At 43.2% G+C, this 115,343-nt stretch carries 100 protein-coding genes, 1 tRNA gene and 1 other RNA gene (1 of these 102 only partly in view); 55 read left to right on the plus strand and 47 right to left on the minus strand.

Annotated elements, in window-relative coordinates; all coding sequences use genetic code 11:
- Positions 1-155: 155 nt before the first annotated feature.
- Both CWI32_RS07155 and metK read right to left on the minus strand, forming a co-directional pair.
- The gene (locus CWI32_RS07155) at positions 156-500 is read right to left on the minus strand and encodes a hypothetical protein (protein WP_005096643.1); all 345 of its coding nucleotides are present in this window, start codon (positions 498-500) and stop codon (positions 156-158) included.
- 353 nt (positions 501-853) lie between these two features.
- The gene (gene metK, locus CWI32_RS07160; RefSeq protein ID WP_005096646.1) at positions 854-2,020 is read right to left on the minus strand and encodes a methionine adenosyltransferase; all 1,167 of its coding nucleotides are present in this window, start codon (positions 2,018-2,020) and stop codon (positions 854-856) included.
- A 472-nt stretch (positions 2,021-2,492) separates the two neighbouring features.
- Here metK and CWI32_RS07165 point away from each other — a divergent pair, with 472 nt between their 5' ends.
- The 5 genes from CWI32_RS07165 to CWI32_RS07185 all read left to right on the plus strand — a co-directional run bounded on the left by CWI32_RS07165 (position 2,493) and on the right by CWI32_RS07185 (position 7,009).
- Positions 2,493-2,876, plus strand: coding sequence for a pilin (locus CWI32_RS07165; protein WP_100534963.1), 384 nt, complete (start codon positions 2,493-2,495; stop codon positions 2,874-2,876).
- A 445-nt stretch (positions 2,877-3,321) separates the two neighbouring features.
- Complete coding sequence (gene tkt, locus CWI32_RS07170; RefSeq protein WP_100534964.1) at positions 3,322-5,310, plus strand: transketolase; 1,989 nt, start codon at positions 3,322-3,324, stop codon at positions 5,308-5,310.
- 134 nt (positions 5,311-5,444) lie between these two features.
- On the plus strand, positions 5,445-5,660 hold the full coding sequence (locus CWI32_RS07175; protein ID WP_005096650.1) for a hypothetical protein: 216 nt from the start codon (positions 5,445-5,447) through the stop codon (positions 5,658-5,660).
- A 174-nt stretch (positions 5,661-5,834) separates the two neighbouring features.
- Complete coding sequence (locus CWI32_RS07180; RefSeq protein WP_005171309.1) at positions 5,835-6,290, plus strand: GNAT family N-acetyltransferase; 456 nt, start codon at positions 5,835-5,837, stop codon at positions 6,288-6,290.
- A gap of 128 nt (positions 6,291-6,418) precedes the next feature.
- A complete protein-coding gene (locus CWI32_RS07185) occupies positions 6,419-7,009 on the plus strand; it encodes a YceI family protein (protein WP_100534965.1) in 591 nt (196 codons plus the stop codon).
- Positions 7,010-7,080: 71 nt separating this feature from the next.
- Here the strand turns inward: CWI32_RS07185 and CWI32_RS07190 are convergent, their stop codons facing one another.
- Together CWI32_RS07190 and CWI32_RS07195 are read right to left on the minus strand one after the other, a co-directional pair.
- Positions 7,081-7,713 carry a LysE family transporter gene (locus CWI32_RS07190; protein WP_100534966.1) on the minus strand — a complete coding sequence of 211 codons (633 nt, stop codon included), beginning with the start codon at positions 7,711-7,713 and terminating at the stop codon, positions 7,081-7,083.
- 49 nt (positions 7,714-7,762) lie between these two features.
- Positions 7,763-8,482 (minus strand): glutamine amidotransferase, encoded by a 720-nt coding sequence (locus CWI32_RS07195; RefSeq protein ID WP_100535159.1) that lies wholly within the window; start codon positions 8,480-8,482, stop codon positions 7,763-7,765.
- A 228-nt stretch (positions 8,483-8,710) separates the two neighbouring features.
- Here CWI32_RS07195 and yfcF point away from each other — a divergent pair, with 228 nt between their 5' ends.
- Both yfcF and CWI32_RS07205 read left to right on the plus strand, forming a co-directional pair.
- Complete coding sequence (gene yfcF, locus CWI32_RS07200; RefSeq protein ID WP_100534967.1) at positions 8,711-9,364, plus strand: glutathione transferase; 654 nt, start codon at positions 8,711-8,713, stop codon at positions 9,362-9,364.
- Positions 9,365-9,480: 116 nt separating this feature from the next.
- Entirely contained in the window at positions 9,481-10,422 is a 942-nt protein-coding gene (locus CWI32_RS07205) for a cation diffusion facilitator family transporter (protein WP_100534968.1), read from the plus strand.
- 27 nt (positions 10,423-10,449) lie between these two features.
- Here CWI32_RS07205 and CWI32_RS07210 read toward each other — a convergent pair whose 3' ends face one another.
- Together CWI32_RS07210 and CWI32_RS07215 are read right to left on the minus strand one after the other, a co-directional pair.
- Positions 10,450-11,430 carry a fatty acid desaturase family protein gene (locus tag CWI32_RS07210; RefSeq protein WP_100534969.1) on the minus strand — a complete coding sequence of 327 codons (981 nt, stop codon included), beginning with the start codon at positions 11,428-11,430 and terminating at the stop codon, positions 10,450-10,452.
- 93 nt (positions 11,431-11,523) lie between these two features.
- Positions 11,524-12,312, minus strand: a complete 789-nt coding sequence (locus CWI32_RS07215; protein WP_100534970.1) for a hypothetical protein — start codon at positions 12,310-12,312, stop codon at positions 11,524-11,526.
- Positions 12,313-12,789: 477 nt separating this feature from the next.
- Between CWI32_RS07215 and CWI32_RS07220 the strand changes: the two genes are divergently transcribed.
- The 15 genes from CWI32_RS07220 to CWI32_RS07290 all read left to right on the plus strand — a co-directional run bounded on the left by CWI32_RS07220 (position 12,790) and on the right by CWI32_RS07290 (position 34,176).
- Positions 12,790-20,706, plus strand: coding sequence for an Ig-like domain-containing protein (locus CWI32_RS07220; protein WP_100534971.1), 7,917 nt, complete (start codon positions 12,790-12,792; stop codon positions 20,704-20,706).
- Positions 20,707-20,772: 66 nt separating this feature from the next.
- Positions 20,773-21,183: a hypothetical protein gene (locus CWI32_RS07225; protein ID WP_100534972.1), complete on the plus strand. Its 411-nt coding sequence runs from the start codon at positions 20,773-20,775 to the stop codon at positions 21,181-21,183.
- A gap of 176 nt (positions 21,184-21,359) precedes the next feature.
- Positions 21,360-22,781, plus strand: coding sequence for a cysteine--tRNA ligase (cysS, locus tag CWI32_RS07230; protein WP_100534973.1), 1,422 nt, complete (start codon positions 21,360-21,362; stop codon positions 22,779-22,781).
- Between the two features lie 65 nt (positions 22,782-22,846).
- Positions 22,847-22,922 (plus strand) — tRNA-Gly (locus tag CWI32_RS07235).
- Between the two features lie 275 nt (positions 22,923-23,197).
- Positions 23,198-24,175 carry a KpsF/GutQ family sugar-phosphate isomerase gene (locus CWI32_RS07240; protein WP_100534974.1) on the plus strand — a complete coding sequence of 326 codons (978 nt, stop codon included), beginning with the start codon at positions 23,198-23,200 and terminating at the stop codon, positions 24,173-24,175.
- A 3-nt stretch (positions 24,176-24,178) separates the two neighbouring features.
- Positions 24,179-24,718 carry a KdsC family phosphatase gene (locus tag CWI32_RS07245; protein ID WP_100534975.1) on the plus strand — a complete coding sequence of 180 codons (540 nt, stop codon included), beginning with the start codon at positions 24,179-24,181 and terminating at the stop codon, positions 24,716-24,718.
- A 33-nt stretch (positions 24,719-24,751) separates the two neighbouring features.
- On the plus strand, positions 24,752-25,300 hold the full coding sequence (gene lptC, locus CWI32_RS07250) for an LPS export ABC transporter periplasmic protein LptC (RefSeq protein ID WP_100534976.1): 549 nt from the start codon (positions 24,752-24,754) through the stop codon (positions 25,298-25,300).
- A complete protein-coding gene (gene lptA, locus CWI32_RS07255; RefSeq protein WP_005096669.1) occupies positions 25,284-25,850 on the plus strand; it encodes a lipopolysaccharide transport periplasmic protein LptA in 567 nt (188 codons plus the stop codon). Before lptC ends, lptA begins: the two co-directional genes overlap by 17 nt.
- Positions 25,850-26,593: an LPS export ABC transporter ATP-binding protein gene (gene lptB, locus CWI32_RS07260; protein ID WP_100534977.1), complete on the plus strand. Its 744-nt coding sequence runs from the start codon at positions 25,850-25,852 to the stop codon at positions 26,591-26,593. Before lptA ends, lptB begins: the two co-directional genes overlap by 1 nt.
- 207 nt (positions 26,594-26,800) lie before the next feature.
- Positions 26,801-28,276, plus strand: coding sequence for a TolC family outer membrane protein (locus tag CWI32_RS07265; RefSeq protein WP_378267264.1), 1,476 nt, complete (start codon positions 26,801-26,803; stop codon positions 28,274-28,276).
- Positions 28,273-30,411, plus strand: coding sequence for a type I secretion system permease/ATPase (locus tag CWI32_RS07270; protein WP_005096672.1), 2,139 nt, complete (start codon positions 28,273-28,275; stop codon positions 30,409-30,411). Before CWI32_RS07265 ends, CWI32_RS07270 begins: the two co-directional genes overlap by 4 nt.
- On the plus strand, positions 30,408-31,595 hold the full coding sequence (locus tag CWI32_RS07275; RefSeq protein WP_100534979.1) for a beta-barrel domain-containing protein: 1,188 nt from the start codon (positions 30,408-30,410) through the stop codon (positions 31,593-31,595). The genes CWI32_RS07270 and CWI32_RS07275 overlap by 4 nt, the downstream gene beginning before the upstream one ends.
- A gap of 118 nt (positions 31,596-31,713) precedes the next feature.
- Positions 31,714-32,313: an IMPACT family protein gene (locus tag CWI32_RS07280; protein WP_100534980.1), complete on the plus strand. Its 600-nt coding sequence runs from the start codon at positions 31,714-31,716 to the stop codon at positions 32,311-32,313.
- Entirely contained in the window at positions 32,306-32,923 is a 618-nt protein-coding gene (locus CWI32_RS07285; protein WP_100534981.1) for an acyltransferase, read from the plus strand. The genes CWI32_RS07280 and CWI32_RS07285 overlap by 8 nt, the downstream gene beginning before the upstream one ends.
- A 410-nt stretch (positions 32,924-33,333) precedes the next feature.
- Positions 33,334-34,176 (plus strand): universal stress protein, encoded by an 843-nt coding sequence (locus CWI32_RS07290; protein WP_005171275.1) that lies wholly within the window; start codon positions 33,334-33,336, stop codon positions 34,174-34,176.
- A 170-nt stretch (positions 34,177-34,346) separates the two neighbouring features.
- Here the strand turns inward: CWI32_RS07290 and CWI32_RS07295 are convergent, their stop codons facing one another.
- From CWI32_RS07295 to dnaE, 9 genes are all read right to left on the minus strand, one after another.
- Positions 34,347-35,012 (minus strand): O-methyltransferase, encoded by a 666-nt coding sequence (locus CWI32_RS07295; protein ID WP_005096677.1) that lies wholly within the window; start codon positions 35,010-35,012, stop codon positions 34,347-34,349.
- Between the two features lie 133 nt (positions 35,013-35,145).
- Complete coding sequence (locus CWI32_RS07300) at positions 35,146-35,862, minus strand: D-Ala-D-Ala carboxypeptidase family metallohydrolase (RefSeq protein ID WP_100328713.1); 717 nt, start codon at positions 35,860-35,862, stop codon at positions 35,146-35,148.
- A gap of 136 nt (positions 35,863-35,998) precedes the next feature.
- On the minus strand, positions 35,999-36,322 hold the full coding sequence (fdxA, locus tag CWI32_RS07305; protein WP_004279936.1) for a ferredoxin FdxA: 324 nt from the start codon (positions 36,320-36,322) through the stop codon (positions 35,999-36,001).
- Positions 36,323-36,518: 196 nt separating this feature from the next.
- Positions 36,519-39,167 carry a DNA mismatch repair protein MutS gene (gene mutS / locus CWI32_RS07310; protein ID WP_100534982.1) on the minus strand — a complete coding sequence of 883 codons (2,649 nt, stop codon included), beginning with the start codon at positions 39,165-39,167 and terminating at the stop codon, positions 36,519-36,521.
- A 336-nt stretch (positions 39,168-39,503) separates the two neighbouring features.
- Positions 39,504-41,510: an esterase/lipase family protein gene (locus tag CWI32_RS07315; protein ID WP_100534983.1), complete on the minus strand. Its 2,007-nt coding sequence runs from the start codon at positions 41,508-41,510 to the stop codon at positions 39,504-39,506.
- Between the two features lie 123 nt (positions 41,511-41,633).
- Entirely contained in the window at positions 41,634-42,575 is a 942-nt protein-coding gene (locus CWI32_RS07320) for an ABUW_2363 family tetratricopeptide repeat lipoprotein (RefSeq protein WP_005171266.1), read from the minus strand.
- 120 nt (positions 42,576-42,695) lie between these two features.
- The gene (cysE, locus tag CWI32_RS07325; RefSeq protein ID WP_005096684.1) at positions 42,696-43,505 is read right to left on the minus strand and encodes a serine O-acetyltransferase; all 810 of its coding nucleotides are present in this window, start codon (positions 43,503-43,505) and stop codon (positions 42,696-42,698) included.
- The gene (locus tag CWI32_RS07330; protein ID WP_100534984.1) at positions 43,505-44,353 is read right to left on the minus strand and encodes an RNA methyltransferase; all 849 of its coding nucleotides are present in this window, start codon (positions 44,351-44,353) and stop codon (positions 43,505-43,507) included. Before CWI32_RS07330 ends, cysE begins: the two co-directional genes overlap by 1 nt.
- Before the next feature lie 37 nt (positions 44,354-44,390).
- Positions 44,391-47,963, minus strand: a complete 3,573-nt coding sequence (gene dnaE, locus CWI32_RS07335) for a DNA polymerase III subunit alpha (protein ID WP_100534985.1) — start codon at positions 47,961-47,963, stop codon at positions 44,391-44,393.
- 525 nt (positions 47,964-48,488) lie between these two features.
- Between dnaE and CWI32_RS07340 the strand changes: the two genes are divergently transcribed.
- Positions 48,489-49,451: an IS30 family transposase gene (locus CWI32_RS07340; RefSeq protein ID WP_005095842.1), complete on the plus strand. Its 963-nt coding sequence runs from the start codon at positions 48,489-48,491 to the stop codon at positions 49,449-49,451.
- Between the two features lie 226 nt (positions 49,452-49,677).
- On the opposite strand, the gene CWI32_RS07345 is transcribed toward CWI32_RS07340, so the two are convergent.
- The 3 genes from CWI32_RS07345 to CWI32_RS07355 form a co-directional block, all read right to left on the minus strand.
- The gene (locus CWI32_RS07345; RefSeq protein WP_005096687.1) at positions 49,678-50,373 is read right to left on the minus strand and encodes a methionine ABC transporter permease; all 696 of its coding nucleotides are present in this window, start codon (positions 50,371-50,373) and stop codon (positions 49,678-49,680) included.
- Positions 50,370-51,395, minus strand: coding sequence for a methionine ABC transporter ATP-binding protein (locus tag CWI32_RS07350; RefSeq protein ID WP_005171261.1), 1,026 nt, complete (start codon positions 51,393-51,395; stop codon positions 50,370-50,372). The genes CWI32_RS07345 and CWI32_RS07350 overlap by 4 nt, the downstream gene beginning before the upstream one ends.
- A gap of 76 nt (positions 51,396-51,471) precedes the next feature.
- The gene (locus CWI32_RS07355) at positions 51,472-52,347 is read right to left on the minus strand and encodes a MetQ/NlpA family ABC transporter substrate-binding protein (protein WP_100534986.1); all 876 of its coding nucleotides are present in this window, start codon (positions 52,345-52,347) and stop codon (positions 51,472-51,474) included.
- Positions 52,348-53,047: 700 nt separating this feature from the next.
- On the opposite strand from CWI32_RS07355, the gene CWI32_RS07365 reads away from it, so the two are divergent.
- Positions 53,048-54,250 (plus strand): hypothetical protein, encoded by a 1,203-nt coding sequence (locus CWI32_RS07365; RefSeq protein ID WP_100534987.1) that lies wholly within the window; start codon positions 53,048-53,050, stop codon positions 54,248-54,250.
- A gap of 53 nt (positions 54,251-54,303) precedes the next feature.
- Here CWI32_RS07365 and purD read toward each other — a convergent pair whose 3' ends face one another.
- From purD to CWI32_RS07405, 8 genes are all read right to left on the minus strand, one after another.
- Entirely contained in the window at positions 54,304-55,587 is a 1,284-nt protein-coding gene (gene purD / locus CWI32_RS07370; protein WP_100534988.1) for a phosphoribosylamine--glycine ligase, read from the minus strand.
- 162 nt (positions 55,588-55,749) lie between these two features.
- A complete protein-coding gene (gene purH / locus CWI32_RS07375) occupies positions 55,750-57,324 on the minus strand; it encodes a bifunctional phosphoribosylaminoimidazolecarboxamide formyltransferase/IMP cyclohydrolase (RefSeq protein WP_005096691.1) in 1,575 nt (524 codons plus the stop codon).
- 95 nt (positions 57,325-57,419) lie between these two features.
- A complete protein-coding gene (gene fis / locus CWI32_RS07380; RefSeq protein ID WP_001086304.1) occupies positions 57,420-57,689 on the minus strand; it encodes a DNA-binding transcriptional regulator Fis in 270 nt (89 codons plus the stop codon).
- Between the two features lie 396 nt (positions 57,690-58,085).
- A complete protein-coding gene (locus CWI32_RS07385) occupies positions 58,086-58,940 on the minus strand; it encodes an MJ0042-type zinc finger domain-containing protein (protein ID WP_005171257.1) in 855 nt (284 codons plus the stop codon).
- Between the two features lie 15 nt (positions 58,941-58,955).
- Positions 58,956-59,861, minus strand: coding sequence for a 50S ribosomal protein L11 methyltransferase (prmA, locus tag CWI32_RS07390; protein WP_005171256.1), 906 nt, complete (start codon positions 59,859-59,861; stop codon positions 58,956-58,958).
- A gap of 129 nt (positions 59,862-59,990) precedes the next feature.
- The gene (locus CWI32_RS07395) at positions 59,991-60,878 is read right to left on the minus strand and encodes a bile acid:sodium symporter family protein (protein WP_005096694.1); all 888 of its coding nucleotides are present in this window, start codon (positions 60,876-60,878) and stop codon (positions 59,991-59,993) included.
- An 88-nt stretch (positions 60,879-60,966) separates the two neighbouring features.
- Positions 60,967-61,854: a bile acid:sodium symporter family protein gene (locus CWI32_RS07400; RefSeq protein ID WP_005171255.1), complete on the minus strand. Its 888-nt coding sequence runs from the start codon at positions 61,852-61,854 to the stop codon at positions 60,967-60,969.
- Between the two features lie 145 nt (positions 61,855-61,999).
- Positions 62,000-62,470 carry a hypothetical protein gene (locus tag CWI32_RS07405; protein WP_005171252.1) on the minus strand — a complete coding sequence of 157 codons (471 nt, stop codon included), beginning with the start codon at positions 62,468-62,470 and terminating at the stop codon, positions 62,000-62,002.
- Between the two features lie 255 nt (positions 62,471-62,725).
- Between CWI32_RS07405 and mnmG the strand changes: the two genes are divergently transcribed.
- The 3 genes from mnmG to CWI32_RS07420 all read left to right on the plus strand — a co-directional run bounded on the left by mnmG (position 62,726) and on the right by CWI32_RS07420 (position 66,587).
- Positions 62,726-64,606, plus strand: a complete 1,881-nt coding sequence (gene mnmG / locus CWI32_RS07410) for a tRNA uridine-5-carboxymethylaminomethyl(34) synthesis enzyme MnmG (RefSeq protein WP_100328704.1) — start codon at positions 62,726-62,728, stop codon at positions 64,604-64,606.
- 316 nt (positions 64,607-64,922) lie between these two features.
- Positions 64,923-66,128 carry a 3-(3-hydroxy-phenyl)propionate transporter MhpT gene (gene mhpT, locus CWI32_RS07415; protein ID WP_100534989.1) on the plus strand — a complete coding sequence of 402 codons (1,206 nt, stop codon included), beginning with the start codon at positions 64,923-64,925 and terminating at the stop codon, positions 66,126-66,128.
- A 132-nt stretch (positions 66,129-66,260) separates the two neighbouring features.
- Entirely contained in the window at positions 66,261-66,587 is a 327-nt protein-coding gene (locus CWI32_RS07420; RefSeq protein ID WP_100535160.1) for a hypothetical protein, read from the plus strand.
- 335 nt (positions 66,588-66,922) lie between these two features.
- Here CWI32_RS07420 and glnG read toward each other — a convergent pair whose 3' ends face one another.
- Together glnG and glnL are read right to left on the minus strand one after the other, a co-directional pair.
- Positions 66,923-68,404: a nitrogen regulation protein NR(I) gene (glnG, locus tag CWI32_RS07425; protein ID WP_100534990.1), complete on the minus strand. Its 1,482-nt coding sequence runs from the start codon at positions 68,402-68,404 to the stop codon at positions 66,923-66,925.
- Entirely contained in the window at positions 68,391-69,500 is a 1,110-nt protein-coding gene (gene glnL / locus CWI32_RS07430) for a nitrogen regulation protein NR(II) (RefSeq protein ID WP_005096702.1), read from the minus strand. The genes glnG and glnL overlap by 14 nt, the downstream gene beginning before the upstream one ends.
- Positions 69,501-69,841: 341 nt before the next feature.
- Between glnL and rimO the strand changes: the two genes are divergently transcribed.
- The 12 genes from rimO (at position 69,842) to lpxA (ending at position 82,220) form a co-directional block, all read left to right on the plus strand.
- Entirely contained in the window at positions 69,842-71,185 is a 1,344-nt protein-coding gene (gene rimO / locus CWI32_RS07435) for a 30S ribosomal protein S12 methylthiotransferase RimO (protein ID WP_005096703.1), read from the plus strand.
- A 46-nt stretch (positions 71,186-71,231) separates the two neighbouring features.
- Positions 71,232-71,960, plus strand: coding sequence for a UMP kinase (pyrH, locus tag CWI32_RS07440; RefSeq protein WP_004279886.1), 729 nt, complete (start codon positions 71,232-71,234; stop codon positions 71,958-71,960).
- A gap of 78 nt (positions 71,961-72,038) precedes the next feature.
- Positions 72,039-72,593, plus strand: coding sequence for a ribosome recycling factor (gene frr, locus CWI32_RS07445; RefSeq protein ID WP_005096705.1), 555 nt, complete (start codon positions 72,039-72,041; stop codon positions 72,591-72,593).
- 7 nt (positions 72,594-72,600) lie between these two features.
- Positions 72,601-73,353: a polyprenyl diphosphate synthase gene (uppS, locus tag CWI32_RS07450; RefSeq protein WP_100534991.1), complete on the plus strand. Its 753-nt coding sequence runs from the start codon at positions 72,601-72,603 to the stop codon at positions 73,351-73,353.
- A gap of 3 nt (positions 73,354-73,356) precedes the next feature.
- Positions 73,357-74,181 carry a phosphatidate cytidylyltransferase gene (locus CWI32_RS07455; protein WP_100534992.1) on the plus strand — a complete coding sequence of 275 codons (825 nt, stop codon included), beginning with the start codon at positions 73,357-73,359 and terminating at the stop codon, positions 74,179-74,181.
- The gene (gene ispC, locus CWI32_RS07460; protein ID WP_100534993.1) at positions 74,182-75,378 is read left to right on the plus strand and encodes a 1-deoxy-D-xylulose-5-phosphate reductoisomerase; all 1,197 of its coding nucleotides are present in this window, start codon (positions 74,182-74,184) and stop codon (positions 75,376-75,378) included.
- Positions 75,379-75,381: 3 nt separating this feature from the next.
- Positions 75,382-76,737, plus strand: a complete 1,356-nt coding sequence (rseP, locus tag CWI32_RS07465) for an RIP metalloprotease RseP (RefSeq protein WP_100534994.1) — start codon at positions 75,382-75,384, stop codon at positions 76,735-76,737.
- A gap of 84 nt (positions 76,738-76,821) precedes the next feature.
- Entirely contained in the window at positions 76,822-79,290 is a 2,469-nt protein-coding gene (gene bamA / locus CWI32_RS07470; RefSeq protein WP_378272891.1) for an outer membrane protein assembly factor BamA, read from the plus strand.
- Between the two features lie 82 nt (positions 79,291-79,372).
- A complete protein-coding gene (locus CWI32_RS07475; protein WP_005171235.1) occupies positions 79,373-79,870 on the plus strand; it encodes an OmpH/Skp family outer membrane protein in 498 nt (165 codons plus the stop codon).
- Between the two features lie 3 nt (positions 79,871-79,873).
- Positions 79,874-80,944, plus strand: coding sequence for a UDP-3-O-(3-hydroxymyristoyl)glucosamine N-acyltransferase (gene lpxD, locus CWI32_RS07480; RefSeq protein ID WP_100534996.1), 1,071 nt, complete (start codon positions 79,874-79,876; stop codon positions 80,942-80,944).
- Between the two features lie 5 nt (positions 80,945-80,949).
- Positions 80,950-81,435 carry a 3-hydroxyacyl-ACP dehydratase FabZ gene (gene fabZ, locus CWI32_RS07485; protein WP_171063349.1) on the plus strand — a complete coding sequence of 162 codons (486 nt, stop codon included), beginning with the start codon at positions 80,950-80,952 and terminating at the stop codon, positions 81,433-81,435.
- On the plus strand, positions 81,432-82,220 hold the full coding sequence (gene lpxA / locus CWI32_RS07490; RefSeq protein ID WP_074382858.1) for an acyl-ACP--UDP-N-acetylglucosamine O-acyltransferase: 789 nt from the start codon (positions 81,432-81,434) through the stop codon (positions 82,218-82,220). Before fabZ ends, lpxA begins: the two co-directional genes overlap by 4 nt.
- Positions 82,221-82,292: 72 nt before the next feature.
- On the opposite strand, the gene CWI32_RS07495 is transcribed toward lpxA, so the two are convergent.
- Positions 82,293-83,090 (minus strand): YbgF trimerization domain-containing protein, encoded by a 798-nt coding sequence (locus CWI32_RS07495; RefSeq protein ID WP_074382857.1) that lies wholly within the window; start codon positions 83,088-83,090, stop codon positions 82,293-82,295.
- 293 nt (positions 83,091-83,383) lie between these two features.
- On the opposite strand from CWI32_RS07495, the gene ffs reads away from it, so the two are divergent.
- Positions 83,384-83,480, plus strand: an RNA gene (ffs, locus tag CWI32_RS07500) — signal recognition particle sRNA small type.
- A gap of 192 nt (positions 83,481-83,672) precedes the next feature.
- Here the strand turns inward: ffs and CWI32_RS07505 are convergent.
- From CWI32_RS07505 to CWI32_RS07520, 4 genes are all read right to left on the minus strand, one after another.
- Positions 83,673-84,284, minus strand: a complete 612-nt coding sequence (locus CWI32_RS07505; protein WP_100534997.1) for a regulatory protein RecX — start codon at positions 84,282-84,284, stop codon at positions 83,673-83,675.
- A gap of 90 nt (positions 84,285-84,374) precedes the next feature.
- Entirely contained in the window at positions 84,375-85,415 is a 1,041-nt protein-coding gene (gene recA / locus CWI32_RS07510) for a recombinase RecA (protein WP_005096717.1), read from the minus strand.
- Between the two features lie 145 nt (positions 85,416-85,560).
- Positions 85,561-86,001: an RNA-binding S4 domain-containing protein gene (locus CWI32_RS07515; protein WP_005096718.1), complete on the minus strand. Its 441-nt coding sequence runs from the start codon at positions 85,999-86,001 to the stop codon at positions 85,561-85,563.
- Positions 85,994-86,680, minus strand: a complete 687-nt coding sequence (locus CWI32_RS07520; RefSeq protein ID WP_034608527.1) for an HAD-IA family hydrolase — start codon at positions 86,678-86,680, stop codon at positions 85,994-85,996. The genes CWI32_RS07515 and CWI32_RS07520 overlap by 8 nt, the downstream gene beginning before the upstream one ends.
- Positions 86,681-86,693: 13 nt before the next feature.
- Here CWI32_RS07520 and CWI32_RS07525 point away from each other — a divergent pair, with 13 nt between their 5' ends.
- A complete protein-coding gene (locus CWI32_RS07525) occupies positions 86,694-87,545 on the plus strand; it encodes a 3'(2'),5'-bisphosphate nucleotidase CysQ family protein (protein ID WP_100534998.1) in 852 nt (283 codons plus the stop codon).
- 60 nt (positions 87,546-87,605) lie between these two features.
- On the plus strand, positions 87,606-88,340 hold the full coding sequence (locus tag CWI32_RS07530; RefSeq protein WP_100534999.1) for a histidine phosphatase family protein: 735 nt from the start codon (positions 87,606-87,608) through the stop codon (positions 88,338-88,340).
- Between the two features lie 85 nt (positions 88,341-88,425).
- Here the strand turns inward: CWI32_RS07530 and CWI32_RS07535 are convergent, their stop codons facing one another.
- Together CWI32_RS07535 and rpsT are read right to left on the minus strand one after the other, a co-directional pair.
- On the minus strand, positions 88,426-88,866 hold the full coding sequence (locus CWI32_RS07535) for a hypothetical protein (protein WP_005171181.1): 441 nt from the start codon (positions 88,864-88,866) through the stop codon (positions 88,426-88,428).
- 201 nt (positions 88,867-89,067) lie between these two features.
- On the minus strand, positions 89,068-89,334 hold the full coding sequence (gene rpsT, locus CWI32_RS07540; protein ID WP_005171172.1) for a 30S ribosomal protein S20: 267 nt from the start codon (positions 89,332-89,334) through the stop codon (positions 89,068-89,070).
- 214 nt (positions 89,335-89,548) lie between these two features.
- Here rpsT and CWI32_RS07545 point away from each other — a divergent pair, with 214 nt between their 5' ends.
- The 5 genes from CWI32_RS07545 (at position 89,549) to CWI32_RS07565 (ending at position 94,453) form a co-directional block, all read left to right on the plus strand.
- Entirely contained in the window at positions 89,549-90,214 is a 666-nt protein-coding gene (locus tag CWI32_RS07545; protein ID WP_100357128.1) for an NAD(P)H-binding protein, read from the plus strand.
- Positions 90,215-90,225: 11 nt separating this feature from the next.
- Positions 90,226-90,735, plus strand: coding sequence for a ribonuclease E activity regulator RraA (rraA, locus tag CWI32_RS07550; protein WP_100535000.1), 510 nt, complete (start codon positions 90,226-90,228; stop codon positions 90,733-90,735).
- A gap of 109 nt (positions 90,736-90,844) precedes the next feature.
- Positions 90,845-91,627: a glutathione S-transferase N-terminal domain-containing protein gene (locus tag CWI32_RS07555; RefSeq protein WP_100535001.1), complete on the plus strand. Its 783-nt coding sequence runs from the start codon at positions 90,845-90,847 to the stop codon at positions 91,625-91,627.
- 220 nt (positions 91,628-91,847) lie between these two features.
- The gene (locus CWI32_RS07560; protein WP_100535002.1) at positions 91,848-92,531 is read left to right on the plus strand and encodes a response regulator; all 684 of its coding nucleotides are present in this window, start codon (positions 91,848-91,850) and stop codon (positions 92,529-92,531) included.
- On the plus strand, positions 92,531-94,453 hold the full coding sequence (locus CWI32_RS07565) for a sensor histidine kinase (RefSeq protein ID WP_005171160.1): 1,923 nt from the start codon (positions 92,531-92,533) through the stop codon (positions 94,451-94,453). The genes CWI32_RS07560 and CWI32_RS07565 overlap by 1 nt, the downstream gene beginning before the upstream one ends.
- A gap of 58 nt (positions 94,454-94,511) precedes the next feature.
- Here CWI32_RS07565 and CWI32_RS07570 read toward each other — a convergent pair whose 3' ends face one another.
- The 3 genes from CWI32_RS07570 to CWI32_RS07580 are packed head-to-tail and all read right to left on the minus strand — an operon-like array spanning position 94,512 to position 96,684.
- Positions 94,512-95,681 (minus strand): ribosomal protein uL16 3-hydroxylase, encoded by a 1,170-nt coding sequence (locus CWI32_RS07570; protein WP_100535003.1) that lies wholly within the window; start codon positions 95,679-95,681, stop codon positions 94,512-94,514.
- Between the two features lie 26 nt (positions 95,682-95,707).
- Positions 95,708-96,301 carry a Maf family protein gene (locus tag CWI32_RS07575; protein WP_100328692.1) on the minus strand — a complete coding sequence of 198 codons (594 nt, stop codon included), beginning with the start codon at positions 96,299-96,301 and terminating at the stop codon, positions 95,708-95,710.
- Positions 96,301-96,684, minus strand: a complete 384-nt coding sequence (locus CWI32_RS07580; RefSeq protein WP_005096732.1) for a DUF2237 family protein — start codon at positions 96,682-96,684, stop codon at positions 96,301-96,303. Before CWI32_RS07580 ends, CWI32_RS07575 begins: the two co-directional genes overlap by 1 nt.
- A 139-nt stretch (positions 96,685-96,823) precedes the next feature.
- On the opposite strand from CWI32_RS07580, the gene CWI32_RS07585 reads away from it, so the two are divergent.
- The 4 genes from CWI32_RS07585 (at position 96,824) to CWI32_RS07600 (ending at position 100,544) form a co-directional block, all read left to right on the plus strand.
- Positions 96,824-98,011: a phosphoglycerate kinase gene (locus CWI32_RS07585; RefSeq protein ID WP_100535004.1), complete on the plus strand. Its 1,188-nt coding sequence runs from the start codon at positions 96,824-96,826 to the stop codon at positions 98,009-98,011.
- 154 nt (positions 98,012-98,165) lie between these two features.
- The gene (locus tag CWI32_RS07590; protein ID WP_100535005.1) at positions 98,166-98,444 is read left to right on the plus strand and encodes a hypothetical protein; all 279 of its coding nucleotides are present in this window, start codon (positions 98,166-98,168) and stop codon (positions 98,442-98,444) included.
- 119 nt (positions 98,445-98,563) lie between these two features.
- Complete coding sequence (gene fba / locus CWI32_RS07595; RefSeq protein WP_100535006.1) at positions 98,564-99,604, plus strand: class II fructose-bisphosphate aldolase; 1,041 nt, start codon at positions 98,564-98,566, stop codon at positions 99,602-99,604.
- 85 nt (positions 99,605-99,689) lie between these two features.
- On the plus strand, positions 99,690-100,544 hold the full coding sequence (locus CWI32_RS07600) for an EamA family transporter (RefSeq protein WP_100535007.1): 855 nt from the start codon (positions 99,690-99,692) through the stop codon (positions 100,542-100,544).
- Here CWI32_RS07600 and CWI32_RS07605 read toward each other — a convergent pair.
- Together CWI32_RS07605 and nfsB are read right to left on the minus strand one after the other, a co-directional pair.
- Positions 100,507-100,734: a hypothetical protein gene (locus CWI32_RS07605; protein WP_100357136.1), complete on the minus strand. Its 228-nt coding sequence runs from the start codon at positions 100,732-100,734 to the stop codon at positions 100,507-100,509. The two genes, CWI32_RS07600 and CWI32_RS07605, sit on opposite strands and share 38 nt — an antisense overlap.
- A gap of 107 nt (positions 100,735-100,841) precedes the next feature.
- On the minus strand, positions 100,842-101,495 hold the full coding sequence (gene nfsB / locus CWI32_RS07610) for an oxygen-insensitive NAD(P)H nitroreductase (protein ID WP_100535008.1): 654 nt from the start codon (positions 101,493-101,495) through the stop codon (positions 100,842-100,844).
- Between the two features lie 731 nt (positions 101,496-102,226).
- Between nfsB and CWI32_RS07615 the strand changes: the two genes are divergently transcribed.
- Positions 102,227-102,445 carry a hypothetical protein gene (locus CWI32_RS07615; protein WP_005096740.1) on the plus strand — a complete coding sequence of 73 codons (219 nt, stop codon included), beginning with the start codon at positions 102,227-102,229 and terminating at the stop codon, positions 102,443-102,445.
- A gap of 30 nt (positions 102,446-102,475) precedes the next feature.
- Here the strand turns inward: CWI32_RS07615 and CWI32_RS07620 are convergent, their stop codons facing one another.
- Positions 102,476-103,195 (minus strand): UDP-2,3-diacylglucosamine diphosphatase, encoded by a 720-nt coding sequence (locus CWI32_RS07620; protein WP_100535009.1) that lies wholly within the window; start codon positions 103,193-103,195, stop codon positions 102,476-102,478.
- Between the two features lie 110 nt (positions 103,196-103,305).
- Positions 103,306-103,815 carry a peptidylprolyl isomerase gene (locus CWI32_RS07625; protein WP_005171140.1) on the minus strand — a complete coding sequence of 170 codons (510 nt, stop codon included), beginning with the start codon at positions 103,813-103,815 and terminating at the stop codon, positions 103,306-103,308.
- A gap of 422 nt (positions 103,816-104,237) precedes the next feature.
- Between CWI32_RS07625 and CWI32_RS07630 the strand changes: the two genes are divergently transcribed.
- Together CWI32_RS07630 and CWI32_RS07635 are read left to right on the plus strand one after the other, a co-directional pair.
- Positions 104,238-105,965: a glutamine--tRNA ligase/YqeY domain fusion protein gene (locus CWI32_RS07630; protein ID WP_005171137.1), complete on the plus strand. Its 1,728-nt coding sequence runs from the start codon at positions 104,238-104,240 to the stop codon at positions 105,963-105,965.
- A gap of 68 nt (positions 105,966-106,033) precedes the next feature.
- Positions 106,034-106,945 carry a bestrophin family protein gene (locus CWI32_RS07635; RefSeq protein ID WP_005096746.1) on the plus strand — a complete coding sequence of 304 codons (912 nt, stop codon included), beginning with the start codon at positions 106,034-106,036 and terminating at the stop codon, positions 106,943-106,945.
- Between the two features lie 82 nt (positions 106,946-107,027).
- Here CWI32_RS07635 and CWI32_RS07640 read toward each other — a convergent pair whose 3' ends face one another.
- The 4 genes from CWI32_RS07640 to putA all read right to left on the minus strand — a co-directional run bounded on the left by CWI32_RS07640 (position 107,028) and on the right by putA (position 113,480).
- On the minus strand, positions 107,028-107,588 hold the full coding sequence (locus CWI32_RS07640) for a lecithin retinol acyltransferase family protein (protein ID WP_034608524.1): 561 nt from the start codon (positions 107,586-107,588) through the stop codon (positions 107,028-107,030).
- Positions 107,589-107,992: 404 nt separating this feature from the next.
- Positions 107,993-108,217, minus strand: a complete 225-nt coding sequence (locus CWI32_RS07645) for a hypothetical protein (RefSeq protein ID WP_005096749.1) — start codon at positions 108,215-108,217, stop codon at positions 107,993-107,995.
- A 243-nt stretch (positions 108,218-108,460) separates the two neighbouring features.
- Positions 108,461-109,543, minus strand: coding sequence for a tRNA (uridine(54)-C5)-methyltransferase TrmA (trmA, locus tag CWI32_RS07650; protein WP_100328689.1), 1,083 nt, complete (start codon positions 109,541-109,543; stop codon positions 108,461-108,463).
- Positions 109,544-109,727: 184 nt separating this feature from the next.
- The gene (putA, locus tag CWI32_RS07655) at positions 109,728-113,480 is read right to left on the minus strand and encodes a trifunctional transcriptional regulator/proline dehydrogenase/L-glutamate gamma-semialdehyde dehydrogenase (RefSeq protein ID WP_100535010.1); all 3,753 of its coding nucleotides are present in this window, start codon (positions 113,478-113,480) and stop codon (positions 109,728-109,730) included.
- Between the two features lie 119 nt (positions 113,481-113,599).
- Here putA and CWI32_RS07660 point away from each other — a divergent pair, with 119 nt between their 5' ends.
- Positions 113,600-114,094 (plus strand): Lrp/AsnC ligand binding domain-containing protein, encoded by a 495-nt coding sequence (locus CWI32_RS07660; RefSeq protein WP_100535011.1) that lies wholly within the window; start codon positions 113,600-113,602, stop codon positions 114,092-114,094.
- Positions 114,095-114,171: 77 nt separating this feature from the next.
- On the opposite strand, the gene putP is transcribed toward CWI32_RS07660, so the two are convergent.
- A protein-coding gene (putP, locus tag CWI32_RS07665; RefSeq protein ID WP_074383168.1) for a sodium/proline symporter PutP crosses the window boundary here: on the minus strand, positions 114,172-115,343 show its 3' portion. The gene runs 337 nt beyond the window's last position; only the last 1,172 of its 1,509 coding nucleotides appear in the window; the start codon falls outside the window, past its right edge; the stop codon is at positions 114,172-114,174.

Here is a 115,343-nt window from a genome sequence, read left to right on the forward strand (position 1 = left end):
TAAGCAGCTTAAATAAATTGCAGATTTAATCGTATGGTTTTATGCCGATAGATCAGTATCGAGCATTTTTGAGTTTCTGGGTTTTCAAATGAAGTACATAAAAAAGCCTGCAAATTGAATCGCAGGCTTTTTAAGCATTAAACTGAGAGCTAAAATCAGTTTTCAGCTTTTTCTCGAACATTGCCAGCACCTTCTTCAACCGCAGCTGCAGTGGCCGCAGTGGCTTTTCGTGCTGCTTCAGCAGTAGCATCTGCTGCTCGAGACGTTGCAGCAGCAGCTTCGTCAGCTGCTTGAGCTGTATTTTCCGCTGCATTATCCAAGGCTCTTTCAGTGTCTACCGCAGCTTCACGGCTTGCATCTTGCATATCATGACCGGCTTGATCTGCTGCATTTTCTAAATGCTCACCTGTCGTTGCCCCGGTTTCAGGTGCTTTATCTTTGTTACAGCCGACCAAGGCAACAGTTGCCACTAAACCTAAAGCAATCATTAATTTATTCATCGAGTAATATCCCTTGTTGTTGTATAGCTGCCAACTAATTTAACAGTCATTTCTTAAAGTTTATGCTAGAAAATAGATCAAAATTTGTTGATTAACTGTAACTTTTTTCAATACTTATGCTGCTTTAACTCGCTCATAACTTATTTAATAAGTTGTTTTAAGTGTATTAGATGAGTCAGATCCAGAAACTAAGAAATTTCTAATTTAATAAGCATTCAAGGATGATGGAGGTGAACAGGGTATATTATTAATCTTGCGATTTAAGCTGTCAGTCGTATAAAAAAGATGATTTTAAGCAATAAAATCCCAGTCATAAAAAAAGCCCGCAGGGTGCGGGCTTTTTAAAGAGAAAATTAGAGACCAGCAGAGGCTTTAAGCGCTTCCACTTTGTCGGTTTTTTCCCAAGTAAAGGCCGTATCAGAGCCTTCACGGCCAAAATGACCATAAGCCGCAGTCTGCTTATACATTGGCTGAATCAGATCCAGCATGCGGGTAATGCCATATGGGCGTAGGTCAAAGTGCTCACGAACCAAGGCAATAATCAATTCTTCAGATACTTTTGCAGTATTAAAAGTGTTGATTGAAATTGAAGTAGGTTCAGCAACACCAATCGCATAAGACACCTGGATTTCACACTTGTCTGCAAGACCAGCCGCAACGATATTTTTTGCTACATAACGCCCTGCATAGGCAGCAGAACGGTCAACCTTAGATGGATCTTTGCCAGAGAAAGCACCACCGCCATGACGCGCCATACCACCGTAGGTATCTACGATAATTTTACGACCTGTCAAACCACAGTCACCGACAGGGCCGCCAATCACGAACATACCCGTTGGGTTGATGTGGAATTTGGTCTCTGCATGGAACATATCGGCAGGAATGATTTTCTTCACGATTTCTTCAATCACAGCTTCTTTAAGATTGGCTTGTGAAATTTCAGGATCGTGTTGAGTCGACAAAACCACAGCATCTAAACGAACAGGTTTGCCATTTTCATAAGCAAAGGTCACTTGGCTTTTCGCATCTGGGCGTAACCAAGGCAAAGTTCCATTACGACGAAGCTCTGCTTGTTTTTCCATTAAGCGATGTGCATAGGTAATTGGCGCAGGCATTAAAACGTCAGTTTCACGGCTGGCATAACCAAACATGAGACCTTGGTCGCCGGCACCTTGATCTTCAGGTTTCTGACGGTCTACACCCTGAGCAATTTCAGGTGACTGTTTGCCAATCATGTTGATTACGGCACAGGTCGAACCATCAAAACCCAGATCAGAATGGTGATAACCAATACCGTTCACGGTATGGCGTACTACCGCTTCAAAATCGATATTGGCCGTCGTTGTGATTTCACCGGCAAGTACAACCGCACCTGTTTTTACAAGCGTTTCACAAGCAACCCGTGCATAAGGGTCTTCTTTTAAGATTGCATCCAAAATAGCGTCACTGATTTGGTCAGCCATTTTATCTGGATGGCCTTCGCTTACAGATTCCGAAGTAAATACAGCGTACTCGCGCATAGTCCTATCACAGTTAATTTTAAAGACCCGATATGTTACATCGAGTTGCGCTCTAGGACTAGCTTAACACGACAAAATTGGTCGAAATTGTTTCAAATTATTGTGTTTTTAATTGATTAATAGAATTAAAAAAATTGATATGTCTATTTAGGCAGCATTATTGATTGAGGAATATGAAGCAACAATATTTTAATCCCTCAGGCTCTCAGAAAATTAAATGCTTAGATTTCCGATTAAATCTTAAAAAATAGACGATAGAAAAAATACAAAGCTCAAAATTCAAAATTTACTTAAGCAAGTGATCATTACATCAATAAAGCAGATTCAGACTGTGCGCCTTACGACCAACTGTCTTGTCGATGTTTAAGCGTGTCTTCATATTAGCGCTAAGTCTTCCACATTAGCTGGTTAGGAATGGCGATATCTTTTGCTATGGACTTCTTGGAGCAAGACTGTACGGAGATCAGAAATCATGTATCAAAAGGCATTTACCCTGATTGAAGTGCTGATCGTGCTCATCATCATCATGATTTTAATGACGATGGCTTTTATGAGTTATCACGCTTATGTCGTGCGTAATCAATTAGCAGAAGTGTTTGAACAGGCTGGAGCATACCGAACCCAGTTTATTGCTTCAGATCAGCACTGTGATGCCGGACGCGAGATTGGTGGGCATGGTCAGTATATCGAAAAAGTGATCATTAATGCCGCGTGCCGGATAGAGTTCAAGATACAAGAGCAGGGAGTCGATGCTGCGATTCGCGGGAAATCAGTCGCTTTTGATGTTCATAGTGGCAAATGTTATTCCACTGATATTCAGCAGCGCTATTTGCCTAAAGACTGTCAGGGACAATAAGTCTCGCGAAGTTGAGAATTAGCCTAAGCAAATTGGATTTCACCTGTATATCAAAAAATCCTGCCAATATTTTATAAAATTTAGTATAAATTACATCATGACTAGTTTAGTTAATTGTATAGATTTTCTTCATAAATACTGATGTGAGTCATATGAAAGAGAGAAAAAATCAGCATAAATTCAATCCTGTCTATCAGCTTAAATGCTAGATACAGAACATTATTTCAGCGGTGAGATTTAGAATAATTTAAGCTAAAAACCAGCAGAGAGAACCGAAGCCGAAGAAGAAATGTGGAATAATTGTACGATAAGGCCAGAGACACTCAATAAACTGATAAATATTGTTGGTTAGTCTTTACCCCTCGCTGTTTTTTTAAGACAATAGACAGCAGTTTTGAAAGTCTTTTCATCATTTCCTATTTCTGAATATTTTGGACTCTGATTTATGACAACCCCGCTTAATGAACGTCGTATTGCAAACGCAATTCGTGTATTGGCAATGGATGCTGTGCAAAAAGCAAACTCAGGACATCCAGGTGCTCCAATGGGGATGGCAGATATCGCTGATGTGGTTTGGCGTGAATTCATGAACCACAACCCGACCAACCCGAATTGGGCAAACCGTGACCGTTTTGTATTATCAAATGGCCATGGCTCTATGCTTCAATATGCGCTTCTTCATTTAACGGGCTACGATCTTTCGATTGAAGATCTTAAAGCATTCCGTCAACTTCATTCTAAAACACCTGGTCACCCGGAATTGGGTTATGCACCTGGGATTGAAACGACGACTGGTCCTCTAGGTCAAGGGATCGCCAATGCTGTTGGTTTTGCGCTGGCTGAAAAAACCTTAGCCGCACAATTTAATAAAGATGACCTTCAGGTTGTGGATCACTTTACTTACTGCTTCCTGGGCGATGGCTGCCTGATGGAAGGTATTTCACATGAAGTGTGTTCATTGGCAGGTACCTTAGGTCTTGGTAAGTTAATTGCCTATTATGACGACAATGGCATCTCGATTGATGGTGAAGTAGAAGGCTGGTTCTCTGACGATACCGAACAACGCTTCTTGGCTTACGGCTGGCAAGTACTTAAAGTAGATGGTCATGATAGCGAAGCACTTCGTGCTGCAACTTTAGCAGCTAAAGCTGAAACTGCTAAGCCAACCATCATTATTTGTAAAACAGTGATTGGTTTGGGTTCACCAAACAAGCAAGGTAAAGAAGACAGCCATGGTGCGCCACTCGGGCATGATGAAATTGTCTTGACGCGTGCAGCATTAGGCTGGACTGACGAAGCATTTGTTATTCCTGAAGATGTGTATGCAGCTTGGGATGCCAAAGACAAGGGCGCTAAAACTGAAGCAGCGTGGAATGAAACATTTGCTGCCTATGCTGCAAAATATCCGACTGAAGCGGCAGAGCTAAAACGCCGTATGTCAGGTGATTTGCCAGCGGACTTCGTTGCAAAAGCAGATGCTTATATCGCTGAAGTGAATGCTAAAGCTGAAACCATCGCGACACGTAAAGCAAGCCAAAATGCATTGCAAGCACTGGTTCCATTATTGCCAGAAGTTCTAGGCGGTTCTGCGGACTTGGCTGGTTCTAACCTGACGCTGTGGAAAGGTGCGCAAGGTGTACAAGACAATGCAGCGGGTAACTACGTACATTATGGCGTGCGTGAATTCGGTATGACTGCAATCGCCAATGGTGTTGCGCTGCATGGCGGTTTCATTCCTTATGTGGCTACATTCCTGATGTTTATGGAATATGCACGTAATGCAGTACGTATGTCTGCCTTGATGAAGCAACGTGTGATTCATGTGTACACACATGACTCTATTGGTCTAGGTGAAGATGGTCCTACGCATCAGCCAATCGAGCAAATTGCATCTTTACGTGGTACACCAAACCTGAATACCTGGCGTCCATGTGACACCGTTGAAGCTGCAATTTCTTGGAAGTCTGCATTGACTCGTTCTGAGGGTCCGACAGCGTTAATCTTCTCTCGTCAAAACTTAGCTTTCCAAACTCGTACTCAAACACAAATTGAGAACGCTGCGAAAGGTGGTTATGTATTGGCTGAAGAAAAAGGCGAATTAAAAGCGATTATTATTGCAACAGGTTCAGAGGTTGCTTTGGCAATGGAAGCTTATGCACAGCTTGAGGGCGTGCGTGTCGTGTCTATGCCATGTGCTGAAGAATTCATGAAGCAAGATGCAGCGTACCGTGAAGCGGTTCTTCCATCCAATATTCGTGCGCGTGTTGCGGTTGAAGCAGCGCATGTAGATTATTGGTGGAAATTCGTTGGTCTAGATGGTCGCGTGATTGGTATGAGTACTTATGGTGAATCTGCACCTGCAAAAGACTTGTTCCAGCACTTTGGTATTACCACTGAAGCCGTTGTTGCAGCAGTAAAAGAAATTACTGCTTAATCAGCCCCTTAAAAGTTTAAAATGGCGTCCCAGTTTTGGGGCGTCTTTTTGTTTTTGGTCTTTTTAGCTCTGTTTTCATGTGACAAGAGTTGAAGAGTTCTCTTGATAATTGAATGCAAAAAAGTGAGATGAACATGAGCTTGTACGAGCAAATTAGCGAAGAAATTACTCTGATGGATGCAGGCGAACAGAAATGGATCGGGCAGGATTTACCTCTTGAGGCCATGATGGCGGTTGAGTTAATGCTGCAAGAACTCGCGGAAGAAAAAGTCATCAAAGTCCGTCGTAAAAACCATGAAAAGACGACTGGCCTAAAACAGGTTGATCGTATTCTGGTTGAAAAACTGTAAAGCTAAAATACTAAAAAGTCCCTGATTGGGGCTTTTTTTATGCCAGATGATTTTTGTCTGGAAGTTGCTTATCAAAACCAGATGAGATAAAGATAAGTTTATAACCCGCTATAGAACTCAGCACCCTATCGAAACGGCTTATATTGATGAAATAGGCAAAAGAAGTTGGTAAACATGAAAATAAATTCCCAGATTCAGATCAAATCTTTAGAGCAAATATCACAGTACCAATGGCTGCCTTTATGGCAAGAATATCAGGCTTTTTATCATGCGAAGATCTGTGACGAGGTCAGTGAAAATACCTGGGCGAAATTACACAGTACTGAGCTAGATTCGATGTATGGCTTTGCCGCATTGCTTGATGAAAAAGTGGTGGGCATTGTACATGTGGTCGAGCATGACAGCAGTTGGACGCTACGACCTTATGCTTATTTGCAGGATTTATTTGTGCCTTCGCAGTATCGAGGTCAAGGTATCGCTTGCAAGTTGATTGAACAGGTTTATCAGGTGGCAGAACAGCGTAATTGTGACCGCGTTTACTGGCTTACGCATGAATCAAATCGTCAGGCACAAATGCTCTATGATAAAGTGGCCAAAAAGACCGGATTTATCCAGTACCGTATGGATTAATAATAGAAATTTAAAAAATAACTTACAAATTTATCGTTTCATCGCTGCAACAAAACGTTTTATCTTTAGAGCTGTAAATATTTCTGAATTCTATACACTGAATAACATCCAAAACGAGAGATAAAAACATGAATTTCAAAACATTAGCATTAGGCTTAGCGGTTTCATCTGTAGCAACATTTTCTATTGCAAAACCAGTAACCTATACAATTGACCCGACCCATACTGCAGCCGTATTTAGCTGGGATCATTTCGGTTTTTCTACGCCATCTGGTAATTTCTCTGATATTCAGGGCAAAATCGTGGTGGACAATGAGCAACCGGCAAAGTCAGCTGTGCATGTGACAATTCCAGTATCCAGTATTAATACCAACGTGACAGCTTTAGATGATCACTTAAAGAAAGCCGATTTCTTTGATGCAGCAAAATATCCAAACATCAGCTTTAAAAGTACCAAAGTAGAAACGCGGGACAAAAAGAACTTCAAAATTACTGGTGACTTAACTATTAAAGGCGTGACCAAACCTGTGGTATTGGATGCTGTTTTAAACAAACAGGCTGAACATCCAATGATGAAAGTTCCAGCAATTGGTTTCAATGCAACCACTTCATTTGACCGCTCTGCATTTGGTTTAGGGGCAAACGTACCGAGTGTGGGTGATAAAATTACTGTTCAGATTACCACTGAAGCCACTGTACCTGCGCCTACAAAGAAATAAGATTCTCTGTATGGATAGTATAAAAAAGCACCTGATTCAGGTGCTTTTTTATCGAATAAAATGACTTAGATCTAATCACGATTCAGAATCAGCAGACAGCCAAAACTGATAAAGATCCCGCCTGTAACTCCATCAATCCATTTGGCAAATTTTTGATAATAAGTCGTCATTTTCGGCATTGAAAAAATAATGGCTACAACCGTAAACCAGAGCAAACTTTCGATAAAGACCAGAGCTAAAAGAGAAGACTGTTCTGATAGTTTTGCATTAGGGCTAATCGCCAATGCAAATACACTGCTAAAGTAAATCAGGGCTTTGGGGTTGGCCATGTTGGTGAAAAAACCTTGCAGCAATAATTTAAGATACGACGGCTGAACGATAGAAAGAGCTTCTGCTTTCGAATTTGTTAACGGTAGAGGTGTCTTAAAGCTCGACTTCAACATCAAACTGCCCAGATAGAGTAGATATAATCCACCCAATAGCATTAAGACCTGCTGTAACCAGACCATTTTCTGAAATAAAAAATGCAGGCCGCCAAGTGCGCAAATTGACCAGACCAGAATGCTCAATGAAATGCCGAGGGCTGCACATAAAGCATGCTTTCTGGACTGCCGGATGGCACTTTGGGTGACAAAGAAAAAGTCCGGCCCTGGACTAATCAGGGCAAAAAAATGAATCACGGCAATGCCGAGTAATGCGCTCATAAGGTTTCTACAATTGAAAAGGAAAGTTCAGCCTGAAATTTGTCTGAAACTAGGATGTGATATTTAATTGCGTCAGATATTGTTCTAGTACACTTTTCGAAGCAGTTTCCAGTACAGGTGCACATTGATGATTGGCAGCGCGTAGAGCAGGAATGTCAATTTTAGCCTGACTCAATTCACAGCTATGACCAATCAGCCATTTTTCTAGACTGTCACTGGCCACTTCCGGGTGGAATTGCAGTGCCAGAATATGAGTACCTATACGAAAAGCCTGATTGGAATAAAGTTCAGTACTTGCCAGTAGTTCAGCCTGTTCAGGCAGGTCAAAGGTATCACCATGCCAATGCAGCACGGCAGTATTTTCCAGATTTTGCAGCGGATTGTTTTCGATAGATGCAAGACTCAGCTTAGACCAGCCAATTTCCTTGCTCTGTCCGGCATAGACTTTGGCACCAAGCGCATGGGCGATTAATTGGGCACCCAGACAAATTCCTAAAGTCGGTAAATTCTTATCTAAACGTACTTTCAGTAAGTCTATTTCTTGTTGCAAGAAGGGGAATTCTTCTGTTTGATACACGCCAATCGGACCCCCAAGAATCACGGTTAAACCCGGATGCTCATATGCTTTACGCAGGTCATCAATCCCGGCTTCAAAATAGCGGACGCGTAGCCCCAGCTGATAAAATACATCTTCCCAGGCACCCAGATCTTCAAAAGCCAGATGTTGGATTGCATATACAGTATCGGGGAAATGGTCCAGGTTCAGCATGGTCATTTGATCTAAAACAGGAAATATTTATTTAACGTCATTCTATAAAAAAATAGAAGTCTTTTTCATTGGGTAATTTAAAGCTGAAGATAGTTTCAAGCTGAATAATGCATGCTGCTATAAGGTTCTAAACCGGCTTTGTAGCATTATGCAGCCTGATTTTCATTTTTTAGCAGAAAGGCAGTACAGTAGAGGAGAATATAGAATAAAAAGATTGAGGGAGAAAAAATGCACACTATCTGTCTGTATATCGATAAAAAACGTATCAGTCCTTATGCCATGTCGGTCTATGTCGCTTTAAAAGAAAAAGGTCTGAACTTTCAGGAAAAAGCAGTTGATCTGGATCTGCTGGAGCAGCAAACTGTGGCATATCGGCATATTTGTCCAAGTGGCAAAGTACCTTGTCTGCTGATGGATGATTTTCATTTATTTGAATCTTGGGCGATTACCGAATATCTGGAAGATACTTTTCCAGCGCCTGAGTATCCGGCTTTATATCCTCAAGACAGCAAAGCCAGGGCAAAATGTCGCGCAGTTCAGGCTTTAGTCAAAACCGACTTTATGGCGATCCGCCAGGCCATGCCTTCGGACGCAATCTTTGTGCCGCCTAAAGGACTATTTATTGGCTCAGCTGAGCTTATGCAAGATATTCAGCACTTATTGGCGCTAACGGAAACTTTGTTGAATGAGTACTGGCTGACTGAACAGTGGTCAATTGCAGATTTTGATCTGGCCTTTATGCTGTACCGCTTGCGCAGTCATCAGATTGAACTGCCTGATAAAATTCAGTCATATATTCAGCGCAATTTCCAGCGGGCTTCAGTCCAGGCCTGGATAATGGAAAATGAGAAACTCAAGCTTGAGTCTGCCCAGATTCATTAACCAGCAGATACAAAAAATACCTCAATGGATAAATATCAAGCCTAAGCTGAATGAGAATAATGTGGAATAGTATGAAAAATCATATCCTGGTTGAATAAACATGGAAGGAGTCAGGGGTGGGGAATTCACATCATCATGAGCATAGTCATGTCAACGTGACTGCAAAAAATGCCAAAAAATTATCGATTGCCCTGGCACTTACCACCAGTTTTTTAATTGTGGAAGTTATTGCCGGCTTTCTGACGCAGAGTCTGGCCTTGCTCTCTGATGCCGCACATATGTTTACTGATGCTGCGGCACTGGCCATTGCACTGGTGGCCATCAAGGTTGGGCAAAAACCGGCAGATAACAAACGCACGTTTGGCTATCAACGCTTTGAAATTCTGGCGGCCTTGTTTAATGCCTTAATGCTCTTTGTGGTGGCGATGTATATTTTATTCGAAGCCTATCAACGTTTAAGTAATCCTGCTGAAATCCAGAGTCTGGGGATGATGATCGTGGCGAGTTTAGGACTCGTCATTAACCTGATATCGATGAAAATTCTGGTGTCGAGCAGTCAGGAAAGTCTAAATATCAAGGGCGCTTATCTGGAAGTGCTGAGTGATGCGCTGGGTTCAGTCGGCGTGATAATCGGGGCGCTGGTGATTTATTTTACCGGCTGGATGTGGGTGGATACACTGATTGCAGTTTTGATCGGATTTTGGGTTTTGCCACGTACTTGGATTTTACTCAAGCAGAGCATCAATATTCTGCTGGAAGGCGTACCGGATGAAATCAATATTGAAAAACTGCGTCATGATCTTTTAGCACTCGAAGGCGTACAAGATATTCATCAGCTCAAAGTCTGGGCGATTACCTCGAAGAAAGTCATGCTGACGGTACATTTGGTCGCGCCGCATGTCGATTATAAAAAGCTGCATCATCAGGCTTTTGAGATGTTAAGCCATCAGCATCATATTACCGAAATGACTTTACAGATTGAGGCAGAAGACTGCTTGCCAGAACAGCGCGAACAGTCTCCCCATCGGCATTCACATACCGAACCATATCAGCATTAAAGCACAACCACTTGAGCGTTGGAGTGCTTAATCATTTTTTAACAGTGAGCGGATGACCTTCAAATAACTTGGTGGAGCATCCACATAATTGCGCTCCCTTAACATCCAGTGCATTTTGGGTAGATTTTGATGCGGAACAGATGCCATTAAATGATGTTCAATATGATAGTTCACATGAATCGGTGCAACAAAAGCCCGTGCCAGATAACCTGCACGGGTGGTACGGGTGTTGCTGAGGGCAGAATGACTGGTTTCCAGACCGGCATGTTCAGCCATTGCCCGGATACGAATAAATAAAGGAAATGGTGTGATATACGCCAAAGGCCAAAGTAGATATAGTCTAGGATGGCCACTGGCCCAAAGCGCAGAGAAAATCGTGGCATTTGCGAGTAGCATGCCGGAACTGTTTTTCAGCAGATTCCTGGCCAAATCTAACTTGTTACGATTGCCACGTGGGATGGGCTTAGGGTCATTGGACACACTCCATTCTAGAAGCTCTAAATCCATCAATATCCGGCCTACCAGAAATTTAAGACCAGACTGACCGTTTAGGTCACGAAAAAATTTCCTTAATAATGAAGCTCGCGTAATGGGAAAGTTTTTCACTAGACCCAAATCCGGATCATCGGGCTGAGAGGTTTTGGCATGATGTTTCAGATGATAAGGGCGATATTTGCTGACCTCATTCCAGATCGGGCGTGCACAGAGCCAATCCGTCAAATATGTATTTAACCATTTGGTTTTAAATAAACTATGATGTGAAGCATCATGCATTAAAATCGCCATGGCGAGCTGACGACCTGCCAGAATGGCCAGTGCCAGCGCACACATCAAAATTTTCCCCCATACCGGCAAATATTCCCAGCTATAGGCCACGGTACCAAAGGTCATTACAATCACTGCCCAGGTTGAACCTACAGCCCAAGCTCCGTGTAAGTCAGAACCTGTCGTAAGTTCTTTGATTTCTTCACGGCTAAAAAGTTCGGTAACACTGACTTTGCTGTTCATTATTCTGCCTGTCTTTAATTCTTATATCTGCTTCCAATATATTTGCAGTAAATATTACAGTCAATTTATTTTTGTGAGTAAATATGAAATAAACTATACACCCTGATTTTTAAAATATTGTTGCCATAAAACTTGTCCCTGTCTTTCTATTTTACGCACTGCCAGCTCAAATTGTTGCCGAGCTTCGGCATCTAGCCATTCTGCAGGCAAGAGGGGATCGGCACGTAAACTGAATAGGGCAGGTTTGGCTAAATAAAAAGCAGTTTTTGCAGCTTCAGATAATGGTAAGTTCTTGTAGTGATTAAACCATTGATTAATTTCTTGAGTGACTTCCCGATAGGTTCGATGTAGTGCCGGAACATCCCAGAGCCTACAGATATCTAATTCCGGATCTATCTCACTGACCTGAAAAAATCGTGCATCCGGATCTAGTCCGAACTGGATCACCGCTGTCTTTAATTCGGCTAGGCTCAGCATTAAATTGTCTGGACGAATAAAGACATTTTGTTCTATTTCCTGAAAACCATAGTAACGCAGCGCTTTTTCCCTTTTTGATAATGCAGTGCGATCTACGCGTCCCAAAGCACCGGTATAGACCAGCATATATTTTCCCTTCCAGCTAGATGCCATTTGCATATTGGGATGTTTGTTCAAGCTGATAAAAGAAGTATCAAATTTTTTCTCTCGCAATTGATATACACCGCGCTCTACAGCCTGAATGACATTTTCCTGATTCAGTCGGGCCACGGCAACCCGAAGGCTATTGTGAGAAATATCCAGTAAATCTGCAGCACATAGCAGCTGTTTGATAGTGGCAGTAGAATTTTGAGACGCATATAACAAGTCTAAAACTAGATGACGGGCATTCAATTTATACTTCATGAATCAATAACATTGTGAGGAATAGGGGATTTTGCTGACCATAGCATTTCAGAAAGAAGAATCCAAAGTAATTCAGACTAAAGTATTTCATGAAGTTAATGGGGAATATAAAAATGGTGAATTGGATGATGAATTATTTATATAATATTTATTTATATTTTGTATTAATATTAATCGTATTATTTTTGTTTATTACGCTAATTGGAATATAATTAGCTTTTGTGTAAGCTATAAATATTATTAAACATTATGTGATTTTTAAAAAAAATTTATATGTTTTTATTTTTAAAATTTTAAATTATTTCTTTATCAAATATATATTAATTCTTTGGTAAAAATATTTTAGAAAAACTTAATTGTTGGGGGCTATAGCATAAATTAATAAAATTAACTGTATAAAATACTTAATTAATACTTGAAAAGTGAGATATTTCACAGTTTAATTCCCATCAATATAGTTGGTTTTTTGGGGTTTTTATGCAAGTTCAAGTTATTTCAAAAGTTGATGGTAGTAATCAGTTAGTAAAAGAATACTTAGAAAAAATAGTATTAACTAAAGATTCTATAGTTTTAGTAGATATAAAAATTGAAGATATAGAAAAGATTGAATATTTAAGTAATCAAGCTGTAATTACTTTAAAAAATGGTGAAAAAATAGTAGTTGATAACTTTGATGAAGCAGAAAGTTCATTGGTTTTTAGAAATGAAAAATCAGAATTATATTTATTTGATTTTGAAACTATTAGTTATAATCCGATTGATAAGATTGAGCCGTTATTGTATGGACAGTCTGAATCTACTTTTATTAGTGTTTGGCCATTTGTTGGTTTGGCACTAAGTGGAATTGGCTTAATAGCAGCAGGGAGCTCTGGATCTTCTAGCAGTTCAGAGAACAACGATAGTATTGTTGATGAAGTGGTTACGCAAATTGCAGTGACAGAAGCTGCGGTAAAGAAAGCCGAGAAATCGCATGCAGAGGCAGTAGCGAAGCTGCAAGACCATGATGCAAATGAAGATGGCATTATTAGCCAGTCAGAACTGGATAGCTTCCTGAGCTCACCTGAATGGACCCAAGCGCAAACAGACAAAGCTGCAGCAGCAGAAAAAGTTGCCCTGGTTGCAGATGCTGATGTGAAATCCGGTCTGGAAGATCGTCTGGAAGCATTGACTGCACCACTTGCAGGTGACCTGAATGACAATGGAAACATTGATCCAGCTGAACAGGTGATCCTGGATGCGCTGGCTGCAGTAGAGAAAGCCGAGAAATCGCATGCAGATACAGTGGCGAAACTGCAAGACCATGATGCAAATGAAGATGGCATTATTAGCCAGTCAGAACTGGATAGCTTCCTGAGCTCCCCTGAATGGACCCAAGCGCAAACAGACAAAGCTGCAGCAGCAGAAAAAGTTGCCCTGGTTGCAGATGCTGATGTGAAATCCGGTCTGGAAGATCGTCTGGAAGCATTGACTGCACCACTTGCAGGTGACCTGAATGACAATGGAAACATTGATCCAGCTGAACAGGTGATCCTGGATGCGCTGGCTGCAGTAGAGAAAGCCGAGAAATCGCATGCAGATACAGTGGCGAAACTGCAAGACCATGATGCAAATGAAGATGGCATTATTAGCCAGTCAGAACTGGATAGCTTCCTGAGCTCACCTGAATGGACCCAAGCGCAAACAGACAAAGCTGCAGCAGCAGAAAAAGTTGCCCTGGTTGCAGATGCTGATGTGAAATCCGGTCTGGAAGATCGTCTGGAAGCATTGACTGCACCACTTGCAGGTGACCTGAATGACAATGGAAACATTGATCCAGCTGAACAGGTGATCCTGGATGCGCTGGCTGCAGTAGAGAAAGCCGAGAAATCGCATGCAGATACAGTGGCGAAACTGCAAGACCATGATGCAAATGAAGATGGCATTATTAGCCAGTCAGAACTGGATAGCTTCCTGAGCTCACCTGAATGGACCCAAGCGCAAACAGACAAAGCTGCAGCAGCAGAAAAAGTTGCCCTGGTTGCAGAGGGTGAGGTGAAAGCTGACTTGCAAGATCGACTGGATGCATTGACTGCACCGCTTGCAGGTATAGATATCCTCAATCCAACTGTTGAATTAAGTACCAATAAAGACTTATTGGGTATTGGTGAAGAAGCTAAAATTACTTTTAAATTCAGTGAGGAAGTCCAAGAGCTAGAAAATACAAATATTGAAGTGATAGGTGGCATACTTTCTAATTTGATTAAAATTGATGCTACAACTTGGACCGCTACATTTACTCAAGTTGGAAATGAAGCACCAAGTATTAATATTGCCCAAGGTTCATATCAAGATATTGCTGGGAATGATGGTTTAGCGGGTAGTCTGAATGCAGAGAGTGGCTTTGGTCTAACACGTCCTACAGTGTTAGTTGTCTTTGATAATGTAGATATCGCCGATATCCTAAATAATCCACTTTATGATAAAAATGCTACAAGTAATCAGGTGGTTGAAAATGATGCTTTTACAAATGATAGGTCGCCTACTTTGGTTGGTACAGGAACATTTGGTGATAATGTAAGTATTGAAATTACAACTGGTGTTTCAACATTCAATTTATCCACTATAGTAGCAGCTGATGGGTCATGGGTATTAGATTTAGCAGCAGAACAACCCCCAATTGAATTACCAAATGGTTTAGTCACTATCAGTATAGGTGGTAATGAACCATTAATTAGCTTTAATGTTGATACTGTAATTTCATCCCCAGAAATTTTACTTGAAGAAGATACCTTTGCAACTGAAGGTACCGGTACAGACACAGATGGTATTACTAGCAATCCACAAATGAATGTTGTGGTAGACAGTGATGCAGCTTGGAGTTATTCAACCAATGGTGGTAAAGACTGGAGCATTGGAACAGGTAGCAGCTTTATTCTGAAAGATGGTAATTATGCAGCTGGTTCAATTATCGTTAAAGCAGTTGATGCAGCTGGAAATGTCAAAGAGACTGCCACAACCAAAGCTATTACTATTGATACGGCTGCGCCTCGTGAATTATCTGAAGTTTTGGTAGATACAGGTCTCTCAAACATTGACCGTTATACCAATGAAGCAACAGTTAATATTTCAGGTATTGAAGCAGGTACAGAACAATTCTATTCATTAGATAATGGAAAAACTTGGACTTTAATCAGCAACGGAAGCTTTGAGTTAACTGGTCAGACTTCAGGTGTAATTACGTTTGATTCAGAACAAGTACAAATCAAACAGGTCGATTTAGCAGGGAATACCACTGTAACTAAACTTGATGCGATTACACTTGACTTAGATCGACCAAATGCACCCACTGCTGAATTAAGGACTGGTAAAGAAAATAATGTCTTGGAAATTAAAGGATTAGAGTCTGATTTAACTTCGTGGGAATATACACTGAATGGTAGAGATTGGATTACAGGTGATGCAAGTAAGACTATTGTTCTAGCAGATGGAACATATAACGCTGCAGATATTAAGTTCCGTCAAACTGATAAAGCCGGTAACTTGAGCGATGAACAGTCATTTGGTACAGATGTAGTTATCGATACGATTGCACCAGTTGCCCCAGTAATTGTTAATGCGGAAGATAATGGTGCTACCCCGGTTGCAAACTTGCTGAATGGTGCATTTACCAATGATACAACTCCTATCATTAAAGGTACTGTGGCGGATGATGTTCAATACGTTATTATTGAAATAAACGGCAAGCCTTATATTAATGAAGGTGAAATACAAAAAATTACAGTAAATGAAGATTATACTTGGTCATTTGAAGTACCAACAGCACTAGCAGATCAACAATATGTAATTAATGCTATTGCAGTTGATGCTGCTGGAAATCAGTCTGTGGCTTCTTCTGACTTTGTGTTGAATGTTGATACATCAGCTCCAGCGTTACCAACAGTTGAATTACCAGGAAATATCAGCTCAGCTCAGCATTATTTGGGAGTTGATGTTAAAGGTACAGCAGAACCAAATTCTGAAGTTACGGTCACTTGGCAGGATGAGGATGGGAATAACCTACCGTATATAGTGACAACAACTACAAATGCCAAGGGTGAATGGACAGCGCATTTCGAATCTACAAATATGCCTGCTGTACCTGCATCCGGTAGTCAACCTTATAAGGTTTCTGCAAAAGCGACAGATGCAGCTGGAAATACATCATTACCAGCAACAGGTGATGCGACAATTACCCAAGGACAATCTGCTGCAATTAAGCCTATCACAGGTGATGATGTTATTAATATTGCCGAGCGTGATGCAGTAACACTTCGAGTTGAAGGTTCATTTCAAGAAAAATCAGGAATAAACTCAAAAATTTATATTCGGGTTAAAGATGCTGCTGGAAACTATTTAGATATTGATACTGATGGCACAAACAAAGTTGCAGATATTGAGGGTGTAGTCGCTAACGGTCTTTGGTCTGTAGATTTAACAAATGCGAATTTCCTTAAAAATTTAGTGAATGAAAATCAGTATACTATTGAAATTCATGATAATTTGTATACTAATCCAAATGCTTTGCCAGGTTTTAAACCAGTCATTTTGGCAACTCGTACATTCACTACAGATTATTTAGCTCCTGCAACTCCAAGCAATATTGTTGTCACAGACAATATTGATGAAACTGGTGCGATTGGCACAGAAAGTTCTGTGACAAACCTTTATACCAATGACAACTTGCTTAAAATTTCAGGTCAAGGAGCCGAAGTAGGCAACATCATTAGTATTAAAGATGCTGCCGGTAATGTGATTGCGACTACAACTGTCCAAGCGGCAGATGCAACACATCCAACGAATTGGTGGAGCGTAGACTTAACCACACCATTACCTGAAGGGGCTCAAAGCTTATCTGTAACAGAAACAGATAAAGCGGGTAATCCATCTCCTGCGGCAACAATTGACCTTGTTGTAGACACTATAGCTCCAACCCTTAGTATTGATCCAATTGCGGTAAATAATGTGCTAGATGCTGTAGAGGCAACTCAGGATCTGGTGTTAACTGGTAAAGTTGCGGTTGAATCACCAATGCCAACTATTCAGGTTGAATTGAATGGTCAAACTTATACTGCCAACGTCAATACCAATGGGGTATGGACTGCAACTGTTCCACCTACAGATTTGGCTGACTTAAGCAACTCAACTTATCTTGTAACTGTTATTGCGACAGATAAAGCGGGCAATGAAACCACTGAAGTGAAAAATGTGGTTGTTGATTTATCACAAACAGCCAAGTTGCAAGAAGCGAGCTATAAAGTTGAAGTGGTTGATTTGTTAGATGGTGATGGAAACCCTGTGGTAGATTCAGAGGGCAATCCAGTTAAACAGTCAGTTACCATCTACCCGACAGTGGAAGGTAAGTTGGCTATTGCTGCTGATGTTACTCAAGTAAAACTGGTTGTACCAACAACAACGACCACGACTTTCAATGGTAAGTCGCTAGATTGGGCTGTATCTGCAGATGGGCATACCTTAACAGGCAAGATTGCCGGTGAAACTGTTCCTGTATTTACGGTGACTGTAGATGATAACGGCACATATAAAGTCGTTATGACTAAAGGTGCAGACCATCTTGTTAGTCAGCTGGAAACAGTTGAGATTCCTTTCGAGTTAACCAGTCCAGAAGGAACCAGTAGCAGTAAACTTAATGTCGTGATTTCCGATAATGGTCCGGTAGCTTCTGATCCGATCAATATTGTTTTGAATGATGTGGCTACAGTTGAAGGTAATCTGGTTGAATCATATGGTATCGATGGCGGACATCTGCAAGCAGTGACCATTGAAGGCAATACCTATGTCTACGATGCAGCAACGAATACTGTAAAACAGTATGGTAATTCTGAAAGCGTGTACGCATACAGTTATTCAAATAATAACCAGCACTTACTGAATGTGACTACAATCCACGGAAACACAGTTACGGTGGATATGGAAACTGGACAATATCAGGTTTCTGCGAATGGTATTAATACTCAAGAGACTGTAAATGCTAAACCTAGCGCTGATTTGGGCAACAAAGGTGGCTTGTTAGGTAGCGCCAATGTTAATGTGGCCGGTTTAATTGATCTAAGCAGCTCACAGCTTTACACGGTTAATGATGCAGACAATAATCTGACCAAAGTTATGATTCAAAATGCAGCATTGCTGAATCTGGACTTGGGTGGACGTTATTCATATTCGAAAGCAATGGCTGCAGAGTTTGGATTTAAAATTGACCTGATTACAGCCTTTTTGGTAACACCTGCTCGTATCACCATTACTTCAATTAATGGTGGTCCAATGGATGTGGATAAACTGAATGAATTCTTAGGTACGGTTTCAAGTACTAAAGGTTTGGGTCAAGTTCTGGATGTGAAACTTCTTGCCGGTCAAACCATTGAAGCAACCGATCAGGAAAGTGCTGTAGGTAGTGATACCACAGTTAACCTGGCTGACGTTGGAGTATTAACTGGCCTGGGTGAACTGGTCGCATTACAGGAATCCGGCATTATTCAAGAAGGTAGTTCTTCAACTGATGTCATTAATGGGGATCAAAGTAGTTTGTCCAAAGATGACCGCTTATATGGTTATGACGGCAATGACAACTTATATGGTCTCAGTGGTAATGACTTGCTTCGTGGCAGTAAAGGCGATGACAAGCTGTATGGCGGAACTGGCAGCGACATCCTGATTGGTGGTCAAGGTAACGATACCTTGACTGGCGATAATGGCGAAACGGCATATAGTGATGTATTCAAGTGGGAACTGAATGATCAATTGCCATCAGCCGGTCAAACGGGTGTTACTACAGATATTATTAATGACTTCAATACAGATTCAATCCGTGCAGACGGTGATATTCTTGACCTTGCAGGCTTACTCAAAGGTGAAGGCCGCATTGGATCGAGTACGGGTAATCTGACCAACTACTTACACTTTGTATTGGTACGCAATGAAGATGGGACATTTAATACCGAAATCCACATCAGTACAGATGGTAATTACATTGGTGGCTACAGTAGCACTGTTGCATCGAATACAGATCAGATCATTGTATTGAAAGGCGTGGATCTGGTTTCTCAATTTGACAATGATCAGCAAATTATTAGTGATTTACTGAACAAAGGTAAATTGAATGTCGATTCTGCGCAGTTCGAAGCCGGTCAATTGGCTGACCAGAACATTAACATTTCAGCTGAAATTGTTGATGGCGATCAAGATGTCGTGACAACTCCAGAAAGCAGCATTGATACTTCTGCGATTCCTGATCAGAGTTTTGATCCGAGTAATATTGCACCGGTGACTCAGGTCGATGTGGGTAGCCTACTCGGACTGATTAATCTGGATGCACTAGACTTATTGAACTTAAGCGAACAATACTTGACTGCTTATGATGAAGACAACAACTTGCAAAAAGTTGAAGTGAAATATCAGCCAGTACTGACTGTAAGTTTAACGCCAATGGAATTGCATGCATCTCAAAAACTGGCTGCAGAATTAGGACTGCGTGTGAGCATCAAAAATGACGATGGTGTATTAGGGCTTATTGCACCAAGTTCAACCTTGACCATTGTTTCAGCTACACCGGGTGCAACCATCGACAATCTCGCGGTTAACGAGTTACTCGGCAGCATTTATTTGACTGCTCAAGGGGGTACATTATTAACTGGTGACGTGTTAAATCTGGATGTAATTAACAGTATTAACATTACTGCAACCGACACTCAAGGTGCTTCAAGAACCAATGATGTAGCACAGTTACTTGGTGTGAATTTATTAAATGCCAAGTCATTTAATAGTGCTGCCAGCAAGATTATTGAAGGTGATAAAACTCTGTCTGATCTGAATGATGTTCTGGATTATTCAAGCTCAACTGAAAGTATCCGTATTTACGGTATGAACGGTAATGACACGATTCATGCAGGATCGGGAGATGACCTGATTCGTGGCGGTAATGGTAACGAAAGCATTAATGCAGGATCGGGAGATGACCTGATTATTGGAGGCCAGGGTAATGATCAAATTACCGGTGGCGCAGGTCAAGATCTGGTTATCTTTGAGGTTCTTGAAAATGCCGCAAGTGATGCCGGTAATGGTCTGGATACATGGGATGACTTCCATGTAGGTTCTGTGGCTACAGATGCAAATGCAGATATGATTAATATTCATGCACTTTTAGATGGTAAGCAAAATGATGCCAATATCAGTGAGTATTTATCACTGAAATTCGAAGGTGATGATATAACTTTGGTTATTGATCGTGATGGTAAGGGCTCGCAATTTGGTCAAGCCGACCTGCTGAAATTGCAAGGCTTAAAGTCTAATAGTTCTCTGTCGAGTAAGACAGAAACTCAGATCCTTGAGTTGTTGCTAAACAACGACCAAATCATCTACTAATTCTCATAGGGTGAAAGCAGCAACTTTCACCCTGTTGGCTGCTATCTTTAAAATATTGAGTTATTCATGAAAAAATTATTATTGTCTGTATTAGTCCTTACAGCATCATTCACGCTAGCAAATGCAAATACGGAAACAAAAAAATCAGCAAATTTAGGTAATTTTCAAGGTCGATATGCTCTTGATTGTTCCGTGCAGAAAGCCCACAACTTATCATATGTGATCGGAGATAAAAGCATTTTGCGTTTAATTTCTGCGAAGAAAAAATCGGGTGTATTTGAGAAGAAATTTGTACGTCAGGGTAGAAAAGCAAGTGATGGTTCGCAGTATCAATTTACGGTTGCATACACAGGTTTTGATGTCGACTTTTATAAGAAAGGTGAACAAAACTGGATTAATGTACATAGTACGGGCATCGTAAATCATTTTGGTCCAAAAACTAAAGAAGCACTGGTCCAATGCAAAAGTGAAACTTAGTTCTAAAACTCACTAAAACTACGAGTGAAAAAAAGACCAGTTAGATACTGGTCTTTTTTTATTCTTGGATTCTTTCATGAATGGGCTAATTTTATAAAAACATATCTTAAAACTTTATGAAAAATAGTGCTTAGGTTAAGATGAGCCATCATTTGTAAAAGCATTCTAGAAGACCTATGCAACCATTTGTTCTATATAACTCAGAGCAACGTAAAAAAGTAGAATTTGTTCCTCGTAAGGAAGGTCAGATTGATCTGTATGTTTGTGGTATGACGGTCTATGACTATTGTCATATTGGACATGCACGTACAGTGGTTGCATTCGACTATATTATTCGTTTCTTGCGTAGCCAGGGCTGGCAGGTAAAATATGTACGTAATATCACCGATATTGATGACAAAATCATTAAACGTGCTAACGAAAATGGTGAAAGTATTTCATCACTCACCAGTCGTTTTATTGATGCGATGAATGAAGATTTTGCCAAATTAGGCTGTCTAGCTCCAGATGCTGCACCGAAAGCCACCGACTATATCGATCAAATGCAAAATATGATTGGCACCCTCGTGGATAACGGTACAGCATATCCAGCCAATAATGGCGATGTATATTTCGAAGTTGAAAAATTTGCCAAATATGGTCGTCTTTCAGGTCGTAAACTGGAAGATATGCAAGCCGGCGCTTCTGAACGTGTAGATGTGGAAGTTGAGAAAAAGCATCCATTTGACTTTGTGCTTTGGAAACATGCCAAAGAAAACGAGCCATCTTGGACATCACCTTGGGGTAATGGTCGTCCAGGCTGGCATATTGAATGTTCTGCGATGTCAACTTGCTGCTTGGGTAATCATTTCGATATTCATGGTGGTGGTGCTGACCTAAGCTTCCCGCATCATGAAAACGAGATTGCACAATCTGAAGCAGCGACAGGTGAACAGTATGTAAACTACTGGATGCATGCCGGTTTCATCAACGTCGATGGTGAAAAGATGTCGAAGTCTTTGGGTAACTTCTTCACCATTCGTGATGTGATTGAAAAATTCCATCCAGAAGTAGTGCGTTACTTTATCGTGTCTTCACACTATCGCAGCCCAGTGAATTATTCTGATGTGGCATTAAAAGAAGCGAAAAATACGCTCATGCGTTTCTATCATTCCTTTAAAGCTTATCAAGCGGTATATGGCGAGCAAGTTGTTGAAACTCTAGATCAAAGCTTTGTTGAACGTTTCAATACAGCAATGCGTGATGACTTCAATACTCCAGAAGCCATTGCTGTGTTGTTTGAACTGAATAAAGAGCTGAATCGTGCAGTAAAAGACCAGAATCAGGAACAGGCTGCTGTTTATTATTCTACTTTGCGTCATCTCACCAATATCCTGGGTCTGGTGCAGCACAATGTCGATGAGTTCTTGAAATCTGATATTGGTCAGGAAGCTTTAAGCTTATCTGAAGCGCAGATTGAAGACCTGATCCAGCAACGTAAGGATGCCAAGAAAGAGAAAAACTTTGCTCGTGCTGATGAAATCCGTCAGTCTTTGTTAGACCAAGGTGTGGTTTTGGAAGATACCCGTCAAGGTACGGTATGGCGTCGTGCTGATTAATTCAGCAGTTGAATCGATAGAGAGTTGACAGCTACAGGAAACTCTTTATAATCCACTTCCATATTGCGGGAATAGCTCAGTTGGTAGAGCACAACCTTGCCAAGGTTGGGGTCGCGAGTTCGAGTCTCGTTTCCCGCTCCAAAATTTAAAAACCCTGATCGAAAGATTGGGGTTTTTTATTGCCTATGCAAAATAAAAAAGGAAAATCAGAACTGATTTATATGATTGAAATCTGAAAAAAATGATGTGTTTGTTCTAAGAGAAATTTCAAAACATTCTGTGTAAGTTTTATGAAAAGCCATACATTTTGAAACCTGCAATTTGCATAGATATGATAAAATTGCGAAAATTATTTTTTGCTAGACTAAGTCAACTCCGTATAGAGTTAAGGTAAACCTACTTTGAACCCACCAAATATGCCAAATCAAATAGATTTCCAGAAAGTTGCACTTGAAACACTGCGTATCGAAGAACAAGCATTACAGATTTTAGCCACGCAAATCGATGAGCGTTTTAGTCAGGCATGTGAAATTATCCTGCAGTGCAAAGGTCGTCTGGTGATTACCGGGATGGGGAAATCCGGGCATATTGGCCGTAAAATGGCGGCGACTTTTGCTTCTACAGGTACACCATCATTTTTTATGCATCCAGGAGAGGCGGGACATGGTGATCTTGGTATGCTTGTGCCGGGAGATGTACTGATTGCCGTTTCCAACTCGGGCAAGAGTGATGAAATCATGATGCTGATGCCTTTGATCAAGCGTCTGGAAATTCCTTTAATTACCATCAGCGGTGATGCCAAAGGCCCAATGCCACAAAATGCCGATGTAGCGTTAACTTTAGGCAATCTACAGGAAGCCTGTCCGCTCGGTCTGGCTCCGACTTCGAGTACAACCGCAACTTTGGCCCTAGGCGATGCTTTGGCTGTGGCGTTGCTGGATGCTCGCGGCTTTACTTCGGATGATTTTGCACGTTCGCATCCTGCCGGAGCTTTGGGCAAGCGACTGCTTTTACATGTAAAACATCTAATGCGCACAGGTTCGGATTTGCCAAAAGTCTCGCCAGATACCGCCATGAATAAAGTGCTTTATGAAATTTCCAATAAACGTCTGGGATTGACCACGGTGGTCGATGAAAATGATGTACTGCTGGGAATTTTTACCGATGGTGACTTACGTCGCCTGATCGACAAGCAGCAGGGCTTTGACGTTAATCTGGCGATTCAAGACGTGATGACTAAAAATCCGTTAACGATTTCTCAGGATGCACGTGCAGTCGTGGCACTGGAACGTATGAATGAACGTAAAATCAACCAGTTCGTAGTGGTTGATGATGCCAATAAAGTGATTGGTGTGATTAGTATGCATGACCTGATTCAGGCTGGGGTAAATTAAGAAATGGCATCTTATGTATTGTTAGAGCAGGCACGTCATATTTCAGCATTAGTGCTTGATGTCGATGGTATTTTAAGTGACGGCTTTGTCACGCTAACCAATACGGGTGATGAGATTAAATCATTCGATATCCGTGATGGTCTGGGCATGAAACTAGTTCAGCAGGCGGGCATCAAGGTCATCATTATTACTGGCCGTAAAAGCAATATTGTCGAAAAGCGCATGTCTGACCTGGGTGTGGATCTGGTTTATCAGGGCCGTGAAGATAAAGGCACCGCACTTCGTGAAGCATGTGCACAACTGAATATTGATCCAGACGATTGCCTGTATATGGGCGATGACTGGCCTGATCTTTCGGCTTTTGCCATTGCGGGCATGAAGGTGACTGTGCCGAATGGTCATCTGGAGGTGCGGCGTCGTGCAGATCTGGTGACTCAGGCTTTGGGTGGGCGTGGAGCAGTACGTGAAATCTGCGATATGCTGCTGATGTCCAAGGGTGTATACCAAGAGTTACTTGAAAAATATACTCGTGCGCCTTATTAATAAGTCATATCTTTTGGATTAAGTACACCGCTTATGGATACTAAAGTTTTATATATTACGGCTGTGGTTATTGCCGCAATAAGTGGTGGTTATTATTATTACAGCGGCAAGGGCAATAAGCTGCAGATTGATTCTGCACGCAGCATGACCTATTCCGCCAAAAATATTAACTTAACCCAGACGGATGAAAAAGGCATGTTATCGGTTCGTGCTCAGGTAGACCGACTTGAGCAGAACTTGCAGCAACAAACCTCAAAGCTGGAAAACCTGCAGGCATCGACCTATGACAATGCTCAAGTCGATGCGACTTTCTCTGCCAAAATGGCGCATGGCTATGATGACAATACAAAAGTTGTACTCTCTCAAGAAGTGCTTGCCACCAAAATCATGCAAAATGGACAGTTAGAGTTCCGTACTGAGGAGCTGACGGCTTTTCCAAAAACACGTGAAATTGAAACTGATAAAACGGTGATCGTTGAGTCTCCACAGGCTGAATTTATCAGCCAGGGTCTTAAAGCCAATCTTAATGATGGTCAATACGAATTCTTTAATATTCGAGGAAAGTATGAACCAAATTCCTAAAGTCAAAATGATGCACACTTTCCTGAAGCGCACTGCGCTGGCGACTGTGATTGGACTTTTTTCAATCGCGGCCTTTGCCTTGCCATCTGACCGTAACCAGCCGATCACCTTGCTGGCGGATCGCGCGACTTTTAATGAGCGTACTGGGGTGACGACCTATTCTGGCAATGTCATCATTGAACAGGGCACCATGAAGCTGCAAGCCAATTCAATTGTGGCCAATCTGAACAATAAGCGCCAGATTAGCCTGATCACGGCTACCGGTAGCCCGACACAGTTCCAGCAAAAAGTAGATGCCTCCAAAGGTCTGACCAAAGGTCAGGCTCAGAAAATTGTCTACAATGCTGAAACCGGAATTATTACCCTGTCTGGTAATGCCTTATTGCAGCAGGATGGGGCCAGTATTCGTGGTGCGACTTTAAAATATAGTATGAATAAAGGTGATGTTGAAGCGATTGGTACACCGAATAAAACCGGTTCAGCTGAAGGTCGCGTAAAAATTGTGATTCCACCATCAGCTTCACAATCCTTTCCAGGAGCACGTGATTAATGGAACAATCGCAGCAAGTTCAAACCTTGACCATCAAACATCTGGCGAAAAATTATAATAAGCGCTGGGTGGTGAAAGATGTGTCTTTTAGTATGGAAAGTGGCCAGATTGTCGGATTGCTCGGACCTAATGGTGCAGGTAAAACCACCAGCTTCTATATGGTCGTCGGTCTGGTACGTATGGATAAAGGTGAAATCTATCTGGATGATCTGGATCTTTCTGATCTGGCCATGCATGAACGGGCACGCAAGGGAATTGGCTATTTGCCGCAAGAAGCATCGATTTTCCGCAAGCTGACAATTTCACAAAATATTATGGCGATTCTGGAAATCCGCAAGGATTTGACCAAGGCTCAGCGTCAGCAACGTCTGGCGGAACTTTTGGCCGACTTTAAAATCACTCATATCAAAGATTCTTTAGGAATGAGTGTTTCCGGTGGTGAGCGACGCCGTGCCGAGATTGCACGTGCATTGGCGGCAGATCCAAAATTTATGCTACTCGATGAGCCTTTTGCTGGTGTCGACCCGATCTCGGTTGGTGATATTAAAGATATCATCACCACTTTGAAAGATCGTGGGATTGGGGTATTGATTACCGATCATAATGTGCGTGAAACGCTGGCGATTTGTGAACATGCTTATATTGTGAGTGAGGGAGCATTGCTTGCTGAAGGTACGCCAGCAGAAATTCTGGCCAATGAAACAGTAAGAAAAGTTTATTTAGGTGATGATTTTACCGTATAAACAGCTTTTATGTCTGTAAGATACCCACATCACGACACCAATTGTCGGATGAGGGTTTTTTTTCATCAAATCAACGTTAAAAAAGTATCTTTTACAACGATTTGATATATTGTTAGGCTAAAACACGAAACATTAATTATTATGCGATTTAGGGTACAGCACATAAAAAATGTTCAGGGGAAAACCGATAAAAAAAGGGGGATCTTCATGAGTCTTCTTTTGCCTTTATCTATTTCCTTGGCACATGCAGAAACTTCGCAAAACCATTTTGCAAATATTAAAAACGGTTTAAGTAAACTGATTGCACCAGAGCCAACAGGGTCAGCGCATTCAGTTAATATTACGTCACTCAGTCGCTACTCATTAGATACTTCTCAGGTAGCTGAACTGCCACAGATTACCCAGCCACAACAGGGACAGTCTGCTACCGGCCCTATCGTGGCTCCTATTCCACAAAAGATGAATGTGGTGGAAGCGATCCATACCGCAGTTCAGCGACGTCCTGAAATTAGCCAGAGTATTTCTACCCTGTCTGCACAGGCGGCCAATATTGATGTGGCAAAAGCAGCCTATTATCCGCAGTTATCGGGCGGATTGGGGACCGGTGATCTGACCTCGGGTGAGCGTGGACGTCAAGTGGTTTCCTTAAATGCAACACAGATGCTGTATGACTTTGGCAAGATCAAAACCAATGTCAGTATCGAGGAAGCCAGATTGGCAGAAGAGCAGGCAAGGGTGCTGGTCAGTCTGGATCAGGTGGCTTTTGAAGTGGCAGATGCGATTGTTAATATCAAGCGTTATCAGGAAATTACCAAAATTGCCCAGCAACAGATTCAGGGCATTGGACGGATTGCAGAAATTGCCAATTTGCGTGCCCGTGCCGGTATCAGCAGTCAGGCCGATCCAATTCAGGCTCAGTCCAATCTGGAAGCGGCACAATCGAACCTGCTGGTGCAGCAGACCCAGCTCAGACAATATCAGCAACGTTTACGCACTTTGCTGGGGTTTGATGTGTCTGCGGTGGAATGGGAGATTCCAGAACGTATTGTGGCGCAGGCCGATCTGTATCAGGATCCGGAATTTACCCAGATTCCCAATATGATTCTGGCACAATCGGGTGTAGAGGTTGCACGCTTTCAAAAAGATCAGGCACGTTTAAGTCGTTATCCAAGCATTCATCTGAAAGGCAGTTTAAGTCAGGCTGTTAATGGGCGGAATCCGAATAATAATGAAGATGACGGCTTTTATAATTCAATCATGATTGAAGCCAGCAGTAATTTTTATCAGGGTGGCGCAGCACGCTCTCAGGCACGTTCTGCCAGTTATGCCGAAGAAGCTGCACGTGCACAGGTCAATACGGTTTATCTGGATGTACTGGATCAGGTTCGCTTGATTCGTGAGCAGATTGAGAATAAGCAAAAACAAATGGGAGTTTTATCCCAACGTCGTGCAACCACGGTACGAACCAAAGAGCTGTATCAAGAACAATATAAATTGGGTACCCGAACCGTGGTGGATTTGCTCAACGCAGAACAGGCTATTCATAGTGCAGCACAGGAAATTGAATCTGCGCGCTATGACATTTATTCGGCGATTGTGCAATATATTCAGGTCACCGGCCGTACACGGGATATTTACGCGCTTAACCGTATTTCTATTCAGGGGTTTGAAGTTCAGCCATGAGTACTACAATAAATTATCAACCGTGGCTTAAAGCGGTTTTGAATATTGCCAGACATTACCGGATTGAACCTTCTGAGGAGCGGATTCGTCTGCAACTGGACTGGAACCAGCATCATGACATCGACGAGATGCTCAAAATTGTTAGCCGGCAGATTGGTTTAAATGTCCGTAAAAATAAATTTGACAGCAGCTTGCTGAATCCGTGGCGTTTGCCTTTGCTGGTGGAGTTTGAGAGTGGGGATGTGGGTGTGATTGAACGCATCGACACCCAAGCTAACGTCAGTATACAGCTCAGTGGCGATGAAGGCTTGTCTCAAAGTTTCACGGTTGAACAGTTAGAGACGGGCGTAAAGCATCTGTATGTTCTGCGTCCCGAATCTTCTGTGCCGGATGCGCGGGTGGATGAATATATCAAGCCGTTCGAGAAAAACTGGTTCTGGTCAATTGTCTTGAATGACTGGAAACGTTATATCGATGTCATGTTCGCCTCTTTAATCGCGAATATTCTGGCACTGGCCACGATTGTTTTCTCGATGAACGTGTATGACCGCGTGATTCCATCACAATCGATTCCTACCTTATGGGTTTTGGCTGGCGGTGTGCTGATTGCGGCAATTTTCGAGTTTGTTTTACGCGTCTCCCGAATCTATCTGTCAGACATTATTGGTAAACGTGCTGATCTGAAAATCTCTGATCGGGTATTTGGCCATTCCTTACGCATCAAAAATAGTGAACGTTCCAAATCGACCGGTACCTTTATCTCGCAGATTCGGGAACTGGAAGGGGTACGCGAACTGGTCACTTCAACCACAGTGACTGCGATTGCCGACCTGCCATTTTTCTTCCTGTTCTTAGGGATTTTCTGGGTGATTGGCGGCAACCTGTTCTGGGTGATGCTGCTGGTGGTGCCACTGATGATCCTGCCTGGCATTCTGGCGCAGAAAAAACTGGCAGAACTGGCTCAGCTGGGCATGCGTGAATCTGCCATCCGTAATGCCTTGCTGGTAGAAGCCGTGCAAGGGATTGAAGATATCAAGCTGCTCAGAGCTGAAACACGCTTCCAGAATCAGTGGAACCATATGAATGAAGTTTCAGCCGATGTCAGCATGCAGCAACGTAAGATTGTGGGTTTGATGACGGCCTGGACGCAAAAAATCCAAGGCTTGACCTTTGCCATTGTGGTATTGGTCGGTGCTTTTGCGGTGATGGACGGCGAGATGACCACAGGTGCATTGGTGGCCTGTTCGATTCTGTCTTCACGAATGCTGGCACCCATTTCACAAATTACTGGCGTGTTGGGTCGTCTGCAACAGGCCAAAGTGGCCAAAGCCGGTCTGGATGAGTTGATGAAAAAATCGGTCGATCAGCCGGATTATTCTCATTTGATTCATCGCCCAGCTCTGGATGGTCATTATGAACTCAGTGGTGTGGTATTCAAGTACGGCGAAGATGATCCAAAACCAAGCCTGATGATTCCAAAGCTTGAAATCAAACCGGGTGAAAAGATTGCGATTCTGGGCCGTAACGGTGCCGGGAAATCAACCTTGTTGCAGCTCTTGTCTGGTATGCAGACACCGTTACAGGGCAAGGTCAAGCTGGATGGTATTGACCTGACCCTGATTGATCCTTCAGATGTACGTCGTGATATGGGCTTGCTGAATCAGAACTCGCAGCTGTTTTATGGTTCGATTCGTGAAAATCTCAGCCTGGGTGCGCCCTTGGCCACCGATCAGCAAATTCTGGAAGCATTGCAAATCACCGGTGCATTCGCTTTTGTGCAGGAGAAAAAAGAAGGTCTGGATCATATCATTCTGGAAGGTGGTGTTGGTTTTTCTGGCGGTCAGCGTCAGGCGCTGTTGTTAACACGGTTATTGATCCGTCAACCGAAAATTCTACTGCTAGATGAACCTACTGCTGCGATTGATGATGTGTCAGAAAAGCAGTTGATTGATCATCTTAAAAGTTATTTGAGCCATCGTACCATGGTGGTTGCGACGCATCGCCGTGCGGTACTGGAGCTGGTGGATCGTATTATTGTGGTGAATGATGGGAAAATTGTCATGGATGGTCCACGAGATCAGATCCTGAATCAGTCACAGGGTGGCAATAAGCGGGTTGTTGGAGCAAGTGCATGAGTGAACTCAAAGAACTAAAACGTTCAAGCAAAGTCAGCTTTCAGGAACCACCTTTACCTAAATCGAGTGTCATTATCTGGATTGTCGGCATTGGTTTATTGGTATTGCTGATCTGGGCCTGGTTATTTAGCCTGGAAGAAGTCTCTACCGGTACGGGTAAAGTGATTCCATCTTCTAAAGAGCAGGTGGTTCAGTCTTTAGAAGGCGGTATTTTGACCACGCTCAATGTTAGAGAAGGTGAAATTGTAGAGCGCGGCCAAGTATTGGCTCAGCTCGACCCGACCCGTTTTGAATCCAATGTCGGTGAATCTGAATCCTTACTGATTTCATCACGTGCGACCTCAGCTCGCTTACGCGCGGAAGTGAGCGGTACGCCATTGGTATTTCCCGAAGAAGTCTTGAAATATCCAAAACTGGTGAAAGAAGAAACGGCACTGTATCAGTCACGTCGTGCCAATCTGGAGGAATCCGTGGCCGGTCTAGAACAGGCCTTGGTACTGGTACAGCAAGAGCTGGAAATGACAGCACCACTGGTGGCCAAAGGGGCAGCCAGTGAGGTTGAAGTACTACGCTTAAAACGTGAAGCCAACGACCTGCGTAATCAAATGAATGATATTCGTAATCAATATTATGTGAGTGCGCGGGAAGAGCTGTCCAAAGCCAATACCGATGTGGAAACTCAGCAACAGGTGGTACGCGGCAAGTCAGATACGTTGAGCCGGACTATTTTTAAATCACCGGTACGCGGTATCGTAAAAGAAATTGATGTGATGACCTTGGGCGGCGTGATTCCACAAAATGGCAAGTTGATGACCATCGTGCCACTCGACGAAAAACTACTGGTTGAAGCGCGGATTTCACCACGTGATATTGCCTTTATTCGTCCAGATCAGGAAGCACTGGTTAAAATTACGGCCTATGATTATTCAATCTATGGTGGGTTAAATGGTAAAGTTGCGATGATTTCACCAGACACCATCCGTGATGAAGTCAAGCAGGATCAGTTCTATTACCGGGTCTATATCCGCACGGACAGTGACAAACTGAATAATAATGCGGGTCAGGAGTTTAATATCACCCCAGGTATGGTGGCCACGGTAGACATTCGCACCGGTTCAAAAACTGTCATGGATTATCTGATCAAGCCATTCAACAAGGCCAAAGAAGCGTTGCGGGAACGCTAATCCTTTCAGGCCATTGAGTCAAACAATCGAGTCAAATCAGGCCTCTCCATGGAGAGGCTTTTTATTTGTTGAAGTAAAGCAGGTATACTGCCAGGGTTCGATTTTAAAGCCCGAAGTTATGCCATATACGCTTGCCAGCCTGGTCAGTTTTGAGGAAGACATCAAAAAAAGCCGATTTCAGGCATTTGCGACCCCTGTAGAAAATGAACAGCAGGTCAAAGATTTTCTGGACGCTTATCGTGATCCAAGTACCACGCATCAATGCTGGGCCTGGAAAATTGGCCATCAGGTGCGCTTTAATGATGATGGTGAACCTTCAGGCACTGCGGGGCGCCCGATTCTCGCCACCATTGAAGGTAATGAATTGACTAATGTACTGGTGCTGGTCAATCGCTGGTATGGCGGGATTAAACTCGGCACCGGAGGTTTGGTTCGTGCCTATGGCGGCTGCGCTGGACAATGCTTGCTGCTGGCAGACAAAATTGAACTGATTGAAAAGAAAAAAGTGCAATTTTTCTGTCAGTTTAATGAATGGGCCATTTTTCAGTATGAACTGAATCAGCAGCAAATCGATTATCAGGAAGACTATAGTGCCGAAGGCGTTCAGGTTCAGGCGCAGTTCCAGAAGCATCAGATTCAACCTTTTGCCTTAAAAATTCAAGATGTGACTCGTGGCCGGGAACAGCTCAAAATCATAGAAGAAGCGACAGATGACTGAAGCAGATCCATTACTGAAATATCGTGAGCAGCATAAACATCGCCTGAATTATATGCCTTGGCTGTACTGGTCCTTAAAGCCCAAAAATCGTGGCTGGGCAGAGGCATGGCAACAGGAATATCAGGCTTATCTGATGCAGATGGAAACCGTCGAGATTGGTGAAAACTGTTTTATTTCCCCACTGGCACATATTTTTGCGGAACCGGGACGCAAGATCGTCATTGGCGATAATACCTTTATCGCCGCAGATTGCACCCTGCATGGCCCACTGGACATTGGCAATGAAGTGGCGATCAATCATCACTGTATTCTGGATGGTGGCCGGCTGGGGATTAAACTGCATGATCAGGTGCGTATCGCAGCGTATTGTCATCTGTATGCATTTGATCACGGTATGCAGCTAGAACAGCCAATTTATCAGCAAGCGGTACGCTCACAAGGCATCGAAATTGGCCGGGATGTCTGGCTCGGTGCACATGTCGGTATTAAAGATGGCGTTAAAATCGCAGATCAGGCCATTGTCGGAATGGACAGTATGGTCACCAAAGATGTCGAAGCACGGGCTATCGTTGCTGGGAATCCTGCAAGCTTTATTCGATACCGCAAATAAAGCTTTACACTCAGTAGATCTCTTTCATCAATCAAAAAATGATGGTTCTATTGATATTTAAGTCCACGAGATATTAAAAGCCCTTTCTCTCTCTCGGATGAGAAGCAGTGCGTCGCAAGGGCATGAGCGGATTTTATAAAGACCTCTTCCTTGTGCAACAGTATTGCTGACTTCCTAACAGCAAGAGGGAATTTCGCTGATATGAATTAGAAAATGATTTTAAAAGCATTTTAATGATCTGAATTTAAGTGTTTGGCCTAATGGCTGAATTATTCTTCTAATTATCGGTCAATCACATAAAAGTTAACATATTTCAATTCAAGCCTTACAGATTTTGCTGCACATTTTATAAAGCTTATGCTAAGTTAAAAATAACAAAGAAATTTTTATCATAAATAGAGAGGCTAAACATGAAACGTGTCATCGCCTGCATTGACTCTTCACCATGTATAAACGCGCTGGCAGACGCGGCTGCATGGATTGCCAAACAGACTGGACGTGAACTGGTTTTGTTACAGGTCTTGGATTATTACCCGGCCAGTTATCATCTGGGCGAGATCAGTGGGGTAATCGGGTTTGAAAGCAATGCCATGTTGCTGAAGGAATTGGCCGAGCTTGAACAAAAACAAAGCGAAATTGCCTTGGATTATAGCAATAATCTGCTGCAACATATTTCCGAGCGGATTTTAGCCGAACATGGTATTCAAACCACACATATTCAGGAAAAAGGGGATTTTCTGGAGCAAAGTTTCCAGATTCTTGAGCCGGATGATATCGCATTAATTGGATTGCTCGGTGAGCGCTCAGCTGAAAAGAATAAACCGATCGGCACCAATGTCGAGAATTTTATTCGTGGTGCCAATTGTACGGTCATGACGGTTGGGGAGCAGTTTAAACCGCCAACACGATTTATTTTTGCCTATGAATATTCTCCGACCTGTATCAAAATGATGAGACGGATTGCGGAAAGTGATCTGCTGCGTTTATTACAATGTCACCTGTTATATATTGGCGATCATGCCGAAATTTTAACTGAGCCGCTGCAATATCTGACTCAAGCGGGTCTAGATGTAGTGCCGCAATATCGCTATGGCGATGTCGCCGAGAATATTTTGACCTATCAACAGGAGATGGGTATTCAACTGATTGTTCTGGGCGCATTTAGTCACAGCAAAATCCATCAGTTTTTCCTCGGTAGTATTGCCACCACAATTTTCCGTAATTCCAAGGTGCCTTTACTGGTCGCAAAGTGAGGATTGCCTAAAAAGCAAACAAAATTAAAATTTAAACGTAAATTGTTACAGCTTGATTTAAAAATGATCAGAGTTATCCTCATATATTGTGGATAACTCTGTGGTTAATGTTTTTAAGTTAATGTTATATATAATAAATATGGCGCTGGGTAATTTTTGTTCTTCTGATTTTATTTGACAATCGCAAGTGCAAAACCATCATGTCCTTTACTGCCTACAGTCTGTAAAGCGGTACAAGACAAGATACGTGGATGATTTTGCAGCGCTTTAAACATGGCACGGATGCCTTCAATACTTGGCTTGTGATTGTCCGGATTGATAATCTCGCCTGCACGGATTACATTGTCCAGAAAAATAAGTGTACCTGAATGCGACAGATTTAAACTGAGTTCCAGATATTCCGGATAACTCTGTTTGTCTGCATCAATGAAGATAAAATCAAAAGCCTCGGTCTCTGCGGGTAGAGCTTTGAGTACATCTGCTGCACGACCACATTTCAGTTCAACAGTTTGCTTGAGCTGGGCACGGTCAATATTTTCCTGACCCATTGCCGCGTGGGTATCACGTCCTTCAATTGTCAGGATATAGCCATCATCGGGCAAAGCACGTGCCAACCACATGGTGCTGTATGCGGCAAATGTTCCGAGTTCCAGTACACGTTTACATTGATTCATCTGGATCAGCATCTGCAACAACATGCCTTGATTTGCTGCTACAGCCAGATGATCTGGCAGACCATGTGCAGCAGTATTTTCCAGCGTCTGGTTCAGGATGGGATCTTCAGGAATTAAATGTGACTCAATGTAGTTGTCAATGTCTGTCCACATGTGTTGCATAGTTTTAGCACCATCAATTGCGATGGGTGCATTTTAAACTTTTCGCGGCATAGCGCAATTTATTGTGCTATAGCTGCTGTTTTTTTAGGCTATATAAAGTCTTAAATGAACTTTGTATAGCCGTTGTCATGACTTAGTAATTACACATTGAAGAATTTCGCCCCAGACTTGGCCCCCAGGTACGGTAACCTTGGGTATCGATGTGGATCTGACCAGAAGCATACATGCCGAGTCCCATATTCAGACTTTGACCATGTTGCGCCCAGAACTGGCACAGTTTGAACTTGGTATTTTCAATATAACTATAGTCTTGCGCTTGTGGATATTCTGGGCCAATACGAAAATCGATGGCAGAATTATACAGATGGCGTGAAGAATTGGCGCCACCGGCACACTGGTTTAAAGGCAGGTCACGATAGACGGAAGTGACTTCAAAATCAGTCAGGACATTGGCGGCTACTAAATATTTAAATACACGCAAGGTTGGAACCTGATTGGCCCATAATTCACGGCTTGGAATCATGTACTGTGAACGACCACATTTGGCCCAGTCCCGCGCGGTGCGCATTAATTCAAAACTGGGAATAATATTACCTACGCCATTGCGTTCCAGAAACACTTCGTACTCACGTACACGTGATAAATTATCCAGCGCAGAGACCCAGTGGGTATACAGATAAGGTACATTTTTGGGTTGGACTTTGCGGTCGTATTGAACACGTTCTTGGGGAATATAAATCCGCTTTCCATCGGGCACGGTCTGTCCCGGTGGTTTTGGGGTCGTGGTACAACCCACAAAAACGAGAGGGATTACACACAGACTCAATAATCCCTTTGCAAAATTCTTCATTTATAGAAATCAGATATTTATAAATAGCGCCATTTTAGACTAAATATACGGAGAAATTTGGAGAATATTGCAATAAAATGTGTGGATTGAGTATAAAAAAGATCAGCATGTGCTGATCTTTTTTAACTGAAATTAATTACTTTTCAAGATATTGTAATTTGTCAGCTTTACCATTCCATTCTTCACGATCTGCTGGCTGGTCACCAATTTGTGTGATATTTGGCCATTTTTGCGACAGGTCAGCATTCAATTCAATAAATACTTCTTGGCCTTCTGGTAATTCATCTTCAGAGAAAATTGCATTCGCCGGACATTCAGGTTCGCATAAGGCACAATCGATGCACTCGTCCGGGTTAATCACCAGGAAGTTAGGACCTTCATAGAAACAGTCTACAGGGCAAACTTCAACACAGTCTTGATATTTACATTTAATACAATTTTCAGTGACAACGAAGGTCATGGCGACAGCTACCTAAAAAATATGGTTCTATTTACGAATACTGTATTTTAGGCAAAAACAGGGGGAACTAACAATTCCTTTTATTGATATTTGTTATATATAGGGCTGTTAAATTTGAAAAAAGCCGGAATAGGGCTAAATTCAAGTATAAATCAGTGCTAGACCCCATACGGGATGAGGTCTATGGCTCAGAGAATTACCCCGGCTGTTTGAGTAAATCTTTTAGTGCATATAATTGTGCTAAGGCTTCGCGTGGACTCAGGTTGTCTACATCGATGTCCTCAAGTAATTCGAGAGCTGGAGATTCTTTCTCAATTTCGACAATACGTTCCACTGGCTCTACAATTTCCGGCAGTGCAAATAGATCATGTTGTAGACTCTTTGGTTTGACCAGTTGTTGCTTTTCCAGAATCTTTAAGCGGTTTTGTGCTTCTTTAATGACTGATGCCGGAATACCGGCAAGTTTCGCCACCTGTAAGCCATGACTCTGGCTGGCAGGGCCATGTTGTACCTTATGTAACAGAATCAGATTGCCATTCAGTTCTTTAGCCGTGACATGGTAGTTATCAATGCCGCTTTCTTTATCGAGTTCGGTCAGCTCAAAATAATGGGTTGCGAATAGACACAGGCATTGAATGCGTTTGCTCAGATCCAGCACACAGGCCCAGGCCAGAGACAGGCCATCATAGGTACTGGTGCCACGACCGACTTCATCCATCAGTACCAGCGACTGACTGGTGGCATGATGCAGAATTTGCGAAGTCTCGGTCATTTCCACCATAAAGGTCGATTTGCCAGTTGATAAATCATCGGCAGAACCAATACGGGTGAAAACCCGGTCAATAGGCCCTAAAGTCGCAGCTTGTGCAGGTACATAAGCCCCGCAATACGCCAGCAAGACGATCAATGCGGTCTGGCGCATAAAGGTCGATTTACCGCCCATATTGGGTCCGGTAATAATCGCCATGCGATGGGAAAAGTCCAGTCGCGTATCGTTCGGTGTAAAAGCAGTTTTGCTTAAAGCTTCCACCACCGGATGACGGCCAGCAGTGATACTTACACCGACTTCAGGGCTGAATTTTGGACGTGACCAGTTGCGTAAACGTGCCTGATGGGCAAAGTTTGCCACCAGATCAATCTGGGCAATGGCACTGCTCATCATCTGTAAATTGCCGATATCCTGACGCAGTTCATCCAGCAGCATTTCAAACAGCATTTTTTCACGCGCCAGAGCACGGGATTCACTGGATAAAACTTTATCTTCAAAGGCTTTCAGTTCAGGTGTGATATAGCGTTCAGCATTTTTCAGAGTCTGACGGCGGATATAGTGCTCGGGTGCCTGTTCGGCCTGAGCACGTGAGAGTTCAATATAATAACCACTCACTCGGTTATAACCAATTTTCAGTCCCGGAATTCCGCTGGCTTCACGTTCTTTAATTTCCAGATCAATCAGGAACTGGCTAGCGTGATCACGAATCTGACGTAATTCATCCAGTTCACTATCAAAGCCTTCGGCAATCACATTCCCATCACGCAGCAATACTGGCGGATTTTCTACGATGGCAGACATCAAGCGTTGATGCAGGCCATGGAAATCTCCGAGTTCTTCATTTAGCTGGATTAATAGCTCAGACTGTTGTTGACTGACAATCGGCTGTAGGGCATGGCGTAAAAATGGAATTTGCGCACAGGCCTGGCGCAGTTGTACCAGATCCCGCGGTCGGGCACTGCCCAAAGCAATTCGGCTCAGGACACGTTCAATATCGCTAATTTCCTTAAGTACCAAACGTACAGGTGCTTCATGGAAACCTTGTAGCAGGGACTGGATGGCATCTAAACGTTCATCCAGCAAGGCAGTGTCACGCAAAGGCTGCATCAGGGTGCGACTCAGCAAGCGTCCACCCATAGCCGTCTGGCAATCATTAATTAACTGAAACAGTGAAGTACCATGCTCAAATAAAGGCTCAATCAGTTCCAGATTGCGACGCGTCACTGGATCTAGGGCAATAAAGTCGGAACTCTGTTCTAGCTGAATCGAACGAATATGTGGTAAAGCGGTTTTCTGGGTTTCTTTGGCATAGTGAATCAGTGCCGCAGCGGCAGCTTTTGCCAACGGCAAATGATCAATCCCGAAACCGGAAAGTGTGCTGACGGCAAACTGGTCGCACAAGGTTTTTTGTGCATTGTTCAGGCTAAAGTCCACATTGGGACGCTTCGTCACGGAAATATCAAGTTGCTGCTTGAGTTGCTCGGTCAGCATCGGATCAGCGGTATTTTCATCCAGCAAAATTTCGCTTGGCATTAAGCGCGCCAGTTCAATCATGAGCTGGTTAAGATCATAATCCTGCTGCTGTACTTTAAATAAGCCGGCACTGAGATCGAGCAGTGCAATCCCGATCTGATTTTGCTGAATACATAAAGCCACCAGATTAGAGCTTTGATGTGCACCGAGCATGGCATCATCGGTCAGGGTGCCCGGGGTGATAATCCTTACCACGCCGCGCTCCATGGGAGCCTTACCGCGAGTGCTTGTGCTCTCGCCCTCACCAATCTGCTCACAGATCACCACCGTTTCGCCTTTTTTGACCAGACGGGCCAGATAGCCTTCGGCTGCATGGTAAGGCACACCTGCCATCGGGATCGGCTGACCATTGGCTTTACCGCGATGGGTCAGGGTAATGCCTAAAATTTTGGCTGCCTTGTGTGCATCTTCAAAGAACAGTTCATAAAAATCACCCATACGATAAAACATCAATGAGTGTGGATGCTGCACTTTCACCGACATGTATTGCTGCATCATGGGCGTTAAGGTAGAAAGATCAGCCATAATTTCCGAACTGGTCATTAAAAATAAATCCTTTCAACAAGAGAGAAATGCAAATACTGATAAGCAGCGTATGCACAAAAAATTAAAGCACATCTAAACAGATCTATAAAAATATTTTATCGAGGATCTGCTCAGGAGCATAGTGAATGAGGTCGCTTATCTTAGGGTGCTTTAAATCAAGATTGAAACAAGTCTATCAAATTTAATTTTTAGAAAGAAATGAAATTCCAGATGAATGTTTAAGTCATGCGACAGATCTGTCGGTCTGAGTTTTTATTCAGCATGATTTCCAATTTTAAAAAACAAACCACTGGATGTGAACATGCAGTGGTTGATTTAAATTAAGGGAATTGTTTATTCGGGATCATAAAGACCAAGGTCAGACAGGTGTAATCTGAGAATCCGGCGCAATTCCAATACGGCCTCAGGGGTTTCCTGAATGGAATGGCCACCCTTGATCACTTTACTGGATACTGCACCTTGCAAATAAGCACTTTCGTAGGAAACAATGCCATCACTCATCAGCTGAGGTTCTGTAGTATCTACGGTATTACCGATGATGGAGTGAAATTTGAAGCCGGTATAGGGCTGAATGTTTTTAGTCAGCACATTGAATTTCGAATTTTCACTCAAATCACTCGGGCCATTTTGAATCAGGTCATGTCCCAGTTCTTTGACAAATTCTTTTAATCCGATTTCGCCTTGTAAAGTATCAGCAAAGGCACCTAAAAATGCACCTGGAACCCGAATAATTTTACGCGCCAGTTTGGTATGCCAGCGATTGGCATATTCTGTGCCACGATGCGGTGTGGCCAAGAAAATCGCCCGACTAAAATTTGGAATCGGCTGCATTTGCAGGCGTGCTTGAAACAGCGGTTTATCCTTAAACTGTTCAATACGGGTATTTTGTACCAGTTTAAAAGCATCTTGGCTGATATCGGCATTGCTGACCAGCAAACGGGCAATCACGCCGCCCATACTATGTCCGACCAGTACTGCATCTTTTTTAGCTGCGGCATTGTTCGCGACCTGGGCAAATCCTTGCTGAACCAGTGCATTGATTTGAAAACGGCTTTCCAGAATCGGCATGTTGGTAGAATAAAACACCTGCCAGACCTGAAAGTTTTCTCTTAGAACCGGATCACCCATAATATCGTTGGTCATACGAATCCAGGCTTCGGGGCTGCTGGCCAGACCATGGACCAATACCAGGATCTTCTTGTTCGGATTATAAGGTTCCAGCATATACAGGTGGGGCATGCTCAGACTATCATCCCGATCAATCAGGGTCAGATAGGCCAGACGCCCCAGATTGTTCTCGGCCAGCCATAAACCATAAGGTGCTGAAAAATTGGCTGCCAGAGCATATTCCTTAGAAGCGACCTTAATTTTTTCATATTTATAGGGATCATAGAGTTTCAGATGAAATTCGGAGGTCGATAAAATCTGTTCAGTACTATTGGCTGATTTAGGTACAGCGGTGATCGTGGTGGCCAGATATCGTGCTGCGTGGATATTGGGATTGATACCATTCGGATATTTGTGATTGAGTGGGTCAGTAATATATTTTTTATCTTTTTCGGATGGTTGCTGCTCCGGTAGAACCACTAAAAACTCTGAACCAAAACCGTCACGACGGGTAATTGAACGCAGCCCAGAGAAGTTCATGTTGTAGGTGGACAGTAGTTGCTCAATGGGCTGGTTTTTCAGCTGCGGAAAATTTTCCAGATCAATACTATATACACTGTTACCCACCTGAATCCGTTGGCCGGAACGCTTGGTTTCATAACGTTCAGCATAGCGTTGAATCAGATGAGCAATCGCCAGGTTGTAAAAATCACGAATCTGAACCTGACGGTTGTCGAAAATACGGTCTTGCGGGGCACGCTCGGTTTTAAACAGGTAGGCATAACTATAACGAATGCTTTTATCCAGCATGCTGAGCTGCTGATCCAGACATTTCTGGATATTCTGTTTTTGCAGCTGTTGCTTTTCCTGAGATTGGGTCTTGCTCAAAACACTGGTGTTGCACTCGGCTGACTTGGCATTCTGTAAAGAATTGGCGAGATACAACTCACTTGCTGTAGAAAGTAATTGTTCATCTAAAATCTGGGGAATCTTTTTAAGATCCTTTACACATTCTTCGGGCTGGTCAATACAGATCTGGGCTTCACGCCCCGTCATGGACAACACATTCAGACTGGCTTCGCTCAGTTTGTCGCGCGTCAAAATACTGTCACGCTCATTGCTGAGTGTGACATTAAGTGCCTGTTCCTTAACACTGACCACCTGACAGCCGCTCAGCACGCTGGTGATGACTAAAGTGCACAGTATTAATCTTTTATTTATTTTTTCGTGCATAAAACCTTTCACTGAATTTAAGTTGTAAGTTTGGATAATGGTTTGTATTTTACTAATTTTTTCTCATAAAAATAGACCGCCGTAGCAGTCTATTTGTAATCAGAGAAAGAAGATAAATTTTGATTATGGCGTTTTAGGCGTTGCAGCAGCTGGAGCTTGATTTGCGGTTTGCAGAACTTGCCAAACATTCCAGCGACCTTGTTTCTCAATTTCCTGAATCAGACGGTCTGCCACTTCAGCTTCTTGCGGGTATTTCACTTTATAGTTTGCCAAGGTTTGAGCCGCATTTTTTTTCTGTTCCAGCGCAATATAATTATTGGCTGCAGCAAGATAGGCTTCCTGAACGCCAGCTTTCATGGCTTTGTCCAGATAAGGGATCGCTTCACGTTGACCGCCACCTTCGGACAGGCCAAAGCCGAACCAGAAGTTCACTTCAGGATCATCTTGGTTGATCTTAAGAATTCGTTGTGCATAGGTCAGGGATTTGGTGGTATAGACTGAACCCAGATCCAGATTACGTGCCATGACACTGGCTTTAAATGCACGTACCAGAACATCGAAAGAGGCATTTTCACGTGCAGCTAAAGTATCCAGCTGTTGAGTGACTTCACGCAGTTTGGCTTCAAAGCCACGACGTTCCTGACGATCGCTAAAACGTGGTGGATAATGACGTGCTTTACCTTCCACCATTTGCAGGAAATCATCAATCTCGGTGATGTCGATTTCATTGGTATTTGCCAGAGCCGCATAACGCATTGAACGTGTATTGCTGTCTACAATGGGAATAATCAGTTTATTGACATCCAAGGTTAATTGCTTGGATGGATCATTTGGATGAGTCACGACCATTTTGGTCACGGGTTGAGCCGCAGCTTTTTGCAAATGCACCTCAAACGGAGGTGGTTCATTATAATTGAATGGATTTAATGCATAAAATGGCGGACTTAATTCAGGTTCTACAAAAACCACTTGATCCACAGGTTTCTCAGCAGACTTCTGAGAGACGGTCGAACATGCAGTCATTGTGAATGCTAAACAAGCAAGTGCCAAGGGCTTAAAGGTCATAATATTCATCCATTCGTGTTATTTTTTAAAACAGCTAGTACAAAAATCACATGACCGTCAGTCTATGAAAACTCTAACGATCATGCAAGTAAATGCATGTTACAGAATTGAACGCTCTATTCAGGCTTTAGACTGACTGGTTTGAGCTTCACATTCACGGCGCGCTTCTTCCAGAATCTGTAATTCTTTTTTGCTTAAAGGCTGACCATCTTGTTGCTGTTTATTAAAGGTCGGATCCAGCAAAGAAAGACGGTTGCACAAGTTGTTCATGCGTTTTTCATTTTGCTGAATACGGTCCAGCAGAATGCGCATACCCTCCAGAATTGGATCAGACTGGTCTTCAGTTGCAGCATAGGGCTGGAAGCCGATACTTTCTGCATAATCACGACGACGGGTTTCTGCATCATCCTTCGGTTTATTTTTGGTAATAAAGCGTGCAGGGTTACCCACAGCCGTCGTGTTTTCAGGAACTGCTTTAGTCACGACCGCATTAGAACCGACCTTGGCATTTTTACCGACAGTAAATGGCCCTAAAATCTTGGCACCAGCGCCAACCACCACGCCATCTTCTAAAGTTGGATGGCGTTTGCCTTTATTCCAGGTCGTTCCACCCAAAGTCACCCCATGATAGAGGGTAACATCATCGCCAATTTCTGCAGTTTCCCCAATTACGACACCCATACCGTGATCAATAAAGAAACGACGGCCTATCTTGGCGCCCGGATGTATTTCAATACCAGTCGCAAAACGGCTAAATGAAGACAATGCGCGTGCAGTTCCCTTACAGTCTTTGTTCCATAGCTCATGTGCCATGCGATGCATGATCAGCGCATGGATGCCAGGGTAAGTGGTTAAGACTTCTAAGGTATTGCGTGCTGCAGGATCGCGCGCAAAGACAGCTTGTATATCTTCTTTGAGCTGTTTTAGCATTAGATTTGATCCTCGTCCTGTGATGATGTATGTGAAGATTTTTTCCACGTGCCGTTATTTAAGGCCTGAACGCGGCTGAAAATACCACGAAGTAAATGATATTCCATACGATCTAATTGTATACGTCCAAAGAGACGACGCAAGCGTAAAGGCAATAATCTTGGATTTTTTGGATCCATAAATTCAATTTCTGCCAGCATTTTTTCCAAGTGCGGATAGAACTGTTCCATCTGCTCATGATTGACCAAAGGTTCATCCCATTCCATTTCAATGCCATCAATGACTTGCATGGTCGCTTTAGCATCACGTGGCTGTTCAATTTGACTCATCGTTGCCATGCGCATCTCATAGCAGATCACCTGAATCGCCTGAGCTACATTCAGTACGCCATAATCAGTATTCACAGGAATAGTCAGATGATAATTGGCCATCGCCAGTTCTTCATTGGTCAGACCACGGTCTTCACGGCCAAATAGAATCGCGACTTCCTGCTGATTTTGTACCACGGCGGACATGGCTTTTTCAGCGGCAGGGCGCACATCTAACAGCGGCCAGGGAATGGTACGGCTACGTGCGCTGGTACCGAATACAATCTGACAGTCTTTAATGGCATCTTCAAGGGTTTCTACAATCTCGATCTGCTCGATCAGGTCAGTTGCACCCGCGGCCAGCGCGTCAATATCCGGATGCGGATAGGTTTTCGGTGCCACCAGAACCAGCTTGGACAAGCCCATGGTTTTCATGGCACGTAAGGCACTGCCGATATTGGCAGGTAAAGTGGTATTGACCATGACAATACGCACATGGGAGAGATGTGCTGAAACAGCAGCATTGTCAATTTGACTCATGAGGATTCCAATTTTAAGGTGTTTTAAAGATCAGGATTTATGAATATTGCGGCTGGGATTCAGCCTGATACAGCTCCAGTGCATCATCCATGCTCATGCCCGCAGGCGGCGGAGGAATATCCACCGGCTTGGCCTGTTCATAGGACACGGCTTTGGCAGCTTTGGACTTGACCTGATACTCAATATGCAAGGCTTCTTTACCAAAATAATCACGCAATTTGGCTAGGAGCTCATCCAGTGGGGCGACTTTCCAGTTGAGACCCAGATGCAGTTCAGTCGTGGCATACGGGTAATCCAGATATAGAATCACCGGAATATGTGCCGACATATCGACATTGCAATAAGGAGTCAGAATCTGCTGCAAGTCACGGCTCAAGCTCTTGCTGAAATGCTCGGCTGTGAGGGTAATCTTGATGCTATTGGCACGTTTCTGGCGAATTTCATTCAGGCTAAATGCTTTGGTGAGGCGTCCCATCGGACGGTCAAAGCCTTCACGCTCATAAATTTCACCTTCAATCACCACCACTTTATCGAGCTGGATAATCTCTTTAAAGCGGTTGAAGCGTTCGTGATTGGCTGAAATCTCAATCCGTGCCGTACCATCATCCAGGGTCATCATCATTCGGTTCGGAAAGTTGGCAATATCCACCACCAATCCTGCAAACACGGTGGTCACGCCACGGCGGGTCGGCGTCAGCTCATTGATCTGACTAGGCACAAAGGCTTTTAGTTCATTGCGATACACATCAATCGGGTGGCCGGTTAAATACAGGCCAAGCGTGTCTTTCTCACCTTTCAGGCGAACTTCATCCGCCCAAGGTTTGACTGGCTTAGATGGCTTGCGCTGAACTTCTTCAACTTCGCCAAACAGGTCCATGATGCCGGTTTCACGATTGGAACGTGCCTGTTCCGCAGCTTGAACCGCTTCAGGCAGTTGCGCCATCAGGTCGGCACGGTCAATTCCCAAGCAATCCAGTGCACCTGAACGAATCAGTGCTTCCAGAGTACGCTTATTGATTTTTTTCAGGTCAATACGGTGACAGAAATCAAACAAGTCACGGAAAGGACCTTCTTGTGCACGTGAGTCAATCACAGACTGCATCGCCGCTTCACCAACGCCTTTAATCGCCCCCAGACCATAGACAATGGTTTGCTCATCGATAGCATGGAATTGATACAGCGACATATTCACTGACGGCGGCAAAACTTCCAGATTATTCTTGCGACAGTCATCAATCAGGAATACCACGTTGTCGGTGTTCTGCATCTCCGAGGTCAATACCGCAGACAGGAATTCAGCCGGATAATGCGCTTTCAGCCATGCGGTTTGGTAAGCAACCAAAGCATAGGCAGCCGCATGCGATTTGTTAAAACCATAGCCGGCGAACTTTTCCATATAGTCGAAGATATGGTTGGCCGTGGCTTCATCAATGTCTTTTTTCGATGCACCTTCAATAAAGATCTGGCGCTGTTTGACCATTTCTTCCGGTTTTTTCTTACCCATGGCACGACGTAACAAGTCCGCGCCACCGAGGGTATAGCCGGCACAATACTGTGCAGCCTGCATTACCTGTTCCTGATACACCATAATCCCGTAGGTGGGTTCTAGTACGCCTTCAAGCAAGGGATGCAGATATTCAAAATCGCCACCATGCATCCGGTGAATAAAGTCAGGAATCAGATCCATCGGACCTGGACGGTATAGTGACACGAAGGCAATAATTTCTTCAAACTTGCTCGGGCGTGCCTCTTTCAGCATCTTCTTCATGCCCACGGATTCAAACTGGAATACCGCAGTAGTGTTGGCATTGGCGAAGACCAGATATGCGTCTTTATCTTCAAGCGGGATATAGGCAATATCTAAAGGTTTATCCGCTTTGATGCGTTTATTAATATTTTTAACCGCATCTTCAATCACGGTCAGGTTACGCAGACCCAAGAAGTCAAACTTCACCAGACCTGCAGATTCGACATCGTCTTTATCGAACTGTGCCACGCGTCCGGTACCATCGGCATCACACATGACCGCAGAGAAATCGGTAATTTTGGTTGGCGAGATCACCACACCACCGGCGTGTTTACCGGTGTTTCGGGTAATACCTTCCAGTTTCAGTGCCATTTCCCAGATTTCGGCTGCATCGTCATGGTCTGGATTGGATGGATTTGTGACGATATCTTTAAGCTGGGGTTCAGCTTCTAGTGACTCAAGCAGGCTTAGACCTAAAGGCTTGGTCGGAATCATTTTCGAGATACGATCCGCCAAGCCATAAGATTTACCCAAAACGCGGGCAACATCACGAATCGCACCTTTGGCCGCCATAGTGCCGAATGTTGCAATCTGGGAGACCGCATCACGGCCATAGGTACGTGCTACATAGTCAATCACGCGGTCACGGCCTGCGATACAGAAATCGACGTCGAAATCGGGCATCGACACACGTTCCGGGTTCAAGAAACGTTCGAAGAGTAATTCATAACGTAGCGGATCAAGATCGGTGATTTTTAAGCTATAAGCCACCAGTGAGCCTGCACCTGAACCACGTCCCGGGCCTACTGGAACGCCGTTACTTTTCGACCACTGAATAAAGTCCATCACGATCAGAAAGTAGCCCGGAAACCCCATCGAGTTAATGATATTAATCTCGTACTCGATTCGCTCATCATAAGGTTTGCGAACTTCTGGCCAGTGTTCATCACGCTGTTCAGGTGGATACAGGAAATTCAGACGTTCTTCCAGACCTTCTTTGGACAAGTGTGCAAAGAAAGTATCAATGGTATGACCTTCAGGAATCGGATAATCCGGCAGAAAGTATTGACCCAGTCGCAATGTGACATTACAGCGTTTGGCAATGTGGTAAGTGTTCTCAATCGCAGAGGGAATATCCGAGAACAGCTCTGCCATTTCCTCTGCAGATTTAAAATATTGTTCAGGTGAATAGGTTTTAGGGCGGCGGTTATCCCCCAGTACATAACCATCGGCAATGCAGACTCGGGCTTCGTGGGCTTCATAATCATTGCGGGTCATGAAGTGCACGTCGTTATGTGCCACTACACCGATATTATATTTTTTGGCCAGTTTCACTGCTTCCAGAATAAAGTCATCTTCATCCGGACGGTTGGTGCGGGTCAGGGCGATATAAACGCGATTGCCGAATTTTTCGACCCATTCTTCCAGCAGTGGTTCGGCTTTTTGCGGATTTGAACTCATCAGCATCTTGCCGACATCGGAATGCATGCCGAGCAGGGCAATCATGTCCTCGGACTGGTTTAAAATCCATTGTTTTTGTACGCAGGGAATGTCTAATTGCTGACCACTGATAAAGCCTTCAGACACCAGTTCAGTCAGGTTACGCCAGCCTTTATTGGTCATCGCCAATAAGGTCATACGATGTTCGGCATCATTCAGGCGAATTTCAGAACCGAGGATCGGCTTGATGCCTTTGCCTAAGCATTTGCCATAGAACTTGACTGCGGCATGCAGGTTAGACAGATCCGTCAGCGCGAGGGCAGGCATCTGTTCTTTTTCGGCAGCTTTGACCAGGTCAGGTATCCGTACGATGGATTCAGTAATCGAAAATTCTGTATGAATACCAAGATGAACAAAGTGCATAGATGAGTCCCTGCTAAAACTATTAAATAGTTTAACATGGGATTTATTGTTTCAGTTTGAAAATGAGGGGAAATGCTGAACTTTTAGATTTTAATTAAATGTTGATTTGGGGCTTTGTCCATATCTATAACGAGATGGGATTGTTAACCGAAATTGAATTTCTGACTAGCGACATGGATGTCACCAGTTGATCTGATGGCACAAGGGAGTGTCATCAGATCAACAAAGGGGTTTTGTTACTTTTGCCCAGTCAAAAGTAAAAGAAAACCGTAAATAGTCGAAGTTTGCTCTTTCTAATATTTAAACAAAAAGCTTTAATAAGACTTAGAATAAATAACTCGATTAGAAAAGTTAAAGTTTCAGAAAATAAACGATTTAGAGCTGATAAAAGTTAATAATTTAAATTTAGTATTTTTACTTTCGCAGATTCAAATCTCAAGTGCGACACATTTGTAGTTAGTTGAAAAAGTTAGGTGTATTCGTAGAATCATTGGACTTTTTCAACTCGCAATTGGAAAGCACACAATGAAGAAATACACCCAACTTTCTCAAGATGAAAGATACGAAATTTATGCTACTTTGAAAAGTAAAAGTTCAATCGCTAGCCTTGCTCGGGAGTTAGGGCGTTCACGATCAACCATCTACCGTGAATTAAAAAGAAATACTGGGCAACGTGGATATAGAGCTCAACAGGCAGCGAAATTTGCAAGTCAAAGACGGTACCGTCCTTCATCACCCATGACAGCATTTGCCTTCGCTTATATTGATTACTTGATTGGCTTGGACTGGTCACCAGAACAAATTTTAGGCGCTTTAACACAACGCGGTTGGCTGGATGTACCTTCACATGAGTGGATTTACCAGTACATTTATGAAGATAAATCAAAAGGCGGTAAACTCCACCTACATTTAAGGCATCAGAAGAAATATCGAAAACGAGGTTACAAAAACACGGATCGTAGGGGGCAAATCATTGATAAAACAAGTATTCATTGCCGAGACCAGGTCATTGATCAACGACAACGTTTAGGAGATTTCGAAGGTGACACTGTAATTGGTAAACATCATAAAGGTGCTTTATTAACTCTCGTTGATCGAAAGAGCCTGTACGTACATATTGTTCATTTAGGGCCAACGAGAGCATCCTCTCAAACGATTACTTGTGCATTAGATCGTTTACGGATGAGCCATGCTTATAGTGTTACTTTTGATAATGGTAAGGAATTTGCCGAACACAAAAGAATCACTGATGCCGGCATAGATACGTATTTTGCTGATCCTTACAAGTCTATTCAACGAGCAAGGAATGAAAATACGAATGGTTTAATCCGGCAATATCTGCCAAAATCATCATCGTTTGATGACGTGTCAAACGAACAAATAGAGCAGATAGAATTTGCACTCAACCATCGTCCTAGAAAAACACTAGGTTGGTATACGCCTAGTGAAGTTATGGCTGGTTTTTATACTGTTGCACTTGCCGCTTGAATCCGCCCTTTTGAAAGATGAGCAGCATTGTTGCGAAAGCTAACAAAAATCTTTTGTTAGCTTGATGATATGTCCATATATCACAAGCTAACAGACGACTTCCTGTCGCCGTGGCACGTATCAAATAGTTGCAGGACTTTACTTTGAAATAATGAGAAAGGGTTCGTAAGTATTAAAAACAATAAAACCCTCTTTTAGAGGGCTTTATTCATACATAAAAAATAGATTAACGAAGTCGGGACAACCAGTCCCCCAGACTTTGTACAATCTGTACCAAAATCAATAACACAATCACCGTCATGATCACCACAGAGGTATCGAAACGCTGATAACCGTAAGAAATGGCCAGATCACCGATACCGCCGGCACCGACAGCACCCGCCATTGCTGTTGCACCAATCAAGCTGATGGTGGCAGTGGTCAGGTTCAGAATCAGTGAACTACGTGCTTCAGGTAAGACAAACTTGAAGATAATCTGCATTGGGGTTGCACCCATCGCTTGCGCAGATTCAATAATGCCTTCATTCACTTCCAGTAATGAGGTTTCAACCAAGCGACCAATATAAGGGCCGACATAAATAGTCAGTGGTACAATTGCGGCCCAAGTACCAATTGAAGTGCCGACCAAAAACTTGGTCAGCGGAATAACGGCAATCAGTAGAATAATAAATGGTAGTGAACGTAGCGCATTGACAATCGGATTGAGACCGTGATAAATCACACGATTTTGCAAGATGCCGTTAGGACGCGTCACCACTAAAGTAATTGCCTGAATAAAACCCCAGATACAGCCAAACAGCATTGCGAAGAACACCATATGAAAGGTTTCTTGCAGCGCTGTCACAAATTGATCCATCGACAGCGAGCTTTTCCAGAACGGCGCAGTAATTGTCGTCAGCCACTGTACAATTAAATCTCTCATGCCTGTACTCCTGCTTGATCTACCTGTACGCCGTTATCTTTCAGATATTGCACTGCAGCGCTAATCTCTGCGGAATCACCCAGGAGCTGAATAAACATCTGACCAATCACCGAACCATTAATTTCGGTCATGTTGGCAAACAGGATATTTAAACTGATATCAAACTGTTTAATCACGGCCTGAATCACCGTTTCCTGTGCCGAGCTACCAAGGAATTTTAAACAATAAATACTGTGATGATTCTGGTTTTCCAGATTATTCAGAATATTGACCGGCAAATGTTGCTGAAGCACGGTTTGAATAAAATTTTTGGTGGTCGGGTGTTGCGGCTGACTGAAGATCTGTAGCGTGCTGCCGGTTTCAATCACATCACCTTTTTCCATCACAGCGACATAATCACAGACGGTTTCAATTACATCCATTTCATGAGTGACCATGACAATGGTAATACCTTGCTCTTGATTGATTTTTTTGAGTAATTGCAGAACTGATTTGGTGGTTTGTGGATCGAGTGCCGAAGTTGCTTCATCACAAAGTAAAATCTTGGGATGGTTGGCAAGGGCACGGGCAATCCCGACGCGCTGTTTTTGACCACCAGACAATTCATCCGGAAAAGCCTGCCGTTTATGTTTCAGGTCAATAAAATCTAATAATTCTTCGAGGCGTTTTTCCCGTTCAGCCTTGCTCCAGCCCAGAAGCTTCATAGGCATTTCGATATTGGCCGCCACGGTTTTGGTTTGCATTAAATTAAAATGCTGGAAAATCATGCCGATATTGGCACGTTCTTGACGCAATGTTTTGGCATCAAGTGCGGTAAAATCTGTTCCATTAATGATAATCTGACCTGAGCTTGGACGCTCAAGTAAATTAATCAGACGGATGAGGGTACTTTTACCGGCACCACTATAACCGATGATGCCAAAAATACTGCCGGTTGGAATCGATAGATTAATCTGATTCAAGGCATGCAAGGTTTGACCCTTAAGCTCATACTGTTTTGAAATATCTTTAAATTCAATCATAGTGTCAAAAACTGCATCACGGATAAAAAAACAGGCAAGAAATCGTCCTTGCCTGTTCTAAAAGACTATTATAGTACTATTCTGATTCAGTTAAATACGTCACCGGCTTGTTTACTGCAACTTTAGTGCCACCAAAATTTTCATCGACATACGCTTGAACTGCTGGCGTATGATACAAGGCACCTACTTTTTGCAGTACAGGATCCGTTTGACGATCTGCTGCAACCGCTAATACGTTTACATTCATTTTTGTGCTTTGATCAATTGGCTCATAGTAAACCGCATCTTTTAATACGTTTAAACCGCCTTCCATTGCCAGCGTATTGCCTAGCACAATCGCATCAACTTCATCTTTTACACGGACTGCAGTTGCCATTTGAATGGGTTTGATCACGATTTTTTTTGCATTTTCAGCCACATCAGCTGTTGTGCCTTTTACATTGTCAAAGCCAGCTTTTAATTTGACCAGACCTGCCGATTGTAAAAGTAATAACGCGCGTGATTCATTTGCACCGTCGTTTGGAATGGCAATGGTTGCACCTGTTTTAAACTCATTCAAAGATTTTACTTTGCTTGAGTAAATTCCCATTGGTTCTAAATAGGTGGTAGACAATGGTGCAATTTTTGCTGTATTGGCATCGTTATACGCAACCATATAGGCATATGACTGGAATGCATTGACATCGATTTCTTTATTGGCAACGGCTGTGTTCATTGACACATAGTCAGTGAAATTTTTCACATCAAGTTTAATGCCGGCTGCTTTGGTTTCAGGTAATGTGGCGATATAGCGCCATACATCTGCATCTGAACCGGTCGATGCCATGGTTACGGTTTGAAGGCCATTCGCATCTTTGGCTTGTGCTGCATCATTGGCAGGCGCTTCTTGTTTGCCACACCCAGTCAAAGTTAATACAGAGGCACTCAATAAAACGCCAAGTAATTTTTTCATGAAATTTTCCTAATTTTAATCTTGCCTAGAGTATAAGCATTTTTAAATCGTGTTAAATAAGATTTTTATACGATCTAAGTATGTGTCCTGATCGTTGTTGGTACTGGCCTTAAACTAAAAGATCCAAGCCTACAGCAATCGTTCTGGTGAACGCGATCAAGTCAGAAATGCCACAAACCTGATTGTAAATAATCTATTTTGGAGAGAAAAAATAGATAGTTTATAAGCACATGAAGTAGTTTGAGCATTCTGGGATTGTCGATATCATAGCAATAAAACTATATTCGATATACTGGATAGCAAAGCCTTGTTTAGCTCTTTAATTGAATAAAAAACCAAGTTGTTTTATAAAATATTAATTAAAACAATATTTTATTTATATTAGGGGTATGGTTTTTAGGGAGTTGTTTAAATAGTGAGCTTTATAAGATTTTATCCAATCTAAATCATAAAAATGGATATATATGATTTATTGATGGAATCAAAGTAGCGTTGCGCTGTTCTAGACATCAGGGTGTTATCTCGATTCAGCTTCTTTGGGAAATAGCACATAACTTCATCGTCTGTGCACATTTGGATAAATGGGTCGGTGTCGGAGTCTTTCCATTGGCGGAGGATCAGGCTAGGGGGCTGAATGCTTATGGATGGCATCGTGGTATTACACTATTATTGACGAATTAATTATAACAGAGATGTATTTGTGAAGAATTATCAGGATAAGGAAACAGGTCAGATTTATGCTTTTGAAGATGATTATGATCCCTTTCTTTCTGATAATCGTAATACTCCTAAGACACTAACTAAAAATATTAAAACAAGACCAACAGAAACATCAGTTTGGTATGATGGTGGTTGGATTGAGAGAACAGATGCGCCAATTGATTATATAGAGCCTACTTCTAGCGTACCATCATACAATCCTGCTTGGATGGTACATTTAAAACCCTATTCAGCAATAGTGAGTGATAAACAACCACAGTTTCAGTTCTCATTAGATCAAATCAATAACAATTCTTATGATGGAATGCAATTATCTAAAGTAATAGGAATACTTTCTTTAGAGGATAATTTAGATGTATTGATCAGCTATGATGGTGGAATAGCAATACCTCAAAGTGAAAAATTTTCAAAGAGAGTTGATGGTATTACTAAGTTAAATGAAATTCTCTGTCGTTTTTTATTAGGTGGAATTCATACAGAAGTATTGCATCCACATGAGTTAACAGTAGGGACTTTACATGAAAAAACGCACTTATTTTGTTATGCACCATCGCTTTATAATCAATTGAGATTCAATTGGGCATCTATTGCAGATAGGTTTCAGCCATTGATGGTTCCAAGAGTTTTACATTTAAATGATTTGCAAAAAGCTTATATGGATGGGCGAGAAATTCTTGAATCTATACCTACTTTCACGCCATTTTTTCTTTTAAATGGTTATACATCGTTAATCAATCAAAATATTAATGATGCTTTAAATAATCTTTGGATTGTTGTTGAACAACTTACAGAAATTTTATGGAAGCAAATTTATATTAGGTATAAAGATAATTATCCAAGACGAGTGCAAAAGTGTCATGCAAATTACAAAGAAAGTAATTATTTAAAGCATATTGCTACAAAACATAAGCTTTTGAGGTTGGCTAAAGTTATCACAAGGCAAAATTATAAAATACTAGAATGCGCTCGAAAATCTCGTAATAATTTAGCACATAGAGGAAGACAGCCAAATCGTGAAGTAGTTATTACGTTATGGGAACAATTGCCCGAACTTCTAGAGTCTGCTACGGATTATAAAAATATAGGTATGAGAGAAATAAAAATTGGACAAGAAATCAATTGGAATAATTCACATAATAATAATTTTGATGAATGGAAAGAATTAGTATCTCTGATGAAATAAATGTATTAAAAAACCCCGCAATCAGCGGGGTTTTTACTTAATCAAAATTAAGATTAAGCATTTTCACGTGCAATCGCACGGTAACCGATATCTTTACGATATTGAACGCCGTCGAATGTCACTTTTTTGCAAAGTTCCAAAGCTTTGGCTTGTGCTTCACCAATCGTATTACCAAGCGCAGTTACACAAAGTACACGACCACCCGCAGTCACAATGTCACCATTCTCAAGTGCTTTTGTTCCTGCATGGAATACTTTTGCATCACTCATTTCAGTGTCTAAACCAGAAATCATATCACCATTGCTTGATGTTTCTGGGTAGCCTTTTGATGCCAGTACGATACCGACAGTCTTGCGCTCATCCCATTCAGCTTCTTTCGGTAAATTACCGTCTAAGCCTGCTTGAACCAAATCCACTAAAGATGATTTTAAACGCATCATGATGGGTTGAGTTTCAGGGTCGCCAAAACGACAGTTGAACTCGATCACTTTCGGTTGACCTTGTTCATCAATCATCAAGCCAGCGTACAAGAAACCAGTATAAACGTGACCGTCTTTTTTCATACCTTCAACGGTAGGACGCATCACTTCATTCATGGTTTTTTCAAATACATCCGCAGTCACAACAGGCGCAGGCGAGTAAGCACCCATACCACCCGTGTTTGGACCTTGGTCGCCTTCAAAGATACGTTTGTGATCTTGTGAAGTCGCCATAGGTAAGATGTTGTCGCCATCAATCATACAAATGAAAGATGCTTCTTCGCCTGCAAGGAATTCTTCAATTACAACGCGAGAACCTGCATCGCCAAATTTGTTGCCTGCAAGCATGTCATCGATCGCATCAAATGCTTCTTGATTGGTCATGGCAACGATCACACCTTTGCCCGCAGCAAGACCGTCGGCCTTAATGACGATCGGCGCACCATTTTTTTCAACAAATGCTTTCGCAGCATCTACTTCTGTAAATACATCGTAAAACGCAGTTGGAATGTTGTGGCGTTTTAAGAAATGTTTCGCGAAAGCTTTAGAGCCTTCAAGCTGCGCAGCAAATTGAGTTGGACCCCAAATTTTTACACCCGCTTCACGGCAAGCATCAACGACACCGTTTACCAATGGAGCTTCTGGGCCGACAATGACAAGCTCAACGGCATTGTTTTTTGCGAAATCGATAATCGCAGCATTGTCTAAAATACTTAAATTTACGTTTTCACATTTATTTTCAGTGGCTGTACCTGCGTTGCCCGGAGCAACAAAGACTTTTGCAACTTTATCGTCTTGTGCGATTTTCCATGCAAGTGCATGTTCACGACCGCCATTACCCAAAACTAAAATATTCATCTAAAAATCCCTCAAAAGAATAGAATCCCACCTTGCGAAGCCATGCTTCTCACCCTGTAAAAAAGAAGGGCTTCACGAATAAAAATGTCCCTTTATTTGTGAAAAGTCCCCCTTTTTACAAAGGGGGATTTAGGGGGATTAATAAATACGACTTTGAATCAATTAGTGACGGAAATGACGCATGCCAGTGAACACCATCGCAATACCTGCTTCGTCAGCAGCCGCAATGGTTTCTTCGTCACGCATAGAACCACCCGGCTGGATAATGCATTTGATACCCGCTTTAGCGGCGTTATCAATACCATCACGGAATGGGAAGAATGCGTCAGACGCCATGACAGCACCCTCAACCACCAAGCCAGCATGTTCAGCTTTAATTGCAGCAATACGAGCAGAGTTAACACGGCTCATTTGACCTGCGCCAACACCAATGGTTTGACGGTTTTTCGCATAAACAATCGCATTAGATTTCACGTATTTTGCGACTTTCCAGGCAAAGATCATGTCATCGATTTCTTGTTCAGTCGGAGCGCGCTTGGTCACCACTTTAAGATCAGCTTTAGTAATCATGCCCAAGTCTTGATCTTGTACTAACAAGCCGCCATTCACGCGTTTGTAATCAAGTTGCGATTGACGTGCATCGATTGCTGGAAGTTCACCGCAAACTAAAACACGTACGTTTTTCTTCGCACCAGTCACTTCAAGTACGCCATCAGCAATACTTGGTGCAATGATCACTTCAACGAATTGACGCTCAACAATCGCTTGTGCAGTTGCAACGTCTAATTCACGGTTGAATGCAATGATGCCGCCAAATGCAGATTCGGGATCTGTTGCATACGCAAGGTCATAAGCCGCTTGAATGCCGTCTAAAGACACTGCAACGCCACATGGGTTTGCGTGCTTAACGATTACACAAGCAGGTTTCGCAAAAGATTTAACACATTCAAGTGCAGCGTCTGTGTCTGCAATGTTGTTATAAGAGAGTTCTTTACCTTGTAGCTGTTTCGCAGTTGAAACTGAGGCTTCTGTCGCTGTGTCTTCAACGTAGAACGCAGCAGACTGGTGCGGGTTTTCACCGTAACGAAGATCTTGAACTTTGTTCAATTGTGTATTGAAGGTACGTGCAAACTTGTCCGCTTCACCTTCTTGTTTGCCTACGCGAGCGCCAAGGTAAGATGCGATCATGCCGTCATATTGTGCAGTATGTTCAAATGCTTTTACTGCAAGGTCGAAACGAGTCGCATGCGATAAAGCGCCTTCAGCTTTAAGCTCAGCTACAACAGTGGCATAGTCAGAAGCATTCACCACGATGCCTACAGATGCATGGTTTTTTGCCGCAGCGCGAACCATGGTAGGGCCACCAATGTCGATGTTTTCGATCGCATCAGCCAGTGAACAGTTTGGTTTTGCTACAGTTGCAGCAAATGGATAGAGGTTTACAACGACTAAATCAATAGCATCAATGTTGTGTTCAGCCATCACAGCTTCGTCTAGACCACGACGAGCCAGAATACCACCATGAATTTTAGGATGTAGCGTTTTTACACGGCCGTCCATCATCTCTGGGAAACCAGTATGCTCTGAAACTTCTACTACAGCGACACTATTGTCTTTCAACAATTTGTAGGTACCACCTGTAGATAAAATTTCTACCCCTAGAGCAGCAAGTTCTTGTGCAAATTCAACAATACCAGTCTTGTCAGACACAGAGATTAAAGCGCGTTTAATAGTCATGATCTTCGTCACAGTTTTCAAGGAACAGAATAAAACAAAATCAGCAATTTACAGGTTAAAAAAAATGCCTGCGGAAGCCGCAAGCATTTTATCATTTATTCACTCATTAAACCGTGAGCTTTTAACTTTTTACGTAAAGTACCACGGTTGAGTCCGAGAATCTCGGCAGCACGTGTTTGGTTACCACGTGTATATTCTAGAACTACAGATAGAAGAGGTTTCTCCATTTCTGCTAGCACCATGTCGTATACCTGAGATGGTTGCTCGCCCTGTAGTTGCGCAAAATAATGGCGAACTGCGCGATCTACGTGGATACGTAAAGCAACATCAGATTGTGCAGTAAAAATAGGAGATTTGCTATTCATGCGAATTAATCCGAAAAACAAATATCGCTTGGGTAAAGCGATATAAAAAGTGGTCTAAAATTGAAATGAACTCCGCTTTAGATCCTAAAACTGGAGTTCTAAAACTTAATCATTGCATTGAGCCAATAGCTTGACACATCTCAACGTTTTGGTCGAAAAATAAGCGTAACAATAGTTAAAGTTTTGTTACTGACCAAAATCAAAACAAAAAAATCTGCACGATACGCAATAAATTTTATAGCGCATTAGGCAAGACTGTATTTGTTGTGAAAAAGTAGCGAGGAGTTGCAGCACATAGCTTTCGTGGCGCGTATCATACCATTGTCTAAGCAAAAGTGAGCAAGAAAACTGCATTTTTTTTAACTTTTTTTAATTTTTTAATGCTTTCTATTCAGATTAAGGGCGAATTATTTCCAAACTATAGCGATCAAAGCTTTTACGATCGACAGGAAGCTCAAATTTGAATTTAAATGGACTGTTTTTCGGGATACGTTCAATATTGACCAGACTTTCAATCAGATACTCTTTGGCAGACAGGTTATAAGTCGCAACAACTTCACCGCGCTGTTCCAGATTGATTTTTAAAATCGGTAAAGCCAGGCTACGGTCATGGAAGTTGATCAGCTCACCGCTAAATTCAGTTTTCTTGTGACTGGTTGCCTTGATCTTGACTTTATTGACCTGAATCAGCGTGTAGTATTTTTCCAGATTGGAACAATTAAACACCTCGCATACATTGTTAAAGGCCAGACTCATGATATGACTATTTTTGATGTATTGCGGATTAAACCAGAAAAACTGGAACAGCAATACGCCAAATAGCATCAGGTTCAAGATGCTCCAGCCAATATAATACATTGGCCCACGGTATATCTGTTTTTCTGCCTGATCTTCCCAGTTCATGCTCGGCAGTACCGAGATAGGTTCGGTACTGAAATAGTTCAGATTGTTTAAATAGGTTTCCAGATCGATATTTGAATGTTCAACTTTCTGATCGAAAATATATAAAAGACTGTGCGTATTTTGCTGTTGATCGCGACCATATACAGGTGGGTTATATCGAGAATAGGTTTGATCCTGAGACGCTGAGGTAGTGACCGAGTTTTGGGCTTCGGCCACCAGATGCGATAAGGCATTAAATGAAGTGGTACATTTGGGACAGCAAACCATACCCTGCGCAATGGTGAGTTGAGCAACTGTGACCTTGTAGGTGGTGGAACAGGTAGGGCAATGGGTTCGTTTGTCACTCATAAACTATTTGTAGACTCATTCATTCTTATGGCGTTTACCGGAGATACGGCACCAGTGCTCGTCTCGTTTTTCTACGTCTAATATATCAAAATAATTTGAGTAAATGCTAGTAACATCAGCAACTTGCTCTTCGATAACTCCGGCAAGTGCGAACTGTCCCTCAGATTTAATTAAAGTTGCGAACTCAGGAGCCAACATCATTAGTGGCGCAGCCAAAATATTGGCAACAAATACGTCAGCCTTGGTAGTGCCGAGTTCATCTCTAAATTCTTCTGGCAGGCCGACATAAAGTTTGTCCAGTACACCATTCAGTTCAGCATTTTGCTGGGTGGCCAGAACTGCTTGTGGGTCAATATCAGTGGCATATGCTTTTTTAGCACCTAAGAGCAGGGCAGCTACCGCGAGAATGCCTGAACCACAGCCATAATCGATGACGATTTTGTCTTTAACGTCAATTTTGCCGAGCCATTGTAAGCACAAGAATGTAGAGGCGTGGTTCCCTGTACCGAATGCCAGACCCGGATCAAGCTTGATATTGACTGCATCGGCTTCAGGTGCTTGCATCCATTCCGGTACAATCCAGTATTTTTCAGCAATCTGGATTGGCTCATACGCATCCATCCAGGTGCGTTCCCAAGCCTGATCTTCAATGAATTCGTACTTGATCGGCGCTTCTGGCATTTGCGCACCAATAAAGGTTTCTAGTGCAGCAACGTCAATTTCTTCGCCTTCTTCCTGTGCATAAATACCAGTCACAATCACTTTATTCCAGAGTGGTGTTTCGCCTGGAAGTGGTTCCAGCAAATCCTGGTTTTCAGCATCATCCAGGGTCACACTCACTGCGCCTAGTGAGCTGAGTAATGTCTCAGTATAATCGACCTGAGCTTGTTCAACCGTAATATGAATTTGTAACCACTTCACAGAAATAACCTTTATACATTTTTCAAAAAGCTATTGTAACGGAAGTTCAGACACAACGCTGCTATCTTCTTGATGCATACCCAAAATAAAAAGGATGCCGAAGCACCCTGTATAAAGCTCTATAAAGACTTATGAAACCTTAGAGAGAAGAGGTGTTCTGTCTAATGGTGCAAAGCGGTTAAGCAGTAGACCAAAAATGGCAGCAAAAATATACATGAAGATTGAATAAACCGCGGCAGGCATGGCCACAGCAGTGCTGGACATCACGGTCAGGGCAATGGTCATGGCTAATGTGCTGTTGTGAATGCCGATTTCAAAGGCACTGGCCCGTGCCTGAGCGGTATCTATATTCATTAAGCGGGGGACAAAATAGCCGATGGTCAGGCTGAAAATACAGAACAATGCCGTGGCGACACCGACCTGAGTCAGATATTCGGCAATATTGGTGCGTTCACTATAGATGGCTCCGACAATAATCAGAATCAAGAATATGACTGCAAAAATACGCAGCGGTCTATTCAGTTTTTCAGTCAGGCGTGGTGCATGATGTCGAATCAGCATACCAATCGCGACAGGAATAATAATGATGCCAAACACCTGAAGAATTTTACCAAGCTGGAGTGTGATCTGCTGGCTGTCCTGCATGAAATGCATAATCGAAAAATTAACGATTAACGGTAAAGTTAAGGCTGCAATCACTGAATTAATCGCAGTCAGGGTGATGTTGAGTGCCAGATCACCTTTGAAAAGATAGCTAAACAGATTGGCCGTACTGCCGCCGGGTGAGGCGGCTAACAGCATCAGACCCACGGCAAGAAGTGGAGGCAGGGCCAAAACTTTACACAGGATAAATGCAATACCGACCAATAAGACCAGTTGACAAAATAATGCGACTAAAACAGCTTTAGGATGTTGGGTGACCCGGGCGAAATCTTTGAGGGTAAGTTCGAGACCTAAACCCACCATAATAATCGCGAGCGCAAGCGGCAGTAAAATCGTAATAATGCCAGAATCCATCTGTCATGCTCCTTGTTAAAAATTATTTTAATACTTTTGCTTTTCTTGGGAAAAGCATACAGCTTTATCGCAGACTCAGCCAAATAAATTACAAATCCGATAAACGATTTTTATGGCGATAAGCGATATATTGGCGACTCATCATCACCCCGAAAATAGTCGCAAAACTATACATGACAATGGTGTAAATGCCGGCCGGAATTGCCATAGTGACATCGCCTAAGACCGAAATCGCAATGGTGATCGCAATCGCCGTATTATGAATGCCGATTTCAAAGGTACAGGCCCGTGCCATTTTTTCTGGAATACCCATCAGTAGCGGAATGCAATAACCAATAAACAGGCTGGAAAAACATAAAATCACAGTAGCTAAACCAATACTGGAAAAATATTCAAAGAGATTAAAACGATCTCTAAAAACGGCAAATATCAAGAGTATGCTTAAAAAACTAATTGAAACGAAGCGCATCGATTTGCTGACGGTAATGGATAAATGTGGAAATTTGGCTCGAAGCAGCATCCCGATGATCACGGGGATCAGGGTAATTAAAAACACCTGTATCATTTTTTCAACTGGAAATGTCACAGTCGAGTCGTGACTCATAAAGTATTGTAATGAGAGATTGATAATAAAGGGCAGGGTGAAAATAGAAATGATGGTATTGATGGCAGTCAGGGTGATATTCAGCGCGACGTCGCCTTTATACAGATAGCTAAACAGGTTGGCGGTTGGGCCTCCTGGTGAAGCGGCCAGAAGCATTAAACCTACTGCGAGTAAAGGAGCTAAGTCTAGAATCAGGCAAATAAAGAAAGCAATACTGGTCAACAGCACGAGTTGTGTAAATAGGGCAATAAAAATGACTTTAGGATAGCGGCTTAAGCGCAGGAAATCCTTGATTTTTAATTCGAGTCCCAGCCCCATCATCATGATTGCCAATGTAATAGGCAAAAAAAAGTTAAAAAACCCCGAATCCATGAAAAATCCTTTTTATTATTGATTTTTAGATAGATTTTAAGTGTAGCGGAGCTGAATAAATAAGCAATATAAAACGGGCAAAATGTATTCACTTTGCCCGTCAAAGCTTTTACTTGAAATGTAAGCTATTTAGAGCTATGACAGCTTACATGCCTGGCTGAGTTTGCATTTGCGCATCAGGCGGAGTCTGTTGGTCATTCATTGGTTGCTGCATTTGCGGCTGGCTCATTTGTGGTTGCATTGGCTGACTGTGCATTTGGGATTGTCCCTGAGGGCGTGGCGGCATAAAGCCTAAAGCACATTTACCTTTGACTTCGGTTCCATTAATGGTGGCGGTGGTCGCGCTACTATTGCCACTACAGGTACTCATGAGTTCAGCTTCATCACCTTTGATTGAAGCATTTTTTGATGAAGCGAAAAACTGTGGCTCACAGGTTCCATTCCAGATAATGCCTCGATGGGCAAAACTGACTTGAGCACCTTGGGTTTTGCCTTTACAAACCTGTTGATACTTTTGCGCATTATAAGTGGTTTCGACCTTATCATTTGCTGAGGCTGCAAATGGCGCAAAACATAAACCACACAGAACAGTTGAGAGAAAAATATTCTTATTCATCAGTTATACCTTTGTTTGTAATGTAAGCAGTATATAGCTTAAAAAATACTCAAAATTAAACAGTGTAAATCGAGTAATTTTCTGAACTTATATGTTTAATTTATATAGTCCCTCTGCAAAGTTAAATTACAGTGCTTGATTCTTGTACAGGATGATTCATTTTTTATCTCAGGATAAATTCGACTGAATCTGTCTACTTTAGAATGAAATTTGCTATAATACTCAGCTATCCTTTTTTATCTCTCAATTACCACTATGCATTATCCTAAAGTATACGATGTCATTGTTATCGGTGGCGGTCACGCCGGTACAGAAGCAGCTCTGGCTGCAGCGCGTATGGGTCGACAGACTTTACTCTTAACTCATAACATTGAGACTTTAGGGCAGATGAGCTGTAACCCGGCCATCGGTGGTATTGGTAAATCGCACTTGGTGCGTGAAATTGATGCCTTGGGCGGTGCAATGGCGCTGGCTGCCGACAAAGGCGGTATTCAGTTCCGTATTTTGAACTCGCGTAAAGGTGCAGCAGTTCGTGCAACACGTGCGCAGGCAGACCGTGTCCGTTTTAAAGCGGCAATTCGTGAAACTTTAGAGAATCAGGCGAACTTGGATATTTTCCAGCAAGCGGCTGATGACCTGATTGTTGAAGGCGATACCGTCAAAGGTGTGGTTACCCAAATGGGTATTCGTTTTGATGCCAAAACTGTGGTGTTGACTGCGGGTACATTCTTGGGTGGCGTAATTCACGTTGGTCTGGAAAAATCCAGTGGTGGTCGTGCCGGTGATCCGCCGTCGATTTCATTGGCAGCACGTTTGCGCGAATTGAATTTACCTGTGGGGCGTTTAAAAACCGGTACACCACCGCGTATCGATGCACGTTCGGTCGACTTTTCTGTAATGACACCGCAGCCGGGTGATTTCCCATCTCCAACCATGTCGTTTATGGGCGATGCGTCTATGCATCCGGAACAGGTGAACTGCTATATCACCCATACCAATGAACGTACGCATGAGATTATTCGCGGTGGTCTAGATCGCTCACCGATGTATACCGGTAAAATTGAAGGTGTGGGGCCGCGTTATTGCCCATCAATTGAAGACAAGATTCACCGTTTTGCCGATAAAGACTCGCATCAAGTATTCTTGGAACCGGAAGGTCTGGATACGCACGAGCTTTATCCAAATGGTATTTCAACTTCATTGCCATTTGATGTGCAGTTTGAGTTGGTTCGCTCAATCCGTGGTATGGAAAATGCGCATATTTTGCGTCCAGGCTACGCCATTGAATACGACTATTTCAACCCGCAAGCGTTGAAATTTACCCTTGAAACCAAAGCGATTAATAACCTGTATTTTGCTGGTCAAATTAATGGAACCACTGGTTATGAAGAAGCAGGTGCACAAGGTTTGCTGGCAGGTTTAAATGCTGCACGTCGTGCCTGGGATCAAGAGCAGTGGACACCAAAACGCGATGAAGCCTATATGGGTGTATTGGTAGATGACCTGATTACGTTAGGCACCAAAGAACCGTACCGTATGTTTACCTCACGTGCTGAATATCGTTTGATGTTACGTGAAGACAATGCTGACCAGCGTTTAACTGCGATCGGTCGTGAATTGGGTCTGGTCGATGATGCACGTTGGGCGGTTTACTGCGAAAAAATGGAAGCAGTTGAAAAAGAAACCGGTCGTTTGCAGCATCTTTGGGCGGCTCCAAACAATCCGATGGGCAAGAAATTCGTTGAGATGACTGGCGCAGATTTATCTAAAGAATGTTCAGCGATCGATCTTTTGAAACGTCCAAATATTTCATTTGCGCAAATTGCCGAGTTAACCGGTTCTGATGTATCTGCGCAGGTCGGTGATCAGATTGAAATCGCAGTGAAATATGCGGGTTATATCAACCGTCAGCATGAAGATGTGGCACAAATGAAACGTCTTGAAGAAACCCGTATTCCAGGCGACTTCGATTATGACATCGTGTCGGGGCTGTCGCGTGAAATCACGTTGAAACTGAAGGATGTACGTCCTGAAACATTGGCGCAAGCCAGCCGTATTCCGGGTGTGACGCCTGCGGCTGTTCAATTGGTGATGATTACGATTCGTAAGAATGCACAAACGAAAAAATCTGCTTAAGAATACAGTGTGAAAAAGCCCGCGCAATGCGGGCTTTTTATCGGCTGATGTTTTTGTATAAGTCTCGGCTATCATTCAATTATAAATAACTACTATTTAACTAAGTGTCTTATTTATAAAGATAATAAAAATTATTAAGATGTAAAAAGTCTATAAATTTTAGCTTTTAGGTCTAATGGAAAGGGTATTAAGTAGAGTTGATGGACTTAAATCCGACTATTGTCGTGGTATTTCTCTGACCAGATTAGGATAAGAATAGGGGAAATAGGATCGTCAGGCTATCAAACGATTTATAGGTTATTGATGGAGATCAATCATGATACAGCCTTATAGTGAAAAATTACGAAAAATATTGACGATTTTCTTGTGCTTTTGGGTGGCATTTTTTGAGGGTTTCGATCTTCAGGCTCCTGGAATTGCAGCAAAAGGAATTGCGGCAAGCTTTGCTTTAGATCAGGTTCAGATGGGCTATGTGTTTAGTCTGGGCGTCTTTGGAATGCTCTTTGGTGCATTCTTTGGCGGACGTATCGCGGATTATTTGGGACAAAAGAAAGTCTTGATGTTGTCTGTGGCTATTTTTGGTGTGTTCATGTCGCTGACTGCAATTGCACCGAGCATCGAGGTTTTATATGCTGCGCGTTTCTTGACCGGTTTGGGTCTGGGTGCTGCAATGCCGACCATGATTTCCGTGGTTGGAGATGAAGCAACTGAAGCCAATCGCGGTAAGCTCAATAGCTTGATGTATTGTGGCCTGCCTGTTGGTGCTATTTTTGTCGCCGGTTTGGCTATGCTGCTTCCAGATATTCAATGGCAGACTTTATTTTTGATTGGTGGTTTAACCCCTTTAGCGCTTCTCCCTTTTATGGGCTTTATTCTTAAAGATCAACCTAAAGCAGCGGTAGCGCAAAAAAGATCTGGCGAAGCTGTACCGGGCATGGTCGAGGTTTTGTTCAAGCAGCAACAGTATAAAAATACAGTGCCGCTTTGGGTAGGTTTCTTTTTTACCTTGATGATCAACTATATTCTGATTAGCTGGTTGCCTAATTTGCTGATGGAACAAGGCTTGCAAAAACAGCAGGCATTTCTGGTGATGCTGGTGTTTCAGGTGGGTGCGGTGATTGGAACCTTGAGTTTGGGTTATTTGCTAGATCGTTTAAAATTGTGGCAAATGGCAGCCATTATTTACAGCGGCTTATTTGTTGCCTTGGTTTTGTTGTTCACCAGTACCTCGATTCCGCTATTAATTTTAGCCGGGGTGATGGGTGGGATCTTTTCTACAGGTGGTCAATCTATTCTGTATGGCATCTCACCGATTTTTTATTCAGGTGCAGGAAAAGTCACAGGCGTGGGCAGCGCCATTTCTTTAGGTCGTTTAGGTGCCATGACCGGTCCGTTATTAACCGGGAAAATTTTGGCATTAGGTTTGGGAACTACAGGTATCCTTATGGCAAGTTTACCTGCGGTGGTTGTATCAGCGGTAGCGGTCACGGCACTGTCACGTTATAAGGCGGCTCATAAATAAGCCAGTTTTCTATTTTTATTGCCATAACAAAGGAATCTACGGATTCCTTTGTTATGGCTCATATTTTAATTGAGTAAAATCGGCAGATAAAATTTGCTAAAATAGATGGATAGCAAACTGACTGATTTTTATATGCCTTACCAACTGATCGAACTCGATATTCAGGCCGCCGATAATATTGCCTGTCCACATTGCCAGCAGAACATTATTGACTGGACTGAAGAACAATATGTACAGCCATGTGAACATACTTTATTTATTGCCATGGATATTGGCTTTGAATATATGACCGATGAATTTGAGCACAGCATGCCACGTTCGGTAGATGATCTGCATGCCAATGACGATCAGGTGAATATGTTTGATGAAATTACCGCCAGTACTTATTCAGATTATCTGATCTTAAAGTCAGACTTGGGCGCAGCAGGTTATTCGCGTTATATCGGCTTGACTGTTTAACTCACCTCAGTATAAAAAAGCACCCGAAGGTCACTACTGTTCCACAATTTGAACTTTATTTCAGTACCAGGTCAATATGATGACACCATGTGCTTAAATATTTGATATTTTTATATATTTAATTTTCCACAGCCTTGTCTTTTCTTTGAAAAATTTAAATGACTTTGTGTAGGCTAAATCCTACTTTTGACAGACCAAAAGTAGGCAAAAGTCTTTATTCCCCATACACTACATTCTGTCATGATGGGGAATGTGTGGCATCCTTGCCACACTCACAAATCAAATACCTGAAATTCAATTGTGAGAGAGCAGTAACCCGAAGGTGCTTTTATAGATTAGCTTGGACTTTCGATTTCTTCTTCTACCTCATCATCGGTCGTATCCATACCGAGTTCTTTGAGCTTGCGGGTCAGCGTGTTACGGCCCCAGCCCAAAAGTTCAGCTGCATGACGTTTGCGACCACGGGTTTGTTGTAGTGCAGCATTAATCAGGGTGCGCTCAAACATCGGTGTAGCGACATCCAGAAGTTTCATCTCGCCATTTTTGAGTTTTTGCATGGCCCATTGACCCAGCAATTCATCCCAGTGCTGTGGACCCACTTGGTTTAAGTTTGGAATTGGTGAGCCTAAATCCAAATCTTGAATTGGAATTTGTTTCAGTTCAGGTGGTAGGTCTTCTGGATAGACTTCACGACCCGTGATCATCACGGTTAGCCAGCGACAGGTATTTTCAAGCTGGCGTACGTTGCCTTGCCACGGCAGTTTTTGCATATATTCCTGGGTTTCAGGACGCAGAATTTTGGGATTAACGCCGAGTTCTTTACCAGCACGTGCCAGGAAGTGCTGCGCCAGCATCGGAATGTCTTCACTGCGATGTGCCAGTTTTGGAATGTGAATCCGAATCACATTCAGGCGGTGATACAAGTCTTCACGGAAACGGCCGTCATGTACCAGTTTTTCCAGATCCTGATGTGTGGCAGCCACAATCCGCACATCAACCTTGACGGGAATATGACCACCGACACGATAAAACTCGCCATCGGCCAAAACACGCAATAAACGGGTTTGGGTTTCAAAAGGCATGTCGCCAATTTCATCCAGAAACAGCGTGCCGCCGTTGGCCTGTTCAAAACGACCTTGACGCTGGGTATTGGCACCGGTAAATGCACCTTTTTCGTGACCAAAAAGTTCGGTTTCGATCAGGTCTTTGGGAATGGCTGCCATATTCAGGGCAATAAAGGGCTTTGCACTACGCGGTGAATGGCGGTGCAAGGCATGTGCCACCAATTCTTTCCCTGTACCGGACTCACCATTAATGAGTACAGTAATATGCGATTGCGCTAAACGGCCGATGGCGCGAAACACTTCCTGCATGGCGGGAGATTCACCGATAATTTCAGTCGATTGAATCGGCGGGGCAACTTTTGCTGATTCTTGTTGTTGCAGCTTGGTAATATGCAAAATCGCACGATTGACCAGTGCCAGCGCTTCATCAATATCAAAAGGCTTTGGCAGATATTCAAAAGCACCAGTTTGATAACTTGATACAGCAGACTCTAGGTCTGAATGCGCCGTCATAATAATCACAGGCAGGTCAGGATAATTGTGTTTGACCTTACCCAAGAAGGTGAGTCCATCAATCCCCGGCATACGGATATCGGTCAGAATCACATCTGGTGCATCAACACTGAGTTGATCTAGTGCGGATTGTGCTTCTTCAAAGCTGGTCACGTCCAAGCCTTCTTCTTTAAAGGTTTTTTCCAGTACCCAGCGCATGGCACGATCGTCATCAATCACCCATATTTTATTTCGCGACATGATTCGACTCCCAAGGTAAATATAAGCTAAACACGGTTTTTCCAGCCACGGACTGACATTCAATCATGCCGTTATGCTGATGAATAATATTTTGAGCAATACTGAGACCCAGTCCGGTACCTTTGGCGCGACTGGTGACCAGTGGATAAAACACAGATTCGATAATGTCTTCGGGGACCCCAGGGCCATTGTCTTCAATATCAATGCGTACCACAGAGCGATGAATTGCCCCGTTAATGGTAAATAGGCGCTGAATCCGGGTTCTTAAAACCAGTTCAGGCTGGTGATCGACAAAAAACTCTTTGTTCTCGGTCATGGCCTGTACTGCATTGGCGCAAATATTCAAGATCACCTGAATCAGTTGATCACGGTCTGCCAGCACTTCAGGTAAGGACAGGTCATAATCCCGAATAATCTTGATTTTCTTTTTGCTTTGATTGGCGATGAGTGAGCGCACCCGCTCAAGTGGCTCATGTACATTTACCAGCTCATAGCTTGGCAGTTGGCGTGAACCGAGCATGGTGTCGGCCAGATTTCGGAGTCGATCGACTTCACTAATAATAATATCGGTAAATTCTTTGTATTGTGGATCATTCAGACTGCGAGCCAGAAGTTGTGTTGCCCCCCGAATTCCGCCGAGTGGGTTCTTGATTTCGTGCGCGACACCGCGAATCAGCTGGCGAGCCACTTGATGTTGCTGAATCAGGTTTTCTTCACGCGAAATTTTAAGCATACGGTCACGAGGATTGAGCTCGATTAACAACAGTGGGTGATAGGGCTTACCCAGATTTAGTTGAGAAACCGTGTAATCGACATGAATGTCCTTAAAGTTGACAATCAGTGTGGCTTCACGGCGCGTATAAGGTTGGCCTGTAGTTAAAGTGTTGTTCAGCGCTTCTTCAGTATTAAACTCATCGGTCGGATGTTGCAGAAGACCCAGTGCTGGACTTCCACTGGCGCGAAATAAGCTCACATCAAATAAGGCTTCGCAGGCAGAGTTGAGATAATAAATATTAAGATCGCGGTCTACCAATAAGATACACGTGGTCATATTGTCCACTAAAACACGATAGTCGATCGGAATAAGCTGATCCATTCGCGGTTTTTTTCCTGTATTAAAATGGCGCAATGGCATCTTCATAAAGCAATTTAATCAATTTTAAGTTCTGATTTGATGCAAGATGCACGCCAACTTTTATGACTAAAGCTTATTTATTGCGATGAAATGCAGAAATGTGCCACAGCGACACAATTCATCTTAGGTATAGCGGATTAAATTGAGGCTGTAAATCTAAAATGTTCTATTTTGGTGCGCGCGCAAATATGTTGTATATTTTATGGCGTTATTTTAGTGCGTGATGCAAAGAGTCAGGTTTTCAACTATTTTTATGATGCGAAAAGACATACAATACGCGCATTCTAGTAGAGCGAAAATTCATGAAGTCCCCCAAAGTCGGTTTTGTATCTTTAGGTTGTCCTAAGGCATTGGTAGATTCTGAACGTATTTTAACCCAGTTAAAGACTGAAGGTTATGACGTCGCTTCGGATTATGACGGTGCTGATTTAGTTGTAGTAAATACCTGTGGTTTCATTGAATCCGCAGTGCAAGAATCGCTAGACGCGATTGGTGAGGCGATGAGCGCGAATGGTCGCGTCATCGTAACAGGCTGTCTAGGTAAAGACGAAGACAAGATTCGCCAGATGCATCCGAATGTCCTGAAAGTGACAGGTGCAGCGGCATATAAAGATGTTATGGATGCGGTTCATCAATACGTGCCTGAACCGCCAAAACACAATCCATTTATTGATTTAGTTCCAGAGCAAGGTATCCGCCTAACACCTAAACATTATGCCTATTTGAAAATATCGGAAGGCTGCAACCATCGTTGTACTTTCTGTATTATTCCAAGCATGCGTGGTGATTTGGTCTCCCGTCCAGTTGGTTCTGTGCTTGAAGAAGCCGCAGCGCTGAAACGTGCCGGTGTTAAAGAAGTACTCGTTATCTCCCAGGATACTTCTGCTTACGGTCTGGACACCAAATACAAGCTGGATTTCTGGAACGGCCAGCCGGTGAAAACCAAATTCTATGACATGTGTGAAGCACTCGGTCAGTTGGGAATCTGGGTGCGTTTGCACTATGTTTATCCATATCCGCATGTCGATGCCGTGATTGACCTGATGGCTCAAGGCAAAATCCTGCCTTATCTGGATATTCCATTTCAGCATGCGAGTCCAAAAATTCTCAAGCTGATGAAACGTCCTGCGCACAGTGAAAACACACTGGAGCGATTGAATATCTGGCGTGAAAAATGTCCTGATCTGGTTATCCGTTCAACATTTGTGGTGGGCTTCCCGGGTGAAACCGAAGAAGACTTCCAGATGCTGCTCGATTGGCTGAAACAAGCTCAATTGGATCGTGTAGGTTGCTTTACCTATTCACCAGTTGAAGGTGCGACAGCAAACGATTTGCCAGACCACGTTCCTGAAGAAATTAAACAAGAGCGTTATGAGCGTTTCATGCAGGTTCAGCAAGAAATCTCGGCAGCCAAACTCCAAAAACGTATTGGTCAGACCATGACCGTGCTGGTAGATGATCTGGAAGAAGAATTCCCGGTGGCAGTTGCGCGTTCTTATGCAGATGCACCTGAAATTGATGGCAATGTTTTTGTGGAAGATATCGATAAAAGCGTCATTAAGGCAGGGGATTTGCTTGAAGTCGAGATTACCGATGCAGACGAGTACGATCTGTATGCAAAACTCATTTCAGTCAAATCTGCTTAAAATTTTGAATTAAAAAAATTTAAATTGAATACTTTGGAGTTTGATGATGTTGGATTCTAAAAAGCCACGCTTTGGTCGCATTCTGTTAAAGCTTTCTGGTGAAGCGCTGGCAGGCAATAAAGACATGGGAATCGATGCACAAGTGCTCGACCAGATGTCGCTTTCTATTGCGCACCTTGTGGGTTTAGGCGTACAAGTAGGTATCGTGGTCGGTGGTGGTAACCTGTACCGCGGTAGCCAGCTGCAAAAAGACGGTCTGGTTGGCCGGGTCACTGGCGACCAGATGGGTATGCTGGCAACCGTGATGAACGGTCTGGCACTACGCGACGCTTTGGTGCGCCGTAATATTAAAACCCGTTTGATGTCTGCACTGCCAATTGGTGCAGTGGTTGAGTCTTACTCGAGCCGTGATGCGATCCGTCACCTGACTCAGGGTGAAGTGTGTGTATTCGTGGCAGGTACAGGTAATCCATTCTTTACCACAGATACCGCAGCATGTTTGCGTGGTATTGAAATCGAATCAGATTTGATTTTGAAAGCCACTAAAGTCGATGGCGTATATAACAAAGATCCAAGCAAATATGACGATGCGGTTAAATATGACACTTTAACCTTTGATCAGGTGCTGGATGAAAAGCTGGGTGTCATGGACTTAACTGCGATCTGTTTATGTCGTGACCACAATGTGCCGCTACAAGTATTCGATATGAATAAATCTGGCGCATTACTTTCAGTGGTGATGGGCGAAAAAGAAGGGACTCACGTTACCAATTAATGACGTGAGCACCAAAGCACTTTATACTACGCGCTAATTTAGCAATTAACTTTTTTAGAATTAAGTAAGGAAGATCATATGATTAACGATCTTAAAAAAGACAGCGAAGACCGTATGAACAAAACTCTAGAATCTCTAGAGCATGGTTTTGCAAAAGTTCGTACCGGTCGCGCGCATCCATCTATTTTAAATAATGTGATGGTTTCTTACTATGGTTCAGACGTTCCATTGAACCAGGTGGCAAACGTTGGTGTTGAAGATTCACGTACCCTGTTGGTTCAACCGTTTGAACGTTCAATGGTGGCTGCAATTGATAAAGCGATTCGTGAATCTGACTTGGGTCTTAACCCGATTTCAGCAGATGCGATCCGTGTACCTATGGCAGCACTCACTGAAGAAACACGTCGTGACATGCAGAAAGTTGCCCGTACTGAAGCAGAAAATGCAAAAGTGGCAATTCGTAACATTCGCCGTGATGTATTGGGTGATATCAAAGCCTTATTGAAGGAAAAAGAAATTTCTGAAGATGAAGAGCGTCGTGCTGCTGACGAAATCCAGAAAATTACCGACAAATTTGTTGCTGAAGTTGACAAACGCTTGGCTGCGAAAGAAGCTGAATTGATGAAGGTCTAATTCATCGATGACCGCTGCTGAAGAAAACCCCTGTCTTCCGAAACATGTTGCCATCATTATGGATGGCAACAATCGTTTCGCCAAAAAAAATCAGATGCAGAAAGGTGATGGACACCGTGAAGGAAAAACGGTTCTGGATCCGATTGTAGAACACTGTAGAAAAAAAAATATCCAGGCTTTAACTGTTTTTGCCTTTTCCAGTGAAAACTGGAATCGTCCACAGTTTGAAGTCGAATTGCTCATGAAACTCCTGCTTGACACGATTCATGAGCAACTCCCCCGCATGGAAAAATTCAATATTGCCTTACGTTTTATCGGTGATCGCAGCCGTTTGTCCGCTGAATTGCAGGGACTCATGTTGCAAGCCGAACAAAGGACTGCTAATTTCAATAGTATGACACTCACTATTGCAATCAGTTATGGCGGTATGTGGGATATGGCACAAGCTGCAAAGCAAATTGCCAGTGATGTTTTAACAAATAAATTAGATCTTGATGCAATTGATACTGATGTATTTGGTCAATATGTCAGCCTCGGTGACTTACCAGCAGTTGATCTGCTGATTCGTACTGGCGGAGATTTCCGTCTGTCGAATTTTCTGTTATGGCAGGCAGCCTATGCAGAGCTTTATTTCACTGAGACGCTGTGGCCAGAATTTACCGTTGAAGAACTTGATGATGCACTTGCCGTATTTGGTGGGCGTGAACGTCGTTTCGGTAAAACATCAGAACAGGTTCATCAGGAAAAACTTGAGAATTAATACATGTTTGAGCGGATTATAACCGCATTGGTGTTGGTAGCAGTTGTACTGAGCTGTATGTTTGCTACTGAATCATATTATCCAATGTTTGTATTGATGGTTCTTGCTGCCGGGGTTGCCGGTTATGAGTGGTTTAAACTCATGCCGCGAAAATTTAAGCAGGTCATCAAGCCCGTTGCATGGGGATATGGGTTGCTGACCGCGGCTCTATCAGCATTGGCATTGTATTTTGCTGAAGTCGCTTTGTTGTTATGGGTGGCTTCTATTATTACCTGGTTACTCAGTATTTACTGGGTCAAGTCTTATCCTGAGTATGACGGCTGGTACAACGCAAGCCTAAATGGCATTGGTGTAGTGCTGATTTCTGCTGCCGTCACTGCAATTTTCTCGGTTTGGCAAAGTTCACCGTGGTGGTTGATGTACCTGTTTTTACTGGTATGGGGCGCAGACAGCGGTGCGTATTTTGTTGGCCGTAAATTCGGTAGGAAAAAACTTGCACCAAATGTCAGCCCAAACAAATCTGTAGAAGGGCTGTATGGTGGTGTGGTCACCTCAATGCTGATTGTGATTGCAGTTGCTTTGCTTTATCTGGAGATGACCTGGCCAGAACTTATTTTATTCCTGATCTTATCGGTGATCACGGTCTTCAGTTCAGTACTGGGAGATCTGTTTGAATCCATGATCAAACGACGTGCCGGTATTAAAGACTCGGGCCGTATTTTACCGGGTCATGGTGGGGTGCTGGATCGTATTGATTCTTTGCTTGCTGCAGCTCCAATCTTTGCGGCAGGTATTGCTGTTCTAAAACTTATTGGTGTAGATTTATAAATGTCACAAGCGGTTTGTATACTGGGTGCTACAGGTTCTATTGGTCAAAGTACTTTAAAAATCTTGCAGCGACATCCTGAAGCGTACTCGGTTTTTGCTGTAACCGCGCAAAGTCGTATTGATGAGCTGGTCAAGATTTGCCAGCAATATCGCCCTAAAGTGGCGGTGGTGCCTGCGGCAAAAGTGGAGGAGTTTTCAAAACTCCTTCAGCAACATGGTCTGGCTGATATTGAAATTCTGCAAGATGAAGCCGGTTTAATTGCTGTGGCTGAACATGCGGATGTCGATATTGTCATGGCTGCCATTGTCGGTGCTGCCGGATTGTTGCCGACACTGGCTGCAGTAAAAGCAGGCAAGCGCGTACTGTTGGCCAATAAAGAAGCTTTGGTGATGTCCGGTGACGTCATGATGCAGGCTGCACGCGATCATGGTGCATTGTTGCTTCCGGTGGATTCCGAACACAATGCGATTTTCCAGTGTTTACCACAGCACTATTTTGAGGCAGAGCGTCATGGCAAGCCCAAGCTGGGTGTCTCGCAAATTTTGTTAACTGCATCTGGTGGGCCGTTTCTCAATCATAGTCTACAACAGCTTGAAGATGTGACGCCTGCACAGGCCTGCAAGCATCCCAACTGGTCAATGGGCCAAAAAATTTCGGTCGATTCAGCGACTTTAATGAATAAAGGTCTGGAATTGATCGAAGCCTGTCATTTGTTTGCAGTTCAAGAACAATTTGTTACAGTCGTGGTGCATCCACAGAGTATTATTCACTCCATGGTTCAATACGTTGATGGTTCAACTTTGGCACAAATGGGTAATCCGGATATGGGCACACCTATTGCACATGCATTGGCATGGCCTGAGCGAATCAGTACGCATGTACCACCCTTAGATCTGTTTATGCACTCGCAGCTTAACTTTCAGGAACCGGATGTGATTCGTTTTCCTGCATTAAAGTTGGCGCGTCAGGCGATGCAGAGCGGCGGAATTGCACCCACGATTTTAAATGCGGCCAATGAAATTGCAGTTGACGCATTTTTACATCAGCAAATTAGGTTTACCCAAATTCCTCAAGTGGTTGAACATGTCCTGAATCAGATGGACAATCAGCCGGCAAATGATCTGGAGGCTATCTTGCAGGCAGATCAAATGGCACGAGGTTTATCACAGCAGTATGTTGTGAATAAAGGAAGTTAAGACATGAACGCCTTGTTTATTATTGCAGCCGCAATCCTGTTACTCGGTCCCTTAATTGCAATTCATGAGTTTGGTCACTATATTGTGGCGCGTAAACTGGGCGTTAAAGTGTTGGTGTATTCGATTGGTTTTGGACCAACGCTGTTAAAGTGGACCTCAAAAAAATCCGGCATTCAATATCAGCTATCCGCCTTACCTTTAGGCGGTTATGTGAAAATGCTGGATGAACGTGAAGGCAATGTTGCTGAAGAAGACTTGCCCAAAGCATTTAACCGTCAGCATCCCTGGAAACGGATTGCCATTGTGGCAGCGGGACCATTGATCAACCTCATTCTTGCGGTGCTGTTATTCTGGGTGCTGTTTTTACCGGCACAAGAGCAGCTGAATACCCGCGTTGGTAAAGTTTTACCAGATACGCCGGCTGCAACAGTACAAATGCAGCCGGGTGACAAAATTGTTGCTGTGGACGGGACTCCAGTCGAAACCTGGGAAAAACTGAGTTATGCGCTGGTGGATCGTGTGGGTGAAACCGGTGTAGTGTCTATTCAGGCAGAACGTGCCGGGGAAAACAAGCTGTTCCAGTTACCGATTCGGGACTATTTAAAAGACCAGAGTCAATCTCCGTTAGACAGTCTGGGCTTCTTGCCTTATCGACCGGAAATTCCGGCTGTGATTAGCAAGCTGACTGAAGATGGTGCAGCAATTCGCCAAGGCCTGAAGCAAGGTGACAAAATTCTGGCCATTGATGGTGTCCAGATGAAAGACTGGTTTGATGTGGTACAAATCGTACAGGCATCACCAGAAAAATTACTGAAGATGGATGTATTGCGCGAAAACCAGATGGTGCAACTTGAAGTGATGCCACAGGGCAAGCGTGACAATATGGGCAATGTCACGGGTATGCTCGGTGTACAAAGTGATCCGGGTGAAATCTCGATTCCCGCAGAATATAAGCAGACCATTCACTACAATCCAGCTGAAGCACTGGTGATGGCATTTGATAAAACGGTGCACTTATCTTCGATGATTCTGAACTCGATTGTCAAAATGGTACGTGGCATGATTGGACTGGATAACTTATCTGGACCGATCACCATTGCCAAAGTCGCAGGACAAAGCGCAGAAATGGGTTGGGAAACTTTTATTTCCTTTATGGCGCTAATGAGTGTAAGTTTAGGAATATTAAATCTACTGCCGATTCCAATGCTTGATGGCGGACATCTGGTTTACTATTTTGTTGAATTAATTCGTGGTAAACCTGTTTCCGAACAAATACAATTGGTTGGACTAAAAATTGGTATGGTACTGCTCGGCAGTATGATGCTTCTGGCATTATTTAATGATTTTATGCGTTTATAACAACGTAGATGGAATAAATTAACAGCGGAAAAGACTGGCATGCAGCACACACATTTATTTATGCCTCTGGCACTCGTTAGTGCAATGGCAGTAGCACAACAAGTATATGCAGCAGATGAATTCATTGTACAAGATATAAAATTTGATGGATTAGTGCGTTTAACTCCTGAGAATGTATATGGCCTCGTGCCAATTAACAGTGGTGATCGGGTCAATGATCCGGTCATTGCCAATGCAATTCGCAGTTTATATGCATCAGGCTTATTTGATGACATCAAAGCTGTTCAGCAAGGCAATACTCTAGTTTTTCAGGTGGTAGAGCGCCCAGTCATTTCGAAAATCGAACTGAAAGGCAATAAGCTGATTCCAAAGGAAGCACTTGAAGATGGCCTGAAAAAAATGGGTCTGGCTGAAGGTGAAGTGCTGAAAAAATCTGCTTTACAGACAGTCGAAACCGAGCTTGAGCAGCAATACATGCAGCAAGGTCGCTATGATGCAGATGTTACAGTCACGACGACAGCAAGACCGAATAACCGGGTTGAATTGCAGATTGATTTTATTGAAGGTAAAGCCGCAAAAGTTTTTGATATCAATATCATTGGCAATACTGTTTTCAAAGAATCAGATATTAAACAGGCATTTGCTGTTAAAGAAAGTAGCTGGAACTCGGTGATTTCACGTAATGACCGTTATGCACGTGAAAAAATGGCTGCAAGCCTTGAAGCATTGCGTGCTATGTATCTGAACCAGGGTTATATTAACTTTAATATTACCAATTCCAGTTTGAACTTGAGTGAAGATAAAAAGAATGTCTTTATTGAAGTGTCTGTAGATGAAGGCGAACAATTTAAATTTGGTCAAACCAAATATTTAGGTGATGCACTTTATCAGACTGAAGAATTGCAAGCCTTACAGCTGTTTAAAGAAGGTGAAACTTATTCGCAAGAAAAAGTAAATGTGGTTAAGCAGCTATTACAGCGTAAATATGGTAATGCTGGTTATTATTATGCAGAAGTGAATATTGTTCCTCAAATTAATAATGAAACCAAACAGGTTGATTTAAATTACTATATCAATCCGGGTCAGCAAGTTACAGTACGACGTATTAATTTTACCGGTAATACCAAAACTGCAGATGAAGTGTTGCGTCGTGAAATGCGCCAGATGGAAGGTGCTTTAGCCAGTAATGAAAAAATTGACTTGTCTAAAGTCCGTCTGGAACGTACCGGGTTCTTTAAAACAGTCGATATCAAGCCTGCACGTATTCCGGGTTCACCGGATCAGGTCGATCTAAATGTCGCAGTAGAAGAACAGCATTCAGGTACCAGTACCTTGGCAGTGGGTTTCTCGCAAAGTGGCGGTGTGACGTTCCAGGCAGGTTTAAGTCAGACCAACTTCCTGGGCACTGGTAATAGTGTATCGATCGACTTGTCGCGTTCTGAAACCCAAGATTATTATAACCTGAGTGTGATGGATCCGTACTTTACCATTGATGGTGTACGTCGCGGTTATAACATGTACTACCGCAAGACCAAGCTAGACGATGACTATAACGTCAACAACTATGTGACGGACAGTTTTGGTGGTGGAATTAACTTTGGTTATCCAATTGATGAAAACCAGAGTGTTAGTGCTGGTTTAAATATCGATCAAACTAAAGTGACAACAGGTCAGTTTGTATCTACGTATGTTCGTGATTATCTAGAAGCGAATGGAGGGAAGAGTATTGATACCAATACATTCCAAACATGTTCAATTGCTAATCCGGGTAATGACCCTGCATGGACATGTCCAGAGGGTAGTGTAGTCACCAATAGTTATGAAAGTGAATTTGAAGGTAAATTCTTAACATATAACTTAAATTTAGGCTGGTCGTATAATACCTTAAACCGTCCGATGTTCCCGACTAATGGTATGTCACATCGTATTAATGCAGAAGTTGCATTACCGGGTAGTGAAGTGGAATATCAAAAAGTGACTTATGATGCTCAGGCCTTCTTCCCGTTAGGTAAAGACTTTGTTCTGCGCGGTTATGGTAAGTTGGGCTATGGTAATGACCTGCCATTCTATAAGAATTTTTATGCCGGTGGTTTTGGTTCGGTGCGTGGCTATGAAAATAGTACCTTAGGTCCAAAATATGATGGTGTATATTTTAGTGAAAGAGGTGAGCCGGATCCTTCACCTGAAGAAGTAGGTGGTAATGCATTGGTTCAGTTTGGTACTGAGCTAGTACTGCCAGTGCCATTTAAAGGCGATTGGGCGCGTCAGGTTCGTCCGGTTATCTTTGCAGAAGGTGCGCAGGTTTTTGATACCAACTGTGATGTGCCTGCTCCAGACAGTAATCTTATTGTAGGTGGTACTACTTATAATGCTCGCCAATACTGTAAAGATAACTTCGGTTTCGATGCAGGCAATATGCGTTATAGCGTTGGTGCCGGTTTCACCTGGATTACCATGATTGGCCCATTGTCACTGAGCTATGCTTATCCGTTGAATAAGAAAGACGGTGATGAAACTAAAAATATCCAGTTCGAAATCGGCCGTACTTTCTAAGATTATTAGCTAATCCTGAATATAGATTTTGCTCATGAAGTTGCGAGGCTTTATGAGCAAATTTTTTTGAATGAGTAAGAATATGAAAAAAATGATCATGGCGATGAGCCTGGCTTTGGCAAGTGTTGCACCGTTAACTCAAGCAGCTGGTATTGGTGTGATTGACTTGGAGCGTGTTGTTGAAGGCAGTACTTATCTGAAACAGCAAAACACGGCATTTCAACAAAAAATTCAGCCACAAACCAGCAAGATTGAACAACTCAGTAAAGAACTGGAAGCTTTGCAGCAGCGTGCTCAGTCTAATACCAAACTGAGCGATGCTGAAAAGCAGAAGATGTCTACGCAATATCAGGCTAAATTTCAGGAATTGAATCAGTTGCAACAATCTGTGCAGAGTAATGTTCAAAGTTCGATTCAGCAGATTCGGACGGTATTTGATGCACGTGTAAAGCAAATTGCTGAACAATTGCGTAAAGAAAATAACCTGGATGTGGTTTTAAATAAAAATTCAGCACTTGCTTATGACGCTAAATATGATTTAACTGATAAAATGATTCAAAAGGTTAATGCAATTAAGTAATCAATGAATCATAAACAGCTTCAGTTAGCTGACCTTGCTCGCCTGGTTCAAGGCGAGTGCGTAGGTCAGGCAGATTTGCGTTTGAGCGCTTTGGCCAGTCTTGAGCATGCGACATCGCAAGATTTGGCATTCGTCAATGCAGACAAATATGTAGAGCAAGCCAATCAAAGTCAGGCAGCTGCTTTAATTGTCACTGCTGAACTGAAACAACAAATAACGTCACATCAAAACTTTATTGTTGTTGCAAATCCTTATCTGGCTTTTGCGATCCTGACCCATGTATTTGAGAAAAAAAATACCCAGCGTGGTATCGAAAGTACTGCTCAAATTCATCCTTCAGCGATCATCGCCGATGATGCGTATATTGGACACTATGTGGTGATTGGCGAGCATTGTGTTGTGGGCGCCAATACCGTGATTCAGCCTCATGTACATGTCGATAATGATGTGGAAATCGGTCAGGACTGTTTTATTGATGCGCATGTGACGCTGACGGGTGGCGCCAAAATTGGCAATCGCGTTCGTATTCATGCCAATACCGTGATTGGTAGCGAAGGTTTTGGTTTTGCACCTTATCAAGGTAAATGGCATCGTATTGCCCAGCTTGGTTCTGTGCGTATTGCCGATGATGTGCGTATCGGGTCAAACTGTAGTATAGACCGCGGTGCATTGGATGATACGATTTTGCAACAGGGTGTGATTATTGATAATCTTGTGCAAATCGCGCATAACGTCAAGATTGGTGCCAATACCGCACTCGCAGCAAAATGCGGAATCGCCGGAAGCACTACAATTGGCAAAAACTGTGTATTTGCAGGTGCGGTGGGGGTAGTAGGCCACATTAATATCGCAGATAATGTCACAATTACTGGCATGTCAATGGTGACAAAAAATATTTCTGAGGCGGGCAGTTATTCTTCTGGTACACCTATATTGGAAAGTTTGCACTGGAAACGTGCTGCTGTGCGTTTTAAACAATTAGCAGATGTGCCATTGACCCAGGTGATGAAACGACTAGATCATATGCAATCTCAAATTGAGTCCATTGAATCAACATTTAAGTTGCGTAAATAATTATGATGACAGAGTCGAATTTGCCTACATTCACGAAACCTGAATTGCCAATGAATATTCAAAAGATTCGTGAATATTTGCCCCATCGTTATCCATTTTTATTGGTTGATCGCGTGGTCGAGATTACCGAAAATGGCATTGTTGGTTATAAAAACGTCTCAATTAATGAAGAGTTTTTGCAAGGCCATTTTCCGAATTATCCAATTATGCCGGGTGTGCTGATTGTTGAAGCACTGGCACAAATCTCGGGAATCTTGGGTTTTGTGATGAACAATGAAACACCAAGTGCGGGTTCATTGTTCCTTTTTGCCGGTGCGGAGAAGGTTAGGTTTAAAAAACAGGTGGTTGCAGGCGATCAATTGGTATTAAAAGCTGAATTGGTGATGCAAAAGCGCGGCATTTACAAATATAATTGTATTGCCACTGTAGATGGCGTCGTCGCAACAACCGCGGAAATTATGGTTTCGCATCAAAAAGTCGAGCAGGCATGAGCAATAATCCCCTTATTCATCCAACTGCCATTATTGACGCATCAGCAGTCATCGCTGCTGATGTAGAAATTGGTCCATACTGTATTATTGGGCCAAACGTCACTATTGGTGCGGGTAGCAAACTTCATTCACATGTAGTGGTGGGTGGCTATACGCGTATAGGTGAATATAATGAAATTTTCCAGTTCGCCAGTGTAGGCGAGGTTTGTCAGGATCTTAAGTATGCCGGTGAAGAAACCTGGCTTGAGATTGGCGATCACAACAAGATCCGTGAGCATTGTAGTTTGCATCGTGGTACCGTTCAGGATCAGGGTTTAACCAAGATTGGCAGTCATAATCTTCTAATGGTCAACACGCATATTGCCCATGACTGCATGGTCGGTGATCACAATATCTTTGCCAATAATGTCGGTGTGGCTGGACATGTTCATGTCGGGGATTATGTGGTCATTGGTGGAAACTCAGGGATTCATCAATTCTGCAAGATTGACTCTTATAGCATGATTGGCGGAGCATCACTGATTTTGAAAGATGTGCCGGCCTATGTGATGGTGTCAGGTAATCCTGCGCACGCCTTTGCTATGAATATTGAGGGAATGCGACGTAAGGGCTGGTCTAAGGCCATAATTGACGGTTTGCGTACTGCCTTTAAACTGATTTATAAATCAGGTTTAACCACGCAGGAAGCAATCGAGCAGATTCGTAAAGATATCTTGCCGGAAGTTGCCGAAGCACAACGTTTGATTGATTCTCTTGAACAATCCAAGCGTGGCATTGTGCGCTAAAATATTTCAAGTAAAAAAGACACCTTTAAGGTGTCTTTTTTATTGCTGAATTAAGGGTTATCTAGAAGATTATTACTTAAAAAATTTAGCTTCTTCAGATTGCGGGTAATTACTGAGTAATTTGTTCTTGTACTGGGTGGCAATGGCCGGTTTTTGCTCGACGTCCTTGCTAATGTTATGCAGTTGATAAAGCGCACGCGAAGCACGGGTCGACTTTGGATAGCGGTCTGCCACAATGGTGTAATTGCGTTTTGCTTCTTCAAAATTTGGCGGATCGATGGCCAGATTGAATTCTGCTAACCAGAAATAGGCATTGCTGATATACACACTATTCGGATTGTTTTTAATAAAGTTCTGCATGGGTGCAATGGCTTTGGCTGCACCGCCATTTTTATAGGCATCTAAGGCTACTGTATAGGCTGCTTTGTCCAGCTCGGTGGGCTGTTGTCCGCTGCTCGCTGTATTGATCTCATTCGCATTTAAACTGGGAGAACTATCCTGTGGGTTGTCCTCCGTTGGGTTTTCTTCAGCCGGTTCAATTTTTTGCTGTAACAGTTCCAGGCGCTGATCGAGATCGGCATAGCGATTGGTCAGTTCGCTTTTCAGTTGGGCAATTTCATTTTCCTGTTCTTCCATTTTGCCGCGCAAGATCCGCAGATCACTTTCCAGTTGCTGGTTTTTTTGCATAATCTGCCAGCTGGTATTGGTTTGCACAGGTGTCGATACGCCGGCAGAACTCGCAGACTGGGTATTCATTGACGCTTGATTGGCAGTCTGGCTCAAGCCCCGCGATTCGATTGGAATATTGGCAAATAGCGGTGTGGTAAAGAGTGCTGTCACTGCACACAATACGGTCTTTTTAAACATCATAAAATTTCCATAATTCTTTGTGAGATACGTATCCGCTGCTCATCTTTTAAAGAAGATCATTCATATACATTGCACACATTAAAAACGGCATTTTTAGAAATTGCAACAAGGTTTTACAAAGATCATGCGAATCTGGGTGTTGATGGATTGATTGTGAAGATCGCTTGAAAATCAGCAGAAATATTAATATTGTTTTTAAAATAATCAAACGGATAGCTTGATGGATTATTTTAAGGAACAAAGCTTGCAACTTGATTAAAAATCTCTATACTCTGTTTTTGTAATGGTAGCCCTGCTGGTTACTTCGCAATTGTACTCTATGAACCCCGCCAGGACCGGAAGGTAGCAACGGTAATAGAACTATGATGTGCCGGAGCTTTGCTGGTAGGGTTGCCACCATATTTTTAAATAATAAAAACATTTTATCCCAGCCTATTAATCTCAAAGCTCACTTCTAATATCAGCTAATTTTTAATATTTTATTATCCCGATAATTCGTTCTGCTAGCGAACTGATTTTCTCATTTTAAGATCAATCTGCAAACACTTTTGTAGTGGGTCTATTAATGAATCTGAATACAAATTAATCTTCCACTTTACGGTTAATCGCCTTAATAATCGTATCCATTTCAAAACCACGGTACATCAGAAAACGGATCTGTTTGGCCTTGAGCTTCGGATCTTTAGTAACTTCCGCCCCATATTTTTTGACTTTCAGCGCATAGGCTTGCTGCACCCAGTCAGTTTCTTTCAGTTCTTCTGCGATTAAAGCCGTATCAACTTTCTTGTTTTTTAATTTTATTTTAATCTGATTGGGGCCTTTGCCTTTACGCTTTTGGCTCGACAGCATGGTTTCTGCGACACGCTGATCACTCTGATAATTCTCTCGTGATAATTCTTCAACTAATTCCAGCACTTCATCGCGATCCTCTGCATATAGGCATAGCTTCTCGATCAGTTCGGCTTTGGCATATTCCTTGCGGGTCAGTACGGCAAAGGCATACGAACGCAAACGCGAGCCAGTTAAGCCCGGTTTTTTCTTTTCATCATCAGGGGTATCAAACAGGCGCTCTTCTGAGTCGAAAGTGGGTTTTTGTTTCAATGTGTTTTGCTGGGTCGCTTGATCATCAGCATCGCCAAATTGCTGTTTTAAAGTTTCATAATCGAGCAGTTTGCTGAATTTTGCCTCTGACATCTTTCTCTCGCATTTTATCATCTACCCATCATAACAAAACGCCCCGTAGGGCGCTGTGTCGTGATGTTTAAAGACTAGGCAAATAATAGATTAGGCATCTAAAAGATCTGCTTCTTCTTTATTATCTTCTTCAGTGATCACGGCTTTGGTCAGCAGTTGCTCGCGAATCAGCTTTTCAATGGTTTGTGCCATTTCTTTATGCTCTTCCAGATAACGGATGGTATTGTTCTTACCTTGGCCAATTTTGTCGCCTTGATAAGAATACCACGCACCGGCTTTCTGCACGATTTCTTGCTGTACAGCAAGATCGATCAATTCACCTAGATGGTTCACGCCTTTGCCGTACAGAATCTGGAACAGCGCTTCTCTAAATGGAGGTGCCATTTTGTTTTTCACGACTTTGACTTTGGTTTCAGAACCAACGATCTCGTCACCTTCTTTCACCTGACCAATACGACGGATGTCTAGACGTACAGATGCATAGAACTTCAATGCGTTACCGCCAGTCGTGGTTTCCGGGCTACCGAACATGACACCAATCTTCATACGAATCTGGTTAATGAAGATCACCATACAGTTGGAACGCTTGGCATTACCGGTGATTTTACGCAGTGCCTGGCTCATCAAACGGGCTTGCAGACCCATATGCGAGTCACCCATTTCGCCTTCAATTTCCGCACGTGGCGTTAGAGCAGCTACAGAATCGACCACGATCATGTCAATTGCACCAGAGCGTACCAGCATATCCGCGATTTCAAGCGCCTGTTCACCGTGATCGGGCTGCGATACCAGCAGGTTATCAATATCTACGCCAAGTTTACGCGCATATTGCGGATCAAGTGCATGTTCGGCATCGATAAATGCACATGTACCACCGGCTTTTTGACATTCTGCAATTGCTTGCAGGGTCATCGTGGTTTTACCTGATGATTCAGGACCATAAATCTCGACGATACGGCCCTTCGGTAGGCCACCAATACCGAGTGCGATATCCAGGGTTAAAGAACCTGTAGATACTGCTTCAACAGCCTGAACGGTATTGTCACCAAGACGCATGACTGTATTTTTACCAAACTGTTTTTCAATCTGGCTTAAGGCAGCATTAAGCGCCTTGTTTTTATTCTCATCCATCTTACAACCTCAATACGATGTCACTCAGTTAGTACTCAAGTGGATGTCTTAAATTAGAGCTTTGTTCCACAGGCGTATAGTGACAGAATTTTCCCTAGTGTTCTATCAATGTCAGCGCATGTACGACACATTCTGACGCTTGAATTTAATCGTCATTATACGACCATGACTGATCAAAACTCTGACTATTTTCATTTTTAAATTTACTGATATCCCGGCGATCTTTCTTGCTTGGACGATGATCGGGACGAGCTAGATTATGCAACTTTCTTTGTGAGGTAATCAATTCCCGTCGAGCAATACTGACTTCGGTTTCTTCATACAGTTTTTGTGCCACAGGTGCAGGGCCGCGAACATCAGAAAGTTCTTTAACCAGGACAGTTTTCTTGTCGATGCCTTGCTGAATTGTCAGTTCCATGCCAACACGGACTTCGCGTGATACTTTGACACGTTCACCATTGTGGTGGACTTTACCACCTTCAATTGCATGTTTGGCAATGGAACGGGTCTTGAAAAACCGTGCTGCCCAAAGCCATTTGTCTATACGCATGCCTACCGCATCTTCGGGTAAAGACGATTTACGCATATTTTTTCTCTACCTCAGCCTGATTTAAATAAGTGATTAAATCTGTTAATTGGTGCAGCATCGGATAATTGCAAGTCTCGCGTGCGACTTTGGCCGAGGAGGGGTGCTGGATACTGAACAGGTTTTCAATCCCGTAGGCTTTGGCACCATTCAGGACTTTTTCGGTATCATCAATAAAATAAGCATGTTGCGGATCGAAGGGATGCATGGCATTCAAGCCTTGCCAGAATTCAACAAATTCTTTGGCATGCCCAATCGTTTCTGAACTGACAATCACATCAAAATAATGGCTTAAATTTAAGTGATCCAGTTTAAAGGCCAGTCCGGCACAATCGGCATTGGTGGCCAGCCAGATCGGGTAGCCATTCGTTTTAAGATAATCCAGTAATTCGAGACAATACGGGCGTAAGGCGACTTTGTCTTTATGTTCAATCTGCATCGCCAGAACATCAACTTCGACTTTAGCCGTCCAGAAGCGTGAGGAGTACCAGTTTAGGGTATGATTATGTTCCTGATAGAATGCGGAGAGGGTCGCCTGACTGTGTTCCATGCTACAGCCATGTGTGGCAGCATAACGCACAGGCAGCAACTCATTCCAGATGAAATCATCGTAGGCAAGATCAAGTAAAGTTCCATCCATATCGAAAATTATGGTAGGTTTTTCAGAGCATTTTGACATATTTAGGTTTTCTATGTTTAAAGCAATAGCAGCACCACAAGATCCGATGATTTTGCAGTTTGTGCCCATTTTGACACAAGCCTGTGAAATTTTGCGAGAAGAATATCAGCGTTATTGTTCTGGTGCGGCTTTTGATGTCATCCAAAAAAATGATAATTCTCCGGTAACTCAGGCAGACTTGAGGGTCAATACTTTTCTAACTCAGGCTTTGGCAGATATTTCAGACCTGCCTTTATTGTCAGAAGAGGGCCAAGAACATGAGCGTCGTTCATGGCCAGAATTCTGGTTATTAGATCCGCTAGACGGCACCAAGGAGTTTTTGCATCAGCGGCCTGAATTCACCATCAATTTGAGTTTGGTTCGTGGAAGTTTGACGACTTTTGCCATATTGGCAGTACCAGAACAGCAACTGATTTATTTCTGTGCAGAGCAGGGGCTGCCTTATAAATATGATATTCAGCGAGATACGTGGTTTGGCTATGAAGCAGCGCCAACAGACCAAAGAATTGCGATTGGTCTGAGTCAAAGTAGCCAGCAGAAACCGAAATATGTCGACTATTTACAGCATCTGGCCAAACTTACCGAATATACAGAGTTCAAAGCGGGCAGCGCCTACAAGTTTTGTATGATGCTGGAAGATCAGGTGGATATCTATCCACGTTTTCATCCGACTTCGGAATGGGACACCAGTGCTGGTCAATGTATGCTCGAACGGATTGGTGGTGGCTTGGTCGATTTAAAAGGGCGGCCATTTATTTATAATCATCGCGATACCTTGCTCAATGGCGGATTTATTGCTTATAAAAATAATAATATGAAAAATATTGCATTACAGGCGGTGGCTGACATGCAGGCTGAGCATTGAGCAAAATCCTGAGCATGGTATAGTGATGATTAACTCATTACCAATCCAGTTGGCTGTCACGTGTCCCTGAAACTGCTTCCACCGAGTATGTTAAGTGCAATTGATTTATTGCCTGATATACAGACGCCTGTCACCTTATTCACACGCCATTCGGTTCGTGAAGATGTTCCGGGTCAAGGTCTGGCAGGTTATGACCTGCAATTGACTGGTCAGGGGCGGGATCTGGCACAGGAATGGGGCGCTTATCTGGCTGATCAGACAGATCGTGTAATTCATCACTGTATTTCGAGCCCGATCCAGCGCTGTATTGATACTGCTGCGCTCATGATTGAAGGTGCGGATGCGGTTACCCCTGAGCAGAATACCCATCGTATTGAAATTATCGAACAGGGATTGCTGGTCGAGCCGGGCAGTTTTGTGCTGGATATTCAAAAAGCCGGTCCTTATTTTGCCAAGCAGGGCGCTCTCGGTTTTGTGAACAGTTTTGTGAATAATGCCTTGCCGGGGATGAAACAGCCGATTCATGGTGTGGTGGATGTGCTGGAACTGATTTATAACACCCATCCGCAAAATAAGTATGGGCTGAGTCTGGCAGTCAGTCATGACACGATTCTGGCAGCGATGATTGCCGTAATGTCCGGGCGTCAGGACATCAGCCGAGAAGACTGGCCCAAAATGATGGAAGGTCTGTTTGTCTGGTTCGAGGGCGATGTTTTTCTGGAATCAAAACTGAAATGGATCTGGCGTGGTCAGGTACATGAGCTAGATATTGCTGATTTTAAGCGTTCCCAGTAATTTTAATTTAATAGGTCATTCATTTATCATATAAAAAGCCCAATCGCAGATATGATTGAGCTTTTTACATATAGGTCTGTTTTTTCTAAATGTTGGCTTTTAAGCGCTGAGGATAGGCATTGAGATCAAGCAGGTCACCTGTATCATTCAGCGGCCAAAGAGGACTATTGACTGGAACCTGTTGCTGATGAATGCGACTATATTTGTCGGCGGCGATCAGTGTTGCGATGTCATGTTCCGGAAGGCTGTAAGCTGCAACGACTTGTTGGGGATAGCGGGTGCGTATATAAAAATCTACTTCATTTTCACCCTTATATCGGGCAAAGATATATTCTACTGCGGGCAAATACACACCATAGCCTAACCAGGCGTCTACGCCTTGAGATGCCTGAAGTTCAGCAGTGCCTTTCATGTTGGAAATCACCCGGCCTAAAATGTCTTTTTCACCTTGGGTCTTAAAGTATTCAATATATTGCTGTTCGATTGCTAGAAACTTCTCTAAAGATGGCAAATATTTTGTAATCATGGTTTTTATTCCCCTCACAGCCAGCGAAATAGTGACAAGCTTAAAATTATAGTGATGTAAGCAATATGATTGAGAATACCATAGTTTTTATATGGGATTATATCAGAGTAAAAAATTGAAAATAAAAATGAGAAAAATACAGAATCATTTTTTAGCAGACACAAAAAAAGCCCTAAAAAGGGCTTTTTTCATTGCAACAAATTAGTTAGCTAATGCTTTAACTTGTGCGTTCAAGCGGCTCTTGTGACGAGCTGCTTTGTTTTTATGGATGATGCCTTTGTCAGCCATGCGGTCGATTACTGGAACAAGCGTTTTGTACGCTTCAGTAGCAACAGCATAGTCATTAGTGCCGATAGCAGCTAATGTACGTTTAAGATAGGTACGAACCATAGAACGCAAGCTTGCGTTGTGTTTGCGTGCTTTAACGTTTTGACGAGCACGTTTTTTAGCTTGAGCAGAGTTTGCCACTCGTGCACTCCTTGAAATAGATTGGTCTGGGCGGGCTGAAACTCAACTGAAAACCATCATCAGAGGAATTATCACCAGCCCGTAAACAAGTGCCATATTTTGATTAAACTGAGCACCGAAGTCAAGTCTTGACATGCTTTGACAACATTTTAGATGCAGAAAAATTCTAAAGAAAACGTTAGATTAGTATTCTACCTAGGAGATCGTATAAAAAATGACTAAATCGCTGATTCATCCCATCGTCATAGGTGCCACCGGTTTGGTGGGAAAACAACTCTTAAAACGTCTGCAAGACGAGCCAACTTGCCAGCAGATTACTGCAGTGGTCAGAAAATATCAAAATGATCTGGATAGTTTGGATAAAGTCCAGCAATTGGTGCTTGAAGATTTCCTGATGCTGAATGATCAGGATGTCAGTGAGCACAGTCACGGTTTTAGCTGTTTGGGCAGTACCATGAAACAAGCCGGATCCAAGCAGGCCTTTTATAATATTGATTATACCATTAATGCCCATTTTGCCGAATTGCTGCAACAGACTTCAGCGCATTACTTGTTGTTGAGTGCGATGGGCGCCAACTCCCAGTCTCATTTTTATTATAATCAGGTTAAAGGCCAGCTAGAAGAATATGTACAGACCTTGAGTCTGGATAAGATCAGCCTGATTCGGCCTTCATTATTAATTGGCGAACGTCCCGAGCAGCGTTTTTTGGAGGATGCCGCACAGCAGGTTTATCATAAAATATCGCGTTTTATTCCGGATGGTTTTGCTTATAAGCCAGTGACAGCCGAGCAGGTGGCTCATACTATGGTCGAGGCCGCGCTGACTCAGACGGTAAAATTTGAAATTTATGATAATTTACGCATACAAAAAATGAAATGAGGGGAAACACCGTGTCTACAGCAGCATTTGTCACCTGTGACTTATTAGATGATCATCCGGAATTAGAGCTTCAAGTGGTGACACCTTGTCTGGACGGTAAATTTTTTAAAAGTTATGGGGCCCGTAAAACCTTTGGCGGTCAGATTGTGACGGTGAAATGTTTTGAAGATAACTCCCGGGTGAAAGAGTTACTGGGCACAGATGGAACAGGCAAGGTACTGGTGGTCGATGGCGGTGCATCGATGCGCTGTGCCTTGATGGGTGACCTGATTGCGGAATCTGCGGTCAAAAATCACTGGAATGGTGTAATTATTTATGGTTGTGTGCGTGATGTCGATGCGATTGCTGAATTAGACCTTGGTGTGCATGCCTTGGCGGCTATTCCACAAAAGAGCAATCGCAAGGGCGTGGGTGAGGTGGATATCTCCCTCTGTTTTGGTGGAGTCACGTTTAATGCTGGCGATTATGTCTATGCAGACAATAATGGCATTGTGATCTCTAAAACAGCCTTAGTGGCTTAATTGGCCAAGTGTTACATTAAAGAATAACAACAAAACTGATCTATACCGCGAAAGACAGGATGCTTAGATTCTGTCTTTCAGTTGAATAAAACAAAAACAGGAAAATATTATGTTGGGTCATCAAATTAAAGTTGCACAAGCTTTGGCCTCTGCAGTCGCTCAAGGTGGACGTGGCATGGTCGGTACACCATTTCCGAATCAGCCTGAAAAAGCCTTAAAGCTCTATGAATATGAGGGTTCGCCATTTTGTCGCCGGGTGCGTGAAGTCATGACTTTGCTGAATCTGGATTATGAAGTCTATCCATGTCCACGGGGTGGTACTCATTTTCGTCCCGAAGTTCAGCAATTAGGCGGAAAACTCCAGTTTCCATTTCTGGTAGATGAAAATACGGGCGATCGACTTTATGAATCGCAAGATATTATTCATCATCTGTTCAAGCACTATGGCAAAACAGGCAAGACACCCAAAAAATATGCTCACTATCCCAAAATTCCGGTGGCTGCAATTGCTGGCACAGTCATCAACGGTTTACGCGGAGGAATGGTGAATCCCAAGATCAAGGATCGGCCAACACCTGAACAGTTACTAGAATTATGGGGTTTTGAGGCCAGTCCTTATACCCGGATCGTACGCGCCGTGTTGAGTGAGCTGGAAGTTCCCTTTATTTTTCACAATGTCGCCAAAGAACGCTGGCAGGATTATGGGCCAGCCAAGTTGCGCTTAAGACCGGGGAAATATGAACCACTACCAGGCGGGAAGCGTGAACATTTACTTGAAATGATGGGAAATAATATTCAGGTTCCTTATCTGGTCGATCCAAATACAGGCGTGAATATGTTTGAATCAGCTGAGATTGTAAAATATTTAAAACAGCAATACGGCGCCGCTTAAAATATTCAGCCTATTAAAATTCTAAAATTGTGCTTAAGAAATGCCATTTACTGCGTAGATGGCATTTTTTTATGCTGGTTTTAAGCAGACGGTATTTAGAATATCCCTATGAGGCTAGAAAGAAATAGCATAAAAATGAAATAAATCATGATTTTTAGAGTTTTTTTGGTTATATTTTACTCTTCAAGGCGACATAACAATAAATATAAGGGGCGTGCTTATGACAGCACTAGAGGCAGTCTTGCCAGTACCTGTATTAATCGTTGAAGATGAGTATGTCATTCAACGACGTTTAAAAATTATATTAACCAATTTGGGCTATAGCGAAGATGTTCTGCTCTTTGCCAATAATCTTAAAGAAGCATATTTCATTTTAAAACAACAGCCGATTTCACTGGCATTGGTCGATTTGGGGCTGCCAGATGGGAGTGGGATTTCGATTATTGAAAAAATTCGCGAAAATGACGCACAAACTCTGATTTTGGTGGTTTCGGCCTGGAGTACGCAAAACAGTTTATTTACCGCAATTCAGGCGGGTGCCACCGGTTATGTATTAAAAGAACGCGATGATGTGGAGGTCACTTTGGCGATCCGCAGTATTTTACGGGGTGGCGCGCCAATTGATCCTTTTATTGCGCGGGAAATTCTCAAGCAGATTTCTATACCTGCTTCATCACCACCAGTCGAACGCAACCATTCGGATGCCGAGCAGGAAGTGCTGACCCATCGGGAAAAAGAAATTCTGTCACTGGTCGCACAAGGCCTGAGTAATCGAGAGCTTGCCGAGCAACTTTGTGTGTCACGTTATACCGTCGAAAGTCATATCAAGCATATTTACCGGAAACTGTCCGTCAGTCGGCGTACCAAGGCAGTCAGTACCGCACGGCATTTAGGAATTCTGTGATGCATCCAGCTCGTTCTGGAAGCAGGCAGCGACAGAGATTGCAATGGATCGGTATTTTGCTCTTTTGCTGCTGGCTGTGTCTGTTAAGTGCTATGAGTCAGGCGCAAGACCATTTTCAGGTTAATGATCTCTGTGATGTAAAGATTGACTACATTCAAAAGGTTCAGGTGCAAAATCCTAGCCAGATGCCTGCATCTGGCTGGCAAAGTGTCAGTTTGCCGGATAACTGGCAGCGTAACTGGAAAGATTATCATGGTGGGGCCTGGTATAAAATTGTTTGGGACTGGTCATGCCAAGACAATATTCGTCTTGCAGAACCGATTGCCTTTTCCATTGATTATATTAATTCGGCCGGCGCCGTGTTCCTGAATGGTGATTTACTCTGGTCAGATCAACACCTGCAAGAGCCATTGTCAAAAAGTTGGAATATGCCGCGTTACTGGATTTTGCCCATCAGTGGCTTAAACAAGGGCAGTAATGAAATTCTGGTTTATGTACAGGGTTATAGTTTTCAGAACGCCGGACTGGGTAAAATTGAATTTAATAATGTGCTGGTCAATAGCCAGAAGCATTTAGGCGAAATCTGGGATCGCCGCACGCTGTTTCAGATGAATATGATTTTCTCAGCAATGATTGGGATCATCTGCTTCATTGTCTGGCAATTTCGACGTTCAGAAACCACCTTTGGCTGGCTGGCACTCAGTTCATTCCTATGGATTCTGTTTATTTCCAATATGCTGACCACAGAAAGCTTTCCGTTTCGCTCCAGCATCGCGGCCAGCAAAGCCAATATGCTTTGTTTTATTGCCTATATCCACTGTTTTAGTCTGTATTTGATCCGCTTTTTAAAACAGAGATTTAAATATGTGGAGCGGGGATTTATCCTGATCACGCTTTTATTTGCTCTGCTGATTGTGATGAGTTCCTTGGATTATCTGGGGCAGGTACTGGGCACAGCATTTATTTTCTATGTGGGATTATTTATAAGCTGTATTATTTATGTGAGCTATCAGGCACTGAAAACCCGCAATGGGGAATATCTTTTCCTGATGCTGTGTCTGTGGGGGATTTTGTTATGTGTAATCGTAGATCTGATCATTTTAAGTCAAACGGCAATTAGTGATTTTTCACCTTTATCACCCTATACCTCACCGATTATTACCCTGTTTGTGGTACTGATTATGGCCACGCGGTTGAATCGTAATGTCAGGAAAATCGAAAAATTTAATAGCCAGTTAGAACGTAAAGTCCAGCAGGTCGGCGCTGATCTGAATAAAAGCCTGAACGATAAACATCAACTGGAGCTGGATAATGTCCGCTTACAGGAGCGGATTAACTTATCGCATGAACTGCATGACGGGCTAGGAGGCTCGATTGTGCGCTCTATGATTCTGGTCGATCAGAGTACTGACAGCATTCCCAACCGACAGTTTCTTTCCATGCTGAAATTGCTCAGAGATGATCTCAGACAAATCATTGATAGTGGTTCGTCTATCGAAAATAAAGTACCGGAAACCCCGCTACTCTGGATTGCCCCGGTACGTTATCGTTTTACCCAGTTGCTGGAAGAGATAAATATTGAGGTTGAATGGTTATTTCCAAAAGTCTGGCAGCGTGAACCGACCGCATTGCAGTGTTTGACCCTGATTCGGGTGGTCGAAGAAAGTCTGACCAATATCATTAAGCACAGTCAGGCCAGTCAGGCGAAAGTCAGTCTGGAATATTTTCTGCCACATCAACTCACCTTAAGTATTCAGGACAATGGCGTTGGGTTTGATGCTGAAATAGTGCAAAAAAATGGTCTGAGTATTGGGATGCGCAGCATGAAAATGCGGGTCGAACGTATGGGAGGCGTGTTTCAGATTGAGTCTGAGAAAGGGCATACAGTGATTCAGGTCGTATTAGAACTCTATCAACCCTAATCTTTGCAAATAAAAAGAGGATTATTTAATCCTCTTTTTATTTGGCTTTAGCTTAGAATTAGTCTTGTTCTGCTGGCGGAACCAGCATCAGTACCGCATCATTTAATAATGCCGCGACATCTTCCAGAATATCTTCATCAGCGAAGTTTTCATCGAGCAATATGGTTTCACCGTCTGCAAGCTGCTTGAGTTTTGTGGTAAATGCCTCAGAGATCTCAATCCCTTCACCATTGGCCCAGAACAGAACATCGCCGTCTGCTTCAGTGTAGAGCAGGCGTGAAGCCGGTTCGAGCATCAGGCTATAACCCTGATCCAGTGCTTCTTCCAGATCACCTGTACCGATTTCTTCTGCTTCTGGAAGGTTCTCTGGATATTTGGGTTCTGACATTAAAGTCATAATGGCATCTTCTAAAACATTCGAATTATGCAGTTGCTGCATGATCTGTTCTTTTAGATATTCCAGCTCATTGCCGCTGACTTCACCAATGGCTCCGACCTGGTCACGAATAATATCAACCAGTGGATTGCGTAAACTTTCATTCTCAGAAAATTTATCACCAACACGGTCCATCATATCGCTCACATTTGGCATACGGAAGCCAAAGGAAAAGGTTAGACAATCATCTTCTGCAACGCCGTAATGCGCCAAACCAGGTGGCACATACAGCAAGTCGCCAGGTGCCAGAACTTCGTCAAAATTCACCTCAATTTCAGGCAATAATTTCAGTGGCTGACCCGGAACCAATGCAGTTTCGGCATCACACATTTGTCCGAGCTGCCAGCGACGATGCCCGTAGCCTTGTACCAGAAAGACATCGTAAAAATCAAAGTGCTTTCCTACAGAGCCGCCTTGAGGTGCATAAGACACCATGATGTCATCGCGGCGCCATTGCGGAATAAACGGGAACTTTTTCCACATTTCCGACAGGTCAAATGAATAATGATCTACCGCCTGAACCAAAAGTGTCCACAGCTTGGGCATTTTCTGAAAATCAGCTTTAAGTAAAGGCGAAGATTTCACGCTCCACTGATTCGGATCGCGATCTTTTTGCTTGATTAAACGCGCAGTGACATGTTCCTCAAGCGCAAGTTCCATCACGTCATCAGGTTCAAGCAGATTGGCGATTTCAGGCATCGCATTACGCACCAGTAACGGTTTTTTTTGCCAGTATTCACTCAAAAATTGTTCAGCGGTGATTCCGCCTAAAACGTCTAAAGGTTGAGACATAGATTACAGCCTGAATTAAGGGGAGATTAAGGAACTAAAATTTTCAATTCACGAAGAATGTGACACAGCTTGATCATCGGCATGCCCATCAAAGTGGTCTGGTCTTGCCCGATCATTTTTTCAAACAGGCTGATGCCGAGGCTTTCACATTTGAAACTGCCGGCACAATGCAGTGGCTGTTCAATCGTGACATAGCGTTCAATTTCGGCTTTGGACAGTTTACGGAACTTGACTTTATAGTGCTCGACCAGCGTTCGTTCATAACCAGTAGCCTGCTGTTGCACACTGAGTGCAGTACTGAAATAGACAATCTTGTCCGAATTGGCCTGTAACTGGCGAATGGCTTTTTCAGGGGTTAAAGGTTTGCCAATAAAAATATCTGGTGCGCCTTCACGCCATGCCACCTGATCCGAACCAATCACAATCGCTTCAGGATTTTGCTCAGCAATATATTTGGCTTTCTCAAAAGCCAGCCGCTTGGCCAAATCATCTGCGTGATTTTCACCGCGAGGAGACTCATCGATATCCGGTACTAGAGAAATATAATCAATATGCAGGCGATCCATCAACTCTTTACGGGTTTGGCTGGAGGATGCCAAAATAATCTGTACAGCATTCATTAGACAGCATATTCCTCAAGAATATTTAAAGGTACATAAGACAGCACCGCTTTATGGCAGGCTTGCAGCTTGATCGGGGGCGCTTGACCTGCTTCATAGGCTTCGACCCAGCGTGTCACGCAGAGGCACCAGAAATCACCGGGTTGCAGGCCAGGGAAGTCCAGCTCTGGCAAAGGTGTGATCAGGTCATTGCCCACTTTTTGCGAGAAATTGAGAAATTCCGACGTCATCTGCGCGCATACCGTATGCTGCCCCAGATCGGTGGTCGCAGTATGGCAAAAGCCATTGCGGAAATATCCGGTAATCGGATCGAAGCAACAGCTGGACAAAGGCTCACCTAACACGTTCAAACGGTTAAGATTTGGATCAGGATGTATCGACATAGGCACTGAATCTAAAAGAAGCTTTTTTCTATCATAACAAAACTTTGGCATTCAGAATGTTTTCTGCAAAAGATGCTAACCTTTTTCTGCATAATCATTTAAAATCGGCTGGTTTTAATATCTATAAAGTGAGCTCTACATGAACTTTCAGCGTATGACTGACCTCGATTTAGCAGGTAAACGTGTTCTGATCCGTGAAGATTTAAACGTTCCTGTTAAAAATGGTGTGATCACCAGCGATGCGCGTCTTCGTGCAGCATTGCCAACGATTAAAGCAGCACTAGAAAAAGGCGCTGCAGTCATGGTGTATTCTCATCTGGGTCGTCCGGTTGAAGGTGAGCCTAAAGCTGAACAGTCACTTGCTCCTGTAGCGGCTTACTTGACTGAAGCTTTGGGTCAAGACGTAAAATTATTTACCGACTACCTAGATGGCGTTGAGGTTCAGCCGGGTCAAGTTGTGTTGCTTGAGAACTGCCGTTTTAACGTTGGTGAGAAGAAAAACAATCCTGAACTTGCTGCAAAATATGCAGCATTGTGTGATGTATTCGTGATGGATGCCTTTGGTACAGCACACCGTGCAGAAGCATCTACTGAAGGCGTAGCGCGTCTGGCTAAAGTTGCAGCTGCAGGTCCTTTACTGGCAGCTGAACTTGATGCGCTTGGTCGTGCACTGCAAACCCCTGAAAAGCCAATGGTGGCGATTGTTGCAGGTTCTAAAGTCTCTACCAAGCTAGACGTTTTAACCTCACTTTCTGACATTTGTGATCAATTGATCGTCGGTGGTGGTATTGCCAACACGTTCCTTGCTGCGGCCGGTTATAACGTGGGCAAATCATTGTGTGAAAAGGATCTGATCGATACGGCAAAAGCCATTGCTGCAAAAGTAGCAGTTCCACTTCCTACTGACGTTGTGGTTGCAGATGCCTCTGAAATTAACTTTGAAGACTTCCTGGGTTCATTGGCTGCTGCAAAAGCAACGGTGAAAAACGTTGCAGATGTTGCTGATAACGACATGATTCTGGATGTAGGCCCGGAAACTGCGAAAGCATTTGCAGAAATCCTGAAAACCTCTAAAACCATTCTTTGGAATGGCCCAGTCGGCGTATTTGAAGTAGATCAATTCGGTGAAGGTACTAAAACTTTATCTTTAGCGATTGCTGAATCTGAAGGTTTTTCGATTGCGGGCGGTGGGGATACACTTGCTGCGATTGATAAATATGAAGTGGCTGACAAAATTGGTTATATCTCGACGGGTGGCGGTGCATTCCTTGAATTCGTTGAAGGTAAAACCCTTCCTGCTGTTGCAGTACTTCTAGAACGTGCTTAATTGTATGTCCTAAGCTAAAAAGCTGGCCCAGTGCCAGCTTTTTTTATGTCATTTTTTTGACAGTGAAAATTTACCCTTCATGGCTTCGTCATTAAAATGCAATAAATCTGTCATAAGATGCAGTCATTAAATCACCAAATGATGAGATCACGTGATGAAAAAACAGTTAACTTTGGCGGCTTTATTCGCTGCATCATTGGCACTGACTGCATGTGCGAAACAGGAAAATGCACCGGTCGCTGAAACAGAAAGCTCGGCAGCAGTAGCCAATGAGACTATAACGCCAGAGCAGCAAGCAGCCATTGATGCTATTGACCAGCCAGTTTTAGATGAAAAAAATACCGATATTCCAGCTGAAATTGCCAATGCGCCAGCAGATGAAGCAACTGCAGACCAGTCAGTTGCAGCGACTTCTGAGCCTGTAGCACCTTAATCCAGTGCATGTGAGACAAAATCCCTGCAAAAGCAGGGATTTTTTTTAAATAGTGTTATTTGTTGCTGAATTGAAACCTTTGAACATGTAGAATATGTGGCATTCACTGGGAGGATATTATGGCTCTTATTTCATTGCGCCAGCTCTTGGATCACGCCGGCGAACATGCTTACGGCGTACCAGCATTTAACGTAAACAACTTAGAACAAATGCGTGCAATTATGCTTGCAGCAGATGCAACCAATTCACCTGTTATCGTACAAGCATCTGCGGGTGCGCGTAAATATGCAGGCGCTCCGTTCTTGCGTCACCTGATTTTGGCTGCAATTGAAGAATGGCCACATATTCCAGTGGTAATGCACCAAGACCACGGAACCAGCCCTGACATTTGCCAACGTTCAATCCAGCTCGGCTTTTCATCAGTGATGATGGACGGCTCACTTGGTGAAGATGGCAAAACCCCAACTTCATACGAATACAACGTTGATGTGACTCGTCGTACGGTTCAGATGGCACATGCATGTGGCGTTTCTGTAGAAGGTGAGATCGGTTGTTTAGGTAGCCTTGAAACAGGTATGGCGGGTGAAGAAGATGGCGTGGGCGCAGAAGGCGTACTCGATCATTCTCAACTTCTGACTTCAGTTGAAGAAGCACGTAGTTTCGTTGCTGATACCAATGTTGATGCGCTTGCAATTGCAGTAGGTACTTCACACGGTGCGTACAAATTTACGCGTCCACCTACAGGCGATATTCTGGCGATTGACCGCATTAAAGAAATTCACGCAGCACTTCCAAATACGCATTTGGTTATGCACGGTTCAAGCTCTGTGCCACAAGAGTGGTTGGCAGTAATTAACCAGTATGGCGGCGACATCAAGGAAACTTATGGTGTTCCGGTTGAGCAGCTGGTTGAAGCGATCAAACATGGCGTGCGTAAAATCAACATCGATACTGACTTGCGTTTAGCATCTACAGGTGCAATGCGTCGTATGATGGCAGAAAAACCAAGCGAATTCGATCCTCGTAAATTCTTCAGCGCAACGGTTGATGCCATGAAGCAAATCTGTGTAGACCGTTATGAAGCATTTGGTACTGCCGGTAATGCAGACAAGATTCGCCCAATTTCTTTAGAGAAAATGGTGTCGTACTATAATAAATAATTCCCAGTGAATCATTTATAAAAAAAGCCCACTGCAAATGTGGGCTTTTTTGTAGACTGATAAAGATCAAGAATAAGAGCAGCATATGGAACTGATTTTCGCAGCAGCGCTGTGTAGCGTTGTGGTCTCAATATTATTAAAAGTCGCCAAAAACAGAGGGCTGAGTCCGATCCACATGATTAGCTGGAATTATGCCACCGCCAGCTTGTTGTGCTTTTTCTGGTTCAAGCCGGATATCCAGCATATTTCGCCAAGCCAGACACCATGGTTGCTTATTCTGGCATTGGGTATTTTACTTCCAAGTGTATTTCTGTTTCTGGCTAAAGCCTTGGAAAGCGCTGGAATTTTAAAAACAGAAATTGCCCAGCGGCTTTCTGTAGTCTTGTCACTGGCGGCAGCCTATTTTATTTTTCAGGAACAGTTCAACCAGCTAAAAATACTGGGTATTGCCTTGGGGATCAGTGCAGTACTGTGCATTCTGCTTTCACATCGCCAAAGTAGCGGGCAGGGCAGTCAGGGAATGTTATATCTGGGTTTGGTCTGGATGGGTTATGCACTGATTGATGTATTGTTGAAATATACGACCAGCTTGGGTTTGCAATTTGCCGTAGCGCTTAATCTGATGTTTGTATGCGCCATGATTCTATCGATGCTGTATCTACTACTCAAATATCATCATCTGGGGTCCGGCAAGGACATCGGCTTAGGCCTGCTACTGGGCGTACTGAACTTCGCCAACATCGCCTTTTATGTCAAGGCACATATGCTGCTTAAAGATACACCGGCAATCGTGTTTGCCGGCATGAATATTCTGGTGGTGGTATTTGGAGTCATTGCAGGTCTGATGTTCTTTAAAGAGCGACTCAAACCTGCAAGTGCCGCGGGTTTACTGCTAGGTCTCACTAGTGTGATTTGCCTAGCTTATGCAATGTCTGTTTGACATAAGACGATGCAAATTCAATCGGATGTCGCAGCAGGTCGCCTGCTTCGGCCAGTCCAAGCAATAAACCGGCCTGTTGGCAGTCTGGACAGTGCGGATAACGATGCTGTTGATTTTTATAGTGTTGGAGATAAATTTTATCGCAATGATGGCATGCAAATTTCAGGGATTTGGAGGTAAGGAGCGACATAGATGACCTCTATTGTTATTCTATTAGATGGTAAATTAAATAAAGCAAAAAATAGGCCCGAACTGATATGGAAAGGGGCGCCTGGCCCCTTTTATAGCATAAGATCCTTACAGTTTGGTGAAAATGTCTTCAGCAGGCAGGCGGGATTTCGGTAGTTTGGCATTGAAGTCATTTTCACTGCGATAACCCAAAGTCAGCAGCACAGAGGGAATTAAACCCTGTTCTGCAAGTTTTAATTCTTCAGTGATAATCTCTTCATCAAAGCCGCCAATCGGGGTGGCATCAACCCCTTCAATTCCGGCAGCTAACAGCATCTGACCGAGCGCAATAAAGGTCTGATTTTCAGCCCAGCGCTGAATATCACCTTTTTCATTACGATAATAATGAATATAGCCTGCACGGGTGTTTTTCTGGCCTTCTTTGGCCGATTCATCTTTAAAACGCCCGCTGAGATCATCGCGATTCAATAAGTTTTCCAGATGCAGCTCATTAATATCGGCTTTGGTGCAAAATAAAATAGTATGCGAAGAATCCAGAACTTTGGGTGCATTGTAGGCATAAGTACCGATCAAGGCTTTGGCAATGCGCTGTTTGGCGGCATCATGATCGGCAATAAAAAAATGCCAAGGCTGAATATTGATTGAGGAAGGTGCAAAACGCAAAACTTCTAATAAACGTTCAAACTGGGCTGCCGGGATTTTTTTGCTAGGATCATAGGCTTTGGTGGCATAGCGGGTCTGTGTGATCTTGAGTAAATCCATCAATGGACTCCAATTTTTTTAAATAAAATGAGGGTAGATGCTCTGGATCTATAAAATTTTCAGATCTGGAGATTATTACAATAAAAAAGCATCAGGCAAAGTCTGTTGTTTAATGATCTTGATATAAATTCAAGCAAAACTTAGCGTTGAATCAGATGAAAACCCAGTTTTTGTCTATTGGCATTTTTTAGCAAGAAGCATTGACTAATAAGTATCGCCGGCAATGTGCAAATGGGGCAGTGAATGCGGTTTACAATTATTTTAAAGATAAACTGAAGACCTGACAGCAAATCGCGTGGTGGATTGGACTGTAAAATGCCGGAAATGAATCTAAGTGAATAGGCTGTAGAGATTTTTATTTTCAATCAGGAATAATCTGGTTATTTAAATCCAAGCGAATGTTAATGAACCGCCACAAAGAGGAACAATTTGTACGAAAAATAGCTTAGAGAATAGCGCTGATAAAGTGTGCAAAATAATTGTTTAAAAAATAAGGTTAATCTTTATTTGTAATGACAATGTATGTTTGCTTTCTAGTAAATAAGCATGTATACTTATAAACACTTCGAGCGGGTATAGTTCCCGCTTTTATTATTTCTAGCTAATTGTGATTCACTTTTGGTTCAAGCTTGAGCTTGAATAACATCTAGTAACTACAGAATTATTATACAAATTTGGTTTTCTTAATCTCTTTGTACAGTCACAAAAAGCTCATTTTATGAGTAAATATTTTGAATATATTAAATGAATGGCATACCGCTACAGCCGTAAATGGTGGCGAAATTAATGTTAAACTGGTTCCTTTAAAGCGTAAGCAAAACACTCAGGATGGTTTTATCTGGGTAGAAGTTGGAAAAATGATCCAGCTACAAACAGGTGAAGAAATTCTGTTTAACCTTGATGGTAAAAGTTTCTATACCGGTGTGAATAAGCTTTATCGTCTGTGCTAAGCAAACACATATCTTAAAAAAAGTGGCCGATTAATATCGCCACTTTTTTAGTTTTAGGGTCTCGAAATCTTGGTTTTCCTGAATTTCCAGTATCTCGGCACTGTCTTCCTTCCAGTCACCCAGTACGATTCTTTTTTTCTGACCTAGCGGATGAATGGCTGCGCGATGCGTATGGCCATGGATCAATACGTCAACGTCTTGTAATGCCAGCTCAACGGCCTGATCATTAACATCCATCACTTCATAGCTTTTAAACTGCTGCGCCTGATGACTTTGCTGACGAAAGCCATTGGCTAATTTTTTACGGAAAGACAGCGGTGTACGCTTTAATAAGCCTAGCAGAAGTGGATGCCGGATAATCTTTTTAAAGCGCTGATAAGCGATGTCATCGGTACACAGTGCATCACCATGTTCCAGGCGAAAACGTGTTCTTGCAATGTTCAGTTGGTCTATCTCAGGAAGCAGCTTTCCGCCAAATTGAGCTAAAAACTTGCTGTCGAGAACAAAATCCCGGTTGCCTGCCTGAAAATATACCTGATTGCCAGCCTGAATAAACTGTTTTAAGGCAGTGATAATTTCGTCCAGCCATGGGGCTGTATAGTCATCACCGATCCAGGCATTGAACCAGTCACCCAAAATATACAATCGGGTATTTTGATCTTGATATTCGGTCAATAAATCTAAAAACCCCCGAACAAGTCGAGGGTGATCAGGTGACAAATGTAAATCTGAGATAAACAGATAGGTCACGAATCTTTTCCTTTTATTCCTCTCTAGATCCCTCATTTATATGAGGGATTTTCCATTACACCGTTTTAAAGCATCGCTTTAAAACTCATAAAGAACGGAGAGGACGTTTTTTATTCAGAAATGATTTTTGCAGACTCAATAACCACATTTTCTAGTGGAACATCAGCGTGGTAGCCACGGTTGCCAGTACGAACGCCTTTAATTTCGTTGACAATGTCCATGCCGTCAGTCACTTTACCAAATACTGCATAACCCCAACCTTGTGCTGTTTTACCAGAATGGTTAAGGAATGCGTTGTTGCCAACGTTAATGAAGAATTGAGCAGATGCAGAATGTGGAGCTTGCGTACGCGCCATGGCAATTGTGCCCAAATCGTTAGTTAAGCCATTGTCTGCTTCATTTTCGATTGCATCACGGGTCGCTTTTTCTTTGAAGTTTTCATCCATACCACCACCCTGGATCATGAAACCATCAATCACACGGTGGAAAATTACGCCGTCATAAAAACCGTCACGCACATATTCTAAAAAGTTAGCCACTGTTTTAGGTGCTTTTTCAGCATTGAGTTCAAGAACAATACGACCTTTATTGGTGTTTAATTCGACTTGAGGAAAACTCATTGTGTAATCTCCTAATCATGGACGAGTGCCATGGTTTTTTCTGAATGAGTGAAGCATAAGCAAACTACAATCGACTAGGCAAGTAAAAACATTATTTTCTTTGTTAAAAGCATAAAAATAGTACCTTATTTATACGTTGATTTATCAAGGCATTTCAGATATTGCCCTATCAGGCACCCTATTTTGAATTGGCGTAAATTAATGATTTTACTGCTTGTACAAGCACTGATATTTTAGTTTCAGGCAACTCGCCGTATTTTCATTTTTTAAAATGGGTGAATTGAAATCAAATACCATAGTTAGCGGTTGAGAGATTATTCACCTCTAGTTAAACTAAGGAACTTTGATAATGAATATGCGTACAACCTGTGCGATTAAATATTCGTTAATCCCTTTTTAACTTTAGAAGTGAATGATTGATCATGAAGCCAAATGATGTTGTGACATCTCTGCCCGAGAACCCGACCCAAAAGAACAATGCAGTCGATTCAGTGCAGCAGCAAGAACAACAACCGGGCTTGGACTTTGTACGTCAGGTCATTACGGATGATTTAGCCGCTGGTCGTACCCAACAGATCGTCACGCGTTTTCCGCCTGAGCCAAATGGCTACTTACATATTGGCCATGTGAAAGCAATTTGCTTGAACTTTGGGATTGCTGAAGAATTCCAGGGTGTGTGTAATCTTCGTTTTGATGATACCAATCCGGATGCTGAAGAACAGGAATATGTTGATGGTATTGCCAATGATGTGAAATGGTTGGGCTTCCAGTGGGAGGGCGAGCCGCGCTATGCATCGAGCTATTTTGATCAACTTTATACATGGGCGGTTCAGCTGATTGAACAGGGTGATGCCTATGTGGATTTACAAAGCCCCGAAGACATCCGTTTAAACCGCGGTAACTTTGTCGAGCCGGGTAAGAACTCGCCACAACGTGATGCAACTGTTGCAGAGAATCTGGAACGTTTTGAGAAGATGCGTAGCGGTGAATATGCTGAAGGTCAGGCTGTTTTACGCGCTAAAATCGATATGACCTCACCGAACGTACATATGCGTGATCCGATCTTGTATCGTATCTTGCATTCAGCGCACCATCAGACAGGCGATACATGGAAAATTTATCCAATGTACGACTATGCGCATCCATTGTCTGATGCGATTGAAGGCATTACTCACTCGCTTTGTACATTAGAGTTCCAGGATCACCGTCCGTTCTATGACTGGGTGGTGGCAAAGGTTAAATCACCATCTGTGCCACGTCAGTATGAATCTAGCCGTTTGAACGTGGATTACACCATCACCTCGAAACGTAAATTACGTAAACTGGTTGAAGGTGCTCATGTGAATGGTTGGGACGATCCACGTATGCCAACTGTAGTCGGTATGCGTCGCCGTGGTTTTACACCTGAAGGTCTGCGTGATTTCTGCCAGCGTGTCGGTGTATCGAAAGTGGATGGTAGTATTGTCGATGTCGCGATGCTGGAATATTGCATCCGCCAGTCTCTGGAAAATACCGCAGCGCGTGGTATGGCCGTGTTAAATCCACTGAAAGTGACCTTAAGCAACTTGCCAGCCGATATGGATCTGACCCATTCACGTCATCCGAACGTGGACATGGGCGAACGCGTGATTCCTTTAACCACTGAGCTGTTTATTGACCGTAAAGACTTTGAGGAAGAACCACCAAAAGGCTTTAAACGTCTGATTCCAGGTGGTGAAGTACGTTTACGTCATGCCTATGTGATCAAATGTGATGAAGTCATTAAAGATGAAAATGGTGAAGTGGTTGAGCTGAAATGTTCGATTGATCCTGAAACTTTGGGTAAGAACCCTGAAGGCCGCAAGGTGAAAGGCGTGGTTCACTGGGTATCTGCGACTAAAGGTGTGCCTGCCGAAGTCCGTATTTATGAACGTCTGTTCACTGAGTCGGATCCTGAAGTGGGTGATGACTTCCTGGCCAACCTGAACCCTGAATCCTTAAAGGTGGTTCAAGCCGTGATTGAGCCGGCATTGGCGCAAGCTCAACCGGAAGATCGCTTCCAGTTTGAGCGTGAAGGTTACTTCGTTGCCGATCAATACGATCATAATAGCAAGAAACCAGTATTTAACCGTATTCTTGACTTGAAAGACAGTTTCAAGCCAGGTAAATAATCAGGTTTAAATCAGATATTAAAAGCCCAACTTCGGTTGGGCTTTTTCAATACAGCAGGGAAAATGCCATGATTGTGCGTGATAAAAACAATAGTATCGGTTTACTGTTTGCCTGGCAGGGCACAATTTTGCCTAAGGTATTGCCGGCTTTAGTCTTGGTGGTCTTTATTTCCGGCCTACTGGTCTATTTGAGTCAGGCACATTTTGTGAATCTTCCTGCCGTACCCGCAATCGGCTTTACCATTTTTGGTGTGATTCTTTCGATCTTTCTCAGCTTTAGAAATACGGCATGTTATGAGCGCTGGTGGGAAGGGCGCAAGCTCTGGGGAGCGCTAATCGCCACCACACGTCATTTATGCCGGGACAGCCATGTGCTGGATGATCAGACCCGCGAGGTCTTGTTATATCGCATGATGCTGTTTAGCCATCTGTTGCGTGACCGGCTCAGACAGCAAGTACAAAGTATTCAGCATTACCAAACAACCACGCATTTTGAAAATATGGCATTCGATCAGTTGCTCGTGCAAATCAATCCTTCACAATGGGTGCTGGAACAGATGCAAAAGGAGTTGGTTCAGCAATATAAGCAGGGCAACATCAGCGATATTATTTATAACAATTTGAATCAGCATACTGTGGCCTTGGGCAATATTCAGGCCGGTTGTGACCGGATACTGTCGACGCCATTGCCATTTTCTTATTCGGTACTGTTACATCGTGCAGTGTATTCGTTCTGTTTTATTTTACCTTTTAGTTTGCAGGCCAATCTGGGCCTGTGGACGCCGATTCTGGTCGGGTTGATTGCTTATATGCTCTTAGGCCTAGATGAGCTCAGTGCTGAGCTAGAAGAGCCTTTTGGGCTACAGGATAATGATCTGCCACTCGATTCAATGGTACGACTGGTAGAACGGGAAACCTTAAGCTCTTTGGGTAAAGGTTTACCTGAAGCGATTCAGGCCAAAAAAGGTTATTTAACCTGATCTGTTCCTTTTAATATCAAAGTTTAAACCCGAACTCAAAATTTCTTACTAACAAAAAATCATCGGCAGGCTGAGCTTTAAATTAACGATGTTTAAGATTAGTCAGGTCTGACACTTTCGTTTTAGCCTGATCTTGCAATTCACGGTATTGTTGCAAACGCAGATTGGCTTTATCTCTAAGCTTCTTCTTGATGTACAAGGCCAAGGCAAAACTCGTCGTGGTCAGGGTCAGGAACATGCTGTTCATGAAACTCATCATCGAGCTGATATAACCAATCGTGGTCAGGCGATTCATCATATAGATCACTTGCGGGCTGCTTTCTACGCCGGTAATCGCCCAAGTACACAGATGTTCGCAATTATTGATAATCAGATGATAATTATTTTCATGCATTCTGGAACGCATGCGACGCACAACTTTACGGCCTTTATATTTCGCTGAGTCATAATGTTGCACATGAATCGCTTTGCCATGACTGAATTTTTCAATAGAGGTTATTTCAATGGGGCGTTTCTTGAATAAATGTGCAAAGCCCGAATAATGAATAACACGACCACGTCCAGCGTATATCCCATGATGGGTATAACCGAAATGTTTAACCATAAGGTGCGCTCCTATGGGAAACCGTTTAGTCTGTTGCATATCAGAATTAAGCCATTTAAAAAAGCATTGTAGTTTAATAACAAGTGTACTGCCTTTTGCTAAATTAATCGACGCTTTGCTTGAGTTTAGGCAGACAAGCAATAGGCGTATGCAGCAAGTGACTTGATCACCTGTATGGCAGAATTCAGATGAACATCTGTTCAGTAACACCTATAAATAGCCTAAGCTAACTTTTACATTTCAATAAAATCAGAAAAAGTGAGAGGAAGAAGTGTTCAGATTTATTACCAATTACTCAACAGAAGGCAGAAGGTTGTGTAGTCGGATTTATACAATTGAACTCTCTAAGTTTGGTTCTTCTTCAATGTAATTAAAGCGACAGATATAAAAAAAGCACCTGGTTACACAAGTGCTTTTTTTGATCAGGCTAGAGCCTTTGCCGATTACTGCAAGGGCAAGTGTTGAAGTTCATTCAGTTCCTTACGGCTATAGCCGCGTGATACAAGAACCTTTTTGATTCCGATGATGATCTCTTCATCAGTTGCTTTAGACAAAGCTTCAAGAAGCTGTTCATTTGTCTTGAAAGAGCAATCATTTTCTACACAAGCAATCTGATTCTTGTGTTCATTGTGTTGTTCCACAGAAAACAACTTTTGCCAAAAACTCATAGAGCCTTCATACAACAACCTAACATAGAGTGAAATATAGCCAATTAAATAAATAAAGCAATAGGACCTATGTGATAAAAGCAGCAGTTAGTCTTTAGAATTTCCGATTGAAGCTCAAAGAGCTAACGATATTTTTAGCTGTACAAATGATAATTTGTTATTAAGTTAATGATTTAAGATATAAAAAAAGGAATTTCGAAAAACTCCTTTTTTGTAACAAGAAAATAAATTGAAACAAATTCTTTATCTTCTTTCTAACAATACGCCCGTTTCTACATGGTGTGTATATGGAAATTGATCAAACATAGCGAATTTGCTGATTTTATGGGTTTGAGACAACTGTTTCAGATTGTCATGCAATGTGTCTGGATTGCAAGAAATGTAAATAATGCGTTGGAAGCGCTGTAATAGTTTAAGCGTTTCATCATCAATACCGGCACGCGGTGGATCGACAAATACCGTATCGAAATCATAAGTCGCAAGATCAATATTGGCTTCTTGCAGGCGGCGGAACACACGCTCGCCGTTGTAAGCTTGGGTGAACTCTTCTGCAGAAAGACGCGCGACCTGAATGTTCCCAATCTGGTTTTGCTCAATATTCCACTCAGCCGCATAGACTGAAGATTTGGCTAACTCGGTTGCCAGAACACGGCGGAACTTGGTCGAGAGTGGCAGGGTAAAGTTACCATTACCACAATATAATTCCAGCAAATCTTGATCAGATTGCTCTGCCGCATCACATGCCCATTCCAGCATGTTTTGGCAGACTTGGGCATTCGGCTGGGTAAAGCTGCTTTCGATCTGTTTGTATTGATAGGTACGATCAAAAACAGAAAGTTCTTCCACCACATATTCATCAGACAGGACAAACTTCTGTCCACGGCTGCGGCCAATTAACTTGATATTTAACTGTTCTGCCAGTGCTTTGGCTGCCGGTTCCCAGCTTTCATCCAATTTACGATGATAAATCAGAGAAACCAGAACCTGACCACTTAAGGTCGCCAGAAAATGTACTTCAAACAGACGTGTCGATAATACTGGATCTGCTTTGAGCGCTTGCAGTAATTTAGGCATCAACTGATTGATACTGAGGTCTGCAACCGGAAATTCATCAATGCGGATGACTTTTTTCTGTTGATCTTCATTGCGCTCGAACATGGCATAGAACATGTCATCCTCAGTATGCCAGATCCGAAATTCAGCACGCATGCGGAAATATTTTTCAGGAGACTGGAATACTTCGAGGGCAGGTGGTTGATATTCGGCAAACTGAGCGCTGATGCGTTCAATTTTGGCATCGAGTTGTTGCTGATAAGATGAAGTCATATGCAGTAAGAAGTCGCAAATATTTTAAAGCGCAAATGGTAGCAAATAATTGCTGATCTGCCTAAGCCTATTGTGGCTGAGCGGCTTTAAAAACTGCATAAAAAAGACCAAACCCTCTGAGGAGAAAAATTTGGCCGTAAAGAGGAAATCATGAACAGAAAAATGACAAGATGATTCGATTAATTTAGAGATGACTCATCGTCATCAAACTGGCATTGCCACCGGCTGCTGCCGTATTGATGCTAATGGCCCGTTCAAGCACCAATCGCTCCACCGGAATGTCATGATTGCCTGAGTTTAAATGCGTGATTCCTACAATGGGGCCTTTTCGAGCCGCAATACGCTTCTGTAAATCAATCAATTCCGCAGCATCACCATGATGTAATACAGCATCAAATTCCCCACTTTCAATGTCTTGAATCACTTTGAATCGGGCAGCAACTGCTTTTGGCATTGTTTGTAGATATTTCAGCACAAAAGTATTTTCAGCCAATACTGCAGGGCGACTGCCGACCGATAAAATGGCCAAAATTTGCTGAATCTGGTCTTGCTCGGTGTGCGCCAAAGATAGAACACTTTCACGTGGCAAGATCATGTACTGGTTTTCTTCGCCGGTTGGACCTTGCAAACTAAAGCTTTGTCCGGTCGCAATCTGGCTGGGTGCTTTTAAGGAGATTGTGGGGAAAGTTTTAGAGGCCCAAGCCTTAAATTCCTGGACTGGTTTGTGTTCAATAGGGGCTTGATCAGATCGCATGGCATAAGGCTGCGCCAGTTTCTTCTCGGAAAGCTGCTGCATTAAACGGTAGATGTAAAGCGGCCCACCAGCTTTAGGGCCAGTACCGGACAAGCCTTCACCACCGAAAGGCTGAACACCCACAACTGCACCGACGATATTACGGTTGATATACAAGTTACCGACTTCTGCTCGCGCAATCACGGTTTGTATGGTTTCATCAATACGTGTGTGTAAGCCCATGGTCAGACCATAGCCTTTGCTGTTGATCTGTTCCAATAACTGTTCCAGTTCACCATATTTATAGCTGATCAGATGCAGCACCGGACCAAAGACTTCACGCTCCAGATCGTTCAGGTTTGGAAGTTCAATCAATGTTGGCGGAATAAAGGTGCCTTGGGTTAATTCAGTCTCATCTTGGTCAAACATCAGTTGATGGACTTTGTGACCTTTGCTGCGCATCTGCTGAATATGCATCTGAATATTTTGCTGGGCCTCAAGATCAATCACCGGACCAATATCGGTTTTTAATAAAATCGGATTGCCGACTCTTAACTGCTGCATGGCACCTTTGAGCATCGTGCGCACAGCATCCAGGTTATCTTCTTGCACACAGAGCACACGCAAAGCAGAACAACGCTGGCCGGCACTGTCATAGGCAGAATTAACCACATCAAGCACCACTTGCTCAGTTAATGCAGATGAATCGACAATCATGGCATTTTGACCGCCGGTTTCAGCAATCAGGGTCACACTTTCGCCAAACTGGTTCAGACGTTCTGCTACAGTTTTTTGCAGAATATGGGCGACCTCGGTTGAGCCGGTAAACATGATACCCTGAATGCGTGAATCTGCACTGAGCTGCGCACCAATGCTTTCACCTTGACCCGGCAAGAGCTGTAAGACGTCTTGCGGAATGCCAGCTTCCCATAAAATCTGCACCGCTTGTGCAGCAATCAGCGGGGTCTGTTCTGCCGGTTTGGCGATGACGGTATTGCCCGCGACCAGCGCTGCTGAAATCTGGCCGGTAAAAATTGCCAACGGGAAGTTCCATGGACTGATACACAGCACGGTACCCAAAGGTTGAATCTGTGTATTTTCAGCTAAATCCAACATCTGACCGGCATAGTAGCGCAAGAAATCTACCGCCTCCCGGACCTCGGCAATGGCATTGGCATAGGTTTTGCCAGCTTCACGGGACAGAATCACCATCAGTGTCAGCAAACGCTGTTCCATCAGATCCGCGGCTTTATTCAGGCAGGCTGCGCGCTCATTTTTCGGCAGATTGGCCCAGAAACCTTGTGCATTGACAGCTTGCGTTAAGGCAATTTCAGCCTGTTCCTGAGTCGCTTCATAGACTGTACCGACTACATCCTGATGTTGTGCCGGATTGATGATTTGCACTGCGTTACTTGTGTCGGTCACTGTAAACGCCGTTCCCATGGCTGCTGCCTGAAATTGTGTGTTTTTCAGGCTGGCAGCGACTTCATTTAAGGCGCTCAGCTCTGCATCATTGGCGAGATCCAGACCCGATGAGTTAATACGTGTGCCATACAGATCTTGCGGATAAGGAATATGCGGATGCTTGGCACCGATCATGACTTCCTGCTGTGCAGCTTTTAAAATCGTTTGTTGTGGATTCTCAATCAAATCTTCGATATTTAGGGTTTTGTCGGCAATCCGGTTGACAAAAGACGTATTTGCGCCATTTTCCAGCAAACGACGCACCAGATAAGCCAATAAGGTTTCATGATTGCCGACTGGCGCATAAATGCGACAAGGGACACCGAGTTTATTCGCCGATTTGTCGCCCACCACATTTTCATACAAGGGTTCGCCCATGCCATGCAGACACTGGAATTCATATTGACCCGCATAATACTGCTCAGGTTGCGCCAGTTGGTAAATCGTGGCCACTGTTTGCGCATTATGCGTGGCAAATTGCGGATAGATATAATCCGGTTCAGCCAATAATTTACGCGCACAGGCGATATAAGACAGATCGGTATGCACCTTACGAGTGAATACCGGATAGTCCGACATGCCTTCAATCTGTGCTTTCTTGATCTCGCTGTCCCAATAGGCACCTTTGACCAGACGAATCATCAGGCGTTTCTGACTACGTTTGGCCAGATCCACAATATAATCCACCACATAGAAACAGCGTTTTTGATAGGCTTGAATCACAAAGCCAATGCCTTTCCAGTCTTGTAATTGCGGCTCAAAACACAGGCGTTCAAGCAGTTGCAAGGAAATTTCCAGACGGTCTGTTTCTTCGGCATCGATGTTTAAACCGATATTGTACTGTTTCGCCAAGACCGCGAGTTTAAGCATTTTTCCATACAGTTCATCATGTACACGATCCAACTGTGCGCGCTGATAACGCGGATGCAGGGCAGAGAGTTTAATGGAAATGCCGGGGCCATCATAAACGTCTTTATCCTGCGAGGCTTGCCCGATGGCATGAATCGCTTGCTGATAATCCTGATAATAGCGTTCCGCATCCGGATCGGTCAGTGCTGCTTCACCAAGCATGTCATAGGAATAACGAAAGCCTTTTTCTTCCAGACGTTCTGCATTTTTCAGTGCCTCATCAATGGTTTCACCCGTCACAAACTGTTCGCCCATCATGCGCATGGCAACATCGACAGCCTTACGGATAATGCCGCGACCACTGCGCGCCAACATGCCGGTTAATAAACTGGACAGGCTTTTTTGCTGTGGGGTTTCCATTAATTTACCCGTCAGCATCAAGCCCCAGGCTGCGGCATTGACAAACATCAGCTGGCTTTGACCGAGATGTTCTTTCCAGTTGCCCTGATTGATCTTGTCGCGGATCAACAGGTCACGCGTGGCTTTGTCTGGAATCCGCAGCAAGGCTTCGGCCAGACACATCAGGGCAATGCCTTCCTGAGAAGATAGGGAAAATTCCTGTAACAATCCTTGTACGATGCCTGCTTTACCGCCTGAACTTTTACGTTCACGCAAGGAATGCGCCAGATCAAAGGCAAGCGCTTGAATCTTATTGCTGAGTTCGGAGGAAATTTCACTATGCAGCAAGAGTTCTTCGACGCATTCAGTTTCCGCACGGCGCCATGCAGTGTTGATACGTTGTTCGTACTCATTTTTATCTTTGAATTCGGCGATATAATTTGGCTGCTTCATGGCATCTGAACCATAGGTGGGGCTTAGTGTGGTCGGCATAGTGACATCCTGTACTGCTGCAATCAGATCTAGCGGGGCTAACGAGTTTTAATCTATAATCACAGAATATTTGACGAATATCTCACTATAGTTTTTACATTTTTTAGAGAATAATTCTAATGCAGCCTCCTTATTTAAGCCTAGACCGTATAGATATTCGTATCCTGAGTTTATTACAATCCGATGCCAAGTTATCCAATATTAAACTGGCTGAACTGGTAAATTTATCGCCGACCGCGGCACTGGCGCGGGTGCAGAAACTGAGCAAAGAAGGCTATATTCTGGGCTACGAAGCCCGTCTGAATCCAAATCTGCTCAATAACGCTTTTGTGGTTTTTGTAGAGATTTTACTGGATAAAACCACACCGAATGTTTTAGATGAGTTTTCCCATGCAGTCCGGCAGATTCCAGAAATTATTGAATGTCATATGATCAGTGGTGGTTTCGATTTCGTGGTAAAAATCCGCTGCGCCAATATGGATGAATTCCGTAAAATTTCCGGGCAAATCTTGTGGAAACTGCCCGGGATCAAGGAAACACGCAGTTATCCGGTGATGGAGGTGATTAAAGAAAGTCAGCAGATCCATCTAAAAATACCGGGAAAATCTAAATAATTTGTAGCGTATTAACGACTAATCTAAAAAACACAAAAGGGACTTGAAAGTCCCTTTTATTGTATTGAATATCCAGACTATTTTTTCATTTCAGCCATTTCTTTTTGATATTCAGCTTTGGCCATTTCAAAACGATGTACCACATCATCACTCGGTGCCTTATCCACTAAGCTGACAATCACGATACTCAGGGTAGCCAGAATAAAACCGGGAATAATCTCGTACAGGCCGGTATCACCCATATAGTTTTTCCAGACGATTACCGTCACCGCACCGACCAGCATGCCGACAATCGCGCCGTTGAGGGTCATACGCTTCCAGAACAGAGACAAGATAATCAAGGGGCCAAATGCTGCACCAAAGCCTGCCCAGGCATAAGCCACCAGACCTAAAACCTTGCTGTTCGGATTAATCGCCAAGGCAATCGCAATTAACGCAATCACTAACACCATAGCACGACCGACCCAGATCAGTTCTTTTTGTGAGGCATTTTTGCGCAGGAAGCTCTTGTATAAATCTTCAGTCAGGGTGGTTGAGCAGACCAGAAGCTGACAACTTAAGGTACTCATAATCGCGGCCAGAATAGCTGCAAGTACGATGCCAGCAATCCATGGATTAAACAGGATTTTAGTCAATTCCATAAACACGGTTTCAGGGTTCTGGTTCACCACCGAGGCGAATGCTGGATTAACGGTGAAATAGGCAATCCCGATATAACCAGCTGCCACTGCGCCGCCTAGACACAAAATCATCCAGGTCATGCCAATACGGCGTGCAGCAGGAATGGTTTTCACTGAATCTGCTGCCATGAAGCGCACTAAAATATGTGGTTGACCAAAATAACCCAAACCCCAGGCCAGACTGGAAATAATCGCCACCACGCTTAAGCCTTCAAGCATACTGGACGCATGTGGACGGGCAGATTCAAGGATGACACTCACTTGCTGGCTATTGTCACCCAAGGCCAGGAAGGTAATGATCGGGGTCAGCAACAGTGCGAAGATCATCAAACCGGCCTGAAAAGTATCCGTCCAGCTGATTGCCAGAAAACCACCAATACACACATATAAAATTGTCGCCATCGCACCGATGATAAGCGCCGTGGTGTAATTCCAGCCGAACAGGCTTTCAAACAGGCGTGCACCTGCGACCATGCCCGAGGCACAATAAATTGCAAAGAACACCAGAATCACCAAGGCAGACAAGACCCGTAAAATGCGTTTGCGGTCGGAAAAACGGCTGGTGAAAT

Source organism: Acinetobacter pseudolwoffii, from assembly GCF_002803605.1.
GTDB classification, from domain to species: Bacteria; Pseudomonadota; Gammaproteobacteria; order Pseudomonadales; family Moraxellaceae; genus Acinetobacter; species Acinetobacter pseudolwoffii.

Coding starts and splice junctions, on each gene's coding strand:
- CWI32_RS07535 (WP_005171181.1), bottom strand. CDS start 88,866: ATGATTACAAAATATTTGCCATCTTTAGAGAAGTTTCTAGCAATCGAA.
- CWI32_RS07155 (WP_005096643.1), bottom strand. CDS start 500: ATGAATAAATTAATGATTGCTTTAGGTTTAGTGGCAACTGTTGCCTTG.
- CWI32_RS07345 (WP_005096687.1), bottom strand. CDS start 50,373: ATGAGAGATTTAATTGTACAGTGGCTGACGACAATTACTGCGCCGTTC.
- CWI32_RS07275 (WP_100534979.1), top strand. CDS start 30,408: ATGAGTGAACTCAAAGAACTAAAACGTTCAAGCAAAGTCAGCTTTCAG.
- CWI32_RS07605 (WP_100357136.1), bottom strand. CDS start 100,734: ATGTCGCTCCTTACCTCCAAATCCCTGAAATTTGCATGCCATCATTGC.
- CWI32_RS07245 (WP_100534975.1), top strand. CDS start 24,179: ATGGCATCTTATGTATTGTTAGAGCAGGCACGTCATATTTCAGCATTA.
- pyrH (WP_004279886.1), top strand. CDS start 71,232: ATGTTGGATTCTAAAAAGCCACGCTTTGGTCGCATTCTGTTAAAGCTT.
- CWI32_RS07240 (WP_100534974.1), top strand. CDS start 23,198: ATGCCAAATCAAATAGATTTCCAGAAAGTTGCACTTGAAACACTGCGT.
- CWI32_RS07400 (WP_005171255.1), bottom strand. CDS start 61,854: ATGGATTCGGGGTTTTTTAACTTTTTTTTGCCTATTACATTGGCAATC.
- trmA (WP_100328689.1), bottom strand. CDS start 109,543: ATGACTTCATCTTATCAGCAACAACTCGATGCCAAAATTGAACGCATC.
- glnG (WP_100534990.1), bottom strand. CDS start 68,404: ATGTCGCGAAATAAAATATGGGTGATTGATGACGATCGTGCCATGCGC.
- glnL (WP_005096702.1), bottom strand. CDS start 69,500: ATGGATCAGCTTATTCCGATCGACTATCGTGTTTTAGTGGACAATATG.
- CWI32_RS07295 (WP_005096677.1), bottom strand. CDS start 35,012: ATGCAACACATGTGGACAGACATTGACAACTACATTGAGTCACATTTA.
- CWI32_RS07195 (WP_100535159.1), bottom strand. CDS start 8,482: ATGCTGAACCTGGACCATTTCCCCGATACTGTATATGCAATCCAACAT.
- CWI32_RS07225 (WP_100534972.1), top strand. CDS start 20,773: ATGAAAAAATTATTATTGTCTGTATTAGTCCTTACAGCATCATTCACG.
- CWI32_RS07315 (WP_100534983.1), bottom strand. CDS start 41,510: ATGCACGAAAAAATAAATAAAAGATTAATACTGTGCACTTTAGTCATC.
- CWI32_RS07585 (WP_100535004.1), top strand. CDS start 96,824: ATGAACTTTCAGCGTATGACTGACCTCGATTTAGCAGGTAAACGTGTT.
- CWI32_RS07495 (WP_074382857.1), bottom strand. CDS start 83,090: ATGATGTTTAAAAAGACCGTATTGTGTGCAGTGACAGCACTCTTTACC.
- uppS (WP_100534991.1), top strand. CDS start 72,601: ATGACCGCTGCTGAAGAAAACCCCTGTCTTCCGAAACATGTTGCCATC.
- CWI32_RS07525 (WP_100534998.1), top strand. CDS start 86,694: ATGTTTAAAGCAATAGCAGCACCACAAGATCCGATGATTTTGCAGTTT.
- CWI32_RS07165 (WP_100534963.1), top strand. CDS start 2,493: ATGTATCAAAAGGCATTTACCCTGATTGAAGTGCTGATCGTGCTCATC.
- CWI32_RS07515 (WP_005096718.1), bottom strand. CDS start 86,001: ATGCGTAAATCGTCTTTACCCGAAGATGCGGTAGGCATGCGTATAGAC.
- cysE (WP_005096684.1), bottom strand. CDS start 43,505: ATGCTAAAACAGCTCAAAGAAGATATACAAGCTGTCTTTGCGCGCGAT.
- purH (WP_005096691.1), bottom strand. CDS start 57,324: ATGACTATTAAACGCGCTTTAATCTCTGTGTCTGACAAGACTGGTATT.
- CWI32_RS07215 (WP_100534970.1), bottom strand. CDS start 12,312: ATGAAGTATAAATTGAATGCCCGTCATCTAGTTTTAGACTTGTTATAT.
- CWI32_RS07545 (WP_100357128.1), top strand. CDS start 89,549: ATGACTAAATCGCTGATTCATCCCATCGTCATAGGTGCCACCGGTTTG.
- CWI32_RS07385 (WP_005171257.1), bottom strand. CDS start 58,940: ATGAGTGACAAACGAACCCATTGCCCTACCTGTTCCACCACCTACAAG.
- CWI32_RS07280 (WP_100534980.1), top strand. CDS start 31,714: ATGCCATATACGCTTGCCAGCCTGGTCAGTTTTGAGGAAGACATCAAA.
- CWI32_RS07600 (WP_100535007.1), top strand. CDS start 99,690: ATGGAACTGATTTTCGCAGCAGCGCTGTGTAGCGTTGTGGTCTCAATA.
- CWI32_RS07560 (WP_100535002.1), top strand. CDS start 91,848: ATGACAGCACTAGAGGCAGTCTTGCCAGTACCTGTATTAATCGTTGAA.
- frr (WP_005096705.1), top strand. CDS start 72,039: ATGATTAACGATCTTAAAAAAGACAGCGAAGACCGTATGAACAAAACT.
- lpxD (WP_100534996.1), top strand. CDS start 79,874: ATGAATCATAAACAGCTTCAGTTAGCTGACCTTGCTCGCCTGGTTCAA.
- bamA (WP_378272891.1), top strand. CDS start 76,822: ATGGCAGTAGCACAACAAGTATATGCAGCAGATGAATTCATTGTACAA.
- CWI32_RS07350 (WP_005171261.1), bottom strand. CDS start 51,395: ATGATTGAATTTAAAGATATTTCAAAACAGTATGAGCTTAAGGGTCAA.
- mhpT (WP_100534989.1), top strand. CDS start 64,923: ATGATACAGCCTTATAGTGAAAAATTACGAAAAATATTGACGATTTTC.
- purD (WP_100534988.1), bottom strand. CDS start 55,587: ATGAATATTTTAGTTTTGGGTAATGGCGGTCGTGAACATGCACTTGCA.
- lptC (WP_100534976.1), top strand. CDS start 24,752: ATGGATACTAAAGTTTTATATATTACGGCTGTGGTTATTGCCGCAATA.
- recA (WP_005096717.1), bottom strand. CDS start 85,415: ATGGATGAGAATAAAAACAAGGCGCTTAATGCTGCCTTAAGCCAGATT.
- CWI32_RS07330 (WP_100534984.1), bottom strand. CDS start 44,353: ATGAGTCAAATTGACAATGCTGCTGTTTCAGCACATCTCTCCCATGTG.
- metK (WP_005096646.1), bottom strand. CDS start 2,020: ATGCGCGAGTACGCTGTATTTACTTCGGAATCTGTAAGCGAAGGCCAT.
- CWI32_RS07290 (WP_005171275.1), top strand. CDS start 33,334: ATGAAACGTGTCATCGCCTGCATTGACTCTTCACCATGTATAAACGCG.
- CWI32_RS07355 (WP_100534986.1), bottom strand. CDS start 52,347: ATGAAAAAATTACTTGGCGTTTTATTGAGTGCCTCTGTATTAACTTTG.
- lptA (WP_005096669.1), top strand. CDS start 25,284: ATGAACCAAATTCCTAAAGTCAAAATGATGCACACTTTCCTGAAGCGC.
- CWI32_RS07640 (WP_034608524.1), bottom strand. CDS start 107,588: ATGCAACAGACTAAACGGTTTCCCATAGGAGCGCACCTTATGGTTAAA.
- CWI32_RS07185 (WP_100534965.1), top strand. CDS start 6,419: ATGAATTTCAAAACATTAGCATTAGGCTTAGCGGTTTCATCTGTAGCA.
- nfsB (WP_100535008.1), bottom strand. CDS start 101,495: ATGGATTTACTCAAGATCACACAGACCCGCTATGCCACCAAAGCCTAT.
- CWI32_RS07265 (WP_378267264.1), top strand. CDS start 26,801: ATGAGTCTTCTTTTGCCTTTATCTATTTCCTTGGCACATGCAGAAACT.
- CWI32_RS07210 (WP_100534969.1), bottom strand. CDS start 11,430: ATGAACAGCAAAGTCAGTGTTACCGAACTTTTTAGCCGTGAAGAAATC.
- CWI32_RS07575 (WP_100328692.1), bottom strand. CDS start 96,301: ATGAATGCTGTACAGATTATTTTGGCATCCTCCAGCCAAACCCGTAAA.
- mutS (WP_100534982.1), bottom strand. CDS start 39,167: ATGACCAGTTCGGAAATTATGGCTGATCTTTCTACCTTAACGCCCATG.
- CWI32_RS07340 (WP_005095842.1), top strand. CDS start 48,489: ATGAAGAAATACACCCAACTTTCTCAAGATGAAAGATACGAAATTTAT.
- CWI32_RS07625 (WP_005171140.1), bottom strand. CDS start 103,815: ATGAGTTTTCCTCAAGTCGAATTAAACACCAATAAAGGTCGTATTGTT.
- lptB (WP_100534977.1), top strand. CDS start 25,850: ATGGAACAATCGCAGCAAGTTCAAACCTTGACCATCAAACATCTGGCG.
- CWI32_RS07630 (WP_005171137.1), top strand. CDS start 104,238: ATGAAGCCAAATGATGTTGTGACATCTCTGCCCGAGAACCCGACCCAA.
- CWI32_RS07590 (WP_100535005.1), top strand. CDS start 98,166: ATGAAAAAACAGTTAACTTTGGCGGCTTTATTCGCTGCATCATTGGCA.
- tkt (WP_100534964.1), top strand. CDS start 3,322: ATGACAACCCCGCTTAATGAACGTCGTATTGCAAACGCAATTCGTGTA.
- CWI32_RS07180 (WP_005171309.1), top strand. CDS start 5,835: ATGAAAATAAATTCCCAGATTCAGATCAAATCTTTAGAGCAAATATCA.
- CWI32_RS07395 (WP_005096694.1), bottom strand. CDS start 60,878: ATGGATTCTGGCATTATTACGATTTTACTGCCGCTTGCGCTCGCGATT.
- CWI32_RS07455 (WP_100534992.1), top strand. CDS start 73,357: ATGTTTGAGCGGATTATAACCGCATTGGTGTTGGTAGCAGTTGTACTG.
- dnaE (WP_100534985.1), bottom strand. CDS start 47,963: ATGCACTTTGTTCATCTTGGTATTCATACAGAATTTTCGATTACTGAA.
- CWI32_RS07520 (WP_034608527.1), bottom strand. CDS start 86,680: ATGTCAAAATGCTCTGAAAAACCTACCATAATTTTCGATATGGATGGA.
- putA (WP_100535010.1), bottom strand. CDS start 113,480: ATGCCGACCACACTAAGCCCCACCTATGGTTCAGATGCCATGAAGCAG.
- lpxA (WP_074382858.1), top strand. CDS start 81,432: ATGAGCAATAATCCCCTTATTCATCCAACTGCCATTATTGACGCATCA.
- CWI32_RS07475 (WP_005171235.1), top strand. CDS start 79,373: ATGAAAAAAATGATCATGGCGATGAGCCTGGCTTTGGCAAGTGTTGCA.
- rseP (WP_100534994.1), top strand. CDS start 75,382: ATGAACGCCTTGTTTATTATTGCAGCCGCAATCCTGTTACTCGGTCCC.
- yfcF (WP_100534967.1), top strand. CDS start 8,711: ATGCACACTATCTGTCTGTATATCGATAAAAAACGTATCAGTCCTTAT.
- fabZ (WP_171063349.1), top strand. CDS start 80,950: ATGACAGAGTCGAATTTGCCTACATTCACGAAACCTGAATTGCCAATG.
- fdxA (WP_004279936.1), bottom strand. CDS start 36,322: ATGACCTTCGTTGTCACTGAAAATTGTATTAAATGTAAATATCAAGAC.
- CWI32_RS07580 (WP_005096732.1), bottom strand. CDS start 96,684: ATGTCGATACATCCTGATCCAAATCTTAACCGTTTGAACGTGTTAGGT.
- CWI32_RS07300 (WP_100328713.1), bottom strand. CDS start 35,862: ATGAAGAATTTTGCAAAGGGATTATTGAGTCTGTGTGTAATCCCTCTC.
- CWI32_RS07175 (WP_005096650.1), top strand. CDS start 5,445: ATGAGCTTGTACGAGCAAATTAGCGAAGAAATTACTCTGATGGATGCA.
- CWI32_RS07190 (WP_100534966.1), bottom strand. CDS start 7,713: ATGAGCGCATTACTCGGCATTGCCGTGATTCATTTTTTTGCCCTGATT.
- CWI32_RS07420 (WP_100535160.1), top strand. CDS start 66,261: ATGCCTTACCAACTGATCGAACTCGATATTCAGGCCGCCGATAATATT.
- CWI32_RS07635 (WP_005096746.1), top strand. CDS start 106,034: ATGATTGTGCGTGATAAAAACAATAGTATCGGTTTACTGTTTGCCTGG.
- CWI32_RS07270 (WP_005096672.1), top strand. CDS start 28,273: ATGAGTACTACAATAAATTATCAACCGTGGCTTAAAGCGGTTTTGAAT.
- CWI32_RS07405 (WP_005171252.1), bottom strand. CDS start 62,470: ATGAATAAGAATATTTTTCTCTCAACTGTTCTGTGTGGTTTATGTTTT.
- CWI32_RS07285 (WP_100534981.1), top strand. CDS start 32,306: ATGACTGAAGCAGATCCATTACTGAAATATCGTGAGCAGCATAAACAT.
- CWI32_RS07555 (WP_100535001.1), top strand. CDS start 90,845: ATGTTGGGTCATCAAATTAAAGTTGCACAAGCTTTGGCCTCTGCAGTC.
- CWI32_RS07645 (WP_005096749.1), bottom strand. CDS start 108,217: ATGAGTTTTTGGCAAAAGTTGTTTTCTGTGGAACAACACAATGAACAC.
- mnmG (WP_100328704.1), top strand. CDS start 62,726: ATGCATTATCCTAAAGTATACGATGTCATTGTTATCGGTGGCGGTCAC.
- fis (WP_001086304.1), bottom strand. CDS start 57,689: ATGAATAGCAAATCTCCTATTTTTACTGCACAATCTGATGTTGCTTTA.
- CWI32_RS07320 (WP_005171266.1), bottom strand. CDS start 42,575: ATGACCTTTAAGCCCTTGGCACTTGCTTGTTTAGCATTCACAATGACT.
- cysS (WP_100534973.1), top strand. CDS start 21,360: ATGCAACCATTTGTTCTATATAACTCAGAGCAACGTAAAAAAGTAGAA.
- CWI32_RS07660 (WP_100535011.1), top strand. CDS start 113,600: ATGCAGCCTCCTTATTTAAGCCTAGACCGTATAGATATTCGTATCCTG.
- CWI32_RS07220 (WP_100534971.1), top strand. CDS start 12,790: ATGCAAGTTCAAGTTATTTCAAAAGTTGATGGTAGTAATCAGTTAGTA.
- CWI32_RS07505 (WP_100534997.1), bottom strand. CDS start 84,284: ATGTCAGAGGCAAAATTCAGCAAACTGCTCGATTATGAAACTTTAAAA.
- fba (WP_100535006.1), top strand. CDS start 98,564: ATGGCTCTTATTTCATTGCGCCAGCTCTTGGATCACGCCGGCGAACAT.
- rimO (WP_005096703.1), top strand. CDS start 69,842: ATGAAGTCCCCCAAAGTCGGTTTTGTATCTTTAGGTTGTCCTAAGGCA.
- CWI32_RS07570 (WP_100535003.1), bottom strand. CDS start 95,681: ATGTCTCAACCTTTAGACGTTTTAGGCGGAATCACCGCTGAACAATTT.
- ispC (WP_100534993.1), top strand. CDS start 74,182: ATGTCACAAGCGGTTTGTATACTGGGTGCTACAGGTTCTATTGGTCAA.
- CWI32_RS07565 (WP_005171160.1), top strand. CDS start 92,531: ATGCATCCAGCTCGTTCTGGAAGCAGGCAGCGACAGAGATTGCAATGG.